The organism is Thermobifida fusca YX, from assembly GCF_000012405.1.
Classification (GTDB): domain Bacteria; phylum Actinomycetota; class Actinomycetes; order Streptosporangiales; family Streptosporangiaceae; genus Thermobifida; species Thermobifida fusca.
On the sequence record NC_007333.1, the window covers coordinates 1667505 to 1782847 of the forward strand.

The 115343-nt window shown below is 67.6% G+C and carries 103 protein-coding genes and 1 CRISPR repeat array (2 of these 104 cut by a window edge); of the genes, 64 read left to right on the forward strand and 39 right to left on the reverse strand.

The window, feature by feature from the left end; translation table 11 throughout:
• From TFU_RS07140 to TFU_RS07155, 4 genes are all read left to right on the forward strand, one after another.
• A protein-coding gene (locus tag TFU_RS07140; protein WP_011291874.1) for a DEAD/DEAH box helicase crosses the window boundary here: on the forward strand, positions 1 to 282 show its final stretch. The gene continues 1407 nt to the left of window position 1, outside the view; the window shows 282 of its 1689 coding nt (coding positions 1408-1689); the start codon falls outside the window, past its left edge; its stop codon occupies positions 280 to 282.
• 518 nt (positions 283 to 800) lie between these two features.
• Positions 801 to 2690, forward strand: coding sequence for a PQQ-binding-like beta-propeller repeat protein (locus tag TFU_RS07145; RefSeq protein WP_104613076.1), 1890 nt, complete (start codon positions 801 to 803; stop codon positions 2688 to 2690).
• 505 nt (positions 2691 to 3195) lie between these two features.
• On the forward strand, positions 3196 to 3705 hold the full coding sequence (locus TFU_RS07150; RefSeq protein ID WP_104613075.1) for a hypothetical protein: 510 nt from the start codon (positions 3196 to 3198) through the stop codon (positions 3703 to 3705).
• Positions 3706 to 3827: 122 nt separating this feature from the next.
• Positions 3828 to 4232, forward strand: a complete 405-nt coding sequence (locus TFU_RS07155) for a four-helix bundle copper-binding protein (protein WP_011291877.1) — start codon at positions 3828 to 3830, stop codon at positions 4230 to 4232.
• Positions 4233 to 4421: 189 nt separating this feature from the next.
• Here the strand turns inward: TFU_RS07155 and TFU_RS07160 are convergent, their stop codons facing one another.
• From TFU_RS07160 to TFU_RS07170, 3 genes are all read right to left on the reverse strand, one after another.
• Complete coding sequence (locus TFU_RS07160) at positions 4422 to 5369, reverse strand: CPBP family intramembrane glutamic endopeptidase (RefSeq protein WP_016188654.1); 948 nt, start codon at positions 5367 to 5369, stop codon at positions 4422 to 4424.
• Positions 5370 to 5842: 473 nt separating this feature from the next.
• Positions 5843 to 6109, reverse strand: a complete 267-nt coding sequence (locus tag TFU_RS07165; protein WP_173668147.1) for a hypothetical protein — start codon at positions 6107 to 6109, stop codon at positions 5843 to 5845.
• 586 nt (positions 6110 to 6695) lie between these two features.
• The gene (locus tag TFU_RS07170; RefSeq protein WP_081430409.1) at positions 6696 to 7676 is read right to left on the reverse strand and encodes a helix-turn-helix transcriptional regulator; all 981 of its coding nucleotides are present in this window, start codon (positions 7674 to 7676) and stop codon (positions 6696 to 6698) included.
• 75 nt (positions 7677 to 7751) lie between these two features.
• On the opposite strand from TFU_RS07170, the gene TFU_RS07175 reads away from it, so the two are divergent.
• Both TFU_RS07175 and TFU_RS07180 read left to right on the forward strand, forming a co-directional pair.
• Positions 7752 to 8741: an ATP-binding cassette domain-containing protein gene (locus TFU_RS07175; RefSeq protein ID WP_011291881.1), complete on the forward strand. Its 990-nt coding sequence runs from the start codon at positions 7752 to 7754 to the stop codon at positions 8739 to 8741.
• The gene (locus TFU_RS07180) at positions 8738 to 9496 is read left to right on the forward strand and encodes an ABC transporter permease (RefSeq protein WP_011291882.1); all 759 of its coding nucleotides are present in this window, start codon (positions 8738 to 8740) and stop codon (positions 9494 to 9496) included. Before TFU_RS07175 ends, TFU_RS07180 begins: the two co-directional genes overlap by 4 nt.
• A gap of 170 nt (positions 9497 to 9666) precedes the next feature.
• Here TFU_RS07180 and TFU_RS07185 read toward each other — a convergent pair whose 3' ends face one another.
• Entirely contained in the window at positions 9667 to 9867 is a 201-nt protein-coding gene (locus TFU_RS07185) for a hypothetical protein (RefSeq protein ID WP_011291883.1), read from the reverse strand.
• Between the two features lie 34 nt (positions 9868 to 9901).
• A complete protein-coding gene (locus tag TFU_RS07190; RefSeq protein ID WP_011291884.1) occupies positions 9902 to 10720 on the reverse strand; it encodes a hypothetical protein in 819 nt (272 codons plus the stop codon).
• A gap of 484 nt (positions 10721 to 11204) precedes the next feature.
• Here TFU_RS07190 and TFU_RS07195 point away from each other — a divergent pair, with 484 nt between their 5' ends.
• Both TFU_RS07195 and TFU_RS07200 read left to right on the forward strand, forming a co-directional pair.
• The gene (locus TFU_RS07195) at positions 11205 to 11954 is read left to right on the forward strand and encodes a tyrosine-protein phosphatase (RefSeq protein ID WP_016188658.1); all 750 of its coding nucleotides are present in this window, start codon (positions 11205 to 11207) and stop codon (positions 11952 to 11954) included.
• 172 nt (positions 11955 to 12126) lie between these two features.
• Positions 12127 to 12621: a ferritin-like domain-containing protein gene (locus tag TFU_RS07200; protein ID WP_011291886.1), complete on the forward strand. Its 495-nt coding sequence runs from the start codon at positions 12127 to 12129 to the stop codon at positions 12619 to 12621.
• Positions 12622 to 12673: 52 nt separating this feature from the next.
• Here TFU_RS07200 and TFU_RS07205 read toward each other — a convergent pair whose 3' ends face one another.
• The 3 genes from TFU_RS07205 to TFU_RS07215 form a co-directional block, all read right to left on the reverse strand.
• Positions 12674 to 13012: a DUF2795 domain-containing protein gene (locus TFU_RS07205; protein WP_011291887.1), complete on the reverse strand. Its 339-nt coding sequence runs from the start codon at positions 13010 to 13012 to the stop codon at positions 12674 to 12676.
• Positions 13013 to 13271: 259 nt separating this feature from the next.
• Positions 13272 to 13631 carry a DUF2267 domain-containing protein gene (locus TFU_RS07210; RefSeq protein WP_104613072.1) on the reverse strand — a complete coding sequence of 120 codons (360 nt, stop codon included), beginning with the start codon at positions 13629 to 13631 and terminating at the stop codon, positions 13272 to 13274.
• A gap of 74 nt (positions 13632 to 13705) precedes the next feature.
• Positions 13706 to 14107, reverse strand: coding sequence for a DUF2267 domain-containing protein (locus TFU_RS07215; protein WP_011291889.1), 402 nt, complete (start codon positions 14105 to 14107; stop codon positions 13706 to 13708).
• Positions 14108 to 14376: 269 nt separating this feature from the next.
• Between TFU_RS07215 and TFU_RS07220 the strand changes: the two genes are divergently transcribed.
• The 7 genes from TFU_RS07220 to TFU_RS07250 all read left to right on the forward strand — a co-directional run bounded on the left by TFU_RS07220 (position 14377) and on the right by TFU_RS07250 (position 24291).
• On the forward strand, positions 14377 to 15441 hold the full coding sequence (locus TFU_RS07220) for an NADH:flavin oxidoreductase/NADH oxidase (RefSeq protein WP_011291890.1): 1065 nt from the start codon (positions 14377 to 14379) through the stop codon (positions 15439 to 15441).
• A 161-nt stretch (positions 15442 to 15602) separates the two neighbouring features.
• Positions 15603 to 16937, forward strand: coding sequence for an SWIM zinc finger family protein (locus tag TFU_RS07225; protein ID WP_011291891.1), 1335 nt, complete (start codon positions 15603 to 15605; stop codon positions 16935 to 16937).
• Positions 16938 to 16998: 61 nt separating this feature from the next.
• On the forward strand, positions 16999 to 18471 hold the full coding sequence (locus tag TFU_RS07230) for a DUF5691 domain-containing protein (protein ID WP_011291892.1): 1473 nt from the start codon (positions 16999 to 17001) through the stop codon (positions 18469 to 18471).
• Complete coding sequence (locus TFU_RS07235) at positions 18468 to 19562, forward strand: ATP-binding protein (RefSeq protein WP_011291893.1); 1095 nt, start codon at positions 18468 to 18470, stop codon at positions 19560 to 19562. Before TFU_RS07230 ends, TFU_RS07235 begins: the two co-directional genes overlap by 4 nt.
• Positions 19562 to 21769 (forward strand): DUF5682 family protein, encoded by a 2208-nt coding sequence (locus tag TFU_RS07240; RefSeq protein WP_011291894.1) that lies wholly within the window; start codon positions 19562 to 19564, stop codon positions 21767 to 21769. The genes TFU_RS07235 and TFU_RS07240 overlap by 1 nt, the downstream gene beginning before the upstream one ends.
• Before the next feature lie 14 nt (positions 21770 to 21783).
• The gene (locus TFU_RS07245) at positions 21784 to 23016 is read left to right on the forward strand and encodes a VWA domain-containing protein (RefSeq protein WP_011291895.1); all 1233 of its coding nucleotides are present in this window, start codon (positions 21784 to 21786) and stop codon (positions 23014 to 23016) included.
• 252 nt (positions 23017 to 23268) lie between these two features.
• Positions 23269 to 24291: an acetylxylan esterase gene (locus TFU_RS07250; protein WP_041427982.1), complete on the forward strand. Its 1023-nt coding sequence runs from the start codon at positions 23269 to 23271 to the stop codon at positions 24289 to 24291.
• Between the two features lie 387 nt (positions 24292 to 24678).
• Positions 24679 to 26358: a CRISPR direct-repeat array (repeat unit 28 nt; unit sequence GGTCCATCCCCACGTGCGTGGGGCTCAC).
• A 386-nt stretch (positions 26359 to 26744) separates the two neighbouring features.
• Here TFU_RS07250 and TFU_RS07255 read toward each other — a convergent pair.
• Positions 26745 to 27548 (reverse strand): SDR family NAD(P)-dependent oxidoreductase, encoded by an 804-nt coding sequence (locus TFU_RS07255; RefSeq protein ID WP_011291897.1) that lies wholly within the window; start codon positions 27546 to 27548, stop codon positions 26745 to 26747.
• A 71-nt stretch (positions 27549 to 27619) separates the two neighbouring features.
• Complete coding sequence (locus TFU_RS07260) at positions 27620 to 28261, reverse strand: TetR/AcrR family transcriptional regulator (RefSeq protein WP_011291898.1); 642 nt, start codon at positions 28259 to 28261, stop codon at positions 27620 to 27622.
• 103 nt (positions 28262 to 28364) lie between these two features.
• Here TFU_RS07260 and TFU_RS07265 point away from each other — a divergent pair, with 103 nt between their 5' ends.
• Together TFU_RS07265 and TFU_RS07270 are read left to right on the forward strand one after the other, a co-directional pair.
• Positions 28365 to 30515, forward strand: a complete 2151-nt coding sequence (locus TFU_RS07265; protein ID WP_011291899.1) for an acyl-CoA dehydrogenase family protein — start codon at positions 28365 to 28367, stop codon at positions 30513 to 30515.
• Positions 30516 to 31652, forward strand: a complete 1137-nt coding sequence (locus TFU_RS07270) for an NAD(P)H-dependent flavin oxidoreductase (protein ID WP_011291900.1) — start codon at positions 30516 to 30518, stop codon at positions 31650 to 31652.
• Between the two features lie 59 nt (positions 31653 to 31711).
• On the opposite strand, the gene TFU_RS07275 is transcribed toward TFU_RS07270, so the two are convergent.
• Positions 31712 to 32173 carry a nuclear transport factor 2 family protein gene (locus tag TFU_RS07275; protein ID WP_011291901.1) on the reverse strand — a complete coding sequence of 154 codons (462 nt, stop codon included), beginning with the start codon at positions 32171 to 32173 and terminating at the stop codon, positions 31712 to 31714.
• Between the two features lie 154 nt (positions 32174 to 32327).
• On the opposite strand from TFU_RS07275, the gene TFU_RS07280 reads away from it, so the two are divergent.
• The 16 genes from TFU_RS07280 (at position 32328) to dctP (TFU_RS07355) (ending at position 49172) form a co-directional block, all read left to right on the forward strand.
• Positions 32328 to 33779, forward strand: a complete 1452-nt coding sequence (locus tag TFU_RS07280) for an aldehyde dehydrogenase (RefSeq protein ID WP_016188667.1) — start codon at positions 32328 to 32330, stop codon at positions 33777 to 33779.
• Between the two features lie 14 nt (positions 33780 to 33793).
• Complete coding sequence (locus TFU_RS07285) at positions 33794 to 34642, forward strand: SDR family oxidoreductase (protein WP_011291903.1); 849 nt, start codon at positions 33794 to 33796, stop codon at positions 34640 to 34642.
• Between the two features lie 5 nt (positions 34643 to 34647).
• Positions 34648 to 36789, forward strand: a complete 2142-nt coding sequence (locus TFU_RS07290; protein WP_227480865.1) for an acetate--CoA ligase family protein — start codon at positions 34648 to 34650, stop codon at positions 36787 to 36789.
• The gene (locus TFU_RS07295; protein ID WP_011291905.1) at positions 36783 to 37571 is read left to right on the forward strand and encodes an SDR family NAD(P)-dependent oxidoreductase; all 789 of its coding nucleotides are present in this window, start codon (positions 36783 to 36785) and stop codon (positions 37569 to 37571) included. Before TFU_RS07290 ends, TFU_RS07295 begins: the two co-directional genes overlap by 7 nt.
• Positions 37572 to 37852: 281 nt before the next feature.
• Entirely contained in the window at positions 37853 to 39148 is a 1296-nt protein-coding gene (dctP, locus tag TFU_RS07300; RefSeq protein ID WP_011291906.1) for a TRAP transporter substrate-binding protein DctP, read from the forward strand.
• An 87-nt stretch (positions 39149 to 39235) separates the two neighbouring features.
• Positions 39236 to 39772 carry a TRAP transporter small permease gene (locus tag TFU_RS07305; RefSeq protein WP_011291907.1) on the forward strand — a complete coding sequence of 179 codons (537 nt, stop codon included), beginning with the start codon at positions 39236 to 39238 and terminating at the stop codon, positions 39770 to 39772.
• 12 nt (positions 39773 to 39784) lie between these two features.
• Entirely contained in the window at positions 39785 to 41305 is a 1521-nt protein-coding gene (locus TFU_RS07310) for a TRAP transporter large permease (RefSeq protein WP_011291908.1), read from the forward strand.
• A gap of 12 nt (positions 41306 to 41317) precedes the next feature.
• Positions 41318 to 42529 carry a cytochrome P450 gene (locus TFU_RS07315; RefSeq protein ID WP_011291909.1) on the forward strand — a complete coding sequence of 404 codons (1212 nt, stop codon included), beginning with the start codon at positions 41318 to 41320 and terminating at the stop codon, positions 42527 to 42529.
• A 5-nt stretch (positions 42530 to 42534) separates the two neighbouring features.
• The gene (locus TFU_RS07320; RefSeq protein WP_011291910.1) at positions 42535 to 42750 is read left to right on the forward strand and encodes a ferredoxin; all 216 of its coding nucleotides are present in this window, start codon (positions 42535 to 42537) and stop codon (positions 42748 to 42750) included.
• The gene (locus TFU_RS07325) at positions 42743 to 43972 is read left to right on the forward strand and encodes a CaiB/BaiF CoA transferase family protein (RefSeq protein WP_011291911.1); all 1230 of its coding nucleotides are present in this window, start codon (positions 42743 to 42745) and stop codon (positions 43970 to 43972) included. Before TFU_RS07320 ends, TFU_RS07325 begins: the two co-directional genes overlap by 8 nt.
• On the forward strand, positions 43969 to 45189 hold the full coding sequence (locus tag TFU_RS07330; RefSeq protein ID WP_011291912.1) for a CaiB/BaiF CoA transferase family protein: 1221 nt from the start codon (positions 43969 to 43971) through the stop codon (positions 45187 to 45189). Before TFU_RS07325 ends, TFU_RS07330 begins: the two co-directional genes overlap by 4 nt.
• Positions 45186 to 45782 carry an FAS1-like dehydratase domain-containing protein gene (locus TFU_RS07335; protein ID WP_011291913.1) on the forward strand — a complete coding sequence of 199 codons (597 nt, stop codon included), beginning with the start codon at positions 45186 to 45188 and terminating at the stop codon, positions 45780 to 45782. The genes TFU_RS07330 and TFU_RS07335 overlap by 4 nt, the downstream gene beginning before the upstream one ends.
• Positions 45775 to 46233: a MaoC family dehydratase gene (locus tag TFU_RS07340; RefSeq protein ID WP_011291914.1), complete on the forward strand. Its 459-nt coding sequence runs from the start codon at positions 45775 to 45777 to the stop codon at positions 46231 to 46233. The genes TFU_RS07335 and TFU_RS07340 overlap by 8 nt, the downstream gene beginning before the upstream one ends.
• On the forward strand, positions 46230 to 47399 hold the full coding sequence (locus tag TFU_RS07345) for a thiolase family protein (RefSeq protein WP_011291915.1): 1170 nt from the start codon (positions 46230 to 46232) through the stop codon (positions 47397 to 47399). Before TFU_RS07340 ends, TFU_RS07345 begins: the two co-directional genes overlap by 4 nt.
• Positions 47400 to 47416: 17 nt before the next feature.
• Entirely contained in the window at positions 47417 to 47821 is a 405-nt protein-coding gene (locus TFU_RS07350; protein ID WP_011291916.1) for a Zn-ribbon domain-containing OB-fold protein, read from the forward strand.
• Between the two features lie 55 nt (positions 47822 to 47876).
• Entirely contained in the window at positions 47877 to 49172 is a 1296-nt protein-coding gene (dctP, locus tag TFU_RS07355) for a TRAP transporter substrate-binding protein DctP (protein ID WP_011291917.1), read from the forward strand.
• 99 nt (positions 49173 to 49271) lie between these two features.
• On the opposite strand, the gene TFU_RS07360 is transcribed toward dctP (TFU_RS07355), so the two are convergent.
• On the reverse strand, positions 49272 to 50189 hold the full coding sequence (locus TFU_RS07360; RefSeq protein ID WP_011291918.1) for an alpha/beta hydrolase: 918 nt from the start codon (positions 50187 to 50189) through the stop codon (positions 49272 to 49274).
• Between the two features lie 130 nt (positions 50190 to 50319).
• On the opposite strand from TFU_RS07360, the gene TFU_RS07365 reads away from it, so the two are divergent.
• Positions 50320 to 52290, forward strand: a complete 1971-nt coding sequence (locus TFU_RS07365; protein ID WP_011291919.1) for an FAD-dependent oxidoreductase — start codon at positions 50320 to 50322, stop codon at positions 52288 to 52290.
• Between the two features lie 8 nt (positions 52291 to 52298).
• Positions 52299 to 53381 carry an NAD(P)-dependent alcohol dehydrogenase gene (locus tag TFU_RS07370; RefSeq protein WP_011291920.1) on the forward strand — a complete coding sequence of 361 codons (1083 nt, stop codon included), beginning with the start codon at positions 52299 to 52301 and terminating at the stop codon, positions 53379 to 53381.
• A gap of 424 nt (positions 53382 to 53805) precedes the next feature.
• Here the strand turns inward: TFU_RS07370 and TFU_RS07375 are convergent, their stop codons facing one another.
• Positions 53806 to 55434, reverse strand: coding sequence for a flavin-containing monooxygenase (locus tag TFU_RS07375; protein ID WP_011291921.1), 1629 nt, complete (start codon positions 55432 to 55434; stop codon positions 53806 to 53808).
• A 488-nt stretch (positions 55435 to 55922) separates the two neighbouring features.
• Between TFU_RS07375 and TFU_RS07380 the strand changes: the two genes are divergently transcribed.
• From TFU_RS07380 to TFU_RS07395, 4 genes are read left to right on the forward strand one after another with little or no spacing between them, the layout of a single operon-like run.
• Positions 55923 to 56966, forward strand: a complete 1044-nt coding sequence (locus TFU_RS07380; RefSeq protein ID WP_011291922.1) for an iron-siderophore ABC transporter substrate-binding protein — start codon at positions 55923 to 55925, stop codon at positions 56964 to 56966.
• Positions 56967 to 57013: 47 nt separating this feature from the next.
• Positions 57014 to 58045 carry a FecCD family ABC transporter permease gene (locus TFU_RS07385; protein WP_011291923.1) on the forward strand — a complete coding sequence of 344 codons (1032 nt, stop codon included), beginning with the start codon at positions 57014 to 57016 and terminating at the stop codon, positions 58043 to 58045.
• Positions 58042 to 59082, forward strand: a complete 1041-nt coding sequence (locus tag TFU_RS07390) for a FecCD family ABC transporter permease (protein WP_011291924.1) — start codon at positions 58042 to 58044, stop codon at positions 59080 to 59082. The genes TFU_RS07385 and TFU_RS07390 overlap by 4 nt, the downstream gene beginning before the upstream one ends.
• On the forward strand, positions 59079 to 59978 hold the full coding sequence (locus TFU_RS07395) for an ABC transporter ATP-binding protein (protein ID WP_011291925.1): 900 nt from the start codon (positions 59079 to 59081) through the stop codon (positions 59976 to 59978). The genes TFU_RS07390 and TFU_RS07395 overlap by 4 nt, the downstream gene beginning before the upstream one ends.
• On the opposite strand, the gene TFU_RS07400 is transcribed toward TFU_RS07395, so the two are convergent.
• The 7 genes from TFU_RS07400 to TFU_RS07430 form a co-directional block, all read right to left on the reverse strand.
• Positions 59941 to 61152, reverse strand: a complete 1212-nt coding sequence (locus tag TFU_RS07400) for an SfnB family sulfur acquisition oxidoreductase (RefSeq protein ID WP_011291926.1) — start codon at positions 61150 to 61152, stop codon at positions 59941 to 59943. The two genes, TFU_RS07395 and TFU_RS07400, sit on opposite strands and share 38 nt — an antisense overlap.
• A gap of 108 nt (positions 61153 to 61260) precedes the next feature.
• Positions 61261 to 62514 (reverse strand): acyl-CoA dehydrogenase family protein, encoded by a 1254-nt coding sequence (locus TFU_RS07405; protein WP_011291927.1) that lies wholly within the window; start codon positions 62512 to 62514, stop codon positions 61261 to 61263.
• A gap of 90 nt (positions 62515 to 62604) precedes the next feature.
• Positions 62605 to 63762: a dimethylsulfone monooxygenase SfnG gene (gene sfnG / locus TFU_RS07410; RefSeq protein WP_011291928.1), complete on the reverse strand. Its 1158-nt coding sequence runs from the start codon at positions 63760 to 63762 to the stop codon at positions 62605 to 62607.
• Positions 63763 to 63891: 129 nt separating this feature from the next.
• Positions 63892 to 64416, reverse strand: coding sequence for a flavin reductase family protein (locus TFU_RS07415; protein ID WP_011291929.1), 525 nt, complete (start codon positions 64414 to 64416; stop codon positions 63892 to 63894).
• 37 nt (positions 64417 to 64453) lie between these two features.
• Positions 64454 to 64996, reverse strand: a complete 543-nt coding sequence (locus TFU_RS07420; protein ID WP_011291930.1) for an NAD(P)H-dependent oxidoreductase — start codon at positions 64994 to 64996, stop codon at positions 64454 to 64456.
• 20 nt (positions 64997 to 65016) lie between these two features.
• Positions 65017 to 66183, reverse strand: coding sequence for an LLM class flavin-dependent oxidoreductase (locus tag TFU_RS07425; RefSeq protein ID WP_011291931.1), 1167 nt, complete (start codon positions 66181 to 66183; stop codon positions 65017 to 65019).
• Between the two features lie 59 nt (positions 66184 to 66242).
• Positions 66243 to 66704, reverse strand: coding sequence for a winged helix-turn-helix domain-containing protein (locus TFU_RS07430; RefSeq protein ID WP_155983538.1), 462 nt, complete (start codon positions 66702 to 66704; stop codon positions 66243 to 66245).
• Between the two features lie 543 nt (positions 66705 to 67247).
• On the opposite strand from TFU_RS07430, the gene TFU_RS07435 reads away from it, so the two are divergent.
• The 8 genes from TFU_RS07435 (at position 67248) to TFU_RS07470 (ending at position 74834) form a co-directional block, all read left to right on the forward strand.
• The gene (locus tag TFU_RS07435; RefSeq protein WP_011291933.1) at positions 67248 to 68342 is read left to right on the forward strand and encodes an LLM class flavin-dependent oxidoreductase; all 1095 of its coding nucleotides are present in this window, start codon (positions 67248 to 67250) and stop codon (positions 68340 to 68342) included.
• A complete protein-coding gene (locus tag TFU_RS07440) occupies positions 68339 to 69205 on the forward strand; it encodes an ABC transporter permease (protein ID WP_011291934.1) in 867 nt (288 codons plus the stop codon). Before TFU_RS07435 ends, TFU_RS07440 begins: the two co-directional genes overlap by 4 nt.
• Before the next feature lie 36 nt (positions 69206 to 69241).
• On the forward strand, positions 69242 to 70291 hold the full coding sequence (locus tag TFU_RS07445) for a taurine ABC transporter substrate-binding protein (RefSeq protein ID WP_011291935.1): 1050 nt from the start codon (positions 69242 to 69244) through the stop codon (positions 70289 to 70291).
• Complete coding sequence (locus TFU_RS07450; protein ID WP_011291936.1) at positions 70275 to 71063, forward strand: ABC transporter ATP-binding protein; 789 nt, start codon at positions 70275 to 70277, stop codon at positions 71061 to 71063. Before TFU_RS07445 ends, TFU_RS07450 begins: the two co-directional genes overlap by 17 nt.
• A gap of 108 nt (positions 71064 to 71171) precedes the next feature.
• Positions 71172 to 71720 carry an RNA polymerase sigma factor gene (locus tag TFU_RS07455; protein ID WP_227480866.1) on the forward strand — a complete coding sequence of 183 codons (549 nt, stop codon included), beginning with the start codon at positions 71172 to 71174 and terminating at the stop codon, positions 71718 to 71720.
• Positions 71713 to 72495: a methylated-DNA--[protein]-cysteine S-methyltransferase gene (locus TFU_RS07460; protein ID WP_011291938.1), complete on the forward strand. Its 783-nt coding sequence runs from the start codon at positions 71713 to 71715 to the stop codon at positions 72493 to 72495. The genes TFU_RS07455 and TFU_RS07460 overlap by 8 nt, the downstream gene beginning before the upstream one ends.
• A gap of 393 nt (positions 72496 to 72888) precedes the next feature.
• On the forward strand, positions 72889 to 74145 hold the full coding sequence (locus tag TFU_RS07465; protein ID WP_011291939.1) for an MFS transporter: 1257 nt from the start codon (positions 72889 to 72891) through the stop codon (positions 74143 to 74145).
• A gap of 80 nt (positions 74146 to 74225) precedes the next feature.
• A complete protein-coding gene (locus TFU_RS07470; RefSeq protein WP_011291940.1) occupies positions 74226 to 74834 on the forward strand; it encodes a hypothetical protein in 609 nt (202 codons plus the stop codon).
• A 34-nt stretch (positions 74835 to 74868) separates the two neighbouring features.
• Here TFU_RS07470 and TFU_RS07475 read toward each other — a convergent pair whose 3' ends face one another.
• From TFU_RS07475 to TFU_RS07490, 4 genes are all read right to left on the reverse strand, one after another.
• Positions 74869 to 75618: an HAD family hydrolase gene (locus TFU_RS07475; RefSeq protein WP_011291941.1), complete on the reverse strand. Its 750-nt coding sequence runs from the start codon at positions 75616 to 75618 to the stop codon at positions 74869 to 74871.
• A gap of 103 nt (positions 75619 to 75721) precedes the next feature.
• Complete coding sequence (locus tag TFU_RS07480) at positions 75722 to 76258, reverse strand: MerR family transcriptional regulator (protein ID WP_011291942.1); 537 nt, start codon at positions 76256 to 76258, stop codon at positions 75722 to 75724.
• Positions 76259 to 76385: 127 nt separating this feature from the next.
• A complete protein-coding gene (locus TFU_RS07485; protein ID WP_011291943.1) occupies positions 76386 to 77534 on the reverse strand; it encodes an acyl-CoA dehydrogenase family protein in 1149 nt (382 codons plus the stop codon).
• Between the two features lie 214 nt (positions 77535 to 77748).
• On the reverse strand, positions 77749 to 77997 hold the full coding sequence (locus tag TFU_RS07490) for an acetyl-CoA carboxylase (RefSeq protein WP_016188681.1): 249 nt from the start codon (positions 77995 to 77997) through the stop codon (positions 77749 to 77751).
• A 228-nt stretch (positions 77998 to 78225) separates the two neighbouring features.
• Between TFU_RS07490 and TFU_RS07495 the strand changes: the two genes are divergently transcribed.
• Complete coding sequence (locus TFU_RS07495) at positions 78226 to 79743, forward strand: serine/threonine-protein kinase (RefSeq protein WP_011291945.1); 1518 nt, start codon at positions 78226 to 78228, stop codon at positions 79741 to 79743.
• Positions 79744 to 79790: 47 nt separating this feature from the next.
• Here TFU_RS07495 and TFU_RS07500 read toward each other — a convergent pair whose 3' ends face one another.
• Both TFU_RS07500 and TFU_RS07505 read right to left on the reverse strand, forming a co-directional pair.
• Positions 79791 to 80096, reverse strand: a complete 306-nt coding sequence (locus TFU_RS07500) for a protease inhibitor I42 family protein (protein WP_011291946.1) — start codon at positions 80094 to 80096, stop codon at positions 79791 to 79793.
• 285 nt (positions 80097 to 80381) lie between these two features.
• A complete protein-coding gene (locus tag TFU_RS07505) occupies positions 80382 to 80816 on the reverse strand; it encodes a hypothetical protein (RefSeq protein WP_155983539.1) in 435 nt (144 codons plus the stop codon).
• 294 nt (positions 80817 to 81110) lie between these two features.
• Between TFU_RS07505 and TFU_RS07510 the strand changes: the two genes are divergently transcribed.
• On the forward strand, positions 81111 to 81467 hold the full coding sequence (locus tag TFU_RS07510) for a hypothetical protein (protein ID WP_011291948.1): 357 nt from the start codon (positions 81111 to 81113) through the stop codon (positions 81465 to 81467).
• Positions 81468 to 81722: 255 nt separating this feature from the next.
• Here the strand turns inward: TFU_RS07510 and TFU_RS07515 are convergent, their stop codons facing one another.
• Positions 81723 to 83129 (reverse strand): uracil-xanthine permease family protein, encoded by a 1407-nt coding sequence (locus tag TFU_RS07515; protein WP_011291949.1) that lies wholly within the window; start codon positions 83127 to 83129, stop codon positions 81723 to 81725.
• A 444-nt stretch (positions 83130 to 83573) separates the two neighbouring features.
• Positions 83574 to 84299, reverse strand: a complete 726-nt coding sequence (locus TFU_RS07520; RefSeq protein ID WP_011291950.1) for a Mut7-C RNAse domain-containing protein — start codon at positions 84297 to 84299, stop codon at positions 83574 to 83576.
• A 399-nt stretch (positions 84300 to 84698) separates the two neighbouring features.
• Between TFU_RS07520 and TFU_RS07525 the strand changes: the two genes are divergently transcribed.
• The 4 genes from TFU_RS07525 (at position 84699) to TFU_RS07545 (ending at position 88332) form a co-directional block, all read left to right on the forward strand.
• Positions 84699 to 85880, forward strand: a complete 1182-nt coding sequence (locus tag TFU_RS07525) for a thiolase family protein (protein WP_011291951.1) — start codon at positions 84699 to 84701, stop codon at positions 85878 to 85880.
• 110 nt (positions 85881 to 85990) lie between these two features.
• Complete coding sequence (locus tag TFU_RS07530; protein WP_041428224.1) at positions 85991 to 86347, forward strand: ArsC/Spx/MgsR family protein; 357 nt, start codon at positions 85991 to 85993, stop codon at positions 86345 to 86347.
• A gap of 98 nt (positions 86348 to 86445) precedes the next feature.
• Positions 86446 to 87303, forward strand: a complete 858-nt coding sequence (locus TFU_RS07535; protein ID WP_011291953.1) for a cytochrome c biogenesis CcdA family protein — start codon at positions 86446 to 86448, stop codon at positions 87301 to 87303.
• Positions 87304 to 87588: 285 nt separating this feature from the next.
• Positions 87589 to 88332, forward strand: a complete 744-nt coding sequence (locus TFU_RS07545; protein WP_016188687.1) for a DsbA family protein — start codon at positions 87589 to 87591, stop codon at positions 88330 to 88332.
• Between the two features lie 11 nt (positions 88333 to 88343).
• On the opposite strand, the gene TFU_RS07550 is transcribed toward TFU_RS07545, so the two are convergent.
• Positions 88344 to 88679, reverse strand: a complete 336-nt coding sequence (locus tag TFU_RS07550) for a hypothetical protein (RefSeq protein WP_011291955.1) — start codon at positions 88677 to 88679, stop codon at positions 88344 to 88346.
• A 650-nt stretch (positions 88680 to 89329) separates the two neighbouring features.
• Between TFU_RS07550 and TFU_RS07555 the strand changes: the two genes are divergently transcribed.
• From TFU_RS07555 to TFU_RS07570, 4 genes are all read left to right on the forward strand, one after another.
• A complete protein-coding gene (locus TFU_RS07555) occupies positions 89330 to 90286 on the forward strand; it encodes a ribonuclease Z (protein ID WP_011291957.1) in 957 nt (318 codons plus the stop codon).
• A 106-nt stretch (positions 90287 to 90392) separates the two neighbouring features.
• Positions 90393 to 90962 carry a septal ring lytic transglycosylase RlpA family protein gene (locus TFU_RS16315; protein ID WP_255266118.1) on the forward strand — a complete coding sequence of 190 codons (570 nt, stop codon included), beginning with the start codon at positions 90393 to 90395 and terminating at the stop codon, positions 90960 to 90962.
• Positions 90963 to 91118: 156 nt separating this feature from the next.
• The gene (locus TFU_RS07565) at positions 91119 to 91580 is read left to right on the forward strand and encodes an Hsp20/alpha crystallin family protein (RefSeq protein WP_011291959.1); all 462 of its coding nucleotides are present in this window, start codon (positions 91119 to 91121) and stop codon (positions 91578 to 91580) included.
• Between the two features lie 141 nt (positions 91581 to 91721).
• A complete protein-coding gene (locus tag TFU_RS07570; protein WP_011291960.1) occupies positions 91722 to 95249 on the forward strand; it encodes a TM0106 family RecB-like putative nuclease in 3528 nt (1175 codons plus the stop codon).
• Positions 95250 to 95421: 172 nt separating this feature from the next.
• Here the strand turns inward: TFU_RS07570 and TFU_RS07575 are convergent, their stop codons facing one another.
• Together TFU_RS07575 and TFU_RS07580 are read right to left on the reverse strand one after the other, a co-directional pair.
• Positions 95422 to 100875 carry a carboxyl transferase domain-containing protein gene (locus TFU_RS07575; RefSeq protein WP_041428004.1) on the reverse strand — a complete coding sequence of 1818 codons (5454 nt, stop codon included), beginning with the start codon at positions 100873 to 100875 and terminating at the stop codon, positions 95422 to 95424.
• 206 nt (positions 100876 to 101081) lie between these two features.
• The gene (locus tag TFU_RS07580) at positions 101082 to 101597 is read right to left on the reverse strand and encodes a hypothetical protein (RefSeq protein ID WP_011291962.1); all 516 of its coding nucleotides are present in this window, start codon (positions 101595 to 101597) and stop codon (positions 101082 to 101084) included.
• A 207-nt stretch (positions 101598 to 101804) separates the two neighbouring features.
• Between TFU_RS07580 and TFU_RS07585 the strand changes: the two genes are divergently transcribed.
• Both TFU_RS07585 and TFU_RS07590 read left to right on the forward strand, forming a co-directional pair.
• Positions 101805 to 102245: a hypothetical protein gene (locus tag TFU_RS07585; protein ID WP_011291963.1), complete on the forward strand. Its 441-nt coding sequence runs from the start codon at positions 101805 to 101807 to the stop codon at positions 102243 to 102245.
• Between the two features lie 230 nt (positions 102246 to 102475).
• Entirely contained in the window at positions 102476 to 103975 is a 1500-nt protein-coding gene (locus tag TFU_RS07590; protein WP_041428007.1) for a hypothetical protein, read from the forward strand.
• A gap of 84 nt (positions 103976 to 104059) precedes the next feature.
• Here TFU_RS07590 and TFU_RS07595 read toward each other — a convergent pair whose 3' ends face one another.
• Positions 104060 to 104593 (reverse strand): hypothetical protein, encoded by a 534-nt coding sequence (locus TFU_RS07595; protein ID WP_011291965.1) that lies wholly within the window; start codon positions 104591 to 104593, stop codon positions 104060 to 104062.
• A gap of 159 nt (positions 104594 to 104752) precedes the next feature.
• Between TFU_RS07595 and TFU_RS07600 the strand changes: the two genes are divergently transcribed.
• Positions 104753 to 105166, forward strand: coding sequence for an ankyrin repeat domain-containing protein (locus TFU_RS07600; RefSeq protein ID WP_011291966.1), 414 nt, complete (start codon positions 104753 to 104755; stop codon positions 105164 to 105166).
• Between the two features lie 393 nt (positions 105167 to 105559).
• Positions 105560 to 106441, forward strand: coding sequence for a hypothetical protein (locus tag TFU_RS07605; RefSeq protein ID WP_041428010.1), 882 nt, complete (start codon positions 105560 to 105562; stop codon positions 106439 to 106441).
• A gap of 1 nt (position 106442) precedes the next feature.
• Here the strand turns inward: TFU_RS07605 and TFU_RS07610 are convergent, their stop codons facing one another.
• The 6 genes from TFU_RS07610 to TFU_RS07635 form a co-directional block, all read right to left on the reverse strand.
• Positions 106443 to 106931, reverse strand: coding sequence for an NUDIX domain-containing protein (locus TFU_RS07610; RefSeq protein ID WP_011291968.1), 489 nt, complete (start codon positions 106929 to 106931; stop codon positions 106443 to 106445).
• Between the two features lie 69 nt (positions 106932 to 107000).
• A complete protein-coding gene (locus TFU_RS07615) occupies positions 107001 to 107261 on the reverse strand; it encodes a hypothetical protein (protein WP_146088119.1) in 261 nt (86 codons plus the stop codon).
• The gene (locus TFU_RS07620; RefSeq protein WP_152436244.1) at positions 107258 to 107905 is read right to left on the reverse strand and encodes an anthrax toxin lethal factor-related metalloendopeptidase; all 648 of its coding nucleotides are present in this window, start codon (positions 107903 to 107905) and stop codon (positions 107258 to 107260) included. Before TFU_RS07620 ends, TFU_RS07615 begins: the two co-directional genes overlap by 4 nt.
• 169 nt (positions 107906 to 108074) lie before the next feature.
• A complete protein-coding gene (locus tag TFU_RS07625; RefSeq protein ID WP_016188696.1) occupies positions 108075 to 108821 on the reverse strand; it encodes an alpha/beta fold hydrolase in 747 nt (248 codons plus the stop codon).
• A gap of 79 nt (positions 108822 to 108900) precedes the next feature.
• Positions 108901 to 109704 (reverse strand): exodeoxyribonuclease III, encoded by an 804-nt coding sequence (locus TFU_RS07630; RefSeq protein ID WP_011291972.1) that lies wholly within the window; start codon positions 109702 to 109704, stop codon positions 108901 to 108903.
• Positions 109705 to 109862: 158 nt separating this feature from the next.
• Positions 109863 to 111011, reverse strand: coding sequence for a hypothetical protein (locus TFU_RS07635; RefSeq protein WP_016188698.1), 1149 nt, complete (start codon positions 111009 to 111011; stop codon positions 109863 to 109865).
• A 910-nt stretch (positions 111012 to 111921) separates the two neighbouring features.
• On the opposite strand from TFU_RS07635, the gene TFU_RS07640 reads away from it, so the two are divergent.
• Together TFU_RS07640 and TFU_RS07645 are read left to right on the forward strand one after the other, a co-directional pair.
• The gene (locus TFU_RS07640; RefSeq protein WP_011291974.1) at positions 111922 to 112785 is read left to right on the forward strand and encodes an arginase family protein; all 864 of its coding nucleotides are present in this window, start codon (positions 111922 to 111924) and stop codon (positions 112783 to 112785) included.
• Between the two features lie 180 nt (positions 112786 to 112965).
• A complete protein-coding gene (locus TFU_RS07645) occupies positions 112966 to 113637 on the forward strand; it encodes an enoyl-CoA hydratase-related protein (protein ID WP_011291975.1) in 672 nt (223 codons plus the stop codon).
• Between the two features lie 123 nt (positions 113638 to 113760).
• Here TFU_RS07645 and TFU_RS07650 read toward each other — a convergent pair whose 3' ends face one another.
• Positions 113761 to 114735, reverse strand: coding sequence for an acyltransferase domain-containing protein (locus tag TFU_RS07650; RefSeq protein WP_011291976.1), 975 nt, complete (start codon positions 114733 to 114735; stop codon positions 113761 to 113763).
• Between the two features lie 177 nt (positions 114736 to 114912).
• On the opposite strand from TFU_RS07650, the gene TFU_RS07655 reads away from it, so the two are divergent.
• Positions 114913 to 115343: the start of an AMP-binding protein gene (locus TFU_RS07655; protein ID WP_011291977.1), read on the forward strand. It continues 1102 nt past the right edge of the window; the window shows 431 of its 1533 coding nt (coding positions 1-431); its start codon is at positions 114913 to 114915; the stop codon falls past the right edge of the window.

Sequence of the window (115343 nt, forward strand, 5' to 3'; positions counted from 1 at the left end):
GGCGGACCGGGCCGCGGTGAACGGCGCGGCCGAGGCCCCTCCGACGGCATGACCCGCCTCTTCGTCGGCATTGGACGCAACGCCCGGGTCCGCCCCCAAGACCTTGTGGGAGCGATCGCCGGGGAGACCGCATTGAGCGGACGGGACATCGGCGCGATCGAAATCGCCGACCGCTTCTCCCTGGTGGAAGTGCCCGAATCCACTGCCGACGGTGTGATCGCGGCACTGAAGAAAAGCACGATTAAAGGACGCCGCACCGTCGTACGCCGCGAACGCTTCTAACCCCCGTCGCCGCGCCGCCTTCCGGGCACGCAGGTGACGAAAAGTGGCCGTGGGCCTGGGTGCATCCCAGGCCCACCGTGCTGCCCCGCACCGGAAACGACATCAGATCCGGTGCCGGGACTGTTTTCCAGGAATTCACGCGAGAATACGGAAGCCGCGGCTCTGCGAAGACTCGCCGCACCCCCGGAAATAGTGCAAAGAGTTCCCCGCAACGGTAGTCGCAGAGACAAAATCCTCGTAAACTTCCTTCAATAGGAGAAACGGTGGGAAAGATGACTGCCGAAGCCTTCCGTCTGAACCGATGATCGCGGTGGCCGATGCACCCGGGAAACGGTGCGGGGTTTCGACCTGCGGCCTCCTAGCGCCGTGGCGGGACCACCCAACTGGCCACGAGGACTCCGCCATCCGTGTTCGGTTCCATTGGCGGGAATTCGTCGGTTCGTCGACGATGGAGGCACACCCCCGGCAGCCCTCGTCGCCGCACCACTGAATATCCGCCGAGGAGCCGAACCACGACCATGCCCCCTGTACCGCTACACCTCTCCCATACCCTCCGCCGTTTCCTCACCTGGGTCGGCATGGGATTGTTAACGGTGGGCGCCCTGGTCGGCCTGGTCAGCCCTCTGCTCTTCGGAGACAGCGGCGAAGGCCCGGACCTTCTCCCCATCATCCGCGTCTTCTTCTGGGCGCTGGCCGGACTCCTCGGCTGGCTGACCCTGTTGCAACTCTTCGAACGCGTCCCGGAAGAGCACCAGAACGCGGCCTCGCGGCGCCCGGTACTCCTGTGCTGGGTCCTCGTCGGCGTGACCGCGCTCATGGCCCTGGTAGAGACCCCGCGGTGGCTGTTCGGCCTCACCACCCCCGGCCCCGGCAGCACCCCCTGGTCGGTGGTGGGATGGACCGGGCTGGTGGCCATGACCGGGGGCGCGACGATCATGGCGGTGTGCGGCCGCAACCACCGGCCCCGCTCACTGGGAATGCCCCTGACTGGACTGGCGTGCGGCACCGCAACAGCGTTGCTCCTGGCCACCGGGGTGTGGGCGGCCGCCGCGGACGCCCTCGTCTCGCACACCACCGCCACCGCAGCAGAGGCACGCCCCGTCCCCACCACCGTGGAACGGGTGGCCTGGCGCTGGCACCCGCCGCACGGGGCACGCACTCACCGCGTGCTGGCCACTGCCGCCGGCGCGGTCGTCGACGTCGGCGACGGGGTGATCGCCCTGGACACCGTCACCGGAAAGGAGACGTGGCACTACCGCCGACTGGGCTCAGAGGTGACCGCCAACGTCACCCCTGACGGCCGCACCGTCGTCCTCTTCTTCACCGTCTACGACCACCGGGGATACCGGGACACGCTGCTCACCTTGGACGCCGCCACTGGCCAGGTCCGCAGCAGCACTCCGATGAACCTGGGGCGGGACGCCGAACAGCGGCGCCGGATCAGTCGGATCGGAGGCATCGCCCCTATCGACCTTCTCACCAAGGATGCGCGGATCCTGCTGGACCACGGCGACGACGGCTGGCAGCTCACCGCCCGCGCCCTCGACACCGACGCCCAGCGCTGGACCGCGCCGCTCGACCCCCACTGCCTGGTCGACCGGCGGCCGCGGACCTGGATCCGCGCCTTCCCCGACGCTGTCGTGGTCTCCCAGGACTGCCACGACGAATTGGGCGCCCCCACCAGACTCGCTACCGACTGGGAGGACGGGGTGCTCGGCGGACGGACCGAACTGCGGGGAGGAACGAGCCGCTTGACCGCGTTCGACGCGGCCACCGGCCAGGAGCTGTGGCGCACCGAATATCCGGGGGAAGGCCCGGTCGGCCCTAACCCGGAGATCAGCTACCACCACACCGGCTACCGCTCCCACCTCCACCCGGTCACCTCCGACGGCTCGGTCGTCGCCGTGGAGAAATGGGGGTCCGACATCCGCTACCTGGTGGTCGACCGGGCCACCGGCGAGATCCTGGTCGACGACCTGGACCTCACCGAACACGGCCACAGCGCACATTTCACCGCGGACACGGTCTCCGTGGTACGGATCGACACAGAAGACGGCGGGCGGCTGGTGCACGAGCGCCGCTCCCTGGACGGCCAGCTTGTGCAGAGCGCCGCCAGTGGCGCCCCCTATCCGCATGTGCTCGCAGGAACCTCGTGGGTGGATCTCGCTGACGCCGCCGTCATGGTGCACCTCAGCAAGGACGCGGCGACCGGAGGCGGATACGACGTGGACGTGACGGCGTGGGACAGCAAAACCGAACCGCTGACCTTGGAACTCGAGGGGATGCTCCCCGCCACCGGGATCTCCCAGGTGCGAGTACTTCCCGTCCCCGGGGCCCTCGTCGTCTTCGAAGACATCGCCGATTCCCTCACCGGTGAGCGGGAGCGGCCCATCTTCGGGCTGCGCTGACTGCCGCAGAGCACAGCAGTCCACAGTCCGCCCAGGCCCTAGCACCCCGCGCCCCTGATGGCAGGGGAGACCCGGCACACACCGTCCCGCCAGACCGGGGGCGGCGGCCGCAGCATCGCACCGCCGGACAAGGGGCAAGTGACTGCGGGGCAGAACTGTTCCGCGCAGCCCACACCAGCCGCGGAAACGCCTCAAAGCGAAGAACCAGTCAAAGGAAAAGCCGCCGTTCGCCTGCGGGGAAGAGCACGCCCAACCCCTAGAACACCATTCTCCGAAGAGCGTTCTTTTCGGTTTTTCGCCAACAAAGGTTGGCCGAAAGTGGCCAGAGATACCGTACAAAAACGAAGAGCAGCGAACTTCTGTGACAGCGAGTGACGAAACAGGGTCAACAGTAAGAGATAGTGGTTTTCCGGGAAATTGTTGGGGAAGAAGGGGCGATATGGATTCACCTCCCGTTACTTCATCGGTTCCGGAGAACCGCGCACAGCCGCGAGGTGTGGTTCTCATGGCCCTGCTCGGATTTTTCGCGGCGATGAGTGCCAGTTCCATGTTGGCCGACACGGCATCGCTGCTGATCGCCCTCGGCGGATCGATTCTGGCTACTTTCATCGTCGTCGTGATGGGGACCCGCGGGGGGATCTTCGAAACATCGGTTGTAGCCACCCCTCGAAAACAGCGGCGCTGGTTCATTCTCATCGCGGCAAGCCAGATTGTGGTGAGCATCGCGGCCGGGGCTGTCCTCGTCTTCCTGGACCAGACCGAGCTGGCCTCCGGAATCATCTGCGCTCTCGTAGGACTCCACTTCCTCCCGCTCGCCGCTGTTTTCCGGCGCGCGGTGTACCTGTGGGCCGGGCTGCTGCTCTGCGCGATCGGGGCCGCAGGGATCGCGCTGCTGCTGAGCGGGCACGCAGAAACCGCGCGCCTCGCCGTGGGCTTCACCGCGGCCATCGTCCTCTGGCTGACCGCGCTCCTCATCGGCCTTCCCACCGGGGGACCAAAAACCGAGGAATCCTAGGCCGCCTCGGGAAAGATCACCAGGTTAGGCTCCGTCCCAGGCGGATAGCGGATGGGTCACGGTCCGGTCTGGCCGAAGCCCGGACCAGCACAGGCCGCAGTACACCCGGGAAGGAGAACACGATGAGTGTCGCGGGACAGATGCTGGAGACCTATCCGCAGAGTCTGGGCGGAGTCGACCAGGAGAAACTGCGGGCATGCATCGAAGCGTGCTTCGAATGCGCTCAGGCGTGCACCGCATGCGCAGACGCCTGCCTGAGCGAGGACAGGGTTGCGGAACTCACCAAGTGCATCCGCACTGATCTGGACTGCGCTGATATCTGCGAAACCACTGGGCGGGTGCTGTCCCGGCACACCGGTTACGACGCCAACCTCACCCGCGCGATCCTGGAGGCCTGCGCCGAAGCCTGCAAAGTGTGTGCGGACGAGTGCGCCCGCCACGCTGACCACCACGAGCACTGTCGGGTGTGTGCCGAAGCATGCCGCCGCTGCGAGATGGTCTGCCGGGAACTGCTCGCTTCCCTGTGAGCCGCCGGTGACACCACCTCTGCTCGTCCGGCCTCGCCGTGGGCCAGGCGAGCGGGACGTCTGGGGAGGGAAGCCCCAGGCCCAACCACGACAGCGCCGCTCCGGGGCACTTCCTGGGCTCCGGAACGGCGCTGTCGTCGCGGTAGGAGAGCGGAGCGGTGCCCTGGAGGAGGGCACCGCCCGCCCAGGCTATTCGAGCTCCTTGTGAGGTTCAGGGCGCTCCGGTTCCACCGGAGCGGGCCGGAACTGGCCGGTAGCCCACAGCACCGCAACGAGCAGGATGGGGACGATCCACCCGCTCCACCCGAGGATGGAGGCGTGCACGGTGTTGACTGTCTGCCCGGCCTGGGCGAACACCAGGTGGAATCCGGCCGCGGCATTGAAGGAGGAGTGCGCGAGCGCTGCGGGCCACACGGAGGCGGACCGCATGCGCAGCCAGCCGAAGACAGCGCCGATGATGACGCACATTCCCACCATCATGAGCAGGCCCAGCCAACCGGGCGCATCCGGGTAGTTGTAGCCGAGCAAGATCACCGGCGCATGCCACAGACCCCAGATGATGCCGCTGATCAGCAGGGCAGGTGCGGCACCGAACCGGTACAGGCGCGGCAGCAGCCAGCCCCGCCAGCCCAGCTCTTCACCCAGTGCCGGAATGAGGTTGAGGAACGCGCCGATGATGACGTTCACGAATTGGAAGGCGAGCAGGACACCGATCGGAATGTCGGGGATGGGTATACCCAGCTCTGCCACGCCGGCGTCGATGAGCTCCTGGAATCCGGAGAGGTGGGCAAAGTCCGCTGGGTACACGCCGAGCAGGGCGCCGACCGGCAGTGCGACCAGGATAAGCAGGATCGGGACGACCAAGGCGAGCGCGAGATAGCCGATCAACCGGCCCGCGGGGGTCAGCGGCCACAGGGCAAGGGAGCGGGCCCGCTGCGGTGGGCGTTCCACGAAGAAGACGACCACGAGCGCCGCGATTGCGGGCGTACCCATCATGGCCACGGCAATGGGGTAGAAGAGCGGGTCCTCAAGCCCGTCGCCGAGCCACAGCGGGAGCGCAAGCAGCCACGACAGGCCAAACGAAAGAAGCAGGAAGACGGACAGGGACAGGGCAAAAGGGCTGCGATCGGCAGTCATACTCCCTCTCTGAGTTTCGGGGGCGGTGGCCGATTGCCGCCAGCGCTGCTGCGCGGTACAGGGCAGGGTGGGGGAAGGAGCCGGGGCGCGGATGTCCGGCTCGCGGCCCGCCAGTGGGGGAGAGGCAACCAAGGCTCGCACCGCAATCCCCGGTCCACAGCAGTGGCCGTCGGTGCTGTCCTGCACAACGGGTGCCCCCTTCCTCGGCACGGTACGCCGCAGGCGCCCCCAGCACCGGTGCAGCGCTGCCGCGCGGCCAAGAGCACAGGGGCGGCACGGGGGCCAGACCAGGGCACGGCCAGCGCGGGACTGTTCGGCGTCACAGCTCCGACTATAGGGGGTTCCGTACTGGACAGTAGGTCGACCTACGGGCGGCACGGTCCTCCCCACCCACGCTGTGTGTGACTCGAACGACTGCAGCGCAAGTCCTGGTCTTCAGGTCGAGGCGGCTAGCGTTGCTGTTCGATATACCTCTAGATGATCTCTAGTTGGTGCGCCACCGCATGACGCGGCGAGGTATGAAGGCGACCACAGGTAATGGCGATATGTCGCACCGCGACCTTCGGCGGGGATTTAGCGAGCAGATCCACGTCGATCAGGCGCGCCTCGAAGCTGGCGCAGACCTTGGCGAACATCTCGCGCCGGGTGATCAGGGTTGACTTGTGTTCCAGGGTTTCCGCGGTCCGCCGCACCACGGCTTCGGCTTCCGGCGTCAAATCAGCCCGGTCAAACTCGAACATCACGTCAGAGTGCAGCGCGATCGTCTCCGTGTTCCCGTCACTGGTGCCGCGTAAGCGGTACGGCAGGAATCCCCGTCTTTCCAAAAAGGGAGGACGTCACACTGCTTGCGACCGGTTGGGGTATGCGCTGGCTTCCCTCGTGCTGAGCGCGGTGCTGTCCCCGATTCTGGCGGGGGAGTTGCGGGGACCGGTCGCCAACCCGCTCGCGATCCCTGCGCTCTTCGCGGTCAATGCCGCGTGGGGGACGGGGTGTGGGCTCGTTGCCCTTGGAGTGCAGCATCTGCGCGGCCGTCGAGCTTGAGGAACAAGTGCCGCGAGGCAGGGGGGGCGACGGGGGAGAACCTCGGGAACACGGCGAAGCTGGGGGAGGGAGCGGCGCCTTCAGGCAGCCCTCCAGCAGCCAATCAAAAATCTACAACGTAAAGCTGGGGGTTGTGAAGATTACAGACAACCCCCAGCAACCGCCCACACAATCGCGACCGAAAAACACACCAGAGTCCACTACCTCGAACAGTCCTCCGTGCTGTCGCACGAAGGCGGGACGGTCCGCGCCCTCGGTGGCTCGGCACCGTGCTGTCCGTGCCGCTCATGACTCGGACGGGAGCGGTCCAGCCGACTCGGCGGCGCGCAGGAACCGTCCCGCACAGGCCTGCAGGTAGTCGCGGAATTCGGGCGGGTCCACCACGGTGAAGTCTGCGTCGAGGGAGGCGAGGAGCATGGCCGGCCAGTCGAAGAAGTCCGTGTGCAAGGTGAGCCGGCACCGGTCGCCGTCCAGTTCCTCCACTGTTCCCCACGAACCCACAGCCCGCCGGACGGTGTCGGCGGCTGCAGCCACTTCGACCACCACCCGGTACTGCGGGGGCAGCTCCCGGCTGTGCTTTCGCACGAATTCCGCCGGATCACCGCCGGGAATCTCGCGGGGGATGAACCGTGCCCCTGTCGCCTCCGGATCCGTGATGCGGTCGACCCGGAACGTGCGCCAGTCTCCCCGGCCCACATCCCAGGCGATCAGGTACCAGCGGTGCCACAGCGACACCAGGTGGTGGGGTTCCACCAGTTTCAAGGACCGTGTGCCGTCGCGGGCAAGGTGGGTGAAGCGCAGGATCTCGGTGTCCCGGCAGGTCTGCGCGAGCACCGTGAGGATGACCGCGTTGACCGCTGGTGCGTTGCTGCGAAGGGCGGGCAGGGTGAAGGGGCGCAGCGCTTCCACTCGCTTGCTCAGCCGGGGCGGCATCACCTGGACGACCTTCGCGAGGGCTCGCACCGCTGTTTCTTCGACGCCGGTCACCGTGCTCTGCGCGGCCGTGCACAGGCTCACGGCGATGGCGACGGCTTCCTCGTCGTCGAGGAGCAGCGGGGGGAGGGCCGTACCCGACCGCAGTTGGTAGCCGCCGGCCACTCCTCGTGTTGCCTCGACCGGGTATCCCAGTTCCCGCAACCGGTCTACGTCACGGCGCAGGGTACGTTCACTCACCCCTAGTTGCTCTGCGAGTTCCCTACCGGACCAATACCGTTGAGTCTGCAGCAGGGATAGCAAGCGCAGCATTCGCGTGCTCGTATTAGCCATGGTTTCAGCATGCCGCATATTACGGACGCGCGATGACCGCAATAACCTTTAGAGTGGTTTGTCGTGAATGAGACAATGATCCACGCTAGTGCGTTGACCAAACACTTCACCACCCGGAAACGGACGGTGGAAGCGGTCCGCGGCATCGACCTGAACGTTGAAGCAGGGGAGATGGTAGCGATCCTAGGCCCCAACGGGGCCGGAAAGTCCACCACCCTGCGGATGCTCACCACGCTTCTCCTCCCCACCTCAGGCACCGCCCAAGTCGCGGGAGCCGACATCCGCACCCAACCGCGCCAAGTGCGCTCCCGTATCGGCTACGTCGGCCAAGGCACCGGATCGGGGTACAACCAGCGCGGTCGAGACGAACTCATCAGCCAGGGGCGCGCCTACGGGATGAGTACGGACCAGGCCCGCCGCCGCGCCGAGGAACTCATCGCCTCCCTCGACTTGAGCAATGTCGCCGACCGGCGTTCCTCCTCCCTGTCGGGAGGCCAGAAACGCCGGCTGGACATCGCCCTGGGGCTGATGCACACGCCGCCACTGCTGTTCCTCGACGAACCGTCCACCGGGCTAGACCCGCAAAACCGGGCCAACCTGCATGAACACATCCGTGAACTGCGTTCCCGGCACGACACTACGATCGTGTTCACCACCCACTACCTGGACGAGGCCGACCAACTCGCGGAACGTGTGGTGGTGATCGACCACGGCACGATCATCGCCGATGACACCCCGGAACGGTTGAAAGCCGAATACGCGGGCGACCGCATCACGCTCACGTTCGACCGGGCCGACGACGCCAAGCGGGCTTTTGGCCATCTCATGGCCCGGGCGGAAAGCGCGCGGGGTACCCACGACGGTGTCCGCGTGGTGCTGGAGGTTGACGGCGGCTCCCGGCTCGCACCCGCCCTGCTGCGGGAGCTCGAAGAAGCCGACCTGCCGGTCGCTGCGGTGGAGATCGCCCGGCCTACGCTCGACGACGTGTTCCTCAACTTGACGGGCCGCAGCCTCCGCGACGCCGCTGCTTCGGAGCCTGCCGCTACCCAGGAGGTCCCGGCATGACCATTCCCACCACGCCTCTCACTGACACTATCACCGTTTTCGTCCGTGAACTCCGGCCTGTGCTGCGTGACCCGTTCACGGTGGTCTTCAGCCTGGTGCAGCCGCTGGTTTTCCTCGCCCTGTTCGCTCCTCTGCTGCCTGAAGGGCTGTCGGGCGAGTCGACCCTGCAGTGGTTTGTGCCCGGCATCATCGTGATGTCGTGCCTGTTTGCCACGATGTCGACCGGAGCGAACCTGCTGTTTGAGATCCAGCTCGGTTCGCACGAGCGCATGCTGGTCTCGCCGCTGCGCCGTTCGTCGCTGATCGTGGGGCGGGCGTTGAAAGAGATCGTGCCGGTGCTCGCCCAGACGGTGATCATTCTTGCCGCGACTATCCCATTCGGGTTCCGTCCCCACGTGGTGGGGGCGCTCGGCGGCCTGTTGATCATCAGTGTGTTCAGTGTCGGTGTGGGTGCTCTCTCCTATGCGCTGGCGCTGGTGTCCAAGGACCGGCACTGGCTGTTCTGGGGGGTTCAGCAGACGGTGCTGTTCCCGCTGGTGCTGCTGGCCGGCATCATGCTGCCGGTCGAGGGCGGTCCTGGATGGTTGCGTACCATGTCCCTGCTCAACCCGCTGACCTACGTGGTCAACGCGGAACGCGCCTTGTTCAACGGGGTGTGGGACACGTCGGTGGTTGCGTGGGGCGCGCTGTCGGCGGTCGTCACGGCCGTGCTCGGCCTGTGGGTGGGCATTGTCACGATGCGTCGCGCGCACTGATGCTGCCGGGCTCCTCTCGGAAGGGGCAGGCCCCAGCGGGAGAGGGGATGATTATGTCTTCTGCGGTGCCTGGCGGGCTCCCGTCAGGCACCGTGTCCTTGCTGTGGGTGCGGATAGAGCCGTCTGGGTGTTTCTGGCGAGGCCGGGGCGGGGCTGTGTGGACGGTGGTGTCAGCGGCGGCGCCGCGTGAACAGGCGGCGCAGCAGAGAGTCGTTGCGGATCTCTGCGCGGGCGTCGAAGTAGCAGACCGCGGCGTGTGCTGACGGGGCGCCGAGCCGTTCCATTTCCGCGGTGAAGAGTTTGGCTGACTCGGCAGTCCACATCGGCTGGGCGACCAGGATGCGGGGCGTCGGTCTGCTGCGGTCGTTCACGGTCTGCCACTCCGTCCCCGCTGTGTCCGAGGAGTCAGAGGAAAGCGGCTAACACGTTGCTGATCTCGCGTGCCGCGGCGCTGACGGCGTATTGGACGGCTTCCTCGGACAGCAGCTCGTAGCTGTCGGTGCTGGGATCGGGGGTCATGACATCAACCGACACGCACCCCAGGATCTCCGGCCTGGTGGAGCTCCGCCCGATCAGTGGGGTGGCAAGGATGACGCTGAACTTGCCCCGAGCCCGCTGCCATTCACGGTAACTCATCCCGAGTGTCCGGGACTGTTCGGGGGGTTCTTGCTGTTCGCGTTGGGCAAGTTCGTGCCATTCCGCTTCGGTGAGGCTCTCCAGTTGCCGGTCGAGGGCGGCGACATCCACGATGAGCAGGCGGCCCAAGGTTACACAGCGGCCGATGACGCCGACCCCGGGCCGCCAGGTGATACCGGAGACACTGGTGGCTCGGAACCGTGCCCACGCTAGCGGGACGAGTTGTTCGTGGTGGAACGGCCATATGCCGGTGCGGACCCGCAGATGCACGGTGGCGCCCAGGTCCCGCACGTCGATCCCGGTTTCGTCTTGGATGCGGAACAGGAGGGCGTGCAGGGAGTAGGTGACTCCCTGGCGGATGTTGCGGAGGGTGACTTCAGACTTTTCTGAACGCCACTGGTGGATCGCTGAGGCGGTCAAGCTCAAGAAGAGCAGGGTGATGCTGACCGAGGCGAGTCGGAATTCCTCGCGGGGAGAGAACTGCCAGAGCTCGGCCTCGTGTCCGGCGAGAGCGAGACCGGCAAGGAACGTGAGGGTGGCGCTGAGGATTTTTGCACCAAGTCTGACCTGACTCCAATGCGGGCCCACAACCTCATGTTTATCACAGAAGGTAAATAGATTTTTTCATTATGTAATTGCTTTGTGGGGTGGGTTGCGCCGGGTATTGCGGGATATTTCCGGTGATAGCGGACGCCATGCGTGGAGGGGATTGTGGCCACTCCGTTGCAGAGGGGAAAGAAACGAGGGCTTCAGTAAACTCCAGGGGCCCGCACCGCGCCCCCATGGTCCCCCGGCACTAGCGCAGGCATGCGGGCGGCAGCGCCGCGGAAGCACCCCGTCATCGTCCTTCCGCACAGCAGCGTGATCCTGTCGAGAGCAGACAGCCGGCCCCCCGTGCATCGGCCACCCCGCCATGGTGACGAGCCCGACCATCTCGCGAGAGCGCGCGACGTGCTGGCGTGACCCCACTGCCCGCAGGAAGGAACGCGGTCGGCAATGCGGCCGAGACTTCTCGCCCACACCGGTAGGACCGCCGATTGTCCCGTATTGGGGCGTAAGCGAAGATGGCGGAGTGACTCAGATCAGTGAACCCCCCGCTTCCCCCGTCTTCACGGCCCTGATGAACTTCCGCGACGTGGGTGGAGTCCGCACCACGGACGGCGGCAGGATTCGCATGGGACGGCTCTACCGCAGTGCCACCCCCCAGTTCCTCACCGTTGACGAAGCCCGCCAGCTCGCCCACGGTCTCGGGGTGCGCACCCGAGTCGACCTGCGCGGCCGACGCGAGGCCCGCGAAGCCGCCAGCCCGGCGCTCGCGGAAACCGGCATGGCCACAGCACACCTGCCGCTGTATGCGGCACGCCGGATGGCGAAGGCCCAGCCTACGAGCAGTGCCGCCATCGCCGCCCACTACCTGGGCTACCTGGAGCACTCTGGGGACACGTTCGCGCGCATCGTGCGCCTGCTAGGAGAGCACCGGAACCTGCCCGTCCTCGTGCACTGCGCTGCAGGCAAAGACCGCACCGGGGCCGCGGTGGCGCTCATCCTCGCCGCAGCGGGAGCAGACCGCGACGACATCGTGGCCGACTACGCGCGGACCGCCGACCATCTCGATGCACTCCACGCCCAGCTCAGCACGGTCCCCGCCTACCAGCAGCGGCTGGCCGCCATGCCGGAGGAGACCTTCAGCGCCTTCCCCGAAACCATGGAGATCTTCCTTGACCGGCTCGCCGCCGAGTACGGCGGAGCCCACGGTTATCTCCAGAGCCGCGGAGTCACCGCAGACGAACTCCACCGCTTGGTGGACGCCCTCGTCGCATAGGCGGTCCTTGCTGCTTCCCGGTGCATGCGCGGGCAGAAACGGCTTCCCGGTCCTCAAGACTGCGGTGGGACATTCCGCTCAAGAAACCGCAAAGCACGCACAAAAAGGGGTGAGGTGCTGCCGGGCGGGGGTAGCCGCGCAGCCGCCGCAACGTATCCGACAAGGAGCAGCGATGAAACTGGAAACCCCGAGAGACCTGTTCGTCCACGAAATGTCGGCCATGCGCACCGGTGAGGCGGTGATCGCCGACATGCTCGACGAGATGTCCGGTATGGTCGCCGACGAGAACGTCGCCGACATGCTCCGCCACCACCAGCAGGAAACCCAGCAGCAGATCGCCAACCTCGAGCAGTGTTTCCGGGCGATCGGTGCGACACCGCAGCGAGTCCCCTGCGCGGCGATCGAAGCGCTGCGCCAAGAGTTCCGAGAGTTCGCCGGAATGAACCCGTCACCGCAAGTGCTGACGATGTTCGCGCTCGGCGGGGCCCTCAAGGTCGAACACTATGAGATCGCCGCCTACCGGGGACTTGTTGGCAAAGCCATGCTCATGGGGGAGACCACCTGCATCCAACTGCTGGAAACCAACCTTCTGCAAGAAGAAGAGACCGCAGGCAAACTGGAGCGCTTCACCCACGAGATGGGCCGCCGAATGCTCGCCACCGTGTGATCCGCGGAGCGTCGGGGCGGCCGCAGCGTGCCGCCCCGGCCGTGCCTCCGGGTCAGCGTCCCCACGTCTCCCCGAGCTCCTCCTCGATCGGGGGAGGGGAGACCTCGTGCATGTGCTCGGCCACACCCGGATGGCCGTGCCGTGTTTTCCGGGCCTGCTCGTTGCGCTCCGCCGGGGTCCGCTGCCGCGGCGCAGCAGGATCCAGCGGAATCGACCGCAGTACCTCCGCCTCGTTGGCATACTCGCCCAGGGGCAGGGCCCGCAGCGCCTTCACCACTTCAGGTGCGGCTCGGTTGCGTTCCGCGCACGCGACCACCGCCTCCTTGGCAGCGGGATAGTCGAGGTCGAACAGTGCCCTGCGGACCTCGTCAGTGTCGTGGAGCAGCACCATGGTGCCTCCTTAGCGTGGGTTTCTTCTCGGCGGCAGCAGTCCCCCTGCCCTGTGCCGCCACGGCAACCGCCCGATCCTCCTTCCCCTCAGCCACCAGGATTCCGGGCGTCGCCGCCCCGGTCCGCCCGAGCAGAGGCCGGTCCCGGCAGCCGTTCTCCTCGCAAGGCACGCCTGGCCGCTGCTGCATCGGGGACCACGGCTGTGCTCTCCTGCCCAGACCACGCACCCCCAATGCCGCACACGCAGCACGGCCCGCCGGTTAGGAGCCGAACGTGTCGGGGAGCGAGTCTGCGATCTCCCTGCCGAGAATGGGAGAGGCGAGCGAAAGCTCCGACACCACCACTCGAGCCAACTGCAGTCCCCGCTCCGGCGGACAGTTCAACTCTTCACCGACCTGCTGGGCCAGGGTGCCGGAGCGCTGCGGGGAAACAGCCTGGCCCCGGTCCATGTCCTCCCACAGGGATTTCGGGAGCTCCCGCCGCAGGTCCTTGCGGGCCTCCGGAGCGAGGTGAGGAGACAGGGACGTGATGACCGCGTGCACCACGCGCTGCGCCTCTTCGGTGTCGGCGATCTCTTCATGGGCGGCGACACGGTCCACGAGGTCCTGGTGTGCGATCAACGATGTCTCTCCTCTCCGTGGCGGCGGCACCGCGGCCCCAGCACACCCCCGGCACCGCCCTGCCGTGCCGGTGCTCAGCCCTTACTGCCAGCCAACGCCAGTTGACGCAGGTCTTCAGGCAGGCTCTGCCGGACTTTCTCCATCGTGCCGCCGGTCGTCGCCTCGTCGAGGACCTCGAATACCACCCGCGCGATGTGCGCAGCCTTCGGCTCGTCGGTGTGCGAGCGCTGTTTGACCCGGGCGATGAACTCGTCCCGGTCGAACCGGTGCCCCTGTTCTTCCCCGGGCTGGGACGTGATGCGCAGAATGTTCTCGCTGATCTCCCGCGGCAACTGGGCAGCGAGGTCCTCGGCAAGGTCAGCGGGGATCCGCTCCGCCAGCGTCTCCAAAGTGGCCCGGGTCGCGGTTTCCGCTGATCCGCGACTGTCGAGTCGAGCCCGCGCCTGCACTTGTCCGATGAACGCGTCGTGCTGCATTGCTCTCCCCTTGTGCGTGTCTCCGCGGTGGTGGGCTGCTGTGCCGCGGACCGCTGCCGCGGCGTGTGCCACCTGATGTCGGAGAGCCTCTACCACGACCCGGGGGGAGTATGCGGGTTTGGGAGGAAATGAGAATCGTGTGGTGTTTGCGAGAAACTGAGCGGGGAGCGGCACCGCCACCAAGACTGGAACCAGCCCGGCATCCTGCTGTGAGCAGAGTCACGGCCCACCCGGGAATGCGAAAAAACCATCGGTGATTCGTGCTCAATGTGAGCCACCTCTTCGAACCACTGAAACTGCGCGACACCCTCATCCCCAACCGGGTGTGGGTCTCTCCCATGTGCCAGTACTCCGCCCACAACGGAGTCCCCAACGACTGGCACCTCGTCCACCTCGGCCAATTCGCCCTCGGCGGGGCCGGACTGGTGATCGCCGAAGCCACGGCCGTCGTCCCCGAAGGACGGATCAGCCCCGCCGACACGGGACTGTGGAACGACGAACAAGCCTCCGCCTGGCGGCGCATCACCGACTTCCTCCGCGCCCACGGTGCTGTCCCCGCCATCCAGCTCGCGCACGCGGGCCGCAAAGCCTCCACCGCAGTGCCCTGGGAAGGCGAACACACCGTCCCCGAAACAGAAGGCGGCTGGCCTACCGTCAGCTCCACCAACCAGCCTTTCGGCAGTCTCGCCGCGCCCCGGGCGCTCACCACCGACGAAGTCGCCGCACTACCGGAACACTTCGCCGCAGCCGCCCGCCGCGCGGAAACCGCCGGCTTCGACGTCGTCGAACTCCACTTCGCCCACGGCTACCTGGCCCACCAGTTCTACTCGCCCCTCGTCAACGACCGCACCGACCGCTACGGCGGCAGCTTCGACAACCGGGTCCGGCTGCTGTTGGAGATCACCGAGGCCGTCCGCCAAGTGTGGCCCGCCCACCGGCCCCTGTTCGCCCGCATCTCCGCCACCGACTGGGTGGAAGGCGGATGGACCGGCGACGACTCGGTCCGCCTGGCCCGCCTCCTCGCTGACCGCGGCGTCGACCTCATCGACACCTCCAGCGGCGGCGCGGTACCCGACGCCCGTATCCCGGTCCGCCCCGGCTACCAGGTGCCCTTCGCCCGCCAGATCAGAACCGAAGCCCACGTCCCCACCGGCGCTGTCGGTCTGATCACCGCGCCCGAACAAGCCGAAGAGATCATCGCCTCCGGATCAGCCGACGCGGTCCTGCTCGGTCGCGCCATGCTCCGCGACCCCCACTGGCCGCTGCACGCCGCCGACCGGCTCCGCGCAGGCAACCTCTGGCCGAAACCCTACGAACGCGCTCGCCTGAACTAACCCGCCATCCTCTGGTTGGGGAGCAACCCCGAGCCGCTCCCCAACCAGAGGGCGGGGACACCCGCAGCCCTCTCCCGAGCTCCCACAGACGCCCGGAACGTTGATGCAGTTCACCACGGTTGCGGTCGTTTTGTCACCCCCCGCCGCTACGGTGGCCTACCGTGAGCGAACGATGGACCGCCAACGACGTGTGGGCGCTCGCCCCTGACGTGTCGTCCCGCAAAGCCGCGACAAAAATCGCCCACCCCGACTCGTGGCCGCGGCTCGGCTGGCGTCCCGCCGGGCCAGACACTGACGCCCCCGGCGGCGCCACAGCCGTATGGGGCGAATGCAAAGGCAGCGGAGCCAAGCACTACCAGGTCGCCGTACACCTAATCGGACCGGGCACCCCCGCCTACCGGTGCAGTTGTCCCAGCCGCAAAATCCCCTGCAAACACGTGCTCGCGCTTCTCGTCCTCTGGACGGAAGACGTTGCCGTTGAAGACACCGGCCCCGACTGGCTGGACGAGTGGCTGAACCAGCGTGCCGCCAGGGCAGCAGCGGCTAAACCCGCACCCCAGAAAACCACGAAGACCAGCACCGACCCGGACGCTGTGGCCCGCCGCGCCCGGCAACGCGAACAACGCGTCGCTGACGGGGTCGTTGAACTCGACACCTGGCTCATCGACCAGGTCAGTGCCGGGCTCGCCACCAACCGCCGCGACTCCACCCAGCGCGACGGCATGGCCGCACGCCTCGTCGACGCGCAAGCGGGCCGTCTCGCCCACCAACTCCGCTCCCTCAACCACGTCGCCTCCGAAGACGACTGGCCCGACCGTCTCCTCACCGAATACGCCCTGCTGCACCTGCTCTGCGTGAGCTACCAGCGCAGCGACACCCTCCCCGCACCCTTGCGCGCCACCGTCCGCGCCCGCATCGGCTTCCCGCTGCCCGAACCGGAAGAAACCGTCCGCGACCACTGGGACGTGCTCGGACGCTGCGACTTCACCGCTGACCAGGTGCGCGGCCGACGCATCTGGCTGCGCGGACAAGCCACCGGACGCACCGCACTGCTGCTGTCCTTCGCCCCGAAAGGACGCGCCCTCGACACCCCCGCCCGCGTCGGCACCCTCCTCGACGCGGAACTCGCCTTCTACCCGGCAGAGAACCGCGCCGTCATCGCCACCCGCTACTCCGAACAACGCGCGGACACCCCGCGCGGCGGCAGCATCGCCGACGCTCTCGCCGACGCGGCCCGCGCCCTCGCCGCCGACCCGTGGCGAGACACCTGGCCGGTGGTCCTCACCGACGTCACCTGTGTCCGCGGTGACGTCTTCTGGCTCACCGACTCCTCCGGAGACGCCCTCCCTCTGCTGCGGCAAGACACGAAATTCGGATGGCAGATCTTCAGCGTCAGCGGCGGCCACCCCGTCACCGTGGTAGCGGAATGGACCCCCGACGGCCTCCGCCCGCTTGCCGTGTGGGACCACCGGAAGCACCCGATTCTCCCCGCATAACCCGCCTCGGCTACCCGACCCGCACCCGCCACCCTCGAAAGCACAGAAGAGGAACCGTCACGTGACATACGCGGATTCCTGGTCCGACCTCGTATCCACCGCACTGGTCGGCACCTCCCGGCGCCCGCTCCCACCCGCCGCGGACCACGCGGAAACACCCAGCGGCGACCCCGCCGCCCGCCTGCTGGAGCGTGCCGCCCTCGCCGCCATCCAGCGCCGCGCCGGCCAGCGCCCCTCCCCGCCACCCGCCCCGCCCCCCGCTCCCGCCCCCGAGGAAACCGCCCCCTACCTGGACGGGCCAGCCCTGAAACGGCTGAACACCATCCTCGACACACGGCGTGTGTTCCTCGCCGAATGGCTCCACTACGCCGCCGCCACCGGCAAACTCCTCCCCCCGGAATACCTGCCTGACGTGCTCAGCCACGCGAAAGGAAACACCATCGCGGCCCGCGCCCTTACCCGTGTCGGCGGCGCCCGCGCCCGCTGGCTGGCCCGCCACTGCTCCGTGTGGTCCTACCTCCTGGACTTCGAAGAAGCCCACCCCGATTTTTTCGACCCTGAGCTGTGGGCCACCGGCACCGCCACCCAACGCCGCATCCAACTAGAGCGGCTGCGCCGCACCGACCCGGAGCACACCCGAGACCTGGTCGCCCGCACCTGGGCGAACGAGCGCGCCGAAACACGCTACGAACTTCTCAAAGCGTGGGAGCACGGCCTGTCCCGCGACGACGAACCCCTGCTCCTCACTGCCCTCCGTGACCGCAGCCACCCGGTGCGCGTCCTCGCCGCAGCCCTCCTGATCCAACTCCCGGACAGTGACGACGGCCAACGGCTCACCCACCACGCTACCCACCTCCTCCGCACCACTGGTGCCCAAGAGCAGGAAACCATCACCCTCACCCCGCCCGGGGACGTCGACGCCGAATTCGCCTCCCTGCTCTCCCCGAACCGGCGCACCACGAAAACACCGGAGGAACGCGCCCACACCCTGCTCTCCCACCTTCCGCTGCGCCTGTGGATCGGCCGCCTCGGCAGCAGTCCCGCAGACGTGGTGTCCAAGAAGATGGACGACACCGTCCGCGACGCCCTCATCGCCGCTGCCGTCCGCTACCGCGACCTTGACTGGGTGCGGGCATTCCTCGACGACGTCGGCCGCCACACTTTCGCCTCCAACAACTGGTTCGAGCAGCTCGACGCGCTCCTGCACCAGCTTCCCGCTGAAGAACGCTGCGACCGGGTCGCCCACTGGCTCGACGACCCCGACATTCCGGAAACCCAGACCTGGAACCTTCTGTACCGGCTCGAATTCCCCTGGGTGGGGCGGCTCAACGACATACTCGTCGAACAGCTATTCACGTCCCCTGACGCGCCTGACCACTTCGGTGTCATCGCGCCGGGCGCGGAAAACAAGCTTGACCCCGGCCTCTACGAGCGCCTCGCCCCGCTTGCCGAGAAGCGCAAAGGAAGCCGCGAATTCCGTCATCTCGTCACCACTCTCGAATACCGCTACACCATGCGTAAGGAGCTGATGTGACTCTCACCACCACCGCAGTGCTGCGTCCCCACGCCGAGCAGGCCTACGCCGACGAACTCGCTGCCCTCGCCGCAATCGACGACCGCCACCGCCCGCCCGGTTGGAAACTGTCCCCCTGGGCCGTCACCCAGTACATCCTCGGCACCACCCTCGACGACGGCACCGAAATCACCCCCAAATACGTGGGATCCCGCCGTCTCGTCGAAGTCGCCGTCGCCACCCTCGCCACCGACCGCGCCCTCCTGCTGATCGGAGTGCCCGGCACCGCCAAAACCTGGCTGTCCGAACACTTGGCGGCCGCCATCTCCGGCGACTCCACTCTGCTCGTCCAAGGCACCGCGGGCACCGTCGAAGAAGCCATCCGCTACGGCTGGAACTACGCGCGGCTCATCGCCGAAGGCCCCTCCGAGCAAGCCCTCGTACCCAGCCCGGTCATGACCGCCATGGCTGAAGGCCGCCTCGCCCGCGTCGAAGAGCTCACCCGCATCCCCTCCGACGTCCAAGACGCCCTCATCACCATCCTGTCCGAGAAAACCCTGCCCGTCCCCGAACTCGGCATCGAAGTGCAAGCCAAACGCGGCTTCAACATCATCGCCACCGCCAACGACCGCGACCGCGGCGTCAACGAACTGTCCAGCGCGCTCCGCCGCCGCTTCAACACCCTCGTCCTCCCCGTCCCCCAAACCGCCGACGACGAAGTCGACATCGTCACCCGCCGCGTCGCCCAACTAGGCCGCAACCTCGACCTGCCGGAAGTCCCCGCCTCCCTCACCGAAATCCGCCGCGTCGTCACCGTCTTCCGGGAACTCCGCAACGGCGTCACCGAAGACGGCCACACCAAAGTCAAAACCCCCAGCGGCACACTAAGCACCGCCGAAGCCATCTCCATCATCACCAACGGCATGGCCCTGGCCGCCCACTTCGGCGACGGTGTGCTGCGCCCCGCTGACGTCGTGCCCGGCATCCTCGGCGCCGTCATCCAAGACCCCGCCACCGACGGCGTGGTCTGGCACGAATACCTGGAAACCGTGATCCGGGACCGCGACGACTGGCACGACTTCTACACCGCCTGCCGGGAGGCAACCCACTGATGGCCCCGATCGACACCGAACGCGTCCACCTCCTCGGCATCCGCCACCACGGGCCCGGGTCGGCGCGCGCCGTCCGCGCGGAGCTGCGCCGACTCCGCCCCGACGTGATCCTCATCGAAGGACCCCCGGAAGCGGATGCGCTTCTCGAGCACGTCCCCGGCCTGGAACCCCCGGTCGCCCTCCTCGCCTACGACCAGGCCGCCCCGTCCCGCGCCGCGATCTGGCCGTTCGCGGTCTTCTCCCCGGAATGGCAGGCACTCCGCTACGCCGCCGCCCACGGCATCCCCGTCCGCTTCTGCGACCTGCCTGCCGCCCACACCCTCGCCCTGGACGAACCCGACACCGACCACGAAGAGTCCCGCGTCCGCGTCGACCCGCTCAGCGTGCTCGCCGAAGCCGCCGGCTACGACGACGCGGAACGCTGGTGGGACGACGTCATCGAACAGCGCCGCGACGGCGGACCCTCCCCGTTCCCCGCCATCGCTGAAGCCATGGTCGCGGTCCGCGCCGAACTCGCCCCGGACCCCGAAACCGAACGCGAAGCCCGACGCGAAGCCCACATGAGGAAAGTGCTCCGCGCCACGCTGCGCGCCGGATACGAGCGGATCGCCGTGGTCTGCGGCGCCTGGCACGTGCCCGCCCTCCTCGACCTGCCTCCCGCCACCGCCGACACCCGGCTCCTGCGCGGACTCGCGAAAACCAAAGTCGCCGCAACGTGGATCCCCTGGACGCACGGGCGGCTCGCCGCCGCCACCGGATACCGCGCCGGCGTCCGCTCCCCCGGCTGGTACCACCACCTGTTCACCGTCCCCGACCGGCCCGTGGAACGGTGGCTCACCGAGGCGGCGCGACAGCTACGCGACAACGACCAGCCCGTCTCCTCCTCCCACGTCATCGAAGCAGTGCGGCTGTGCGAGGCTCTCGCAGCCCTGCGCGGCCGCCCCCTGCCCGGGCTCGAAGAAATCGCGGACGCCACCTCCGCAGTGCTCTGCGAAGGCGCCGAACTGCGGGCCCGGCTCGTCCACGACGCAATGGTGGTAGGGGAGCGGCTCGGCACCGTTCCCCCCACCACCCCCACCGTCCCCCTGCAACGAGACCTGGCACTCCACCAAAAACGGCTGCGTCTCAAACCCGAGGCACTCGAACGAGAACTCGTCCTCGACCTGCGCGAAGAACGGGACCGGGAACGCAGCGCCCTCCTGCACCGGCTGAACCTGCTCGGCATCCCCTGGGGCACCCGCACCCGCGACAGTGTGCGCTCCCGCGGCACCTTCCGCGAAACCTGGACCTTGCGCTGGGAACCCGAATACGACATCGCGGTCATCGAAGCGAGCCGCTGGGGCACCACGGTCACCGCAGCAGCCACCGCGTGCGTCCACGACCGTGCCCAGCACGCCGACCTTCCCACGCTGACCAGCCTCCTCGAAGACAGCCTGCTCGCAGACCTGCCCGAAGCCGTCACCGGCACCGTCGCCCAACTCGCCCAGCGGGCCGCCGAAGACACCGACATCCAACGGCTGATGCGCGCCCTACCCCCGCTGGCCCGCTCCGCCCGCTACGGCAACGTGCGCCGCTTCGACGCCAAGGCACTCCGCACCATCGCCACGGAACTGCTGAGCCGCATCTGCGCGGGCCTCGCCCTCGCCGTTACCGGCCTCAGCGACGACGCCGCCACAGCGGTCACCACTGACATCGACACCACCCACACCGCGGTAATCCTGCTCGGCGGAGACGCAGAAACCGAATGGCTCGACACCCTCGAAGCAGTAGCGCCCCGCGAGAATATCCCCGGCCGGATCAGCGGACGCATCCACCGCATCCTCTACGACAGCGGCCGCCTCACCGCCGACACCCTGCACCAGCGGCTCAGCCAGATCTCCTCACCCGGAACCCCGCCGGACCGCACCGCCGCATGGATCGAAGGCTTCGTCGCCAACAACGGCCTCCTGCTCGTCCACGACACCGCCCTGCTCACCCTGATCGACCGATGGCTGACCAGCCTCAACGAGTCCGCCTTCATCACCGTGCTCCCCCTGCTGCGCCGTACCTTCGGCAGCTTCCAACCCGCGGAACGCCGCGCTATCGCCCAGCACGTCATCCACGGCAGCCTCGACGGCCACACCCCCGACCAGCCCGTCGACACCCAGCAGGCCGCCCCCGCAGTGGCCACCGTCGCCACCCTCCTCGGCCTCCCCACCCACCCCTGACACCCGGAAGACCCATGACCAACCGTTCTGAACCCACCCCACTCCTGCCCGAACGAGCCCGCCGCTGGCGGCTCGTCCTCGGCGAAGCCGCCGAAAACGCCTGCGCCGCAGCAACCGGAGCCACAACCCCCGCCACAGGCACCGTGCTCAACCGCGACGACGCCCGAATCGACGCGGCCCTCGCCGCCCTCTACAACTACTCCGACACCGGGGGACGCCTCCGCGGCCCAGGGAAACGCAGCGCAAGCCTCGACTCCTCCGCACCCACCGTGGCCCGCTGGCTCGGCGACATCCGCACCTATTTCCCCAGCAGCGTGGTCCGGGTCATCCAACACGACGCGCTCACCCGGCTCAACCTCACCACCCTGCTGCTCGAACCGGAAATGATGGACGCCGTCGAACCCGACGTCCACCTGGTGGGCACCCTGCTGGCCCTCAAAGACGTCATGCCGGAAAGCGCCCGCGAAACAGCGCGCACCGTCGTGCGTCGCGTCGTCAACGACCTGGAACGGAAACTCGCCCACCACACCCGTTCCACCGTGCAAGGCGCCTTGGACCGCTCCGCCCGCACCACCCGCCCCCGCCGAGTCTCCGACATCGACTGGGACCGCACCATCCGCCGCAATCTCCAGCACTACCTGCCGGAACACCGCACCATCGTCCCGCAGACCCTTGTCGGCTACGCTCGCCGCAGCCGCGGCGTGCAACGCGACGTCATCCTCGCCGTCGACCAGAGCGGCTCCATGGCCTCTTCCGTGGTGTACGCCAGCGTGTTCAGCGCAGTGCTGGCATCACTCCGAACCCTGCGCACCTCCCTCGTAGTGTTCGACACCGCTGTCGTTGACCTCACCGACCAGTTGAGCGACCCCGTCGACGTGCTGTTCGGCACCCAACTCGGCGGCGGCACCGACATCAACCGGGCCATCGCCTACTGCCAAGGGCTCATCACCCGCCCCGCCAATTCGATCTTCGTGCTCATCAGTGACCTGTACGAAGGGGGAATCCGCGAAGAAATGCTGCGCCGGGTCGCAGAAATGACCGCGGCCGGAGTCCAAGTCATCGTGCTGCTCGCCCTCTCCGACGACGGGGCACCCGCCTACCACCACGACAACGCCGCCGCCCTCGCCGCCCTCGGCGTGCCTGCCTTCGCCTGCACCCCCGACAAGTTCCCCGACCTCATGGCTGCGGCCATCCAAGGCCAGTCGCTCACCGCCTGGGTCGAACAGAACATCTACGACGCCTCCTAGCCCGTTCCCCGCAGAATGTTCGTCGAGTGTGGCCGTGGCATGCGGCCACACTCAGACCGCTGCGGGCGTCAAACCACGGTGGTGCACCCGGCCAGCCGACACAGTAGGGGAGCGGCCGGTGACGCAACTACGCCCTACGCCGGGAACCGGATAATGGTGCGCGTGCGCCGCGGGGCACCACCCAACCCCCACTCCACTCCGGGTGTTCCTGCTGGCGTTTCGGTGCGGCCCTCAACGGTTGAAAGGACCGGCATGTACGTCGACCTCCCCCTGGACCGACTCCGGGAGTACCGGGCAGAACGCGAGGCCCCCGCAGACTTCGCCGAGTTTTGGGAACAGTCGCTCGCTGAGGCCCGCACACATCCTCTCGGCCTGCAGGTCACTGCGGTAGACACGCCGATCCGCACCCTCGACACCTACGACGTCGTCTTCCACGGCTACGACGGGCACCCGATCCGGGCCTGGCTGAAAACCCCCAAGGACGCCACCGGTCCGCTGCCGGTCGTCGTTGAATTCCCCGGCTACGGCAACGGCCGCGGCGACGTCGTGGAATCCCTGGAATGGGCTAGTGCCGGGTTCGCACACCTGAGCATGGACGCCCGCGGCCAAGGCGCGGCAGGCAGCCGTGCCGGGGCCACCCCTGACCCGGTAGGCAGCGCCCCATCCCATCCCGGTTTCATGACCCGCGGCATCGAAGACCCCGCCACCTACTACTATCGGCGAGTCATCGTCGACGCAGTCCGGGCGGTAGAAGCCGCACGGGCCCTCGACATCGCAGATCCGGAACGGGTGGCGGTGGTCGGCGGATCCCAAGGCGGCGGGCTGGCGCTCGCTGCCGCCGGACTCGTCGATGGCCTCGCCGGGGTGGTCTCTTGTGTGCCGTTCCTCTGCCACATCGACCGAGCCATCACTATCACCGACGCCCACCCCTACGCGGAGATCACCAAATACCTCTCCATCCACCGCACTAAAGCACCCGCCGTCCTGCGGACCTTGTCCTATATCGACGGCGTCCACTTCGCGGCTCGTGCTACCGCTCCTGCACTGCTCACCGTCGGACTCATGGACCCGGTCTGTCCCCCGTCAACAGTGTTCGCCGCTTACAACGCCTACGCGGGGCCGAAAGACCTGCTCGTGTGGCCCTACAACGCCCATGAGGGAGGCGGGGTAGAGGACCTGCGCGCTTCGATGGCTTTCCTTGCTCCGTTGCTCGACGGCAGACCAGTAGCAGCCCACAACACCGTCACCATCCATGACCAAGCAGCCACGGGGTGAACGCGTCCAGGCCTGTCTGCTCCTGGCAGCGGGGGAGAAACCGCAGGAGCCGAAAGGTCCGAAAGCTGCCTGAGAGGTAGTCGCCTCTACGCCCTCCACGAAAAGTGGGTGTGACGCAGCTCAAGGATCGAGGCAGGAATACTGGGGTGAGCTGACAAGACCAGGAATCACTTCGCAAAGTCGGTCTGGGGCGCGAAGAAGCAAAGACCGCTCTTCTCGTAGCGCGGATTCCGGGAACGGCATTACCTACGGGAAGAGTGGACAGCGTTCCCGAACTATGCCGGCGATTCGTGTGTGCTCCGCTATGCACTGTCGTCTTAGTGCAGAGCGCCAATAGTTCCGGCTAGGGGACAGCGGCCCGGTCGTCTCTATGACACAGTTCACTGACGGTCCATCCCCACGTGCGTGGGGCTCACATCGAGATGGTGTGGCTGCACGAGGACTATGACGGTCCATCCCCACGTGCGTGGGGCTCACCGGGCGGCATAGATAGTGAAACCGTTCACCGCCGGTCCATCCCCACGTGCGTGGGGCTCACATGCCGCCCGGTATACCACTACGGCCACGTGGAGGTCCATCCCCACGTGCGTGGGGCTCACACGGTGCACACGGTGCGGGACTACTGGCGGCGCGGTCCATCCCCACGTGCGTGGGGCTCACACGCGGTGGAGCCTCCTGGTTCTCGCTGAACGCGGTCCATCCCCACGTGCGTGGGGCTCACCGTGAAGAACGCGGCCACGGCATTCCACACGGAGGTCCATCCCCACGTGCGTGGGGCTCACAAACTTACCTCACCCAACGGCCCACCACGATTCGGTCCATCCCCACGTGCGTGGGGCTCACGGTGTGCGGCGTGAGGTTGACGATGCGCATGGGCGGTCCATCCCCACGTGCGTGGGGCTCACGAGACCGCCTTCTTTCTCCGTCGATTTCAGAGCGGTCCATCCCCACGTGCGTGGGGCTCACATCAGCCGGGTCAGCCCCTTATCACAGCGCTGCGGTCCATCCCCACGTGCGTGGGGCTCACGATCCCCCGGTCGGTGCCGACGAACCCACTGCCCGGTCCATCCCCACGTGCGTGGGGCTCACATCGCATCCGGCATGCCCAGTAGGCGGGCCTCCGGTCCATCCCCACGTGCGTGGGGCTCACACTGTCACCCTGGGAGGCGCTTCCTCGACTGGCGGTCCATCCCCACGTGCGTGGGGCTCACCGGAGTGGCCACCGTCAGCACAATGTTCGGGTCGGTCCATCCCCACGTGCGTGGGGCTCACCCTGCCCCGCAAACCATTGCGGAAAAGGCACTCGGTCCATCCCCACGTGCGTGGGGCTCACGGCGGTTACACTCTCCAGTCGGAGAGCGACGGCGGTCCATCCCCACGTGCGTGGGGCTCACCACGGCTGGAAGACCGCCGGTCCCTGGGAGATCGGTCCATCCCCACGTGCGTGGGGCTCACACACCGGTGGCGGCAGGCCGATGTGGATGCCGAGGTCCATCCCCACGTGCGTGGGGCTCACGGTGCTGCGGCTGTGGGAGCAGGCTGCCGGCAGAGGTCCATCCCCACGTGCGTGGGGCTCACACCTGATCCAACAGGCCGGGTTCTGGCCGGTTCGGTCCATCCCCACGTGCGTGGGGCTCACACGCCTTCGGGGCGTATCGTCGGACCTCGTAGAGGTCCATCCCCACGTGCGTGGGGCTCACCGGTTTGGGCCGGCTACGTGCGCCGGTTCCGGAGGTCCATCCCCACGTGCGTGGGGCTCACTCGTCTCAGTCGTCTCAAACTATTTACTAGGACGGTCCATCCCCACGTGCGTGGGGCTCACGTGCGCACCGCATGTCGCGACGCGCCGTAGCGCGGTCCATCCCCACGTGCGTGGGGCTCACCCGGTTTGTCTCCGCTCAGCTCCACCGGGAAGCGGTCCATCCCCACGTGCGTGGGGCTCACCTTTCCAAGGAAAGCGCCGAAGTGATCCGGGAAGGTCCATCCCCACGTGCGTGGGGCTCACACGAGAACGAGGTCCTGGCGACCGCGGCTGAGTCGGTCCATCCCCACGTGCGTGGGGCTCACAGAAGCTGACCTGCAATTTTGTGGAGCGTTATCTCCTCGTTATTAATCTTGCAGGCGGCTTCATCATACAGATCACTCTAGATCGTTTTCAGTGGATGCGCTCTCTCACGACTGATTTGTCCTTTTTGTGTGTATTTAAGAATGGCTGTTGTCCGTTGGCTGGGGTGGGGATTCACGGGCTATCTTCAAGCCGTTGAATATCAGTGGCGGGAAGCGGCGGAGGAGCATCCCGCGCTTCCCTTAGTGCGTTGGTAGCGCGCGGCAACGACCGGCAGGGCCTGCCGCACCCGTTAGTCCGCTGCGCGCTGAATAGCGGATCGATACCGTCCTCAACAGCCGCCTTCGGATTGACGATGGGGAAGCAGTTGGGGCGGCTGCCACGAGGGTCAGTCGGTGGGAATGGTCCCTACCGCGCCGCGTCCGCCGTCAACGGGGTAGATGCCCCCGGTGATCCAGGCGGCTTCGTCGCTGGCGAGGAAGAGGGCGAGGGAGGCGATCTCCTCCACTGTGCCGAGACGGCCCAGGGGGTAGTTGCGTGCGGCGATAGCGTTGGCTTCCTCGACGCTGCTGGCGGTCAGGCCGCGCTTTTGACGGGACAGTTCCACCAGCGGGGTGTAGACCCCGCCCGGGCAGATCGCATTGACCCGGATGTTGTGGGGTGCGTAGGCGGCGGCCATTTGCCGGGTCATGGAGATCACGCCGCCTTTGGCTGCGGCGTAGGGGAAGATGCCGGGGATGCCGATGAGCCCGCCGACGCTGGCCTGGTTGGTGATGACCCCGCTGCGGCGTTCGACCATGTGCGGCAGCGCGTATTTGGAGGTCAGCCAGACGCCTTTGAGGTTGATGGCGATGACCCGGTCCCATTCTTCTTCGGTGGTGGTGTGGGCGTCGCCGGAGCCGGGGATGCCCGCGTTGGCGAAGACGATGTCGATGCGGCCGAAGTGTTCCAGCGTGGTGGTAGTCATTCGTTCCGCGTCGGCAGCGGAGGACACGTCGGCGGTGAGTGCGAGGGCGGTGCCGCCTGCGGCGGCGATGTCGTCAGCGGCGCTGTGGGCAGCGTCGGCGTTGCGGTCGACGCAGACCACGGAGGCTCCTTCAGCTGCGAAACGCAGGGCGCTGGCGCGTCCGAATCCCGATCCGGCTCCGGTGATGAGTGCGATCTTGTCCGTCAAACGGCCTGAAATGGCCATGGGTGCCTCCTGAAAACGCCGACAACACACCAAAAACAGTTCATTTGATTATCAGCAAATCGGTGTGGTGTCTATAGCCGGGCGGATTCCTCAACGCCGCGTTCCGCGGTGTACTCCTGCAGGGAGGAGAGGAGGAAGTCGACGAGCTGTCGGGCATAGCGGCGCCGCGCGTCGGTTTGGGAGCGGATGTGCTCCGGGGCGGCGATCGAGTGGTTGACGATTGCGCCGTGGAGGGCGTCGAGCAGCACCCCTATGGGGGTGTGCGGGCTGAGTTCTCCGCGGGCAACGGCCCGTTTGACGATGGCTCGGGAGGCGCGGATCTGCGATTCGCGGACCCGGTTCCAGCGTTCGGTGATGTCCGGGATGATGTGCGATTCGACGGCCATGCGCCGGGCAGCTAGTCCGTGGGGGCCGCAGAACAGGTCGAGGAGGAGGTCGGCGAACTCTACGAGGTCGGCGCGGACGTCGCCGTTGTCGATTTCAGCGATGGGGGCGAATCTGCTGGCGACGGCTTCGGTGAGGAGGTCGGCTTTGCTGCTCCAGCGCAGGTAGAGGGAGGCTTTGCCGACTCCGGCGGTGCGTGCCACGGCTTCCATGCTGAAGCCGGACCAGCCGGAGAGGCCGAACACCTGCAGGGCGGCTTCGATGATGCGCCGGTCGACGTCCGGGTCGCGGGGACGGCCGCCGCGGTCTTTGGGTGCGGGCAGGTTCATGGGTTCCAGACTCGCATATCTCGGGTCGCAGGGGTTGACTTACTGAACAGGTGCCGTTCATTATCAGGGTTAATGTACGGCAACCGTTCAGTAAAGAGGGGACGTGGCTACCGGAATCCGCGCTGAGGCCGAGGACTTCGGCCACACTGTTGCTGCTGTTCTCGACGCCCGGTGGGGGAATGCCACCGCGGCTCCCCACGGCGACCTCGCCGGGGTGTGGCAGGCCGCCGTCGAGCACGGCTGGTTCGAACTCGCCTCTGAGCGGGCTCTGGACTTCCTCATCGCCGCGGTGCGCGCGCTTGGCGTCCGCGCCTGCCCGCTGCCGCTCGTTGACGGCTACGTGGCCGGGCTGCTGCTCGGCGCCGACGTTAGTCGGCGGATTGCTTCCGGGCAGGTGCGACCGGTCGTGGCGGTCACCGGCACGGTGGATACGGACACGGTCCACCACTGCGAGGCCGCGCCGTGGGCCACCCACGTTCTGCTGCTGCACCCCGCAACGGGCCGGGTGCGGCTCGCCCCGATCGCTCAGGTCGAGCCCACACCTGGGCTGGCCGTGCCGTCCTGGTCACGGGTGACGGTCGCCGCACCGGAAGCAGAGATGCGGGTTGAGCCTGCGGTGGTCGAGGACGCGCTTGCGGTGTGGACGCTGGGACTGGCGGTGCGCGCGCTTGCCGCGGCGGAGCGCAGCCACGAACTCGCGGTCGCCCACGCCACCACGCGGGAGCAGTTCGGCAGGGTCATCGGCGGTTTTGGGGCGGTGCAGCAGCGGACCGCTGCCTGCCACATCGACGTGGCCGCCTCGAACGCGCTGGTGGCTGACGCGGTCGGCCACGGCCTGGCGGGCAGCGGGGAGTGGACGCTGGCCGCGGCACTGGCGGTGCGCCACATCAGCGATGTGGTTACGTCGATCATGTTCGGAGCGCAGCACACCCTGGGCGCGGTCGGTTTTTTCGAGGAGCACGAGGCGGCTTGGCTGTTCCGTCGCGTGCACGCCGATGTGGTCCGGTTGCGCGCGGTGTCCCGGTACGCGCTGCGGGTCAGCCGTGCCCTGGTGGAGCGGGGCCGTTCCCTGCCGTCCTTCCACTTGGGGGAGGCTGCGGAGCGGTTCCGCGCCGAGGTGCGTGCGCTGCTTGCCGAGCACCGCACGGTGGACGAGCACGGCCGGGAGGAGTACGACCGGGAAGGTCTGCGCGCAGCCATGGCGGAACGCGGACTGTTCAGTCTCGGCTGGCCTGAGGAGCTGGGTGGTCGGCGGGCTGGGGTTGCCGAGCGGGCCGTGCTGAATGAGGAGATGAAGTATGCGTGCGGCCCGGTGGACCGGGCGATGAGCGCCACCATGCTGCTCGGACATTCGATCCTGCGGCACGGCACCCCGCAGCAGCAGGCCGAGTTCTTGCCGTTGATCCGGCGCGGTGAGCTGCGTTTCTGCTTGGGCTACAGCGAACCGGAGGCCGGGTCGGATCTGGCGTCGCTGCGGACGCGGGCAGTGCGGGACGGCGACCACTGGGTGATCAACGGTCAGAAGGTGTGGACGACCCGGGCGCACACGGCCAGCCACGTGTGGTTGGCGGTGCGGACCGACCCGGATGCGGTGCCGCGCCACGCGGGCATCACGATTTTCCTGGTGCCGATGGACACGCCGGGGATCACGGTCCAGCAGCACACCGCGCTGTCCGGCGAGGTGTCCTGCACGGTTTTCTACGACAACGTGCGGGTGCCGGACAGTATGCGCGTGGGCGAGGTCAACGGCGGGTGGCGGGTGATCACGGACGCGTTGGCCGCCGAGCGGGTCGTCATGGGCGGGGTTGCGGCCACGCTGCTCCGGCAGCTCGACGACCTGTTGGGTTATCTGCGTGCTGATCCGCAGCGGCTGCTCGGTGCTGAGGATTCGGCAGCCCGGGACCGGTTGGAAGGGTTGGCGGCCCGGCTGCAGGCGACCCGGGCCTTGGTGTTGGAAGCGACCCGGGCGATGGCGGAAGGCAAGGCGTCGGATCTGGCTGCCCCCATGGCGGGGGTGTTGGGCGGGGAGCTTGCCGAGGATTTCGGTCAAGGCGTGCTGGAGCTGCTGGGGCCGGAGGCTGCTTTGGGAGCAGAAGTGCCCGGGGTTCCCGGCCACGGAGTGTTCGAACGGGCTTTGCGCACGTCGCCGATGTTCGTGATCGGTGGCGGTACCAACGACATCCAGCGTGCGATCATCGCGCGCGGCCTGGGGCTGCCGCGGGAAGAGCGTGCGGTGCGGGCGAAGGGGCGGTAGATGCGGACGGCGTTGACGGAATTGTTCGGTATCGACGTGCCCCTCGTCGGGTTCAGTCGGTCTCCGGCGGTGGTCGCGGAAGTGTCGAAGGCCGGCGGGCTTGGGGTGCTGGCCGCCACCGCATACGGGCCGGAGGAGTTGGACGTCCAGCTCACGTGGATTGAGGAGCAGGTGCGGGGGCGCCCTTACGGGGTGGATGTGCTGGTGCCCGCATCGACAGTGGGGGACCGGCGGGAACTGGTGGCGAGGCTGCGCGCGCAGATCCCTGCCGAGCACATCGAGTTCGTCCGCTCACTGCTGGAGAAGTACGGGGTGGAACCGGGGGATCTGGCCCGGGGACATGGTGCAGCTGACGACCAGGTGGTGGGGGTTGCGCCTGAGGGGGTGGAGGCCCTCGTGGATGTGGCGTTCTCCCACGATATTGCGCTGATCGCGAATGCGCTGGGCCCTGCACCGCCGTTCCTGGTGGAGCGGGGCAAGCGGGAAGGGGTGGTGGTGGCCGCGCTGGTGGGGAATGCGCGGCATGCGGCCCGCCAGTTGGATGCGGGGGTGGATCTCCTGGTCGCTCAGGGCACGGAGGCGGGGGGACACACCGGCACGGTGGCGACCATGGTGCTCACCCCGGAGATCGTGGAGTTGGCGGGAGCTACCCCGGTGCTGGCGGCGGGTGGGATCGCTTCCGGACGGCAAATGGCCGCTGCTCTTGCGCTGGGTGCGGCGGGTGTGTGGTGCGGGTCGGTGTGGCTCAACAGTGTGGAGGACATTACCCCCGACTACATCAAGCGGAAGTTCCAGGCTGCGGAAAGCACGGACACTGTGCGGTCGCGGACGCGGACCGGTAAGCCGGCGCGGCAGTTGCGGAGTGCCTGGCATGACGAGTGGGAGCGTCCGGATGCTCCGGAACCGTTGGGGATGCCGTTGCAGATGATGCTGGCCAAGGACGCGTGGCAGCGCATTGATGCGGCGGCGGAGCAGGGGGTGGCGGGCGCGCACGCGTTGGGGTCGTTTTTTGTTGGCCAGGTGGTGGGGTCGTTCGGGGAGTTGCGTCCTGCAGCGCAGATTGTCGCTGACATGGCGGCGGAGTGTGCCGAGTGCATCACTGGCCTGCAGCGGGTGATTCACGGGGGTGCGGCATGACCGTGGGCTGGATGGAGCAGAGCCGCCTGGCGGGGTGGGTTCGGCCAGGTGGCGCGGGCTCAGGCGGGCCAGCCGGTGTGCAGGTCGGTGCCGACGTGCAGCTCGATGGTTTTCTCGGCGATCAGCGGGGTGCCGTCGACGATGCGGATGCGGTCGAGGTAGGTGCCCCAGCCGAGGACCGAACGGTTGGTGCCGCGACCGGTGAAGAGGAAGTAGGAGGCGATCTCGACCAGGCCTGGGGCCAGCCACGTGGTGTGGGGCGAGGTGATGAAGTGCCGTTTCTCCGAGGGGTCGCGTTCCAGGAGTCGGCGGTAGAAGTCGGCGATGCTGGTGCGGCCTACGGCGGTGCCGCGCCCGGTGCGGAGGATGCCGTCGTCGGTGAACAGGGCGGCGACCGCTTCGGGGGTGGGGTTGTCCAGGGTGGCTGCGTAGCGGTGCAGGTGGTTGCGGGCGATTTCCATCTCTTCGAGGCGGCGGAGGCGTTCTACCAGGGTGTGCAGGGTGGGGTCTGCGGCGGTCACAGTCTCTCCTTTGGGTGCGCGGACGGGCGGTTTCCTGGGGCGGTTGGGCAGCGGAAGCCCTTGACCCACCCTCATTAATGTGATTAATATCATAATTATCATTACTATTGTTTGTGTGGGGAGTCACCTTCGGGTGAGGAGAGGGGAGGAACAGGTGTCACTCACGGAGCGTCCCCAGCTCTTCATCGGCGGACGCTGGGTTGACAGCAAAGGCGGCCGGAAAGTCGACGTGCACAACCCGGCAACCGGGGCCTACGTCGGCAGCACGGTCCTGGCTTCGACTGCCGACATCGACGCTGCGGTCGCCTCAGCCCGCGCTAGTTTCAACTCCGGGGTATGGGCCAACACTCCGCCTGAGGAGCGTGCCGCTGTCCTGCACCGTGCCGCCGACCTGCTCGAGGAACGCGCCCCGGAGCTCGCCAAGCTCATCACCTCGGAACTGGGCTGCCCCATCTGGTTCAGTGAGCGCGCCCACGTCCCCAACCCCATCCGCCACCTGCGCTACTACGGCACCCTCGCCAAAGACTTCGCCTACGACGAGCGCCGCAGCGACGGCACCAACACCAGCCTCGTCACCCAGGTCCCCGTCGGGGTCGTTGCCGCCATCACTCCCTGGAACGGGCCGTTGAGCACCCCGTCCCTCAAAGTCGCCCCCGCGCTCGCCGCAGGCTGCTCGGTCATCCTCAAACCGCCGCCGGAAACCCCGCTCACCGCCTACAACCTCGCTGACGCGCTGAGCCAGGCCGGGCTGCCCGACGGGGTCCTCAACATCGTCCCCGCCGACCGGGAGGAAGGCGCCTACCTTGTCAGCCACCCCGACGTCGACAAGGTCGCCTTCACCGGAAGCTCCGCCGCGGGCAAGAAGATCATGGCCGCCTGCGCTGAACGGATCGCCCGCGTCACCCTGGAACTCGGCGGCAAATCCGCTGCGATCATCCTCGACGACGCGGACGTCGACACGGTCGTCCCCGCGCTCCTGCCGATGGCGTTCATGGTCAACGGCCAGGCCTGCATCGCCCAGACCCGGCTGCTGGTCCCCCGCTCCCGCAAAGACGAGTTCATTGACGCGTTCGCCCAAGCCGTGGCTGCGCAGCGGGTCGGCGACCCGATCGACCCGGCCACGCAGATCGGCCCCATGGTGAGCAGACGCCAGCAGGAGCGCGTCGAAGGCTACATCGCCACCGGACGCCAGGAAGGCGCCCGGGTCGTTGTCGGCGGCGAGCGGCCCTCCCTGCCTTCTGAGCTGGCGGGCGGCTGGTTCGTCGCCCCCACCCTGCTCGCCGAAGTGCACAACTCGATGCGCGTCGCCCAAGAGGAGATCTTCGGGCCCGTGCTCGCCGTCATCGAATACGACGGGGACGACGAGGCGGTCGCTATCGCCAACGACTCGGTCTACGGCCTGTCCGGATCGGTGTGGAGCAGCGACGAGGAACGCGCGCTGGCGATCGCCCGGCGGATGCGCACCGGCATGGTCAGCATCAACGGTCGGCCCCAGGCCGCCAACTCGCCTTTCGGCGGTTTCAAACAGTCCGGCATCGGCCGGGAGATGGGCCCCGAAGGTTTCCACGCCTACCTGGAAACCATGTCCATCGCTGTCGGCTCCTGACCTCGGAGGACACCATGACCCAACGCCTGCGAGGACGTGTCGCGGCGATCACCGGCGGAGCCAGCGGGATCGGGGAAGCCACCGTGCGGCGCTTCCACACCGAAGGGGCGAGCGTGGTCATCGCCGACATCCAAGCGGAAGCGGGCCGGCGCCTGGCCGACGAACTGGGCGACCGCGCAGTGTTCGTCCGGACCGACGTCAGCGAGGAAGCGGACGTGGCTGCGCTCGTCGACACCGCAGTGGACCGCTTCGGGCAGCTCGACATCATGGTCAACAACGCCGGGATCATGGGTGCGCTCGGCCCAATCGACGCCACCCGCATGTCCGACGCCGACCTCACCATCGCAGTCAACTTGCGCGGCGTCATCTGCGGGATGAAGCACGCCGCCCGCGTCATGAAACCCCGGCGCAGCGGTGTCATCATCTCCACGTCCAGCCCGGCTGGAGTGCTCGGCGGGATCGGACCGCACATCTACAGCGCGGTCAAAGTCGGCATCATCGGCCTGTCGAACTCGGTAGCCGCGGAACTACGCCAGCACGGGATCCGGGTCAACACGATCATCCCCGGCTCGGTGGTGTCCCCCATGACCGCGGGCATCGTCGTCGACGATGCGCACAACCTCGCCGGAGCCCAGGAAGTGCTGGGCCGCACCGCGCTCCTGGGGCGCCCCATCCAACCCGCGGACGTGGCCGCCGGAATCCTCTACCTGGCCAGCGACGACGCCGCGTTCGTCACCGGCGCGGTCCTGCCGGTGGATGCGGGGCTGACCGGGGCGAGCTGGCCTTCGCCCTACACGTCGGGACGCTACGCAAAGCCCGTGGCCCTGCTGGAGGCCGGGCGGCGCATCGGAGGGGAGGAGTGACCGCCGTGGTGACCCCCCAGCGGTTGCGGGAGTTCTTCCACCCCCGTTCGTTTGCGCTCATCGGCGCGAGCGACAAGTCGACCTTCTCCGCGCTGCTGTACCGCAACCTGGTCGCGGCCGGCCACGGCGAGGTGACCTACCTGGTCAACCGCCGGTCGGACCAGGTTCATGGGCGGCGCGCGTATGCGAGCTGCCGTGACATCGGGTGCCCCGTCGACCTGGCTTTCGTCATGGTGCCCGCGCCCGCGGTCGGCGACGCCCTGCGCGACGCCGCCGCGGCCGGGGTGCGCAGCGCGCTCGTGCTCAGCTCCGGCTATGCCGAGGCAGGCGAAGAAGGGCGGCGCCGCCAGCGTGAACTGGTGGAGCTTGCCGCCGAGCTCGACCTGCTGCTGCTCGGCCCTAACGTGCTGGGGTTCACCAACGTGGCGGCGGGCGTGCCCGCCATGGTGCTCGCCGACCCGCCCACGACACCCGGCGGGGTTGCCCTTATTTCGCAGAGCGGCGCGAGCTGCGGTGCAATGAAAGACTTCGCGGCGCTGGCCGGGGTGGAACTGTCCTATGTGATCACCGTCGGCAACGAAGCGATGATCACTGTCGGGCATCTGATCGACTACCTCGTCGACGACGAGCACACTCGGGCCATCGCGGTGTTCATGGAAGGGATCCGTGAACCCGAGGTGTTCGCCGCGGCGGCCCGCCGTGCCGCGGAAGCGGGCAAAGCCGTGGTCGTCCTTAAAGCGGGCCGCAGTGAACTGGCTGCGCGGACCGCTGCCTCACACACCGGGGCGCTGGTCGGCGACGACCGGGTCGTCGACGCCGTGTTCGCCCGCCACGGGGTCATCCGGGTCGACACGATCGAGTCGATGCTGGTCACCGCCGGGGTGGCAGCGCACACCGGGCCCTTGGCCCGGCCGGGGGTGGGCGTGGTCTCCATCTCCGGCGGGGCCTGCGACATTCTCGCGGACCTCGCCCAGGCCGCTGGAGCAGCCCTCCCCGAGTTCACGGCGGAGACGACGGAGCGGCTGCGCACGGTGATGCCCTCCTACGGGAGCGTGCACAACCCGCTGGACATCACGGGCGCCGCCATCCTTGACCCGTCCTTGTGGGAGGAAGCGGTCGCCGCGGTCGGCAACGACCCCAATGTGGGGGTCGTGGTCGCGGTCAACAGCCTGCCCTGGCGGGACAGCAGTGAACCGTTCTACGGGCAGAAGTATGTGAACGCGATCGGTGCGGGCGCAGCACGCTCCGCCGCCCCCGTCCTCTACCTCACCCAGGTGACGCAGCCGATCGGCGCCCAGGCCCGGGCTGTCCTCGACGAGGGCGGGGTGGCGCACGTTGTCCCCGGCCTGCACTTGGGCATTACGGCCCTGGCGCACCTGGCGCGCTGGTCGCAGGACCGCGAACAGATCCTCCGTGAGGTGGTGCCGCCGCCACGGCGCATCCGTGACATGGATCCTGTCCCGCTGTCGGAGGTTGCGGTCCGCGCCCTGCTGGAGGAGGCCGGCGTTCCCGTGGTGCCCGCCCGCCACGTCCACTCGGCGGAGGAGGCCGAGGCGGCAGCCCGCGCCTTCGGGGGCCGGGTAGCGATGAAGATCGTCTCCGCGGACCTGCCGCACAAGAGCGACGTGGGCGGGGTACGGCTGAATGTGGACGCTGCGGCGGCAGCCGCTAGCTACGACAGCCTGCTGGCGGAGTGCACGGCGAAAGCCCCGCATGCCCGGCTTGACGGGGTTCTGGTCTCCCCGATGCGGGATACGGGACTGGAACTGCTGGTGGGCGTAACGCGGGACCCCCAGTGGGGGCTGGTGCTGGCTGTCGGTTTGGGCGGGGTGTTCGTCGAGGTCCTCGACGATGTCGCCCTCACTCCGCTGCCGGTCTCCCCGGACCGGATCCGCGCCTTGGTGGAGAGTCTGCGCGGCGCCGCCCTGATGCACGGGGTGCGGGGCCAGCAGGCAGCTGATCTTGCCGCACTGTCTGCGACGGTCAGCGCGGTCGGCCGGCTCGCCGAGGAGCTCGGGCCGCGCCTGGAATCCCTGGAGATCAATCCGCTGCGTGTTGCCGGGGACCGCATCGAAGCCTTGGACGCGCTCATCACCTGGCGCGATGCCGCCCCCGCGGCCGTGGGAAAGGAGAGTCGTGCATGCTGACCGACAAAAGAGTCCTCGTCACCGGGGCTGGCGGCGGGATCGGGCGGGAGATCGCGGTGGAAGCGGCCCGGCAGGGCGCGGCCTGGGTGACTGTTGCGGACCTCAACCCGGCCGCGGCCGCTGAGACCGCGGAAATGGTTGCAGGGGTCGGGGCGCGCGCTCACGCGGTCGCCGTTGACCTGGCGGATTCCGCTCAGGTGCGGCGCATGGTGGAGGAGGCTGTGGCTGCGGGAGGCGGGCTGGACACACTCGTCAACAACGCTGGCGTGCTGGACTCGGCTTTCACCGACACCCCCACGGTGGAGGAGCTGCCGGAGGAGGCATGGGACCGGGTTTATGCCGTCAACGTCAAAGCGGTCTGGCTGGCCACCAAGTTCGCGGCACCCCATTTGCGGGCCTCGGAGCGCGGCCCGTCTGTGGTGAACGCGGCGTCGGTAGCGGGGATGACCGGCTACGGTTCCCCGGCCTACGCGTCGAGCAAGGGCGCGGTCATCCAGCTCACCCGTTCCATGGCGATTGCGCTCTCACCGCAGGTGCGCTGCAACGCCTACTGCCCCGGGTCGATTGAGACTCCGATGAGCCGGGCGCACCTGGAGGCGAGCGAGGACCGGGAAGCGCGGCTGCGCTCCATGATCGGCGCGCATTTGATCCCCCGTTTCGGCAGGCCCAGCGAGGTCGCCAAAGTGGTGTGCTTCCTCGCGTCCGACGATGCTTCCTTCGTCACCGGCGGGATTTTTCCCGTGGACGGGGGGACAACTGCCTGGCGCGGGCTTCGAGAGTAGGCGAGGGCTGTCGGACGCGGGCGTGCTCCGTGGCGAAAACACGAACACGGAGACCGCTTCAGTCTGCTGTGACCAGCATATATCACTCTAAGTAATCACATGTGGGCGGAGTGGCTGAAGTGAAAATTGCTGCTCAGGAACTCTTGACCGACGCCCAAACAAGGCTAATGATGATCATTAGCTTGGTGATATAGATCACTCGTTTGTCGAGTGTTGTGCGTCGTCGGCACCGCGGAGCCGTTGCCTCACAACCCCCCAAATCCAACCAACGGAGTTCACTCATGGTCACACGACGTGGAAACAAGGGTGCCGCCACTGCGGCATCCTGTCTCGCCCTCGGCGTGGTGGGCGCACTCACCCTCACAGCCTGCGCCGACACAGCAACCAGCGCCGGTGGCGGCTCCGGCCAGGGCGTCGAATACGGGGCCAGCAAAGAGGAGTACCAGGCCGCCTTCGCCGACCTGGACACCATCACCCTGACCACCCAGAGCCCCGCCCCCAAAGGCTCGGTGACCGGGGCGAACGTCGAAGCCTACTTCGAAGCCCTCACCGAATGGTCCGGCGGCAAACTGCAGTTCGACATCGCCTACGCCAACGCGATCGTCGACCCCGCTGAAGCCGACGACGCGCTGATCGACGGCCGCCTCGACATCGCCCAAGTCCTGCCGATCTACGAACCAGCGGAATACCCGGCCAACGCGGCCCTCATCGAAGCCAGCTTCCTCTCCGACCACAGCGTCGTCGTCGGCGCCCTGCAGTCCAACGCCTGGCCGCTCGAAGTCGCCTTCAACACCCCCGAGGTCATGCAGGAGTACGAGGACAAAGGCATCAAACTCCTGCTGCCGTCCTACAACTCCGGCTCCAACGCGCTGTTCTGCAGCAAGGAACGCCGCAGCCTCAAAGACCTCAAAGGCATGCAGGCCGCGGCCGGCGGACAAGCCCAGACCAAGGAGATCGAAGCCCTCGGCGGATCCGCCGCCTCCGTCGCCTACCCCGAGCTGTACGAGAGCCTGCAGCGCGGCGTCGTCGACTGCAGCGTCTCCAGCCTCACCGTGGGTGTCCTCGGCGGATTCATCGAAGCCGCCCCGCACGTCGTCGTCGACCCCGAGGCAGGCTTCGCGCTGGCCCCCGGCGCCATGGCCATCAGCCAAGCCACCTGGGACTCGCTGCCCCTCGTCGCCCAGCAGCTCATGTGGGACCGTCTCGACGTCTTCCTCAGCAGCAACATCTCCGACAAGATCTGGCCGAACATCGTCGAAGCCTCCAAGCAGGTCGCCGACGCCGGCGGCTCCATCGAAGTCTTCGAAGAAGACGCCCGCAAGGCTCTCAACGACGTCAACGCCGAACTCCTCGAGGAGCTGAGCACCACCCCGGCCATCGAGGACGGTGACGCGTTCGTCGCGCGGATCAAGGACGCGTCCGCCAAATGGTCGACGATCGTCGAAGACGAGCTCGGCTACACCAACGAGACCGACTACAACGGCTTCGCCGAGTGGTACACCGAGGACGCGGTCGACCTCGACCCCTACGTGGCCAAGGTCTTCGAGGAGATCCTCCTCGAACACCGCCCGTCGTGATCACGCCCCTCACCCCCGCACGGTCCGGGGCGGACCCCGCCCCGGACCCCCTCGCCTCCTCACCGCTGTCCATTCCGCGGAGATGCCATGAGCGCACCATCGAAGCCCAAGGGCCGCCGCATCGCCGAACTCCTCATCGAAGTCCCCGCCGTAGTCGTGATGTTCGTGATGATGTTCCACATCACGGCCAACGCCCTGCTGCGCTTCTTCGCCAACAGCCCGCTGCCCAACACGTTGGAATACGTGCAGTACTGGTACATGCCGATCGTCGCCCTACTCGGGTTCGTCGCCGCGCAACTACGCGGCCAGCACATCGCGGCAGACCTGGTCTTCCGCATGCTGCCCCGGGCAGCCAAGCCCTACGTCACCGCGGTGGGCTGTGCGGCGAGCGCGCTCCTGGCCGCAGGGTTCGCCTGGTACGGCTGGCAGGAAGCCGTGCACGCCTGGGAGATCACGATGACCGCCGGGGTCAGCGACGTCATCTCCTGGCCCGTCTACTTCCTCGTCCCCCTCGCCTTCGCCAGCCTGACCGTGCAGTTCGCGTGGGCCACCGTGCGGGCTATCCGCCACCCCGACGCCGACGAGGACGACGAGCAACCGGGTACTGAGCCCGCTGCCGCGTAGTTGGAGACCACCATGACGAGCGCAACCGAAACCAGCGCGACCCTCGACAACACCAACCCGGCACGCTCCACGGAATCCACCGGAACGGTGAAAGAAGGCCGCCGGCCGTGGATCGTGGCCGCAGTGACGCTGATCGTCCTCGGCGGCTCCGCGGTCTGCGTGTTCCTTCCCCTCGTCCCCGAAGCCATCGGGGCCATGGCCTGCGTCATGATGCTGGCCCTGCTGTTCCTGCGGGTGCCGGTTGCCGTGGCCATGCTCATCCCCTCACTGCTCGGCCTGTACGCCCTGCGGGGGATGCCGCTGATCGAAAGCACCTTCAGCAAGCTGGTCTACAACGGTGTCGCCGAGTGGACCCTCAGCGTGGTCCCCATGTTCGTCCTCATGGGGCTGCTGCTGTGGCGGTCCGGCATGACCGACAGCATCTACCTGGCGGGACGCCACTGGCTCAACTGGCTGCCCGGCGGACTCGCCGTGGGCACCAACGTCGCCGGAACCGGCCTGGCCGCGGTGAGCGGCTCCTCCGTCGGCACCGCCTACGCCCTGGCCCGCATGGGCATCCCCGAGATGCTCAAAGCCGGATACGACCGCAGGATGGCGATCGGCGCGGTCATCGTCGCGGGCCTGCCCGGCCAGCTCATCCCGCCCAGCATCATGCTGGTGATCTACGCCGGCATCGCCGAGGTGCCCATCGGCCCGCAACTGCTCGCCGGTATCGGCCCCGGCCTGCTCGTGGCCGTCATGTTCACCCTGATGATCGTCGGCTTCGCCGTCGTGCGGCCGGAACTGGTCGGCAAGACCAAAGGCGCGGCAGTCGCACAGGACCAGACCACCTGGAAGGAGCGCCTGGTCAGCCTCGTCCGGATCTGGCCGGTGCCGCTGCTGATCGTCCTCATCATCGCCGGCATGTTCTCCGGTGTGTTCACCGCCACCGAAGTGGGTGCCGCCGCCGCCCTGTTCTCGCTCATCGTCGCCCTGATGTGGAAGCGCAAGAACCGGCCGTTTGCCGCCGTGGTGGAATCGGCGGTGGCCACCGTCAGCAGCGTCGGCGCGATCTTCTTCATCCTCATCGCCGCGGCCGCCCTGACCAGCCTGCTCACCCTCACCGGCATCAGCACCGGCATGGCCGACGCCGTGGAAAGCCTCGGCCTGGGCCGGGTGCAGTTCCTGCTGGTCATGGTGGTGGTCTACCTGATCCTCGGCATGTTCATGGACCCCATGGCCATCATGGTCCTGACCATTCCGATCCTGATCCCCACCCTGAACTCGCTCGACATCTCCCTGATGTGGTTCGGCGTGTTCACCGTGTTCATGGGAGAACTCGCCGTGGTCACGCCGCCCGTCGGCATCCTCGCCTTCATCATCCACGGAATGGTCAAAGACCCCGACGTGAACATGGGGCACAAGATCAGCCTCAAAGACGTGTTCGTCTCCGTCGGCTGGTTCCTGCCCATGGCGATCGCTGTCGCGGTGATCCTCATCCTCGTCCCGGAGATCGCCACCTTCATCCCCGACATGGCAGCCGCACAGAAGTAGGAGGAGCCTGTCATGCCCGCACCCATCCGCATCCAGCAGTGCCCGGTCAGCCACACCGACTTCAGCACGGACACGGAAATCTACGGCCACTACGCGATGCTCGACGCGGAGCGGGAAGCCAGCCGGTTCCGGTTCAACGACACCACCGACCGCGGCTTCCTCATGATCCAGCGCTACGACGACGTCGTCGAAGGCTTCCAGCACCACGAGACGTGGACCACCAAAGTCCGCAGCGCCATCAACCCTGACTCCCGTTCCGGCACGGCACTGCTGCCCCAAGACCTCAACGGGGAAGCCCACGCCAAACTCCGCCGGGTCCTCAACCCGTTCTTCTCCCCAGCCGCAGTCCGCCGCATGGAACCCATGGCGGTCGCACGCTGCATCGAACTGATCGAAGAACTCCAACCCAAGGGAAGCTGCGACTTCGTCGCCGAGTTCGCGATCCGCTACCCCACCGACCTCTTCCTCGCCCTGCTCGGGCTCCCCGTCAGCGACGGCGAGTTCTTCCTGCCCTGGTCGGAGACGGTCTTCGCCGGGTTCTTTGGGGAAGACCCGGCCAAAGTCGCGGAAGCCAGGAAGAACATCATCGACTACTTCACCGAGACCATCCGGGAACGCCGCGCCAACCCGCGCGACCCCAAGGAAGACATGGTCACCCGGCTCCTGGAAGCCCGCATCGACGGCACCCCCATCCCCGAAGAGGACATCCTCACCATCTGCTTGACGTTGATGCTCGCCGGGCTGGACACCACCCGCAGCGCCCTCGGCTACATCTACGCCCACCTGGCCCGCAACGACGCCGACCGGCAGGCCATCATCGACAACCCCGACCTGGTCCCCCGGGCCGTCGAAGAGTTCCTCCGCATGTACCCGCTGGTCTTCCAAGTCGGACGGGAAGTCCAGGAACCCACCGAGTTCCACGGCCTCGACCTGCAACCCGGCGACGTGGTGTGGCTGGGGATCGCCCAAGCCAACCGTGACCCGCGCAAGTTCCCCGAACCCGACCGGTTCAACCCCGACCGCAAAGGCGTCAACCAGCACATCGCGTTCGGTGCCGGGCCGCACCGCTGCCTCGGCATGCACTTGGCCCGTCTCGAACTCGCGATCGTGCTGCGCGAATGGCACCAGCGCATCCCGCACTACCGCATCAGAGAAGGCGTGACGCTGACCGAACGCGGCGGACAGTTGACCCTGCCCACCCTGCCCCTCGAATGGGAGGCCTAAGACCGATGCGTATCTCCATCGACTCGGCCCGGTGCATGGGCCACGGCCGCTGCTACGCGGTCGCCCCCGACCTGCTCAGCGACGACGAACAAGGCTTCGTCGCGCAAAGCGGGCAGACCTTCGACGTTCCCGACCACTTGCACGGCCAGGCCCGGGAGGCCGCCGACGCCTGCCCCGAATCGGCGATCTCGCTAGGGGAAAGCACGACTGCCGATGCTTGAACACCTCCGCGTTCTGGACCTGACCGACGAGCGAGGGCTGCTCTGCGGCCGCCTGCTCGCCGACCTGGGAGCGGACGTGGTCCAACTGGAACCCCTCACCGGGTCCTCGGCGCGGTCAGCCCCGCCGACCGCACACGGCGGGGCCGGCCCGTCGATGTTCTGGGAGACGTTCGCCGCCAACAAACGCGGCATCGCACTCGACTTGGACAGCGACGAGGGGGTCGCCACCGCCCGGGAACTCGCGGGACGCGCCGACATCATGATTACTTCCCTGCCGGAGGCCTGGCTGCGGGAACGCGGCCTGGACCCTGATGCGCTGCGCGCCGCCCACCCGCACCTGATCACCACGGTGATCAGCGCCTTCGGGTGGACCGGACCCAAATCCGGCTATGCCGACTGCGACCTCGTGGTCTGGGCGGCGGGCGGCCCGCTGGACCCGCACCGCGACGAAGAGCGCCCACCCTTGCGGATCAGCGTCCCCCAGGCGTTCCTGCACGCCTCCGCGGACGCTGCGGCAGGCTCCCTGATCGCGCTGCACGCCCGCGCCACCACCGGCCGCGGCCAGCTTGTCGACGTCTCCGCCCAAGCCAGCCTAGGCACCGCCACCCTCGCCCGGGTGCTCTCCCACGACGTGGGGGACCCCCAGCCGGAATGGCACCGCCAGCCCACCGCGGGCAAAGACCAGAGCGGCAGCGGCGCAGCCACCCCCAACCGGCTCAAAAAATGGCGGTGCGCGGACGGCATGGTGGAACTCCACCTGTCGATGGGACCCGCCTCAGGCGAGTTCACCAACCGGCTGTTCGCCTGGCTGCACTCCGAGAACGCGGTCAGCGACCGGATCGCCGCCTGGGACTGGACCACCCTGCCCCAGCGCATCGCCGACGGCGAGATCACCGAAGCGGACCTGGCTGAGGCACGCGCCGCAGTAGCGGACTTCCTCGCCACCCTCACGAAACGCCAAGTGCTGGACGCAGCCATGAAACACCGGCTGCTGTGCATGGCGATCTTCGACGTCGCCGACATCGCCGCCAGCCCGCACCTGGACGAACGCGGCTACTGGGCGCAGGTGGACATCGACGGGGTCCCCGTCCGCATCCCCGGCACGCTCGCCCACGTCAGCGGCGACGCCCAACCTCGGGTGCGGCGACGCGCCCCACGGCTAGGCGAACACACCGCGGAAGTCCTCGCCGACTGGTTGACCGCGCAGGAGGTGAGCGTATGACCCGCGCCCTGGACGGCTTGAACGTCCTCGACCTGTCCTGGGTTGTGGCCGGACCCCTGATCGGGCGTGCTCTCGCCGACTTCGGTGCCCGCGTAGTCCGCGTGGAATCCAGCCGCCGGATCGAAACCGCCCGCCTCATGCAGCCCTTCCACGGCGGCAAACCCGGCGTGGAGAACTCCGCCCTCTACGGCAACTGCAACGCCGGGAAACTCGGGCTGACCGTCAACCTGAAAACCGAGGCGGGCCGCGGAGTCGTCCGCGACCTGGCCCGCTGGGCCGACGTGGTCATCGAATCCTTCTCCCCCGGGCAGATGGCCAAGTGGGGACTGGACTATGCCGCGCTCTCCCGCGACAACCCGTCCCTCATCATGCTCAGCACTTCGATCGCGGGCCAGACCGGGCCGTGGTCGGCGCTGGCCGGCTACGGCAACGTCGGTGCCTCGCTCAGCGGATTCCAGCACCTGGTCGGCTGGGAAGACCGGCTGCCCCTGGGCCCCTTCGGCCCCTACACCGACTACCTCGGCCCCCGGCTGGCGTTGGTCGTCCTCCTCGCCGCGCTCGAAGACCGCCGCCGCACTGGGCGGGGACGCTACATCGACGTGGCCCAAGTGGAAGCCGGCGTCTTCTTCCTGTCCCCCCAAGTCGCCCACTACGGGTTCGACGGCACAGTGGCGCAGCGCCGCGGCAACCGCGACGACGTGTTCGCCCCCCACGGCGTCTACCCATGCCAGGCCGAGGACGGCAAAGAACGCTTCGTAGCGATCGCGGCACGCAACAACGCAGAGTGGCGGCGGCTCGCTGAAACCATGGGCCGCAGCGACCTGGCTGACCGCGCTGATCTGCGCACCGCAGAGCAGCGGCGCGCCCGCGCCGACTTCCTCGACGAGCAGATCGCACAGTGGACGAAGACAAGACGCGCCGCCGACGTCGAACAGTGCCTGCAAGCGGTCGGTGTGCCCGCGCACCGGTCTGCTTCCAGTGCTGACTTCGCCGCCGACCCGCAGCTCGCGCACCGCGGCCACCTGGTGCGGCTCCCGCACCCGATCCACGGCCAGACCACCGTGGAAGGGCCGCGCTACCTGCTTTCGGACACCCCCGGCGAGGTCACCCGGCCCGCGCCGACGCTGGGCCAAGACAACGAGTACGTGCTGCGCGACATCCTCGGCTACTCCGAGGAGCGGATCGCGCAACTGACCGAGGACGGAGTGTTGGTATGAGCGGCGGCATGCAGACCGAGGACTGGAAAGCCGAATGGCAGCCCGTCGTCGACGCCGTGGGCCGCGACTTTTCCGACGGGGAGACAGTTTTCGGGGCTGACCCGGTCGAGCGCGGGGCGATCCGCCGCTACCTCGAACCGCTCGAGTTCGACTGCGCGCTCCACACGGACCCCGCCGTGGCCCGCGCCGCCGGGTTCGCTGACGTCACCATGCCCTACACGGGTGTGCTCACCTGGACGATCCCGCCGCTGTGGCAGCCAGGCGAAGTGCTGTTCGACAGCGACGACCGCAATGCGCAACCGGTGCGCAGCCCCATCAACAACCAGGACATGCCCCTGGGGCCGAAAACCACCGGTTTCTTCGGCACCGACATCGACATCGACTTCATCCGTCCGGTGGTGGCCGGGGAACGCATCGGCCGCCGCGGCCGCCGCCTGGTGTCGTGCGTGCCCAAGGAGACGTCAGTGGGCCGTGGCGCCTTCCTCACCTGGGAGAGCGACGTGGTGACCGAAACCGGTGAGGTCGTCGCACGGATCCGGATCGGCACCTACGCCTACGTGCCCAAGAACAAGACCGAGGCCAGTGATGACTAACCCCCTGATGCACCAGCGGTACTTCGAAGACGTCACCGTCGGCGAAGAACTGCCCAGTGTCGCCTACCCCTTGACCGTCTACCGGATGGTGATGGCGGCCGGAGCAACCCGCGACTTCAACTCCATCCACCACAACACCGAATACGCGCAGAGCACCGGCGCCAAGGAAATGTACGCCAACACGTCGTTCCTCCTCGGCACGTGGGAGCGGTGCGTCCGGGACTGGATCGGACCCGCCGGGACGATCCGCAGCATCCGCGGTTTCCGGATGCGGGCGTTCAACTACGTCGGCGACACCGTGCGTGTCTCTGCCACGGTCACCGGCACCCGCGTCGAGGACGAGGTGGGCGTGGTCGAGCTCACGATCCGAAGCGAGAACTCGTCCGGGGTCAGCGTCGGACCGGGAACCGTGGAGGTCACGCTGCCGCGTCGTGGAGAGGAGCAGGAGTGAACATCACCCCCACCGCTATCGCCGGGCTCGGCATGACCCAACTCGGCAAGGTCTACGGCCGCACCCCCGCCGAGTTCGCTGTGGAAGCCGTTACCCGGGCCGCCGCGGACGCGGGACTCGCCCTGGCCGACATTGACGGGCTCCTGGTCAACCCGGGGGTCAACAACGACACGGACCTGCGCCTGCAGTCCACCCTGCAGTTGCGGGACCTGCGGCTGCTGACCACGATCCAAGGCTTCGGCTCCTCGGCGATCCAAATGGTCCAATACGCCTCCATGGCGATTTCTGCCGGCATGGCGAACGTGGTCGCCTGCGTCTACGCCGATGCGCCGCTGAAAGAAGGCCGGGGCAGCGGGGCCGCCTACGCGGGCGGCAACCGCCCGCTGACCGGGGTGGAAGCACTGCCCGCTGCTGCCGGGTTGAAATCGGCCCCGGCCCGGTACGCGATCGCGGCCCGCCGCCACATGGAGACCTACGGCACCACCAGTGAACAACTGGGGGCGGTCGCGGTCGCCGCTCGCGCCTGGGCAGCAATGAACCCGCTGGCGCAGATGCGGGAGCCGATCACTATTGACGACCACCAGAATTCGCGGATGATCGCTGACCCGCTGCGGCTGCTCGACTGCTGTCTGGTCAGCAACGGTGCGATCGCCATCATCGTCACCAGCGCGGAACGCGCCGCCGACTTGGCCCAGCCGCCGGTCCACATCTGGGGCTGGGGCCAGGCTCACCCCGGCTACACCAGCTACCGCGACAGCAACTTCGGCCTGGTCAGCGGGGCCGCACAGTCGGGGCCCGCCGCACTGCGGATGGCTGGCGTCACCGTCGACGAGATCGACATCCGCGAAATCTACGACTGCTTCACCTACACCACGCTGCTCACCTTGGAGGACTACGGGTTCTGCGCCAAAGGCGAAGGCGGAGAGTTCGTGGCCAGCGGTGCCCTGGCCCCCGGGGGCAGCCATCCCACGAACACCGGCGGCGGAGAACTGTCCTCCTACTACATGTGGGGCATGACCCCGCTGTCGGAGGCGGTCATCCAAGCGCGCGGCCAGGGCGGGCAGCGACAGGTAGCCAAAAACGACCTGATCATGGTGAGCGGCAACGGGGGAGTCCTCGACTTTCACGCCACGCTCATCGTCAGCCCGCACGCCAAGACCCGATGAGCGAGGAAGGAGCCGCGATGACCGTCACCCCCGTCGTCCGAGACGACTACTCTGCCCCGTTCTTCGACGGTGCTGCACGGGGCGAACTGATGCTGCGCTACTCACCGAGCCGTGGAACCTGGTCGCCTCCCGAGGCCCGCCTGTGCGTGACCACGCACGCCGCGGACCTGGAGTGGCGGGCCGCTTCCGGTGAGGGAACGCTGGTGAGCTGGACCGTCATCCCCGGCCGCTCCCGCGACGGCACGCCCGTGCCTGACACGATCGTGGGCATCGTGGAGACCGCTGAAGGACCGTGGCTGACGCTGCGCATTGTCAACGCCGACGAGGTGCCCCCGGCCGTCGACCGGCCGGTGCGCGTGGAGTTCGTGCACCCCGACAACAGTGAGGCCGTCCCGGTGGCGCGGCTCGTCGCATCCCCCTGATCCTCCTGCGACCAGCAGGACCGTGGTGAAACTTCAACGGGAGGAGAGAGAACCAGTGGCTAACCCGCACACAAGCAGCCTGCAGCCGCTGAAAACAGCGGCGGTGCTGTCTACCGTGATGCTGATCGCTGCCGGCTGTGCCGAAGACCGGGGCAGCGGGGGGAGCGGTGGCGGCGGCCCGTCGGTTGACTACGGGGCGTCCAAAGAGGAGTACGCTGCCGCCCTAGCGGACATGGAACCAGTGACGCTGACCCTGCAGAGCACCGCGCCGAAGGGGGCGGCCACCGGGCGTCGGTTCGAAGAATACGCGGCGGCCGTGGAGGAGTGGTCCGACGGCAAGATCACGTTCGAGATTGTCTTCTCCAACGCGATCGCCCCCGCTAACGAGGTCGACGACGCGCTTGCGGACGGGCGGCTCGACATCGGCTCAGTGATGCCGTCCCTGGAGCCCGCCGAGTTTCCCGCCAACAACGTCATGTGGGATGTGAGCTTCGTCGGCCGCCAGACCCCGGTCGACGGGCTGCTGCAGTGGCACGGCGCGATCCTGGAGACCGCGGCCCAGGAGGACGCCCTCTACGAAGAGTTCGAAGCGCGGGGGATGAAACTGCTGCTGCCCGCGTTCCACTCGGGGGCGATCGCCTACTCCTGTACGAGTGAGCGCGCCGATTTGGACTCGTTGAAGGGCGCCACCATCGCTTCGCAGAGCCGAGTGCAGAACGGCCAGGTCGAGGCACTGGGCATGCAGCCGTCGACGGTCAACTACGCCGAGATGTTCGAAAGCTTGGAGCGGGGCGTGGTCGACTGTGCGCTGGGCACGTTCACCGTGGCCGCGCTCAACGGCTACATCCCCTCGGCCCCCTACTTCGTGGTGGACCCGGAGGTCGGTTTCGGCAACGCGGGCGGGTCGATCGCGATCAGTCTCGCCACGTGGGAGTCCTTGCCGCTGGCAGCCCAGCAGTTGCTGTACGACCGGCTCGATGTGCTGCTGCAAGCGAACTACGAGTCCACTTGGGACAACATTGCTGACAGCCTGACGCAGGTCGAGGAGAACGACGGCGCGGTGCTGCCGCTGGCGAAGGACGCGCGGGAGGCGCTGGCCGCCTACAACGAGCAGGCTTTGGCCGAGGCAGCGAACAACAGTGCGCTTCCCGACAGCGAGGCGTTCGTCACCGCCCTCGAGCAGGCGCTGGAGGAGTGGACGGCCAAGGTGGAGCAGACCGCTCCCGGGCTTGACGTCGGCTACGACGAGTTCCTGGAGTGGCACGCCGCAGGCTACCCCGACTTGCAGAGCTACTTCGACCAGTTGTGGAGTGATGCGATGCAGCAACGCCGCCCCGGCAGTGAGGCCTGACCTTCCGTGCGCGGATCGGTTCTCCGCCCTGTCCTGGTCCTAACGGGGAGGAGAACCGCGGTGGGGCACTGCGACCGCAGTGCCCCACCGGAGGGTTGGTTAGTGGTCTTCGGTGAGGAGCTGCAAGGCGTCAATCAGGTCGTCGACAGCGGCGCGTGCCGCGGGCACCACCCCGGTCAGGCGGAAGAAGCCGTGGGTGAGCGACGGGTATTCGGCGAGGCTGGCTTTCACCCCGGCTGCGCGGAGCCGCTCGGCATAGGCCACCCCTTCGTCCCGCAGAGGGTCGTGTCCGGCCACGACGATGTGGGCGGGCGGCAGGCCAGCCAGTTCGGCGCGGAGCGGGGACGCGAGCGGCAGATCGCGGCGTTCGGGGTCAGGCAGGTAGTGGTCCCAGAACCACCGCATCTCCGCGACGCCGATGGGGAAGGCGGTGGCGTGGGTCTGGTAGGAGGCGCGGGTGAAGTCGTGGTCGGTCACCGGATAAAGGAGCACTTGGAAGTCGAGGCGGGGCCCGTGTTCGTCGCGGGCACGCAGGGTGCAGGCCGCGGCGAGGTTGCCGCCCGCACTGTCCCCGCCCACTCCCAGCGGGCCGTTCGCGGCGATGGTGGCGGCAACATGCTGCACCGCGGCGTAGGCGTCGTTCACGGGCGTGGGGAAGGGGTGTTCGGGGGCGAGCCGGTAGTCGACGCTCACCACGGTCCAGGCGAGCCGGTCGGCGAGGAAGCGGCACAGTTCGTCGCTGTAGTCGAGGTCGCCGGTGACCCAGCCGCCGCCGTGCAGGTAGACGAAGGTGGCTCGCGGTGCGGCGTGGGGGGTGTAGACGCGCGCGCCGATCTGTCCGTCGGCGACGGGGAGGCGGATGTCGCGTACCGACCGCAGGTCGGGGCCGTTGGCGCAAGAGCTGTTGCCTGCGGCGACTCGGGCGCGCGCCTGTTCAGGGGTGAGGGAGGTGAGGGGAGGGGCCGCGGCCGCGGCTGCGGCCACGGCAGCGATTGCGGGATCCACTGGGGTGGTCATTGAGCCTCCGCTAGCGGGGGTTTCGGTAGCACCAAGCCACCACTTTTTTCTCAATTTCATAATAATAGTAATTATGAATTTTATCACAAATCTGCCTGTGGATGGCTGACGTCACGCGGAAAGGCGCCCTATGAAACCACGGGAAACGACACAGTTCACCCACCTCTTCACCCCCATCCGCGTAGGCCGCATGGACCTGCCCAACCGGATCATGGCCACGCCCCACGCCACCCCCATCGGCAACCTGTGGAGCCCCGACGAAGCGGAAGCCGACCGCAACATCGCCTACTGGGCAGCTCGGGCCCGCGCCGGCCTGGCATGGGTCGGAGGAATCAGCGCCGCCCTCGAAAACCACCTGGTCCCCGGATTCGAACCCACCGGTGTGGGCGCAGCCGCCCGCGGAGTGTTCCGCCTGCCGTACTTCCACGACCGCATCCGCAAACTCACCGACACCCTGCACGAGGCCGGGGCCTACGTCACCGCGCAGCTCATCATGCAAGGCGGCATGCCGCACGGCCCCTCGCCCACGGTCACCGCATACGTCGCCAACCAGGTCTCCCACGCCCTCGACCGCGACGAAATCGCCTGGTTCATCAACGAATACGCTGAATCAGCCCGCCGCGGCAAAGCAGCCGGACTCGACGGCGTCGAACTCCACGCCAACCACGACGACCTGCTGGAATGGTTCCTCTCCCCAGCCTCCAACCACCGCGACGACGAATACGGCGGCGACCTGGCCGGGCGGATGCGCTTCCTCCTGGAGATCATCGACGCCATCCGCGCTGAAGTCGGCCCCGACTTCACCCTCGGCGTCCGCATGAACCTCTACGAGGCCCTCGACGGCGGATACGACGCAGCCGAAGGCGTCGACATCGCCAAAGCCCTCGAAGCCACCGGAAAAATCGACTACCTGTCCGTCGTCGTCGGCGATAACTGGGGCGCGCCCAGCTACATCCAACCCCACTACTACCAGCCCGCCCAATGGGCAGACCTAGCCGCCCAAGTGACCCGAGCCGTCTCCCTGCCCGTCATCTACACCGGACGGGTCACCGACCCGCACACAGCCGAAAAAGTCATCGCCCAAGGACAAGCCGACCTCGTCGGCATGGCCCGCGCTATCATCACCGACCCGGAAATCATCACGAAAACAGCACAGGGCCGCGTCCACGAAATCCGCCCGTGCATCGGCTGCAACGAATGCATCCACCGCCGCCTCGTCGACAAGCTCCCCTTCGCCTGCGCCATCAACCCGTATGCTTCCCGGGAACTCGACGGCCCCCTACCCCCGGCCCGCACTCCCCGGCGCGTCCTCGTAGTCGGCGGCGGCCCCGCCGGCATGGAACTCGCCGGGCTGCTCGCCGAACGCGGACACGAGGTCACCCTGTGGGAACGGGAAGAACAGCTTGGCGGCCAGATGCGCATCGCCGCCCGCGCCGCCGAGAACGCCGCCTACCACGACTTCGTGACCTGGCAGGAAGGACGGCTCCGCCGCGCCGGCGTCACCGTCGAACTTGGCCGAACCGCCACCGTCGACAACGTCCTATCCTTCGACGCCGACGTGGTCGCCGTCGCCACCGGAGCCGTCCCACGGCGGCTCCCTATCCCCGGGGCGGACGCCCCCTTCGTCGTCGACGGCCACGCCGTCCTCGCCGGGACGGCACAGATCGGCGAACGCGTCCTGCTCACCGCCGCAGAAGACCACATGCAGCCGCTGACCATCGCCGGTTACCTCGCTGACCACGGCCACCACGTGCACCTCGTCTACCAGACCCCCGGTCCCGCACCCCTCGTCGGCAAGTACACCATCGGCGCCCCGCTCGCCAAGCTCACCGCCGCGGGCGCGGCATTCACCTTCATGCAGCGCGTCGTACAGATCGAGGAAGGGCGGGTGGCCACCCGCAACATCTACTCCGACATCCCCGGGGAGATCACCGGCTTCGACAGTGTGGTCGTAGCCGCCGGAGGCGTGCCCGACGACAGCCTCTACCACGAACTCAAACGGCACGGCAAGGCCAACGTGCACCTCCTCGGCGACGCCTACGCTCCCCGCCGCATCACGTTCGCCACCCAGCAGGCCTACGCCCTTGCCGCACTCGTGTAGGAGAACCCGTGAGAGCGGTCCGCTACGACGGCACAGGTCTCTACCTGAGCGACATCCCCGCCCCCGTGGCCGGCCCCGGACAGGTCGTCCTCGAAGTCACCGCCGCCGGCCTGTGCCACTCCGACCTGGCGGTCATGAGCCGACCGCCCGAAGCCCTGCCCTACAAGCTGCCGATCACCCTGGGACATGAAGCGGTCGGCGTGGTCGTCGACGTCGGCGCGGGCATCTCCGGCCTGGCCGAAGGCGACACGGTCGCGGTGTACGGTCCGCACGGCTGCGGCGCTTGCCGCACCTGCCGGAGCGGGGCAGAAAACCACTGTCCACACGCCCGGGCGGCAGGCATCCTGCCGCCCGGGCTGGGCGCGGACGGCGCACTTGCCGACTACCTTCTTGTCCCCCATTCCCGCCACCTGGTCCCCCTGCGCGGTCTCGACCCGGTCCGCGCTGCCCCGCTCACCGACGCGGGGCTCACCTCCTACCACGCGGTCCGGTCCGCGCTGCCCCGGCTGCCGCCCGACGGCACCGCCCTCCTCATCGGTATCGGCGGGCTCGGACACCTCGCGGTCCAGATCCTGCGTGCCCTCAGCAGCGCGCAGATCATCGCGGTAGACATGGCCGCCGACAAGCGGGAACTGGCGCTCCGCTGCGGGGCGGACACGGCCCTGCCCTCCACGGACACGGTCCCCGACCAGGTGCGGGACCTCACCGAAGGGGTAGGCGCTGACGTGGTCTTCGACTTCGTCGCCAGTGACGCCACCCTGCGCATGGCTGCACGCAGTCTCCGCCCCGGCGGGGAGATCAGCATCGTGGGGGTGGGGGAGGGGCGGCTGCCCGTGGCCGTAAACCTGGTGCCTCTCGGAGCGGTCGTCCGCACCCCCTACTGGGGCACCCAGTCCGACCTTGTCGACGTGCTCGCGCTCGCCCGCGAGGGACGGATCACCGTGGAGGTTGAAGAGTACGCGCTGGAGGAGACGCCCCTGGCGTACGAACGGCTGGCACGCGGCAACGTCCGGGGCCGCGCCGTGGTGAATCCCGCGCGCGCTCCGGGAAACGCCCCCGGGCAGGCATGCGCGGAAGAACAGCGGGGGTGACGAGGCAGACCGGCACCGGCCTGCAGTGCCCGGTCACCCCTGCCAGGGAGGAACAGTGTGCTCGCTAGAGACAGGCGCCGCCTCCTGCCGTGCTGCCTGGCAGGAGGCGGCGCCCACCACCGCAGACGCACACGGGCCGGCGCGTGCTCCCCAGGACGGCAGCCCGCGGGCCCGGGGAAGGACGCGCCAGCCTGCGCGGAGCGCGGGGACAGGGATCCCGCGCCCGGACAGTCCAGGGCGCACCTTGGGCGCGCCCCGGGGGAGAGAGCCGTATCGAACCGGCAGTCTGTCCAGCCCTGATACCGGTGGAGGACTCCACCTGTCAGAGGGAGGGCTGCGGAGCAGGAGGCTGAAAGGCGTTTCGACCGCGGCCCTGCCCGCTGTCGGGACCGTTCCGCAGCCGGACGGACCCGACAGCCGAGTGCTAGGTGAGGACGAAACCTTCGTAGCCCTTGGCAGCCACCTCGTCGCAGATCTGCCGGTAGCGGTGGAAGCCGCCGACGTAGAGCATGAACACCCGGGGTTTACCGGGGACGTTGGCGCCCGTGTACCACGAGGCGGTCATGGGGTAGAGGGTTTCGTCGGCGATCTCGTTGACGTGCTCCACCCACTCGTCTTCTTTCTCCAGGACTGCCTCGGATCGGGTGAGGCCGTTCTTGAACATGTAGGCGATGTGGTCGGTCACCCATTCCACGTGCTGTTCGATAGAGACCAGCATGTTGCTGAGCGCAGACGGGCTGCCCGGGCCTGCGATGAAGAACAGGTTGGGGAACCCGGCGGTGGACAGTCCCAGGTAGGTGCGTGGCCCTGCGGCCCACTTCTCCTTCAAAGCGACGTTGCCCACACCGCGGATGTCGATCTTGAACAGCGCCCCGGTCAGCGCGTCGAACCCGGTCGCCAGCACCAGGGAGTCGAGTTCGTACTCCCGTTCCGAGGTGCGCACCCCGCGCGGCGTGATCGTCTCGATCGGCGCAGACAACGTGTCGACCAGGTGCACGTTGTCCCGGTTGAACATTTCGTAGTAGTCGATTTCCAGGATGAGGCGCTTGGTGCCGAACGGGTAGCCCTTGGGGACCAGGCGTTCCGCCACCTCCGGGTCGCGCACGGTGTTGCGGATCTTGTTGCGGATGAATTCAGCGACCCGTTCGTTGGCGTCCCGGTCGCGCAGGATGTCGCGGTAGGCGGCCAGAATGTCGGGGCCGCCCTCCTGCCAGTAGCGTTCCAGGGTTTCCACCAGCTCTTCGTCGCTGACTTCCAGCGCGGACTTCGGCCCCTGGTAGCGGTGGGTTCCTCCGGGAGTGTTGCGGGACTCTTCCCGGAATTCGGCGTAGCGCTTCTTCAGGTCGGCGAGGAACTCCGGGTCGAGCGGCGCGTTGCGGGCGGGGACGGCAAAGTGGGGGGTGCGCTGGAACACGAACAGTTCCGCAGCCTGTTTCGCGATCTGTGGGCTCACCTGGATTCCGGACGACCCGGTGCCGATCACGCCCACCCGCTGCCCGGAGAAGTCCACGGGCTCGTGCGGCCAGTTCCCGGTGTGGTAGAGGTTGCCGGCGAAGTCTTTGAGCCCTGGGAAGTTGGGGAGCTGCGGGACGGAGAGCTGGCCGCTGGCCATGATGAGGTAGCGGGCGCGGATCCGGTCGCCGTGGTTGGTGTCGACCGTCCACGTGTTGGTGGCCTCGTCGAAGGCTGCCGCGGTCACCGTGGTGTGGAAGGTGATTCCGCTCCGCAGGTCGAATTTGTCGGCGACGAAGTTGATGTAGCGCAGGATCTCGGGCTGGGAAGCGTACCGCTCAGTCCAGTTCCACTCTTGGAGGACCTCCTCGGAGAACGAGTAGCAGTACTCGATGCTCTCGATGTCGCACCGCGCCCCCGGGTAGCGGTTCCAGTACCACACACCGCCCACGTCGCCAGCGGTTTCGATGACGTGCACGCTACGCCCGAGTTCCCGCAGACGGTAGAGGGCGTACAGGCCGGAGAAGCCGGCTCCCACGACCAGGACGTCCACTTCCTCTGGTGGTTGTCGGCGAGAGTCGACAGTCGTCTGCCCGGCCATAGTTCTCCTTTAACGTTTTGCGGAACATTAATCGGTGCGCATGAATGTTAACAATATTACTGTTGGCAGAAAAGGAGGTTTTGGCCTTGACTTAGAGGTTTTCCTGGTGTAGATAAGACCGGTTTCTGTGGGGCCTGATTGCGGGTGCTGAACCGGCAGTGTTGTGACAGGAATGCGTTTCGTAGCGGATTTCCGCGAGGCGGACGGGCGGACCGCTGTTGCGAGTGCGGAGTAGGGGAGTACGGGGATTTGCGGAGGGGTGGCGGACCGGTCGAAGCGGCGCTTCCGTATCGTGGGTCGATGGCTGCGGCCCTCGCGGGGCGGTACCGCCGTTGAGCTCCGAGTTAAGTAAGGTTAGACTTACCTTCGCTTGTGTGCATTGTCGCTTTTGTCGGGATTGGCGGTGGGGGACACGAGTCCCCACCCGCACAACCCCCGTCAACCCGACACCATGCCCCTCTCCTAACACAGCAGAGAAAGAAACCAGCATGCACTCGACGCTCCGCACCCTGCCCGCACGCCTCATGAGCGCGGGCATCGCCGCCGCTGTGATTCTCAGCCTCGCCGCCTGCGGGGGATCGAGCACGGACGGTGGTGAGGACACCGCCCCCTCGGCTGACGGCGCCTTCCCGGTCCGTATCGAAAGCGCCCTCGGCGTTGCGGAGATCACCGAAAAACCCGAGCGGATCGTCACCCTGGGCCAAGGATCAGCCGAAACCGCGATCGCGCTCGGCACCGTCCCCGTGGGTATCGAAAGCTACGAGTGGGGCAGCGACGAGACCGGCTACCTGCCGTGGATTTACGAAGCCGTCACCGAAGCCGGCGAAGAACTCCCCGTCCAGTTCACCGGCGGCGAAGACATCGACTTCGAAACCATCATCGAACTGGAACCCGACGTCATCCTGGCCCCCTGGTCCGGAATCACCCAGGAGCAGTACGACATCCTCAACGACATCGCCCCCACCGTCGCCTACCCTGAACTGCCCTGGACCATTGAATGGGACCAGCAGATCGAGATCATCGGCCAAGCCCTCGGTCAGAGCGAGGAAGCCCAGGAACTGATCGACGACATCGAGCGGCAGTTCGACGAGGCCGCCGCCTCCCGCCCCGAATACGCCGAGCTCACCTTCTCCTACATCTACACTGACGGTCCCGGCACCCTCGGTGTCTTCATGCCCCACGAACAGCGCGTGGCCATGGTGAGCAAACTCGGCCTGCAGGTCGACCCCGTCGTGGAGACCCTGCCGGAAACCGAAGGCACCGCCTCCGCAGTCATCGGCCTGGAAAACGCCGACAAGCTGAAGGACAGCGACCTTATCTTCACCTTCTACACCGACGCGGAGACCCGCAAAGAAATCGAATCCCAGGAGCTGTACGCGTCCATCCCGGCAATCGAACGCGGATCGGTAGTGGTCAGCGAAGACACGTCCTTCGTCACCGCCTCCTCCATCATCAACCCGCTCACCGTGCCGTGGGTCCTGGACCGCTACCTTCCCCTGATCGACGAGGCCGTCGCTCAACTCGACCGCTAACCACCAGGGTGCGGCCCTGCTGGGGCCGCACCCTGCTCCCTGATCCCATGGCAAAGGCGATCGTGACCACCCCACCGGCGCCACTCCAGGCCAGCCCCGCCCGCACCACCCTGCTGCTCGGCGGCACCCTCCTCGCGCTCGCCGCAGCGGTCCTGCTCAGCCTCACCGTTGGCAGCAAACCCACCACTGTCGCGCAGGTGTGGGCGGCCGTGACCGGCACCGCCGACCCCTACACGACCACCGTGGTAGCAAGCCGCTACCCCCGCACCATCCTCGGCATCCTCGCTGGCGCTGCCCTCGCCGCAGCCGGACTGCTCCTGCAAGGCATCACCCGCAACCCCCTCGCCGACCCCGGCCTGCTCGGCGTCAACGCGGGCGCGATGGCAGCCGTCGTCACCGCGATCGCCCTGCTTGGCCCCACCTCCACCACGGCAACAGTCTGGTGGGCGCTTCCCGGCGCCCTGCTCGCCGGCCTCGTCGCCTACCTCCTCGGCGGCCGGGAAAGCACCGGCAGCACCGTCCGCCTCGTCCTCGCTGGAGCTGTGATCTCCGCCGTGCTCACCGCCTACGTGCAAGCCGTCGCGCTGAGCATGCCGCACGTCTTCGACAACTACCGCTACTGGGTGGTGGGCTCCCTGGCCGGCCGCGGCTTCGACGTGATCGCCTCCGTCCTGCCGTTCCTCACCGCCGGGGCACTCCTCGCCCTCCTGCTCTCCAGCAGTTTGAACACGTTGGCGCTCGGCGAAGAAACCGCCACCGCGCTGGGCGCCAACCCCTTCCTCATCCGGTCCGGCGGCCTGGCTGCCGCCACGCTGCTCGCCGCCGGAGCCACCGCCGCAACCGGACCGATCGCTTTCGTGGGCCTGGCGGTCCCGCACGTGGTACGCGCCCTCATCGGGGGCGACTTCCGCACCTGCATGCCCCTCGCCCTCCTCGCCGGACCCACCCTGCTGCTGCTCGCCGACGTCGTCGGCCGCTTCCTGCTGCGCCCCGCAGAACTCATGGTCGGCGTGGTCACCGCGTTCGTCGGCGCCCCCTTCCTCTTCCACGCTGTCCGCCGCATGCGGGGGCCGTCATGACCCGACCGTCCGCCCTGAACCTGCGTGTGGGCTCCGCGGTAGCGCTGCCCGTCCACCTGCGCTCCCTGCTGTGGGCGCTGCTGCTGGCGGCCGCCCTCCTCCTCACCGTCGTGGCTACCCTCTCCCTAGGAAAGCTGGGGATTCCCCTCACCGACGTGGCCGACGTGCTCACCGGCAACGCTTCCCCCGTCCACATGTTCGTCCTCCACCGGTTGAGCGGGCCGCGCGTGACCGTGGCCATCGGGGTTGGGGCTGCGCTCGGCATGGCGGGAGCCCTGTTCCAGTCCGTCACCCGCAACCCGCTCGGCAGCCCCGACGTCATCGGCGTGAACTGGGGGGCGAGCGCGGGAGCCGCCCTCGTCGCCCTAGCGTTCCCCGGCACCGTCCCCGTGCCGCTCGGCGCACTGCTGGGCGCAGTCGCCGCTGTGCTGACCGTGGCCACAGTGACCGGAACCGGGCTGCGACACCCCGGACGGCTCGTCGTCGCCGGGATCGGTGTTGCCGCCATGTCCGCGGCCTTCACCCAGTTCGTGGTCGCTGCCCTCGCCCGCGACCAGGCCAGTGTGCTCGCCGCCTACGTCAACGGCACCCTGTCGGCACGCTCCTGGGAGCACGCGGCGACAATCTGGCTGGTGGTTGCCCTCGCTGTTCCGCTACTCGCTGCCCTCGCCCAACCGGTAGCACTCACCGAGATGGGCGACGAGCTGGCCGACAGCCTTGGCGCGCGGGCTACGCGGACCCGCACCGCCGCAATCACCCTGTCTGTGGTCCTGGCAGCGGGCGCAGTGAGCGTGGCCGGACCGATCGCGTTCGTCTCTTTGACCGCACCGCAGATCGCCCGCCGCCTCACCCGGCTCGCTGGACCCAACCTCGTGGTTTCCGCGCTCGTCGGTGCACTCATCCTCGCACTGGCCGACCTTGCCGTGCAGCACTTCCCGTTCACCGACGGGCTTCCCGTCGGAATCGCCACCCTGGCCGTGGGCGGCATCTACCTGGGCTTCCTGCTGGTACGCGAGTGGCGGAGAGGAGCACTGTGAACCAGACCGCGACCAACGAAGAACCGTCCCCCGCGGCGGAGCAGGACTTTCCGCGGCGCGGACTGCGCGCCGAACACCTCACCCTCGGCTACGGAACCGCCCCCGTGGTGCGCGACCTCACCGTGGACATTGCCGAAGGCGAGTTCGTCGCGATCGTCGGCCCCAACGGCTGCGGCAAGTCCACCCTGCTCAAAGCCTTGGGTCGGGTCCTGCGTCCGCTGTCCGGCCGAGTACTGCTGCACGGCCGCGACATCCGCAAACAGCGATCCAAAGACGTGGCCCGGCAACTGGCGCTGCTGCCGCAGAACCCGGCTGTCCCCGAAGGGATCACCGTGCGCTCCCTCGCCGCGCGAGGCCGCCACCCCTACCACACGCTGCTGCGCCAGTGGAGCCCTGACGACGAGGCGGCCATCGACCAGGCCCTGGAACTCACCGGGCTAGCCGCGCACGCCAACAGCCTGGTGGAAACCCTGTCCGGCGGCCAGCGGCAGCGGGCATGGGTAGCAATGATCCTCGCGCAGAACACCGGGACCATCCTGCTGGACGAACCCACCACGTTCCTCGACATCGCCCACCAGTACGACCTGCTGGAACTCTTCGCCGACTTGAACCGGCAGGGCCGCACTGTGGTCGCGGTGCTCCACGACCTCGCGCAAGCAGCCCGGTTCGCCAGCCGCCTCATCGTCGTCAACGCGGGACGCATCGTCGCCGACGGCACCCCTAGTGACGTGCTCACCGCTGACCTCGTGCACCAGGTGTTCGGCCTCGCCTGCGACGTGATCGCCGACCCCCGCACGCACACCCCGCTCATCATCCCGCACGAACGGCACCCGGACCTGTGCCGGCAACCAGCCCAGATCAGATCTGACCGTGCCGCGGTGGACGCTGCCCGGTAAGCGCGAACCGGCCGAGATGCTGGATCTTCCACCGGATGGGATCGTGCAGGGTGTGGGTGCGCGCATCCCGCCAATATCGGTGCAGGTTGAGCGGATCCGCAGCGGACCGGGTGCCCGCCACCTCGAACAAGGCGTTGGCGACCGTGACCGCGGCCCGGCCGCCCGCCGCTTTTGCGGCCGCGACCGCAAGGGACGCCTCGGCCACGGTAGCGGCGGTCGGGTGGGCGTCGGCCACATCCACTGCCGCCGCAGCACGCTCCAATAGGGCCTCGGCGGCCCGCACCTGGAGTTCCAGCTCCCCGAACTGCTGGACCACGAGGGGGTCGCCCGTCGCCGTGTCGCTTCCGCTCTCCACATAGGGCCGGCTCCGGGTCCGCACGAATTCTGCCGCCCGCTCTAGTGCGCCGCGAGCCAGGCCGATGTCGATCGCGGCATGCCCCAACTGGGCGAACGGTCCATAGGGGAAGGGGTGGGTAAACGAGCGGTAGTGCGGGACCACCCACGCGGCGGAGACGTCCACCCCGGTGAGGCGGACAGTGCCGCTGCCGGTGGTGCGCTGCCCCATGCCGTCCCAATCGTCGACCACCTCCACCCCGGGGGTGTCAGCGGGCACGAAGACCGCGTGCGGCTGGGGGTCCGCATGCCCGGAAACCGGCAGGAGAGCTGTCACTGCCAGCCACTGGGCGAACAGCGAACCGGTCGCGTAGTACTTGACCCCGGTGATCCGGTACCGGTCGGCCCCGGTCCGCTCCAGTGTGGTCCGCTGGTCGTGCGAATGCTTTCCGGTGCGCTCAGCCTGGGCGTTGCCGACCAGCGCCCCATTGAGCACGTCGGTGAACACTTTTTCTTGCAGTGTCGGGCTGCCGTTGCGGCGCAGTGAGTAGAGGAACGCGAAGTGGGGTTGGAGGATCTGCGCCACACTGAGGTCAACTGTTCCCACCAGGCGCATCACTTCGGCCACGGTTGCCGCCGCTACTTCCGCGCCGCCCCGCGAAGCGGGCACGGTGATTCCCAGCAGGCCGCTCGCGCGGATCTCCGCGAGCTCCGGCCACGGCAGTCTCCGTTCTGCGTCGCGCTGGTCGGCTTCGGCGGCCAGCCGCGGGACGAGAGCGTGGGCGGTCCGCAGCGCGTCACTGTCATCGGTGATGAGACGCGCAGTGACCGTGTCGGTCATCGGGGGTCCTCCTTGTGGTGTGCCAGACCGGGGTGTGCGACTGTCAGCTGGAGGGCCACAGCGGAAGCGTCCGGCCTTAGAGCAGGCCGGACGCCGTACGGGAAAGGATCAGGTGTACCAGGTGGGTTCAGGGATCTCGTTGAGCAGCGTGTAGCGTCCCACTTCGCGCCGCTTGTAGGCCACTGGGTCGTGCAGGCTGTGAGTGCGCAGGTTGCGCCAGAACCGGTCGAGCCCCACCGACGATGCGGTGGCCCGCGCACCTGTGACTTCGAAGATGCGGGACGTGACCTCCAAGCCGACGTCGATAGCCCGCTGCTTGGCGGCCGCAACCCGGACCGCGATCTCGCCGCGCTGGCGTGCGGTCACGGCTTCCCGGTCGCCGTGGAGGATCTGGGAGAGCTGCGTGCCGACCTGGTCGGTGAGCGCCTCCACGGACCACAGCTTCGACTGCAGGTCCCCGTAGGCTTCGAGGATGTACCACTCGTCGACCGCGGACTCTTTGTTGTCCCCGCCGTAGGGCCACGGCCGGGTCGTGGACCGGGTGTAGGCGGCGGCGGTCTCCAGCGCCCCCTGGGCGATCCCCAGGTACAGGTTGGTGAACACGAGTTGGATGGCCGGCAGGTTCAGCGTGTTGTAGACGAGTGGGCGGAACTCCCGGTTGACGTAGCCTGCTGCGTCGTCCCAGGAGATGCGGACGTTGGTGATCCGGACGCTGCCGGATTCGGTGAGACGCTGGCCGATGTTGTCCCAGTCGTCTGCGAAGACGATCCCGTCCTGGGCGGAGGGGACGATCGCGAAAATGTGCTGGTCTGTTCCTTCCAGTACGCCTTCTAGCACGGTGAGGTCGGAGACCTTGCTTCCAGTGGAGAAGGTTTTGCGTCCGTTGAAGACGAGCGTGTCGCCGTCTTCGGTGATCACGAGGTCGTCGTCGCGGGGGTTGACTGCGCCACCGAAGAAGTACCGGTTGGTGGTGGCGAGCTCCTCGACTGCGGCGATCTGCTGCGGGGTGCCGAGGAACCGCACCGCCCACGACCACAGGTAGTGGTAGCCCAGCAGTTGCCCGATGGACCCGTCGGCCTTGGAGACTTCCCGGGTCACCCGGTAGGCGGTCTCCCAGGTCTGTCCGCCGCCCCCGTATTCGACCGGGCCGAGCAGGGTGACCAGGCCCGAGTCTTTGAGGAGTTGGACTTCGGCGTACGGGGTTTGGCCGGCGCGGTCGCGTTCCACAGCGTCGGCGGCGAGGATCGCGCCGACTTCGGCGGCCCGGGTGAGCCACTCGGCTGGGGTGCGCGGGGCTGGGCGGTCGTTCCAAGACCCGGCCGGGGAAGTTTCGGCGGGCCGTTCGGTCTGTTCCGTGCTCATGGTGCCTCCTCATCCGTGTGCGGAGAATCAGGACAGGTGTGCGGGGAGACCGGCCCCGGCGGGAGCGCCGGGGCCGGGGGACAGACCAGGTCAGGCGTGCTGGGCGGCGCGGACTGCTTCGGCGACGGGGGCGCCTTCAGCGAGGCGCTCGTCGACTTTCTGCTCCAGTTCGCGGATGATCGGCAGCACGGTGGCACCGAAGTTGGCGACGTCCTCGTGGTAGTGGAGGAATCCGAGGAGGAGCAGGTCCGCGCCGCGCGCCTTGTACTCCACGATGCGGCGTGCGATCTGCTCGGGGGTGCCGATCAGCCGGGTGCGGAAACCGTCGTTGTACTGCACGAGGTCGTCGAAGGTGGAGTCAGCCCACATGCCTTTGCCGTCGGCGGTGGACTTTCCGGCTTGGCGGACCGCGTCGCGGAAGTCGGCTACGGCCCGCCGGTCGGCTTTGGCGATGATCTCGCGCAGCACTTCGCGGGCTTCTGCTTCGGTGTCGCGGGCGATGACGAACCCGTTGAGGCCGAACCGGATCGTGCGTCCCGCCCGGGTGGCGTGGTCTCGGACCTCGGTCACCTGTTCGGTGAATCCTTCGAAGTCGGTGCCGTTGGAGAAGTACCAGTCGGCGTTGCGGCCAGCGGTTCCGCGGGCGGCCGTGGAGTTGCCGCCGAAGAAGATCTCAGGCAGTCCCCGGCCGGGCACGTCCAGCGGTTTGGGTTTGAGGTCGTAGCCGTGCAGCCGGTAGAAGTCGCCGACGAAGTCGCGTGGGCTGCCTTCCCACGCGGCGCGGAGGTAGCGGATGAACTCTTCGGTGCGCCGGTAGCGTTCGTCGTGCTCCAGCCAGGGTTCGCCGAGCGCGAGGAACTCGTTTTTCAGCCAGCCGCTGACCACGTTGATCGCGATCCGGCCGTGGGTGAGGTGGTCGGCGGTGGCGACCCACTTGGCGAGGACACCCGGGTGCCACAAGCCGGGGTGGACTGCTGCGATGACGCGCAGCCGCTCGGTGGCCAGGGCGAGTGCGAGACTGAAGCTCGTGGATTCGTGCTGGTGGTCGGCCCCGTAGCTGGCGATGTACCGCACTTGGGTGAGCGCGTAGTCGAAACCGTTGTTCTCGGCGAGGACCGCGAGTTCGCGGTTGTAGTCGTAGCTCCAGTCGGTGCGCTGCTCGATGGTGCTGGTGACGAGGCCGCCGCTGACGTTGGGGACCCAGTAGGCGAACTTCAGCGGTGCGGGCTGGGACGGCTGGTCGGTCACGGTGGTGTTCCTTTCCGGCTAGTGCTGGTGGAGGGCGGACGCAGAAACAAGTCTTTATTTCCTACTTGAAAAGTAGGTTATTGGCGGATGGGACGGTATTCCGCAGTCCTCCCAGGGAGACGCGGCCCTTTAGAACGGGGTGAATCCCCCGAACGATCCGCGGTGGTAGAGGAGCGGAGACCGGCGCGGATCATGGACTGTGCCGGCGACGACGCGGCCCACGACCAACCAGTGGTCCCCGATGAGGCGGGTCGCGGCCCGGGAGCACACCAGCCGCGCGGTCACCCCGTCCAAAGCAGGCACCCCGTCCCGGTCGCGGGACCAACGGGTCGGCGGAGCGAACCGGTCCACTCCTTTGGCGGCGAAACGGGTGGCCAGCTCGGTTTGGTCTGCACTGAGCAGGTGCACGCCGAAGAGGCTGGCCTGGCTCAGCCGAGGCCACGTGGACGACGTGGTGGCGACATAGAAGGACACGAGGGGCGGGTCGAGGCTGACGCTGGTGAAGGACGTGGCAGTCAAGCCGACGGGGTGGCCCGCCACGTCAGCCGTGACGATGACGACCCCGGCAGGGTGGTGGCGCAGGAGCTGGCGGAACTGGTCCGCGGCGATCGGAGGGCGCTGCGCCGGGCGCACAGCGGTATGGGAATTGCCCATCGAGACTCCTCGAAGTGCGGTCTGGCAGCGGCGACAGCTACACGGCTGTCCGACTGTGATGGCGTGCGCGGATGTGGGGGGCGACCTGAGCCGTCCAGGAAGCCACCACGGAGTCCAGCTCCGGGCTGGCTGATCCGTCCCGGGGCACGGTGTCGTGGAGGACAGCGAGTCCGGGCGACGGGACATGCGCGCCGAGCTCGACAAGCAGGGGGCGCAGGTGCACTTCGACGGCGAGAGTGTGCGCCGCAGAGCCCATGACGAGCAGCGGCAGGGCGGTCGCACCGGCAAGGGCACCACTAGGGAGCAAGTCCAGGAAGACCTTGAGTAGCCCGGTATAGGTCGCCTTGTAGGTCGGGCTCGCGACGACGAGCAGCTCGGCCCGGCTCACCTGCTCCAGTGCCGCAGCGACCTCGGCAGGCGGGCCGGGCAGCAGCAGCGACGGGGCCAGTGGGGCAAGCTCGACCAGTTCGGGGTCACCGGGGAGTCCGAGTGCGCCCGCTACGTGGCGGGCCGCGGTCAGCGCCGCAGTGGCGGTACGCGACTGCGGACGCGGATTCCCGACGAGGACAGTGATGGACACGGTGGTTTCTCCTCGGTTTCTTAGGAAGCGGGAGCCGACAGCCGCGGGCTGCCCACGAAAGGTACGTGCACGGGCGCGGCGTCAGTATCAGCGGCAGGGGGGCGCCACAGCCCACGCTGCCGCAGCAAGGGAAGCACGCCTTCACCGAACCAGTAGGCCTCTTCCAGGTGCGGGTAGCCGGAGAAGATGAACTCGGTGATGCCCAACCGGTGGTATTCCTCGATGCGGTCGGCCACCTCGGTGTGGCTGCCGACGAGCGCGGTTCCTGCCCCGCCGCGGGCCAGCCCAACCCCGGCCCACAGGTTGGGGGAGACCTCCAGACGCTCGCGGCTGCCGCCGTGGAGGGCGAGCATGCGGCGCTGGCCTTCGGATTCGCTGCGGACCAGCCCGGCTTGGACCTGCGCCACCGTGGCGGGGGAGAGGCGTTCCAGCAGGTGGTCGGCTGCACGCCACGCTTCATCCGCGGTGTCGCGCGTGATGACATGCAGTCGGATCCCGTAGGTGAGGGTCCGTCCGGCCTGGGCGGCCAGTTCCCGGACCCGGCCGATCTTCTCTGCGACGGCAGCGGGAGGTTCGCCCCACGTCAGATAAGTGTCGACGTGGCGGGCCGCCACGCGGAGGGCAGCGGGGGAGGAGCCACCGAAGTAGAGGGGAGGCCGCTGCGGGGGCGGCTGGTGGAGTACCGCTTCCTCAACCGTGAGGTGCGCGCCGCGGAAGGTGACAGTGTCCCCCTCCCACAATCGGGTCACGATCTGGAGGAACTCGTCGGTGCGGGCGTAGCGCGCTTCCTTGTCGAGGAAGTCGCCGTAGCTGCGCTGCTCTGCGCTTTCTCCGCCGGTGACCACGTTGAGGAGCAGCCGACCGCCGCTCAGCCGCTGGTAGGTCGCTGCCATCTGCGCAGCCAAGGTGGGCGATACCAGTCCGGGGCGGAAAGCGACGAGGAATTTCAGTCGCTGCACCGCGCCGAGCACGATCGCCGTGGTGATCCACGCGTCCTCGCACCATGCTCCGGTCGGGGTGAGCACGCCTTCGAAGCCCAGGTCCTCAGCGGCGCGGGCGATCTGGGTGAGGTAGCCGGCTGAAGGGGGTCGCGAGCGCCAGGCGGAGGCATCTGCCGGGTCGCCGTCAGCGACGAGGCCGCGGCTGTCGCCCTGCGTGGGCAGGAACCAGTGGAAGGTCAGGGACATGAGCGGCGTCCTTCTGTTGCGCGGAGCAGGAGGGCGGAGCTGGAAGGCTGGGATGGGTGTCAGCGGGGCCGGTAGACGTAACCGACCCGCCGCACGGTGACGAGCCGTTCGCCTAGCGCGCCGAGCTTGCGGCGGATCCGGTGGACGTGGACGTCCACCGAGCGGGCCGTGGTATGCGCTTCGGGATCCCACACCTGGTCGAGGAGTTCTTGGCGGGTGAACACCCGCCCGGGAGCTGAGGCCAGGTGGGCGAGCAGCCGGAATTCCTGGTAGGAGAGGCTGACGGGTTTTCCGTACGCCCACACTTGCCATGAGTCGCGGTCGATGACCAGAGCGTCGTCGTTCAGTGGACCGGTGGCGGTGCTGTCCGTACCGTTGGCGGCCTCGACGACATGGCCGACGACGACCATGACTTTGCGCCGGTCTGTCAGCGGGATGACGCCGAGGAGCCGCTCCTCGTCACGGTGAGGCAAGGCAGCGTCAGCGTCGCGCACCGGGCGGTGGATGTCGCTGGTGAGCATGGCACCATGATGCGCCAATAACTCAATTAAGTCTACCTGTTTAGTGGGTTTTATTTTTGTTACCTCCGCGGCCAGGGGAGGCTGTGCACGGGCACCGCGGCTCTCTGCCCGGAGCAGACCAGGCGCGCCAGGCGGCGGGCCCGCCTCCCCAGGGGGCACTAGCGCGCCCCGCCGAGGAGCTCTGCCAGGCCGTCTGAACGGGGGAGTGCGGTGCTCCGAAGCTTCACCAGAATGCGCCCCGGTGGGTCCAGGGTGCACTGCCCGGCCTGTGGACGCCGCCACCCCGGGTCAGGGTGCTTCGGTAGGCAGACCTCAGGGGAGCTGGCAGACGGACTGGCGATCACCCCAGGAAAAACGCGGTGTCAACGCGCGATGAGGCCCCTGTTGCTCTGCAATGAAGGAGCTTTTCGGAAGGGTGTCTGCGTCGCGACAGGCAGGCGGTCGACAGGCGCATCCTGGGCAGGCGTGCCATATCAGAGTTTTCCTACCTATATAGTTGGTTTTGTCTGTAGTGCGACGCCTCCGCGAAAGGTGGGCTCCCGCATGCGTTTCCACTGGTTCCTGCCGACTACCGGGGACGGATACGCGGTCCGCAACTCCACGATCCGTCTCGACACCGGTGACACCCCCGCGCCTGCGCGCCAGGCCACCCTCGGCTATCTCGCCCAGGTTGCCCGCGCCGCAGAGAGCGCCGGTTTCACCGCGGCTCTCACCCCCACCGGTGCGGGCTGCCCTGACCCCTGGACCATCTGCGCAGCACTCAGCCAGCACACCGAGCACCTGAAATTCCTCGTCGCTTTCCGGCCCGGCTTCATCCTGCCCACCCTGCTCTCCCAACAGGTGCGGGCCTTCCAGGACATCTCCGGCAACCGACTGCTCGTCAACGTCGTCACCGGGGGAGACCCGGTCGAACAGCGGGCCTACGGCGACTTCCTCGACCACGACCAGCGCTACGCCCGCACCGCCGAATTCCTCACCGTGCTGCGCCGCTCCCTCACCGGAGCACCCGTCGACTTCACCGGACGCTACTACCAGGTGGAACAGTGGGGACCCGCAGACCCGCTCGACCCCGCACCCGACATCTACTTCGGCGGGGCCTCCCCCGCAGCTGAACAGGTCGCCGCCACCCACAGCGACGTCTACCTCATGTGGGGCGAGCCGCCGGACATGGTCGCCCAGCGGATCGACCGAATGCGCACCCTGGCCGCCAACGCCGGCCGCACCCTCCGATTCGGCATCCGCCTGCACATCATCGCCCGCGACACCTCCGCCGAAGCCTGGCGGGAAGCCGAACGGCTCCTCCACGGCATGGACCCCGAGCGCATCGCAGCCATGCAGCGCTACTACGCCCGCATGGACTCCGTGGGCCAAGCCCGCATGGCCAGCCTGCACGGCGGCTCCACCCGCTCCCTCGAAGTCGCCCCCAACCTGTGGGCGGGAATCGGCCTCGTCCGCGAAGGAGCAGGAACCGCGCTCGTCGGCTCCTACGACGAAGTAGCCCAACGTCTCGTGGACTACCAGGCCCTCGGCATCGAAGAGTTCATCCTCTCCGGCTGGCCCCACCTGGAAGAGGCCTACCGCGTAGGCGAATACGTCCTGCCCCGCACTCTCGCAGCCACCGCAGCGCCAACGCCATGAACACTGCCGTCCGGCCCCGCACCGGCCCCACAGACCGCGGCTCCGGGACCCGCCTCAACTCCGACAACTCCACCCGGAGCCGCTTCCACCTTTCCGCAGCCGCCCGCTCCCTCGGGCTGCGCGCCCTCGCTGTAGGCGGCTTCCTCCTCCTGTGGTGGGCAGTAGCTCGCGCCGAGATCTGGCCCCCGGTCATCCTGCCCCCGCCCCACGCTGTCTGGGAGCAGGCCGTCGCAACCACCACCGAAGGGTTCAGCGGATCCACCCTGCCCGAACACCTGTGGGCCAGCATGCGACGCATCCTCACCGGCAGCGGATACGGCACCGCCGGAGGAATCCTGCTCGGCCTCCTCATCGGACTGGTCCCCGCCCTGCGCGTCATGCTGGGGCCGCTCATCTCCTTCGTGCGTGCCCTGCCCCCACTGGCCTACCTCAGCCTGCTCGTCATCTGGTTCGGCATCAACGAAGAACCCAAGATCTGGCTGCTCATCATTGCCTCCCTGCCGCCCGTTGCCGTGGCCACCGCTGACGCGGTCCGCAACGTCGGCCCCGACTACCTCCACGCGGCCCGCTCCCTCGGCGCACGCTCCTGGCGGCTGCCGCTGTGGATCGTCCTCCCCCACGCGCTCCCCGAAGTGATCACCGGGGTCCGCATCGCGGTCGGCGTGGCCTACACCTCCGTCGTCGCCGCCGAGACCGTCAACGGGCTTCCCGGTATCGGCGGCATGATCCGCGAAGCCCAGCGCTTCAACCAGACCGACATCGTCATCCTCGGACTCTTCGTCATCGGCCTGTCCGGGCTGCTCATCGACGGCATCCTGCAGCGCATCGACCGCATCCTCGCCCCCTGGCGGGGCCGAACCTGACCCGCACACCAGATCCGCTCCCCCTAGGAGAACCCCATGATCTCATCGCGATCCCCCCGCACCCTGACCACGGTGCTCGCACTCGCCGCCACCCTGCTGGCCTCCGCGTGCACAGCCGCCGAGGAGAGCACCGACCCTGCCGACGGCGTCCCCGCCCAACTGCGCATCGGCTACCAGTCCATCCCCAACGGAGACCTCATCGTCAAGCACTACGGCTGGCTGGAAGAAGCCCTGCCCGACACCGAGATCATCTGGAGCAGGTTCGACTCCGGCGGCGACGTCAACACCGCCTTCCTCGCTGGAGAACTCGACATCGCCTTGGCTGGAAGCGCCCCCGTCACCCGCGGCCTGTCCCAGCCTCTCGACATCGACTACCAGGTAGCGTGGATCCACGACGTCATCGACGACAACGAAGCCCTCGTCGCCGTCGAAGGCATCACCGAGGTCGCCGATCTGGCCGGCACAACGGTCGCCGTCCCCTTCGCCAGCACTACCCACTACCACCTCATCGCCGCCCTCGACGAAGCCGGCCTCACCGTCGACGACGTCACACTCCTCGACCTGGAACCCCCAGACATCCTGGCTGCCTGGCAGCGCGGCGACATCGACGCGGCCTTCGTGTGGTACCCGGTGCTCGGGCAACTGCGCGCCGCGGGCGGCACGACCCTCATCACCAGCGGAGAACTCGCCGACCGCGGCAAGGTCACCGCAGACCTCGGCGTGGTCAGCACCGACTTCGCCACCGCCTACCCGGAAGCGCTCGCCACCTGGGTAGAGCAGCAGAACCGGGCCGTGGCCCTGATCCAGGAAGACAAGGCCGCCGCGGTCGAAGCCATCGCCGCCGAACTCAACCTGGACGCCGAGGAAGCCGAAAAGCAGATCGACCAGCTCATCTTCCTCAACGCCGCAGAACAAGCCTCCCCCGATTACCTCGGCACCCCCGACCACCCCGGCCGGCTGGCCGAATACCTCCGGCTGACCGCTGAGTTCCTCGCCGACCAAGGGGAGATCGACGCGGCACCCGCCTTGGCGGACTTCCAAACCGCCCTCGCGCCCCAAGGAGTCGCCCGTGTCCTGGAGCCCTAGCCCCACGACCGCCGCCCTGGAACTGCGAGAGGTCGGCCACGACTATCCGAGCCGCGACGGCACAGTCCCCGCACTCGACGGCATCACCCTCTCCCTCGACCAAGGACAGCACCTCGCTGTCGTGGGCCCCTCCGGGTCAGGGAAGAGCACCCTGCTACGCCTGATCGCCGGCTTCCAGCAACCCACCCGGGGCACGCTCACCGTCCACGGCACACCCGTGACCGGCCCCGGGCCTGATCGAGGCGTCGTCTTCCAACAGCCCACCCTGTTCCCCTGGCTGAGCGTGCTCGCCAACGTGGAGTTCGGCCTGCGCATGGCAGGCGTCCCGCGCAAAGAGCGCCGGGAGCGCGCCCTGCACCAGCTCGCACTGGTCGGGCTGGCCGACACTGCGCGGATGCGCCCCTACGAGCTGTCGGGCGGGATGCAGCAGCGGGTCGCCATCGCCCGCGCCCTCGCCCCGGACCCCGGCATCGTGCTCATGGACGAACCGTTCGGCGCACTCGACGCGCTCACCCGAGAACGCATGCAAGAAGAACTGCGCCTGCTGTGGCGGCACACCCGCAAAACCCTCGTGTTCATCACCCACGACGTGGAGGAGGCGGTCTTCCTCGGCACCCGGATCATCGTCCTCAGCGCCCGCCCCGGCCGGATCATCCTCGAGGAGAGCTCAGACCTGCCCTACGAGGAGAATCCCCGGGCAGCACCCGGTTTCGCGCGGCTAAGGGAACGCATCACCGAGGCGGTGCGCCACGCCGCCCACCAGGCCCACTGAACACCGACACGAGCAGAGAAAACACCCGCGCACCGGGGAGAGCGCACGACCGCGCCGGGAACCGATGTGCGGGTGCAACCTTTCCGGCGTGCCCGGGGTTACCAGAGTGTGAGCACCATCGCGGAGACCGCCGACGACGCCGACCGCTGGTTCATCGAGCTGTACGACCAGCATCGCAGTGCAGTGTTCTCGGCCGCGCTGCGGCTCTGCGCCCGCTGGGCGGATGCCGAGGACCTGGCTGCTGAGACATTCGTGCGGGCATACCGGGCTGCCGGAAGCTACGGCCCGGAACGCCGCTCCCAGATGCGACCCCGGGCCTGGTTGATGACCATCCTGTGGAACGTGTGGCGCAACCGGGCCCGCACTGCTGCCCGCAAACCCCCGCCAGCACCCCTCACCGACGACGTCGACCTCGCTGATCCCCGGCAGGACGTCGCTGAAATCGCCGAACACCACGAGACCAGCGGGGCGCTTGCCACACTGCTCAACCAGCTCTCCACCATGCAGCGGGAAGCGATCGTGCTGCGGTATGTGGCCGACCTGTCCCTGAGCGAGGTTGCCGCGGTCCTCGGTATCCCCGAGGGCACCGCGAAATCCCACATCTTTCGCGGGCTCGCCAAGCTCCGCGCACTCACCCGGGGAGGTAGCTATGCGTGAAGAACCATTGGAACAGCAGCTCGCAGACCTGGCCGTCGACGCCCCCGCCGACTTGATCGACCGGATCGTGGCCCGCTGGGTCACCGTGGAGAGCCCGATCGGGGAGCTTTTCGTCGCCTACACCGACCACGGCATCGCCTATGTCCGGCGGCACGGAGCCGAAGCAGCCGAAGAGTTCCGCCGCCGCTTCCAGCGGCCGCTGGTGCGCGCCCCCCGGCCCCCGGCTGGACTGGTGTCGGCGCTGCGGCGCGGACGCAGCAGCACGCTCACTTTTGACTTGCGGGGCCTGTCCGACTTCCAGGTTGCGGTGCTGCGCGCCACTCGGACCATCCCGCGGGGTGAAGTGCGCCCCTATGCCTGGATCGCCCAGAAGATCAACCGGCCTAGAGCAGTGCGCGCGGTGGGCACGGCGCTGGCCACCAATCCGGTCCCCGTGCTGATCCCCTGCCACCGTGTGGTCCGCTCCGACGGTTCCCCCGGCGAGTACATTTTCGGGGCTGAAGTCAAGCACCGCCTGCTGCACGACGAGGGCACCAATCTCGAGGAGCTGCATACGCTGGCCCGGCGCGGCATCTTCTACGTGGCTAGTGACACCACCGGAATCGTGTGCCATCCGACGTGCCGCCACGCCCGCCGAATCACCCCGCCCCACCGGAAAGGGTTCCGTACCTTCGCCGAGGCCGCTGCCGCGGGATACCGCCCTTGCCAGCACTGCCAGCCCGCTCCCACGGTAGCGACGCCAGCCCCAGGGCTGTCCCGCGACGAAGAGCGGTGACACGGCGGGAAGCGCTTCCGTTCCGGAGACCGACCTTGTTGGGGGAAGGGCGAACGGGAAGAACGGGGGATTTTCCACCGGGATCCACGCTGGCGGCGGGCGGAAAACGCGGGTGTTCCCGGTGAAGCCGACACAACAGACAGGAACGAACAGAATAGAACAGCGAATTGGTGGCCCTACCTCTCCTTGGTGTGGTAGAGCTGTGTCCCACGGGGATCCTGCTGAATGCTTTGTTGTCGCCGGTGAAGCACCCCTAGGCGTGGGAGCGCTCCCAAATAAGGGATCATCATTCGCCTAGGCCGTACGCCCCGACTACATCAGGACTGATTCCGGCCAGACCACCACCGGTCTGCCGCCGCAACAGAAGCCCGACCCGGGAACGGGGGAATTCGTGTGGGAATTGCGCGGGAAACATCCGGCATAGGCCGGCTCATCCTCGGTGTCTTCAACGCCGCTGCCTTCGCCGGCCTCTCCACGGTGGTCCTGCCACTACTGCTCGACCAGCGCGGCGCCACCAAACCAGAGATCGTCATCTTCTACGTGCTGTTCGCCCTCGCCGCCATGGCGGCCAGCCTCCTCGGAGGCGGATGGTGCCGCCGACACGGGCGGTACCGGACCGGGATCGCCCTCGGCGCCACCCTCGGCCTCGCCGGAACGGCCTTCCTCGCCGCCCCCACCCCCGGGTGGGCGATCTACCCTGCCGCCTGCGGCATCGCTGTCGGCAGCCTCATCTACCCGTCCTTCGTGGCGCTACTCGACAACGGAACCCGCTCCGAAGCCCGCGTCATGAGCCTGGTACGCACCGTATTCATCATCGGCTACATTGCCGGGCTCGGCCTCGCCTCCGCCATGTTCCTCGCCGAACAAACCCTGGGCCCGCTCTTCCACCCCATCTACGGAGGCATGGCCCTCTACGGGCTCATCCTGCTGATAAGCGTCACCCTCCCCGCGGTCGCCCACCCCAAGCCGACCACACCCGAAGACCCGGCAGCCCGCGGCCGCAAGAAAGAATGGTGGCTGGTGGCCCTGGCCGTGGCCGCGGTCTTCCTGCTCCGCGGCGCCGACAACCTTCGTCAGGTCTACCTGCCGCTCTACGCCCTGAGCGCAGGCATCGCGGAATCCGTCATCCCCAGCCTGTTCGCCCTCACCGCCTTCGTGGAGATCCTCGTCCTGGTCCCCCTCGCCACCGCCGCCGAAAGATACGGCAGCGTGCGCACCCTCGTCGGGGTCTGCGTGATCGGCACCCTGTCGTTCCTCCTCGTCGCGGTGGGCACCGGATACGGCGGACTCCTCACCGCCCAGGTGCTCTACGCCGTGTTCACCGCCGGATTCCAAAGCATCGCCGTGGTCATGCTTGGCCAGGTCACCCGTGCAGGCGTCTCCGGCGGAATCGGCGCATTCGTGGCCATCTTCCACCTCGGCTCCGTGATCGGTGTGACCGTGCCCCTCGTCGTCCCCGGCTACTCCGCGGCGATCTTCTGGATCGGCTGCGGACTGTGCCTCTTGGCGGCCGCAGCCGTGGTCGCAGTAGGCGGAGACCTCGACCCCGCCCACCGCGAAACCGCGAAACAGCCATCCCCCGCAGCGCACAGGAGCGTGGAGAAAACCGTCTCAGCGCCCGACTGGCACGATGGTCCTGCGACCCAGTGACACCGGCCCCAATGGCAGCACAATTGCGTCTAGGGTGCCCAGTGTCCCACCATCCCTGAACCACAAGAATAGGACCGAACGTGACCGGAATCACCCCAGCTCCGTTGCGCGCCTTGCGGCGCCGCGTAGCAGTACTCGTCGGCGAAGTACTCTCCCCTGGAGTTCTGGTCACGGTTGCCCTGCCCTTAGTCGGCTGGACCGGCACCCGCAGCCTCACCGGTGTCGGCTGGGGGCTCTTTGCTGCCCTCTGCTGCGTGGCCGTCCCCTACATCGTGCTGTTCCTCGGAGTCCGACGCGGCTACTGGCAGGACCACCACTTGAGAGACCGCCGGCAGCGCACGGTGCCGTTCCTCATCGCCACCGGCTGTGCCCTCACCGGCTGCGCCGTACTGCTCCTGCTGGACGCCCCCCGCATCGTCCTGGCCCTGGTCGTCGCCATCCTGGCCGGACTCGTCAGCACCAGTGTGGTGAACAGGTGGTGGAAGATCTCCGTGCACACGACAAGCGCTGCCGGGGTCGCCACTGCGCTCGCGTTCACCTACGGGCTCATGTGGGGAGTGGCCGCTCCCGCGGTCGCGCTCGTCGCCTGGTCGCGGGTCGAACTCGATCACCACACGGTCGCCCAAGTCGTTGCGGGCGCACTCCAAGGGGCGGTGGTGTGCGGCACAGTCTTCGCGCTCCTGCATTGACCACGAAATCCCGCAGCGCGCCTGTTCCCCCGGATCAAGGGAGCCGCAGCTCCCCGGTCCCGGTGAGAAGCCGGACGACCGCGGCCGTGTCCGTCAGGTCATCGAGCACGGCGTCCGCTCCCGCAGCAGCAAGATCAGCGCGGCTGCTGCGCCCGGTCGCCACCCCGACCGCCCGCACGCCCGCGTCGTGGGCGCCGCGGATGTCGTGCGGGGTGTCGCCGACCACCACCACGCTCGCAGAATCGAACGGCCCGTGCCGTTCCCCGGCCCGGGCCATCGCCCAACGCACCAGGTCCGCCCGGTCGACACTCTGGTCCCCGTAGCCGCCGAGAGACAAGTCGAGATACCCGGCCAAACCGAACGCAGCGAGCTTCGCTGCAGCCAGATCCCGGATATTGCCTGTGACCACCGTCTGCACAGCGCCAAGCCGGTGCAGGGCCTGAAGCGCCGCATCAGCACCAGGCAACGCACGTCCCACTTCGCGCATCCGCGGACGCAGTTTCTCCGCCGCCTGGACGAGCGCTGCAGAGAACCGGGAGACCAGGTCGGGGCACGGCCTGATCCCGTTGCGCTGCAGCGTCTCCGTGATGATGGCGAGCTCGGTGCGTCCCGCCATCTCCGCCACCGCCTCCGGGAAACGGCCCACGACGGAAGCGAAGGCGTGCGCATACAGCTCCTGACTGACCGTGCCCACGGTGAGGAGGGTGCGGTCGATATCCCACAGGACAAGACAAGGGGAGGGGATGGTGGTCACGGTGCCGATGGTCTCATACCGCCCCACCATGGCGGGGGAGAGGGCAGCCTACCCCCCCACGTAGCCGCAGTGTCGGAGACGTTCCCCGCCCAGCTCTGGGCGCGGACCGCTCCCCATGCCTGAGGGAGCGGTATTAACGCTGACCCGTGGGGGAGGAGGCGGAACCGGCGGCCTGGGCTTCCTCTCCCAGCAGGCGCAGCAGCTCCGCGGCACCGCTGTTCGCCTCCCCGCCGCCTTCAGCGGCTGCGCGAATGAGGTCGTGCAACCGGGAGAGCAGCCGAATCCGCTGTTCCAGCACGGCCATCTTGGTGGCGAGCATGGCATGGGTGCGCGCGGAAGCCTCACCGGTGCGCTCCTGCGTCCCCTGGCACAGCTCCCGCACCTCTTCCAGGGAGAAACCCAACTCCTTGAGGAGCAGCGCCCCCTGGACATAGGAGAGGTACTCCGGCGGATATCGGCGGCTCCCACCGGCCGTGCGTTGGGGCGTGGGAAGGATCCCCAGCTCCTCGTAGTAGCGGATCGTGCGGGGAGAAACCTGGGCGCGCCGTGCGAGCTCGCCGATACTGAGCAGGCTCCGGGCAGTACCGGACGACGGCGCAGAAGCGTCCTGCTGCTCAGGAGACGCAGACGAGGACGTCCGCGCCGCCCCGGAGGAGATGCGCGTGGACATCGGTGGACTCCCAAACACTCAGAGAATTAACGGATCACGTCAAACACCGTCCAACTTAGCGGGAGCACAGCGGCCACACGGCGGATGGCAGGTCTCACGTGCGCGGAACGCCGGATGATTCCCAGACTCAAAAACCGAGATCACGGCCGATGATCTCTTTCATGATCTCCGTCGTCCCCCCGAAGATCGTGTGCACCCGGGCATCCCGCCACAACCGGGAAATCGGATACTCGTCCATGTATCCGTAGCCCCCGTGCAGTTGCAGACACGTGTCAGCGGTCCGCTTCAGCAACTCAGTGGTCCACCATTTGGCTTTGGCCGCATCCACAGGGCTCAGCCTGCCCGCGTTGTGGGCGAGGACCGCCCGGTCGACATAGGTCTGGGCGATATCCACCTCGGTGGCCATTTCCGCCAACTGGAACTTGTTGTGCTGAAAACGGCCGATCTCCTGGCCGAACGCTGTACGCTCCCGACAGTACCGGATCGTCCACTCCACAGCGGCGCGTGCCGCAGCGACCGCGATCACCGCGATCGACAGCCGCTCTTGCGGCAGATTACGCATCAGATAGCCGAACCCCTGGTTCTCCTCACCGAGAAGATTGGCCGCGGGAACCCGCACATCCTCGAAAACAAGTTCGGCAGTGTCCTGGGCGTGCAGCCCCACCTTGGCGAGGTTACGACCCCGGCGGAACCCCGGCATGCCGCGTTCCACCACCACAAGGCTGATGCCGCGGGCCTGGGCCGACGGATCAGTCTTCGCGACGACGATCACCAAATCCGCGTGGATCCCATTGGTGATGAACGTCTTCGTGCCGTTGAGCACATACGAATCGCCGTCCCGGACCGCGGTAGTGCGCACCGCTTTGAGGTCGCTGCCCGCCCCCGGCTCGGTCATCGCAATCGCGGTCACCAGGTCCCCGGAACACAGTCCGGGAAGCCAACGCTGCTTCTGCTCCTCGGAAGCCAGCGACAGCAGATAGGGGGTGACCACATCGTTGTGAACCCCGAAACCGGAGCTCAGCGAGAGCATCCCGGCACGCGCACACTCCTCGGTGAGAATCGCGTTGTAGCGGAAATCCGGTTCACCCCCGCCACCGTACGCGGCAGGGATAGCCGTCCCCAGAAAACCGGCACGACCCGCCTGCCGCCACAGCTCCCGGTCAACGATGCCTTCCGCCTCCCACCGTGCATAGTGGGGGACAGCGTGACGCCGGAGAAACTCCCGCACCGCATCCCGGAACTCGACGTGAGCGGGTTCGAAGAGTGTGCGTTCCATCGCAGCTTTCCCAGGCCGTGGACTACCGTCCGATCCATTCTTCCCTGCCCTCCTGCTGCGGACGGTCTCGCCCCACCCTTGGCCCAACCGCTACGCCCTTGAACGCTGCCGGCCGGTGCGGGCATGACCCGCCGACAGGGGAAGGGCTGTCCCGGCCCGGCACAACAGCCCAGCGCCCCCTGCTGGACGGACCAGCGCGGAGCCGGCTTAAACCCTACGGTTCAGCAATACGCGCGATAGTGTCCCCTTCCGCCAGCTTCTGGCGGTCATGCACCGCGAATTCAGCGAGTGTCCCGGAAGAAACCGACTTGACCTCAGTGAACTGCTTTGCTGCTTCCACCATTCCGATGGTCTGTCCAGCCTCAACCCGCTGGCCTTCCTCCACAAAGGGCGGCGCATCGGGCTTAGGGCGCCGGTAGAAGTGACCGGAGACCGGGGATGTGATCACCCGGGTCGCTGGCATGCCTGCTCCTTGCATCGACCGTCGGATGCCCGTTGCGCTACCCGGCCTGCCGGTACCCTGTCCGCCAGAGCCGTAAAATTTCCGCTCAACTACCCGTTCCCCGAAAAGCCCCATGAACCGGAACGGTTACGGCATTCCCGCATGGCGTTCTCCCAGAAAGAAACGTCCCGGTTTGTCGCATACGGTGTAACTTTGCCCCCAAGTACGGGCGTGCAGGAAGGTTGCGTGGTGGCGGAACAGACGGTCATCGACGACCGGTACGAACTGGAATCGATGCCGATCGGTGAAGGCGGAATGGGGGAGGTCTACCGCGCCCACGACCGAAGACTGGACCGCAAGGTCGCCGTCAAACTCATCCGCTTCCCCTTCGGCCAGCACGATGAGACGCTGGTGAAGCGTTTCCTCCACGAGTCGCGCATCATGGCCCGACTCGAACACCCAGGTGCACCCGCCATCCACGATGTCGGCGTCTTCGACGACCCCCGCGTCGGCTCTCGCCCGTTCATGGTGATGCAGTTCGTTGAAGGAATCTCCCTCGACTACATCATCGATGAACACGAAGACATCCCGGTCTCCTGGGTGGCATCCGCTGCCGCGCAAGTCGCCGCGGTACTCGCCGCAGCACACAAACGCGGCATCTTCCACCGCGACCTCAAACCGTCCAACCTCATGCTGTGCCACGACGGCACCATCAAAGTCCTGGACTTCGGGCTAGCGATGTTCCACGACCCGGACGTCTCACGCCTCACCCGGACTGGAACCCTCCTCGGCACCCCCTCCTACATGTCCCCCGAACAGGTCCAAGGAGCCACTCTCGGGCCGCAAAGCGACCTGTACACGCTCGGACTGGTCATGCACGAACTGCTCACCGGCCAGCGCCTGTTCGACGGGCGCACCGAGTACGAAGTCTTCCACCGCCAAGTCAACGAGCCTGCCCCGTCGGTGCGCACGACACGCCCCGAGGTGCCAGAGGAAATAGACCGGCTCGTGCTGCGCCTGCTGGAGAAACACCCCGCGGACCGGCCCGCAGACGCCGTCGAAGTATGCCGCGCCCTACTGCCGTTCACCCAGGGCGCAGGCTTCCTCCCCGGCACGGTGGCCGAAGGCAGCAACCCGATCCACCTCTACTCCGCCGTAGTCGGCTCTATGACCGACACGGTTGGCCCCACTATCCCGCGAAAGACCCGCGGCGGCCCCGTCGACTTGGACCAGGTCCGCCAAGTGGCCGTGGCGTTCGCTCACGAAGCGCGCTACAACCAAGCGGCGACACTGCTGGAAGCAGTGCTCTCCGCAGTGGTTCCCGCTCTCGCCCCAGACGACCCGCAGGTACTCACTCTGCGCGGGGAGCTTGCTGAAGTGCTGTTCAAAGACAGCGACTACCGCAAAGCAGTCCCCATATTCGCCGAACTCCACCAGGTTCTCGCGCACCACCGCGGTCCCGACGACGAACAGGTGCTGCACTACCGGCACAGAGAAGCCACTTGCCATGCCCTCATGGGACAGACCACAGAAGCGTTGCGCCTGCTCCGTGCACTGCTCGCCGACCAGCAGGCCAGCTACGGCCCCTACGACCAGCGCACCCTGAATCTGCGCCGCCAGATCGGACTCATGGAGCTCGGGGCAGGGGACACCGGGGGAGCCCGGCGTACACTCCTGGAGCTACTCGACGACCTGGAGCAGCACTACGGTCCGGACCACCCCGACACAGTGAAGGTGCGGGAAAGCCTGCAGCGGATCAGTGGATGAGCGCGGCCGCGGCGGTGCCCCTCGCAGGCACGCCCTAGCGGCGAAGCTCACGACACTTCGACCGTGATGCGCTTCTCCTCGGCCGGCCCCGCCTCCCAACCGCGGGCCAACTGCAGGTCGATATGCCACGTCCCCGGTTCTTCAGCCTGGACGCGCACCACATGCTCCCCGGGAGCACCACCGGAAAGGCTGCCCACGGGCGAGCCGCTGTCTTCTTCCAACAACAGTCCGTCCCCCAGGCTCGCCACTGACCAGACGTACCCCGTGGCGGCATTCTCCGGAAGCCGGACCACCACAGTGTCTCCCACGCGAGAGGTCACTCGCCCGCTGTCCGTCACTTGAACCTCAGCCATAACCGCACCTTACGAGCCCTCCCCCTCAAGGAACCATCCCCGCCAGCTCTACATTCGTCCTCTTTTCAGTAAGAAAAAGAAATTCATCCCGTTCACCCCTTGTGAGAAGAAACTCTCGTGTGTGGGAGCGGAGCACCGGTATTGGCCGTGCCGCACAAAGCGGAAACATGCCGGGCAAGGGCCGTGAGAACGGGCCACGGGAGGAGTGCGGGGCGGCACCGCGGTGAGCCGACGCCTGCCCCGCACACTCACCAAGGCAGTCCGCGGACCAGGGCACGACACCCCTCACTGGGAGTGCGAAACAGAGCCCGAACCGTCGGAAGGACCGCCCCGGTAGACAATCCCGCCGTAGAACGTGTGTCCCTGGAAAGCCGTCCCGGTGACATTGCCGTAGATCTGGTTGGTCACCTGGCTGGACGCTGGCTCCTCGTATTTCAACTCGTTGAGGATCACCCGCAGCTCGGCGGCCGCCTCCGGGTTGTTGCGGAGTAGACGGCGCAGCCGGTTACGCCATTCTGTGCGGGCGTCTTCGTCTGGCAGGGTCTTCTCGAGGACATCGCTGCGAGTCTGATCGAGTTCGGCTGCCACCCCCTGGTCTCCGCCGAATAGTGCGGCCACTCGGTCGTGCACTGTTGACCAAAGATCAGTGGTCATGGCCTGCACCAGCGCTGCGGCCCCGCTGGTCGCTAAAGATGTCAGTTCCTGGGAGATTTCCGTCACGTTTCCTCATCTCTGCGGCGATAGGACGAGAACTCTACGACAAAGACTCCCGAAGACCTGCCGCGGTTCCGCGCTACCCGATGACACATCTTTTCTTTTGTGCTGTTTGCTCTGCAATGTCTGCTCTGTCGTGCAAAGCAAACCATAAATGGATAATCGAGAAACGCGGTTTTTCTGAAACGTCAAAATTAGGGAAAGTGGCTTCGAAGAACGGCTCCGCTCTCTAGGTTGGATGGTGGCGCCGTTGGAAAGGCGGCGGCACAGCAGAGGATCCGGCGGTCCCGGAGGAGTGGATTGAGCACAATGAAGCACGGCGGGATAGCGGCATTCGTCGCTGCCATTGCTGCCGCCCTAAGTGCAGTGCCCGCAGCAGCAACCCGCGTCATCGCCATCAGTCTCATGGACTCCTGGGGCCGCGGGGGAATCGGCTGGGACCGCACCAGGCACACCGTCGTGCACCGCACAGCACACGGCGGACCGGAACACATGTCCACCTCGTACGTGACGGTGGCCGCCACAGAGCGGGACGGCGGCACACAGCATGCCCCAGGCAACTTCCTCACCGTCAACAACGGGGAAACCAAGGGGCGCTTCTGTTCCTCGCCCCGTCAAAGATGTGCGGGTCCGTCTCTGTTCCCGCATCTGCGCTGACACGTACTGCGCTGAATGGAGATGACCCCGGAGCGCGGCTGGACCGGTTCCTCCCCGGCCCAGCCGGGAATCGACGGCACAGGAGAGCACCGGTGCAAGGGCGTTCGTAGGGGACGAGCCCTCTACCGGGACGCCCGCAATACCCGACCACTCTCCTGCGTGGGAACCGTCCGGGAGCGGGAATGGTGTCTCGCAGGTTGCCCACAGCCGTCGAAGTGCGGGCCGGACTCTTTCCGGCCCGCACCACACATTCCGCTAGTCCTGCACAGCGTGCTGTTCTGCTTTTCCGCCCTCTGCACCGGAACCGGCAGGAGCACCGGGGGAAGGAGCCGCATGTGTCTTCGACCGTGGCGCTAGCGCGTGGAGCAGGTGGTAGCCCGCGAGGATGACGATCGTGCCCAGCGCAATGCCGCTGATCTGGAATCCGTCGGTGAAGACGAGAGAGACATTGCCGATTCCAGCGATCAATCCGGCCGCAATCGGCACCAATACCAGCGGGTCAGCGAAATTGACCTGGTTTTCCACCCAGATCTTCGCGCCGAGCAGGCCGATCATGCCGTACAGGATGACGGTGATCCCACCGATCACCCCTTGCGGGATGGCATAGACCAGGGCACCGAACTTGGGGCACAGGCCGATCAGGATCGCGATTACTGCAGCCACATAGTAGGGGGCGGTGGAGTAGACGCGGGTGATCGCCATAACCCCGATGTTTTCGGCGTAGGTCGTGGTGGGTGCGCCTCCCACCGAGGACGCCAGCGCTGTGGCCACACCGTCGGCGAAGATCGCCCGACCCATGTAGGGGTTGAGGTCGTTGCCGGTCATCTCCTGCACCGCTTTGACGTGGCCGGCGTTCTCCGCGATGAGGGCGATCACGGCGGGCAGCGCCACCAGGATGGCGGAGAGGTGGAATTCCGGGGCGTGGAACTCCGGCAGGCCGAACCAGGGAGCGTCAGCAACACCGGACAGGTCGACGCGGAAGGCGTCTTTGACGCTGCCGTCCTCCTGCGGGGTCGGGGTCATACCGAAGAGCCGGTCGAAGACCCAGGAGAGGACGAAGCCGAACACCAACCCGAGCAGAACGGTGATCCTGCTGAGGAAGCCGCGCAGCACGACCGTCGCCAGGATCACGAAGGCCATGGTGAGCAGCGCAGTCCACTGGTCGTACGGCCAGTAGGACTCGGAGACTACGGGGGCCAGGTTGAACCCGATGAGCATGACGACCCCGCCGGTGACTGCGGGTGGGAACGCGCGGACGATGGCGTTGGGGCCGAGCAGGTGGATGACGAAACCGGCGAGTGCGAGCACCACACCGGTGACGAGAACCGCTCCGGTGATCGTGGCGGGGCCGCCACCGTCGGCGGCGATGATGACGGCTGCGGCGACGAAGGAAGCGCTGCTGCCGAGATAGCTGGGGACTTTACCGTTGACGATCAGCAGGAAGAGGATGGTGCAAATCCCCGACATCATGATGGCCAGGTTGGGGTCCAGGCCCATGAGGAGGGGGAAGACGAAGGTGGCCCCGAACATAGCGACGACGTGCTGGATGCCGAGGCTGAGGGTGGTGAGTCCCGCGGACAGCCCGTTCCTGGGTCCGGTTGCTGGGGCGGGGGAGGGGACATCGGTGTCCCCTTGGGGGTTCTGATGCGAGCCGGGCTGCATACCGCCTCCCTATTGAGATGGCAAGGACAGGAGTGAGGGCTCCCGGCAGGCCTGTTCCGTGAACGGAGCAGCAAACGCCCACGAACAGGAGGTCTCTCGCGGGGGAGGTGGTGCCCCGGGGAGCGGGAGCCCAGACGCGGTGCCGCTCCGTTGCGGCAACGCGGGCGAGCTCCCGCAAGGGGAGAAGCTCACCCTCCCACAGTTCGACATGGCCGCGTGTCAGCGGGATCGCGGTGAGGTATCGACACGGTCACCCTACGGGGGATGATCGGTTGTTTTCAGTCTGTAGTCCCGGGGTGAGGAGGGCGGACAGCGCTGAGCATGAGGTTCCCCGCCAGGGGTGGGGTGGTAGGCGGTCATATCTATAAATCTACGATGTAAAGGTGGCGGTTAAGAACTATACAAACAGCAACAACTCCAAACACAAACAACAAGACCAACTCATCAAATCGCGGCAACACGTTTCTGAGCTGCTTCGATGATCTGGGTGAGCCGTGCGTGATGGGCTCCTGGCCAATAAATTTGGCGGCATTCGGTGCATTGGACAAAGGTGTCGTAGGTGGCTCGTGTGCCTGCAGGGAGCTGGTCGGCGATGTTGTCTTTGTCGACTTGGGCTAGGGGGCCGTTGCAGGTGAGGCATCGGGTCCAGGGGGCAAGCGGGGGTGCGTAGCGGTCGAGTACTTCGAAGAGCTGCTCGTCGGGGTTGCTGGCGTAGATGTGCCCGCCGGCACGCAGGTTTTTGCGGTACAGGATGCCGCGGTCGCGGGTGAGGAGGATCCGTTGCTCTTCGTTGGCCTGCTGGACGAGTGCAGGGTCGTCACGGTGGGTGTAGTAGACGGTGTCCACGCCGAGGAGGCGTAGCCGCCGGGCCAGGGTGCCGAGGTGGACGTCGAGGATGAACCGGATGGGGGAGAAAGGCACCGGTTGGGGCTTCGGGACGGTGAGTACTTCGATGAGGTCGCCGGGTTGAGGGTGCTGGGAGGGGGAGGCAGTGGTGCCGTTGATGCGCAGTTCACCGATTTCGGTGAGGGGTACGCCCAGTGATTCCACCACGTGGCTCAGGGATGCGGCCGGGTCGTGGTTGACGTGGAGGAGGTCGGTGCGGTTGCGGGGGGCGAGGAGCGGCCGCAGTGTGGGGTCAAACCGTAGCGTTATCGATGCGTGTTGCATGTTGTCAGCATGCCATTGCGTGTGGGGTGGGCGAATGGTTTGGCGGTTTTCGATTTAGCTGACCGGTGGCGGGGCTGGGGCGTGGTGAAGCGGCCGCCGTAGGCAAGGTGCTCGTCAGTTCTTGCGGCTTCGGCTGAGTAGAGCAGGGGAAGGTCGGAGTGGTCGGCGGCGGCCAGGGTGAGGGCGGCGACGTTGTCGGCGTGGGGTTTCTGTTGCGGTGGTGGGTTTGAGGTTGTGGGGGTGTCGGGAGTGCGGGACATGGGGGGTTTCTGGTTGCGGGATTTCTGAGGGTGCAGGGTTGTTGGGCTTGTGAGGGTGGGACTTGGTCTGGGTGGTCTGCCATTCACCTAATATGTTCATCATTAGAAGCATTTTTGGTGGGATGAGGAGACCTGCACCATGAGCTCCCCCGAACGGATCATTGTGGTTGACGGTGCGCGGACGCCAGTCGGCAGTTTTGGCGGCGCGTTCAAGGATGTGCCCGCCCACGAACTCGGTGCGGTGGCGGCCCGGGCAGCGCTCCAGCGGTCCGGGATCGCGGCGTCCGACATCGACGAGGTGGTCATGGGCTGCATTGGCCAGGTTGGCCCGGACGCTTACAACGCGCGGCGGGTCGCTATCGCCGCTGGGCTTCCGGAGAGTGTCCCCGCCTATACCGTCAACCGGTTGTGCGGTAGCGGTCTGCAGGCGGTGTGGTCTGGGGCGATGCAGATCCGCTGGGGTGCGGCCGACATTGTCCTGGCCGGCGGTGACGAGAACATGAGCCGGATGCCGTTCTACGATTTCGGGGCGCGTTCCGGTTATCGGCTGGGGGACCGCACGCTGGTGGACGGCACGGTGGCGATGCTGACGGACCCGTTCTCCAACGTGCACATGGGGTGCACGGCTGAGGCGGTGGCCCGAAAGTACGGGGTGAGCCGTGCTGAGCAGGATGAGTTTGCGTTGGAGTCGCAGCGTCGCGCGGCTGCTGATGCGGCGCGTGCCGCGTTCGCTGAGGAGATCACCCCGGTGGAGGTGGGGGGCCGTAAGCCGGTGGTGGTTGAGGTGGATGAGCATCCTCGGCCGGACACCACGTTGGAGGGGTTGGCGCGGCTCCGTCCGGTTTTTGAGAAGGACGGTACGGTGACGGCGGGGAACGCGTCGGGGATCAATGATGGTGCGGCCGCGTTGGTCCTGGCTCGTGAGTCGGTGGTGCGTGAGCGGGGCCTGAAGGGTCTGGCTGTGGTGGAGTCGGTGGCGACCGCGGCGATGGATCCGCAGCTGATGGGGTATGCGCCGGTGCTTGCGTTGCGCAAGCTGTTTGAGCAGACGGGGACGAGCCCGGCTGTGGTTGATGTGGTGGAGTTGAATGAGGCGTTTGCGGCGCAGGCGGTTGCGGTGATCCGGGACGCTGGTCTGGATCCGGAGAAGACCAACCCCTATGGTGGGGCGATTGCGTTGGGTCATCCGGTGGGGGCGACCGGGGCGATTCTTACGTTGCGGGTGGCCCGGGATTTGGTACGGCGTGATCTTGAGCTTGGTGTCGTCACGATGTGCATTGGTGGCGGACAGGCTTTGGCCGCTTTGTTGCGTCGGGTGTGAGTGTTCGTTCGTGGATGCGCGGGTCTGCGGTGGGGTTTGGCTGCAGGCCCGCGTTTTTGTCTGGGTGTGCGGGTCCTGCTGGGGTGGTGGGGGTGGGCATGATGGTGGGCATGGAGATTTGGGTTAATCCGGCTTGTTCGAAGTGCCGTTCCGCGTTGTCGCTGCTGGATGCCGAAGGGGTGCGCTACACGGTGCGCCGGTATTTGGAGGATCCGCCTACGGCGGCGGAGGTGGAGGAGGTGTTGGGCAAGCTCGGGTTGGAGCCGTGGGATATCACTCGGTTGGGTGAGCGGCAGGCTCGAGAGTTGGGGATGGCTGAGTGGCCGCGGACGGTGGAAGAGCGGGGGCGGTGGATTTCGGCGTTGGTGGCTCACCCGGTGTTGATTCAGCGTCCCATTATTACGGCGGAGGAGCGGGCTGTGGTGGGGCGTAGTGAGGAGGCGGTCCGCCAGATGTTAGAGGAGTAGTCCGAGAAGCTGGTGGGTGTGGATTGTGGGTCGCAGCCTTTGGGGTGTTGGTCTCCGCTGTGGGGGATGGGGTCGCCGTAGCTGAGGAGTGACCGGGGTTGGGTATCGGATATGTGGCTGCGTTTGCGGGTGGAGCGCTGGCGCTTTTCAGTCCGTGTAGTGCGCTGCTGCTGCCCTCGTTCTTCGCGTACGCTTTCCGTTCTCCGGTTCGTCTCCTCGCGCGGACCGGGGTTTTCTTTTGTGGGCTGTGTGCCACGCTGGTGCCTTTGGGGTCGGGGTCGGCGTTGGTGAGCACGCTTTTTTACGGGCACCGGGATCTGCTCATCACGGTTGCGGGTGCTGTCATCATCGCGTTCGGGGTCGTCCACGTCGTTGGTGGCGGGTGGTCGTTGCCGTTTTTTGGCCGGTGGCAGAGCCGGGTGGCGGGGCGGACGGATGTCGTGTCGGTTTTCGGGCTCGGTGCGGTCTACGGGTTGGCGGGGTTTTGTTCTGGGCCGGTGCTGGGGGCGGTCCTGACTGTTGCGGCGACTGGGACGGTTGTGCAGGGGGCCATGGTGTTGGCCTGTTATGCCCTGGGTATGGCAGCGCCGCTTTTTGTGTTGGCTGTGGTGTGGGAGCGGTGCGGTGTGGCGCGCAAGTCGTGGCTTCGAGGTCGTGCTTTTACGGTGGGGCCGCTGCAGTTGCACAGCAGCAGTGTGGTGTCCGGGGTGTTGTTCATCGCTATCGGGGTGCTGTTTGTGGTCTATGACGGGACCGCGTCGCTTTCTGGGCTTGCTGGCATGGCGTGGTGGGAGGAGGTTGCCTATCGGGCCCAGGGGCCGTTGCTGGAGTGGGATTCCCGTGTGGACGCGGGGGTTGCCGTGATCGCGGTGTTGGTCAGCGGTGTCCTTCTGCTGCGGGCTTGGGTCCGTGGGAAGGAGAAGGAGTCGGGGGGAAGTCGGAGGCTGCGCCGCTGATGTGTGCTGCAGGGTGCGGTCGAGGGCGGGTGGGAGCGGTGTCCGGGGGCGGTGGGGGCGTCGTGGGGCGGGTGGATGGGTGGGTGAGATGGCGGAGAGGGTGTGGTTCCGCTTCCATCGCGGGGGTGGTCGACTGGGGGCAGGTCGGCTGTCTGTGGTTGTACGGTCCCTTTCAGGGTTGGGCGGTGCATGCGGCCAGCCTTGTGGCGGAGGCGTTGGCGGCCTGTCGTGGTGGTGCGCCCGTCATGCTGCTGCGGCTGGTCGAGGCGATGCGTGGAGTGGAGGGTGAGCCAGGTCGTGGGTGAGGTGCGTGGCGAGTCGGGCCGCGGGTGGGGGCGCGGTTACGTGGTGGTGGCGGTTGTGCTGCTGCTGGTTGCGGTCGCTGCTGGGGTGTGGGTTGGCTGGGGTGGGAGGGGAGCAGAGTCGGATTCCCGGCCGGGAGATGGGGCGGTGGCGGGGAGTGCGTCTCCGCCGGTGGTGGCGGGGCCGGTGCCTCCGCAGGTGGATCCGGAGCTGGTTTTGGGGCGCAGCGATGCTCCGGTGACCATGGTGGTGTTCAGCGACTACCAGTGTCCGTACTGTGCGAGGTTTGCGTTAGAGCAGCAGCCGGTGCTGGTGGAGCGTTACGTGGAGACCGGGCAGGTGCGTCTGGTTTGGCGGGACTATCCGTATTTGGGGGAGGAGTCGGTGCGGGCGGCGGTTGCGGCCCGCGCGGCTGGACGCCAAGGCCGTTATTGGGACTACCACGAGGCTTTGTATGAGTCCTCGGAGGTGTGGCGTGCTGCGGGGGCGTCCCGGGAGAGCCTGGTGGAGGTGGCTGCCACGATCGGGTTGGATACGGACCAGTTCGCTGTTGATTTGGCGGATCCGGTGTTGCGGGAGGCGGTCGAGGAGGATTTTGCTTTTGCGCTCGGTTTGGGAGTGCCGGGTACTCCAGCGTTCCTCATCGACGGGGAGGCGTTTTTCGGGGCGCAGCCGGTGGAGAGGTTTGCGGAGCGTCTCGATGAGGCGCTGGGGAAGCGGGGCTAGTCGGGGTGGCTTCACCGTTCCTCGTTGTTGCCGAAGGAACGGCCGGTGTTGAGGTGGGTTTCGTAGTCGTCGAGCAGGTCGTCGAGGTTGCGGTGTTGGGCTTGGGCCAGGGCGGTGAGGCTGGCCAGCGCGAGTCGTGCGAGCGCGGTGGTGAGCATGAGGAGTCCTTCGTGTCCGTGGTCGGCGGCACGGTCGTAGCGGAGTCGGATGACTTCGTCGGAGGGCGCTCGGGCGGCGAGCCGGTCGGCGCCTAGGGCCTCAGCCATGTCGGCGTCGGCGTCTCCGACGCGGATCGCGCGCACGATGTCGAACGCGGCGCGTTCAGCTTCGGAGTAGCGGTACCGCATGTCGAATCCTTACCGAAGTGTGCTTGCAATTGTGGTCCTAGTGGGATACTTCCCGGACATTGCGGGTGCATCCGTAGCGGGGCGTGTGGTTTGTCTGGCATTAGTCCAGGAGTGTGCCACGGGCGGGTGAGGTGGGGGTCGGGTTGGTCGTGGCGTGGCGGGGTGTTGTTGTGGTGTCATGCCGGGTCGTGCGGTGAGGGCGCCGAGGGGCGGGGAGGGCCGGGGCGGTTGGTCTTTCCGGGCCACCGAAGGGTGAGGTGGGGTGGTGGCGGGTCTGCTTCTCCCCTTTTTTTGGGCCGTCGGCAGCCTACTGGGCGGTGTGGGGTTCTTCAACGGCGCCGGGGTGGGGCTAGTGGGTGGGGCGTTCCGCTGCTGATTCTGTGTGCGGTACTCCGGGTGTCCTGTGTGGCTCGCAAAGCTCTTGTCCGGGTTGAAGGGTGTCGGGGAGCAGGGTTATGGACACCGGTGCCGCGGTGTCCGAAAATCCTGTCGGACCGTCAAACCTCGCACGTACACCGCTGTGACCTGGGGAAACGTGGAGGGGTGGTGTCCGAAACCCTTTCCGTGGGGGTGTGGGCGGGGCGGGGTGGGAGGGTGGGGACCGAAATTCGGGTCCGGCTTGAGCGGTAGGGCTTGGCAGAATCGGCGGCATGTCGACGCGGGAGCTCATTGTTTTGGGGACGTCCAGCGCGGTCCCCACCAAGCGGCGCGCCCACAACGGGTACTTTCTGCGGTGGGATGGGCACGGCATCCTGTTCGACCCGGGGGAAGGCACCCAGCGGCAGATGCGGTATGCGGGAATCTCGGCGCATGACATCACCCGCGTGTGTGTGACGCACTTCCACGGTGACCACAGCCTGGGCTTGCCGGGGGTCATCCAGCGGATTGCTCGGGACGGGGTCACCCACCCGGTGCGGGTGGCCTACCCTGCGGCGGGCCAAGAGTATTGGGAGCGGCTGCGTTATGCCACCTCGTTTGTGGACACTGAGGTCATTGAAGCGCAGCCGCTGGCCGGTGACGAGGTGGTCGTCTCCGGTGAGGACGAGTTCACGGTGACCGCGCTGCCGTTGGACCATTCGATCCCCACTTACGGGTACCGGATTGCTGAACCGGATCGGGTGCACATGCTCGCTGACCGGCTCGCGGCGCGGGGGATCCGCGGGCCAGCGGTCGGCAGGCTGAAAGCTGAAGGGTTCCTCATTGACGCTGCGGGGAACCGGGTGGAGCTTGCTGACTACAGTGTGGTGCGGCCCGGGCAGGTGTTCGCGTTTGTCATGGACACGGGGGTGTGCGACACCGCGGTTCGGTTGGCGGAGCGGGCTGATCTGCTGGTGATCGAGGCGACGTTTCTGAACGCTGAAGCGGAGCTGGCTGCCCGCTACCGGCATTTGACTGCTGGTCAGGCGGGGATGATCGCTGCGCAGGCCGGGGTGCGGCGTCTGGTGCTCACTCATTTCTCTGAACGCTACGGCCGTGAAGAGGAGGACCGGTTTATTGCTGAGGCGGCCGCCTGTTTTTCTGGGGAGATTGTGCTGGCCCAGGATGTGATGCGGGTGGCGGTGCCGTCTCGCCGGTCGGAGGGTGGCGGAACCGTGGCGGGTGCTTGACCAGGGTGGATCATGGCGGGTAGACACGGGTGCGGCCCTGGACAGCGGGGGTGGGTCGGGTGCGGGGCCGGCAGACCAGTGGTTGGTGGAACGCAAGGGGCAATGCGTGACAGGTCGATTCGTGGGGTTGAAGCCTGCCGTGGGGGTGGCTGCGGCGGCCGGGGTTGTGGCGGCTGTGGGTGTTGGGGTGGTTGTGGCGGTTCACGGAGACGAGGGTGGGGGGTCGGCGGATGTGGGGGTGGTAAGCCCGCTGCCGCGGCATGCCCCCGCGGCCGGGGTGGAGGCGGGTGGGGAGGCGGCCCGCGCCAGGCAGCAGCGGGCGGTGGCTGAAGGGGTGCGGAGTCGCACGGTGGAGGTGGCGGCATCCCGCCTTCCCGAACACCCCGATGCGGGGCAATCTGGACAGTGTTTGGCCTCAATGTATGGGGATCCGCAGCCGACCGCGTCCGGGGAGATCTTCGATCCCACACAGTTGACCGCGGCACACCCCACTTTGCCGTTTCACACCATGGTGGAAGTCACCAACACGGCTACCGGGCGGAGCGTGACCGTGCGGATCAACGACCGGGGCCCTTATGTGGCGGGGCGGTGTCTGGATTTGAGCACTGCAGCGTTTTCCGCGATCGCTTCCCTCGACCAGGGGGTGGTCCGCGTGTCGTGGCGGGTCGTGGGCTGAATTCCTGTACCGCCATCACCACCAAGATCACTGGTAAAGGCCGGGATGTGGGGCGTGTAACGGGTGCGGTACGTGGTAGACGCGTCCACCGCGGGCCCGCAGTGGGCTGCCCGCAGCTCAAGGATTCTTTCGGCACCGAACAGGAAGGTGATCGCGATGGCGCTTCCCGTGACCCGCCGTCGGGAACGGCTGATTCCCACCCAGTGGGGCGCGTTCCCCGAGTTTGAGGAACTCTACGACCGGATGGGGCGGCTGTTGGAGTCCGCGTTCGGTGAGCCGATCATCTCTCCCACCACGTGGACACCGTTTGCGGACCTGTTGGAAGACGACAAGTCCTACATTGTGGAAGCTGAAGTCCCGGGGATGTCCAAGGACGACATCAACATTCAGGTCAGCGGGAACGAGCTGATCATCTCCGGGAAGGTGGAGGAGCAAGAAAAAGAAGGGGTGCGCGCCCACCGGCGGATGCGCCGCTACGGGGAGTTCGAATACCGCACGGTGCTGCCCGGGGAGATCGACGCTGAAGGGGTGCGCGCCAAACTCGACAACGGTGTGCTGACGGTGACCGCTCCGAAGAGTGCGCATGAGCGGCCCCGCCACGTCGCCATCGAAAGCTGACCTGTTCTCGCCAGGGCTGTCGCGTTCCTCCTGTCGTGGGGACGGCGACAGCCCTGTTCGTCTTCGGCTGCGGGGCCGAGCCGACCGGGCGGGGCGTGGCAGAATGCCCGCGAGCAGGACTTTGCTTGCGGGGAGGGGCCAGTGTTCCGTGCCGGACCAGTGTGGGTGGTTTCCCCTGCCGACCTTGTGGATGTGGTGGAGTGCCCGCACCGCAGCGTGCTGCACCAGGCGCGGGCCGCGCATCAGGAGGGCGCTCCCACCCCTCAGATTGTTGACCCGCTCGCCGGGGAGGCCCGCGAAGAGCTGGTGGAGGCGGAGCTACGGCGGCTTCGCGCGCTCTTCGGCGGTGATGCGGTGGCCACCGTCGCACCGCCGCGCCCTGTCCTCGACGAGGTGCACGTCGCTGCTCAGGCGACCCGGGAAGCGATCCGGGACCGGGTTCCGGTCATCCACCACGGTGTGGTGGTCGCGCCGATCCAGCCGGGGGTGCTGTTGTTCGGGCAGGTCGACTTCCTCATCGCGACCACGGTGGACCCGGAAACCGGGGCCTGCCGGGAGGGTGTGCCTGCCGGGTATGAGCCGTGGCAGGCGGTGGGGCACGCCACCCCGCGAACCATTGTGGAGCTTGCGGCGTGCGCCACCATGCTGGCTGACACCCTCCCGCAGGCTCCCGAGTTTCTGCATGTGCGCTCAGAGAATGGGCATCATGCGCTGCGGGTCAGCGACTACGTTCCCCTGGTGGGGGTGGCGCAGGACCGGCTGATACGGCGGCTCGCCGCACCCCCCGAACTGCCTTCCCCGGTGTGGGGGGAGCCGTGCCCGGCCTGTGAAACGTGCGGGTTTGCGACGTGGTGTGCCCAAGGGCGGGCCCGGGACCGGCATGTGAGCTTGGTGGCGGGCATCCGCGGTGATCAGATCGTGAAACTTCAAGCCGTGGGAATCACCACGATTGACGCGCTTGCCCGCGCTGGGGAGGAGCAGCGGCCGCCGCTGTTGGCGCGCCGCACCTATACCCGGTTGCGGGAACAGGCGGCGCTGCAAGTCCGCCAGGACGCCACCCGCACCGCAGACAACCCGACGGGGCGCGTGTTCGCCACCGTGTATGCCGAGGACGGGCTGGTGCTGCTGCCTGCCCCCTCGGCTGGGGACGTGGTGTTCACCGTGGCCACCACCCCGGTGGGCGACGACGGGGAGTTGGCGTTCCTGTGGGGCGCGTACCTTCCCAGTGAGGAGCGGCACTGTGTGTGGTGGGCGCACGACCGTGCCGAAGAGCGGGTCGCGTTCGCTGCGTTCGTGGATTTTGTGAGCGGCCAGTTGCGCGCTGACGGGGAGGCTCACCTGTACTGTTACACCCCGCAGGGGGCGAGCCGGCTTGCCGCGTTCGCTGCTTCGCTGGGGGTGCGGGAAGCCGAAGTGGATGACCTGCTGCGGCAGCGCCGGTGTGTGGACTTGTCTGATGTGGTGAAGAAAAGCGTGCGGGTGTCCCAACGCTCCTATGCGTTGTCGGCGCTTGAACCCCTCTACTTGGGTGACGATGCTCAACGGTGGGGTGGGGGCGAGCCGCAGCCCGACGGGTATGCCGCCTACCGTCGCGCCTGCCGGGCGGGGGATTCCCGGCAGGCGCAGGCTGTGCAGGAGGCGCTTGCTGCCCAGGTGCGCCGCGAGTGCGTGTCGGTGGCGCGGCTGCGTGACTGGTTGGAAAAACTCCGGGTCGACCATGGGATCGTGGCTCGACCTGCACCCCCCGAAACGGTGGGGGTGGACCCCGGCCAGCAGGAGCAGGCTGCGGCCCGGCGGGCCGCAGTGGAGGAGCGGATCCGGTCTTTGACTGAAGCGTTGGCGGGGCCCGCGGCAGGGGAAGGGCGGGGTGAGGACCAGGACGCCTGGGATGTGCTGAGTGCGCTGCTCGGCTATTACCGGCGGGAAGAAGCCCCGTTGTGGTGGGATTTTTTCCGCCGCCTGTCCGCCCCGGTCGAAGAGTTGGAAGCGGATGCGGACTGTGTGGTGCCGTTGTGGGTGCGCGCTCATGCGTGGGTGCCCCCGCAGGGGCGGCAGCGTAAAGCGGCGCGGCACGTGGAGGTGGGCGCGGATCCCCGCCGGCTGCATCCTTTTGGGGTGGGTGACCAGGTGCGACTGTTGTACCCGGGGGTGGCCGGCCAGGGGGCGGAGGCGGTGCCGGCAACGGTGGTGGAGGCTGCGGCCGACCGGCTGGTGGTGGTGGAGAAAGCAGACGTGGGTGCGGAGCATGACCGGCAGCCGCTGGCGGTGCTGCCGGGGGCCCCGGTGCGGTCTACACCGAAAGACGAAGCGTTGTGGGAGGTAGCGGAACGTGTCGCCGCGGCTCTTCCCCGTCCGCCTCAGATGGCGGGGGTGGATCTGCTGCGCCGGGTTCCGCCGCGGCTGCGCGGCGGGGGTGCGCTGCCGGATCCGGGCGACTTCGGTGGGGACACGGTTGCTGCGGTTCTTGCCGCGGTGGACGCGTTGGACGACTCCTATCTGGCGGTGCAGGGCCCGCCGGGAGCGGGGAAAACCTATCTTGCTGCGCGGCTGATCACCCACTTGGTGGGTCGTGGCCTCCGGGTGGGGGTGTGTGCGACCAGCCATCAGGCGATCGAGAACGTGCTGCGCGCGGCGGTGCGTGCCGCAGCGGAGGCCGGGGTGGGGGTGCCGTGTGCGAAACGCCCATCAGGAGTGTCTCCTGATAGACGTGTGCCGTGGGAGCAGCCCAGGCAGGTGCGGGACTTGGTGCAGTGGTGCCACCGCCAGGAGGGTGGATACCTGGTGGGGGGAACCGCGTGGAACTTTACGCACCCGCAGATGCGTGGCCTGGGGGTGGATGTGCTGCTCATCGACGAGGCCGGGCAGTTTGCGCTTGCGGATGCGGTCGCGGTGTCGGCTGCGGCTCGTTCGCTGGTGCTGTTGGGGGATCCTCAACAGTTGCCGCACGTGGTGCAGGGGGTACACGCGGCGGGCGCGGACCGGTCCGCGTTGGAACACGTGGTGGGGGACGCCGACATTATCGACCCCGCCTACGGCTATTTTCTGGCGCACACCCGTCGCATGCATCCGGGGGTGTGCACGGTGGTGTCCCACTTGGCCTACCAGGGGCGGCTCAGTGCCCACCCTGATGCGGCGTTGCGTGGCCTAGCCGGGGTGGAGGCGGGCGTGTACCGCAAGGTGGTGGCGCACCAGGGGCGCAGCACGCACAGCCCTGAGGAGGTGCGGGCTGTGGTTGAGGTGGTCGCGCAGTTGGTGGGGCGGGAGTGGTGTGAGCCGGGGCGGCCGCCGCGGCCGTTGCAGGGCAGCGACATTATGGTGGTGGCCCCGTTTAATGTGCAGGTGCGTGCGTTGCGGGCAGCGTTGGCGGAAGCCGGGCTGGAAGCGGTGCGTGTGGGCACGGTGGACCGGTTTCAGGGCCAGGAAGCGCCCGTGGTGGTGTGTTCGATGACGGTGTCGAGTGCGCGGGAAGCACCTCGGGGCATGGAGTTTGTGCTGTCCCGCAACCGGTTGACGGTGGCGTTGTCGCGGGCCCAAGCGGTGGCTGTGGTGGTGTGTGCGCCGTCGCTGGTGGAGTCTGCGGCTCGCACGATGGCTGAGCTGCGGGCCTTGGCGGGGTTTGCGCACGTGTGGGCCCAGGCCCGCGACTGGCCTGACCCGGCCCCAGGGTAGGGCTGGGCGGGGAACCGTGGATCTGCCGGGACGGTTCAGCGGGGTGCCCCGTGTCCTGGATGATCGCACCGTCGTTGACGCAGGGGTTTGTTGCCGCCTGCGACCAGGCCCCTGGCAGAGAAAGGTGGGGGGTGGACACGTGCCGTGTCCACCCCCCTACGAGGGTGTGCGGCTAGGAGAGTCGGGCTTCGATCGCTGCGATGATGCGGGGCCGCAACTCGGCGGCGGGAATCACCTCGTCGACCGAACCGACTCGCACCGCGCGTTGAATGTCGTGGATGCGGTCGAACTCTGCGGCCACTTCCCCGAGTTTTTCGGTGCGGACCGTGGCGCGCAGCTCCTCCAACTCGGCGGTGAGCGTGGCCCGCAGGGTGCCGGACGCTGCCGCCACTTGGGCTTCCAAGTCGCGGACCCGCGGGTCGGCTGCGGCGCGGGCGTCCACTTCGCGGGAGAACACCACCGCGGCCGCCGGGGCGCCGCCGAGCACGGACGCGAACGAGCCTTCCACGGCCAGCACGGTCATGTTCGGGTTGAGGGCCTTGGAGAACACCACGAACGCGCCACCGTGGTAGCGGGAGATCACGCAGAACACGATGGGGCCGCGGAAGTTCACGATGGCGCGGCCGATCTCCGCCCCATACTCCAGTTGGAGTTTCCGCATCGACTCAGGAGAGCCGTCGAACCCGGACAGGTTCGCCAACACCACGAGAGGACGGTTGCCGCTGGCCGCGTTGATGGCGCGGGCCACCTTCTTCGACGACTGCGGAAACAGGGTGCCCGCAGTGTAGGTGTCGGGACCGTCGGTGGGGGGGAAGCCGCGCCGCGGAATCGAACGGGATTCAATCCCGATCAAGCAGACCGGGATGCCGCCGAGACGCGCGTCGTAGACCACAGCGGTTTCCGCGTCCGCCATGCCCGCCCAGCGTTCCAGCACCGGGTGGTCTTGGTCGCAGACCGCGCGCATGACCGTGCGAATGTCGAACGGTTTCTTACGGTCCGGGTTGGTTTCCGCGGAGAAGATGTCGCCCACCGTGGCGAAGTCGCTGCCGTCCACCTGGTGCGGGAAGGTGCGGATGTCCCGGTCCACGGGGTCGCTGGTGGGGGCGCGGCGCGGTGTTGTCTCCCCGGGCGCGATGTAGGTGTGGGCGTAGTGTTCCATGAGGATGTCGCGGGCCGCCAGCAGGTTCGGCGCCCAGTATTGGGCTTGCCCGTTGGGGCCCATCACCCGGTCGTATCCGCCGATCCCGAAGTTGTCTTCCGCGGACACGCCGCCGGAGAAGTCCAGCGACTGTTTGCCGGTGAGGACCATCGCCGAGTCCGGGGTCATCACCAGGATGCCTTTGGTGTGCATGAGCATCGTCGCTTCGGCGTTCCAATACGGTTGGGCGCCGACGTTGATGCCCGCAACCACGATGTTGATTTCCCCGCCGGCTTGGGTGAATTCCACGATCCGTTTGAGGGCCGCAGCCACCCAGTCCATGTTTTCGGTGCCGGATTCCATGGAGATGCGCGCCCCCGAGGACAGGGCATACCACTCCACGGGCACCTGCATGCGTTCCGCCAGGTCGAGGGCAGCGATCACGCGGCGGCATTCGGGTTCCGCCAACGCGCCCAGCGACTTGGTGGGATCCCCCAGCAGCACGACGCGGGTCACCCCTTGCGGGTGCAGCGCGGTGGGGGTGGTGACCACGCCGACCACCATGCCCGCCGTGTTGCGGCCTTTCGGCCGGTCCACGGGCACCAGGGTGTGGGTGTCGTCCAGGTCGTATTCCTGGAATTCGCCGAGCAGGTCGGTCAGCTCGTAAGGGTAGACGGTGTTGCGGCTGCTGGCACGCAGCACTTTCTGCCGGTAGTCGTCGATCGGTTCGATCGGCTCGGTGGGGGGTTCACCCACGGTCAGCGTGGTGCCGCCCGCCGCGTCAAAGGTGATGCGGACCGCGATCGGGGTGAGCGCTCCAGTGTGCGGGTGGCGTTGCCGGGCCAGGAACAGGATTTCTTCCAGTCCGGCGCCCGCTGTGGTGGGCAGGACCCGTTCCACGAGCGTTTCCAGTTCAGCGCGGGTCAGGTCGCTGGGCGGCCACACATACAGGGTGATCCGGTTGGTGGGGAACCGTTGGGGTGCGGCCTGGCGGGAGCGGGCGCGGCGGATCGAATCCAGGCAGGTCGCCACCACGTCCTCGGCGGTGGGGAGCGCGACCAGGCGTCCGTCGTGGTCACGCAGCGCGGTCAGGTCCCGGATTTGCGCGAACGCGACCAGCCGCCGATCGGCGGGGTTGTCGCGGGCCACGCACTCAAACAGGTACACCTCTTCGTCTGCGGACGGCAGCCGGGTCAGGTGGAATTTGCTCAACCGTTCCAGTTGCAGCCGGTGCGCGATCTGCGGGTGCAGGCCGCGGATCAGTCGCTCCTCAGCGAACCCGGAGTCGGTGGGGCGGAATGTGAAGTGGTGGTGCATGACCGCGCCGTCCCGGCCCGCCACGGTGGTGGTCACCCGCCGCACCTGCGGGGGCAGCACGTGCGCGTTGATGCGGGCGCTGAGTTCCTCCGCCATCGCGTCGAACGTGTCCGGCTGTTCCTGCCAGGCCAGGTAGATGTCGACGTCGACGGTGGCGTGCCCGTCGGCGAGGCGGGCGAGTTCCCGCAGCGCGTCGTCGACCGTGTCAAACCGGGCCGCGGCTGAGATCACACACGAGTCGGTGCGCTGGGCCACCACGAACGCGCACCCGGGGGTCCGGTGGGTGTGGACGTCACGCAGCGCCCGGTTGCCGTAGTAGCGGCGAGCCAGCACTTCCAGCATGACCGTGTGGTCGCGGTCGTCGCGGACGAGTCGTTGGCCGAGCAGCCGCACCAACGGTTCGGTGCTGCGCACCATGTCCGCGATCCGTTCGGCCCGGTCTGGGGCGTTGGGGTGGGCGTCCAAATACCGCAGGTGTTGACGGACGTTGGCGTAGACGCGGGCGCGGTTGCGGCGCAGCAGCGGCTGGGCGAACCAGGCGAACACGACGCCGCGGGCCAGGTCGGCGATGGCGGGGAAGCGAACCTGGGTGGCTGCCACCAGCCGTTCCAACGCCAAGCCGACGGGTTCGTGCAACGCGGCGGGCGGGGGTGGTTCCTGCAGCCAGGTGCGCAGCAGCGCGGTGATGATCGCCGCGTCGTGGGAGGCGCGCTGCTGGGCGAGGAAGATCCGGAACACGGCGGCTTCCAGCTCGGGAGAGCGTTCCAGATCCGTGACTCCGTAGTGGGCGAGAGCGGTCGCGAGTTTGGTTTGGAACGTGTCGGGCAGGCCGGCGCGTTCCACGTCCAGGCTTTGCAGGTAGGTGTGGAAGTGTTCGCGGGCGCTGGGCACGTGGCTGTGGCTGTCGTCGCTGGCAGGCCGGTTGCGGCTGAGTTCCGCCAGGTCCGCGAACACGGTGAGGAGACGCAGTTCGTCGGCGAGCAGCGAATGGCCTTCAGCGAGCGCCTCAGCGCGGGCCGTCAGATAGTTGTTGAGGGTGTGCTGGTCGTCGCACAGGTCCGGGTCGAAACCCAAAAGCCGGTTACGCAGGTCGGTGATGCTGCGTTGGGCTCGCACGTGCGCGGGGACCGGTTCGAGGGCTTCCGGCAGGTCCACGTTCACGGGCGGGGCGGCATCCTGGTCGGCTGTGGTGGTGTCGCTGAGCGGTTCCAGCCGCATCAAGGGTGCGCCGGACTCCACCTGGGTGCCCACGGTGACCAGGCATTTTTTGACGCGGGCTTTGAACGGTGCGCGCAGCACCGTTTCCATTTTCATGCTTTCCACGACCAGCACGGGGTCGCCGGCCTCCACCTCCGCGTCCACGGCGACCGGGGTGGCGACCACCAGGGCGGGTGTGGGGGAGCGCAGCACGCCGCCTTCGTCCCGGCTGACCCGGTGGGTGACCCCGTTGACTTCGACGAGGAACGTGGGCCCGTGGGTGCCGGTCAGGAGCCGGTAGCGGGTGCCGTTGACGGTGATACGTCCACTGTGCGGGCCGAACCGGTCCAGTTCCACATCAGCGGTGCGCACCACGCCACCGGTGTCAATGGCGGCGCGGAACCGGTGGGCGCCGACGCGGGCCACTCGCAGCCGGTAGGTGGTGCCGCGGAGTTTGAGGTCGAGTGGTTGGCCGCTGTCGTGCTGGACTTGGGGGCGGCCGCCGAACGCGGTGGTCAACAGCCGCTGCTGTTCGACGCGTTCCTCTTCTTCGTAGGCTTCGATCGCGGCGGCGATCAGGGCGATCGCGGAATGCGTGTGGCTGACCAGGCGGCCTTCGCTGCGGACCCGGTCGATCCAGCCGGTGTCTGCGGTGGCGTTGACTACCTCCGGCTGGTTGAGCAGGTCGAGGACGAAGCTTTTGTTGGTGGTGCCGCCTTCGATGAGGACGGTGGTGTGGGCGAGGGCGCGGCGCAGGCGGCTCAACGCTTCCTCGCGGTCACGGCCGTGCGCGATGATCTTCGCGATCATCGAGTCGAAGTCGGAGGGGATGACGTCCCCTTCCGTGAACCCGGTGTCCACACGGATGCCTGGCCCGGTGGGGAGTTCCAGGTGCACGATCCGGCCGGGGGAGGGCGCGAAGTCCCGGTCGGGGTCTTCCGCGTTCAGCCGTGCTTCGATGGCATGCCCCTGCTCGATGGGGGGTTCCCCTTCGAGTTTGCCGCCGCTGGCCACCCACAGTTGGGCTTTGACCAGGTCGAATCCGGTGGTGGCTTCGGTGATGGGGTGTTCGACCTGCAGGCGGGTGTTGACTTCCAGGAACGCGAAGAGTTTGTCGTCGGGCCGGTAGAGGAATTCGACGGTGGCGGCACCCCGGTAGCCGACAGCAAGAGCGAGGCGTTCCGCGGCGGCTTTCAGGTCGGCGGCCTGCACAGGGCTGAGCACGGGGGACGCGGATTCTTCGATGATTTTCTGGTTGCGGCGCTGCACAGAGCAGTCGCGCACCCCCAGTGCCCAGGCGGTGCCTTGGCCGTCGGCGATCACCTGCACTTCCACGTGGCGGGCGCCGGTGACCAGGCTTTCCAAGAACACGGTGTCGCTGCCGAAGGCGCGGGCTGCTTCCTGGCGGGCCCGCTCATAGGTGTCGACAAGCTCGGCTTCGGTGGTGATGATGCGGATGCCGCGCCCGCCCCCGCCGGCGGCGGCTTTCAGCATCAGCGGATAGCCGATGGTGCGGGCCGCAGCGATGGCCTCATCGAGGGTGGTGACGGGGCCGCGGCTCCACGGGGCCACGGGCACTCCGACTTGTTCGGCGAGGAGTTTCGCGCCGATCTTGTCGCCGAGCTGCCGCATCGCGTGCGGGCTGGGGCCGATAAAGGTGACTCCGAGCTGTTCGCACAGTTCCGCGAAAGCGGGGTCTTCCGCGACAAACCCCCAGCCGACCCAGGCGGCATCAGCGCCGGTGTCGACGAGCGCACGCTGCAGCACTTCCAAGTTGAGGTAGGGACGTGCGGACGCGGGACCGAGGTCGTAGGCGATGTCGGCTTCACGGACGAAGGCGGCGGTGCGGTCAACATCGGTGTACAGGGCGACCGTTTCGATCCGCGTCCCGGTCTCTGCGGCGATGTCCCGTACGGCATGGATAAGCCGCATAGCGGCTTCACCACGGTTGACGATGGCGATACGGTTGAACACCCCACCGGGCCCTTCTGGTCGATCAACGGTGTACCTGCCGCGGCACCACGGCCCCGGCAGTGTTCCACCCTCCCGTATACCGGACGGCAATGCCATGGTGCGCCTAGCTGAGGCTGCGCCCCCGCAGTTTGTGGGAAACAACCAAAAACCCCGCCGCGGCCCGGGGGGGGGGGAGCCTGCGGCGGGGTGCGGGTGGTCGATGAAGATCACAGTGGGGAGGGGTCGTCGACGAGCCACGCCCCACCCGTGTTGACGAGGGTGAGCGTGGTGGTGTCCGGGGTGCCGGTGGAGGTCACGTGCACGGTCGCGGTGGTGCCGTCCGCGGAGAGCTCCACGGTGTCCACGTGGGCGGTGGTGGCGGGGTTGGCGAGGATGGTGTGGAACGCGGTGGCGCAGTCCACGGGGCTGTCGTCGGAGGCGGCGAGTTCCGCGGTGGCGGATTCGATGAGGGCGGCGCGGGCGTCTTCGGTGAGCACAAAGCAGCCGACTTGGCCGTCTCCGGTGCGCACGGCTTCCAGGTAGGTGTCGGCGGCTGAGCGGGCCCCTTCTGCGGCGTCCCCTTCCAGTACGGGGTTTTCCAGGGGGTTCACTGATGCTGTGGAGCTGGGGGAAGGCTCGGACGGTGGGGCAGGTTCCGGGGAGGACGTGCCGCATCCGGCGGTGAAGACGAGACTGCTGGCAGCCAGTACGACGGCGGGCCGCAGACACTGTTGCACGACCATGGGTGCTCTCTTTCGTTGTGGGGATCCCCGGGGGCCGTCCCGGGGTGGTCAATTTCCTATCGCACTGCGTGCCCCGGCCGCTACAGCAGGGGAGGTTTCGTGCCTGGGCCTGGGGCGGTGTGTTCGTGCCCGCACGCGTATCCCGTTTAGGGTGGCCAACCGCAAGACACCCACGCCCCGCGTGTTTGTTGTGGCCGGAGGATCCGCATGGCACCGAAGAAACGCAAGAAAGCCCGGGCCCGCCGCCCTGCCGCGTCGCGCACCCACGCCACGCCTCCCCTCAAGGTGAGCCGCACCCCGCTGCGGGTGGACGAGCCGCCGCGCTGGCCGATGCTGGTGTGGAGTCTGCTGGTCGTGGTGTGGGTGCTGGGCTCGTTGACCGCGTTGATGGGGGTGATGGCATCGGTGACGGTCCTGTTGGACGACGTGACCGATCAGGCGCGGCGGCAAGGAGCGTGGGCTCTTGTCTGGCTGCTGGGGTGCGGTCTTGGGGTGCCGCTGGTCGGCACTGTGTGGGCGGCCCTGCTGCGCCGCCGGGTGGCTGCGGCCCTGTTCGGGTGCGCGTTCGTGGGATCAGCCGTGCTGTTGGGGCTGTTGGCTTCCCCCGGGGAGATCTGGGCGGCGCTGCGCACCGGCCTGGCTTTGTGAGGCATAGCGTTTCCGGGGGCCGTATGCGATCATCCGGTCACCAGGACGGCTCACCGCCCTGACGGGAGGGTGAGTCATGATGGGGATCAGGACCACGGGATGCACACCGGTGCGTGGCAGATCGGTGGCACGCGCACCTTGCGCATCCTGCCGCACACCGGTGGCTGACACCACCGCGATCGGATGGGGGCTGTAACCGTACCGTGCCCGAAATGTGGAAAAATGCCCAGGTGATCGATGCTTTTCGTGCCGCCTTTCAGGAACTGATCGACGCTTCCCTCCTGGGTGACCCGCAGCGTTTCGGCCCTGCGGTGGGTCGGGTCTATGAGCTCGCCTCCCACGTTCCGGTCTCCGAACGGGAGATTGCCCTGGAGGCGTTGGGGCCGATCTTTTCTGGACACCACGTTGGTCCGGGAATCGAAGCCGACCTGACCGTTGTGGCGGGCGCCCTGGTGGAAATGGGAACCTCGCCGGGGAACACGGGGATCGAAGTACTGCGTCTGCTACGTGAAACCGGGCGAGCCGCAGGCATGTTCCTGCACGCCTGGGACAAGGTGGGGGACGGCGACCCACCCGATCCCGACCAGGTCACCGCAGCCGACGAAACCAGGGTCGCCGCCGTGCTGGGGGACTCTGCCCCTGTAGCGACCCTGTGCTGGTGGACGGCACGCCGCTACGGGCTGTCCGCGAAAACCATGCTGAGCTCCGCGCAGGTGCGCGCCGCCGTGCGCAGCGACCCCGAGCTCCACGGTGACTTGTTGGCGATCGCTGCGCAACTGTCAGCCCACCTTGCCGAGTTCAGCGAGGTTGTGGCTTTGCTGCGCATGGACGAGGTGTCGTCAGCGCTCGTGTTGGACCGGGGCACCCGCCGCGGTTTTCGGGTGCGGTTCGAAGGGATCGCCGACAACTTCCAACTGCACACCCTGCTCGCGGATGCGCTGATCGGGGAGGAGGGCCGCGGACTGCCTGGGCGGCGACCGGATCCGCGGTGGGTGGCGGCCTTCCGCGACTCCGACCCTGATCCGCAAGCAAAAATCGTCCACGGCTGGTGGAACCTGGTGGGTTCTGACGGCAGCTGGGTGTGGAACGAAGGGGTTCCCGCCGACATTCCCCTGCTGAACGGGGAACGCGTCCTCATCCTCGAAGAGCAAACCTATCCGCGCTCCTGGAACGCGGGACGCATCTACCCGCTGGTGAAAGCAGACCTGTGGGTGGTGGAGGAACTCGACCCTGCGGAGGCCGCCCACTGGTGGTCGCTCGTGGAACCCGAGGACGACACCCCCGCACTGCCAGCGGCAGCGGACACCCCTGGGGAAGAGGCTGCCCCCGCCCCGTCGCCGTGGTGGCAGGAGACCGAGCCTGCTGCCCCCCGCCCCGCTGAACCCCAGCCGGCAGCTGACGCCCCGGCCAGCGTCGACCCCCTCGCTGACCGCGGAGAGGACACCGACCACCCCACCGCATCCTCTCCCACAGCCGTCGAAACCCCGCCCCTGCAGGATTCACCCGCCGACAACGAGCAGGCCGCACACGACCAGCTACCCCAAACCGAGCACATCCCGGTCCTCACCGACGAGCTGCTCGCCGCCTACGACGCGGCCCGCACCACTAGTGACCCGGACGAAGACGGCGAGGACGACACGTCCCACCGCGACGCGCCCGGCTCCACCCTGCTGCCGCCCCTCCCACCCGGGGTGTCCGACAGTTCCGGGTGGGGGCCCAGTTGGCGGTAACCCTTCGCGGTCACACGCAGGCTCCCGCCCGCCCTCCTAGGCCACCACGTTGAGGGTGGACGGGAGCCCGCAGACTTGCTGGGGTCAGACCGGCCGGGAGATCGGCTCGTCGTCCCTGTCGTCCAACAGGGCCGCGAACCCCTCGTCGTCTTCGTCTGCCTCGGCCGCGTGCGCGCCACGCGGCCGATAGCTCCGCCACCGCGACGGGAAAAACAGCGGAATGAGGAACGCGACCGCTAACGGCAGCACCAATCCAGCCTCCAATAGGGCCCGCACCCCTTCTTCCCCGGGAAGCTGGACCACGCCCAAGCCCGGCACAGTCAGCGGGGCAAACACCTGATCCGCCCACTTCGGCTGCAAAACGTGGGCGACTGTCGCCCCCGTTAATACCACTCCCGCCATTCCCGGAATCAGCGGAGTCAGTTTCGGGGGCACCAACACCAGCGCAACCACCAGCGCCAACACCATCAGCGCGGCGAGAGTGAGGAATTCACTGGGACCAAAAAACCCTCGCGTGGAGTTCACCAGCGCGCCTACCCGCGGCGTCACCCATCCGCCCGCCACGAGAAGCACCGGTCCCAACAACAACCCGAAGACAAAACCAAAGAAATGTCGCACGGGGGAGGTCTCCTCTCAAAAATCACGAGCACTTTACCGACAAAACACCTTTAATGGGTCGATCGTGGATGCCGTGTTTTTCCCCCGGCTGCTGCGGCACCCGCCCGGCCCGGCTGTGGTTGCGCCCACCGGTGCCCTCCCGCGTTCTAGGCTGGACCTATGGAGAGTCCGCACGCTGCCGACCCGGAGGGCATCGACCCCCAGGTCGTGGAACTCGCGACGACGATCTTCGCGTTGGCGCGCGCCGGCGACACCGCGTCCCTCGACGCCTACATTCGCGCTGGAGTTCCCGCCAACCTCACCAACGACCAGGGCGACACCCTCGTGATGCTGGCCGCCTACTACGGTCACGCCGACACGGTGGAGTGCCTGTGCCGACACGGGGCCGACGTCAACCGGCTCAACGACCGTGGTCAATCCCCACTCGCCGGGGCCGTGTTCAAAGACGAAGACGCCGTGGTGAAAACCCTGCTCGCCCACGGCGCCGACCCCACCCTCGGACAGCCTTCCGCCATCGACACGGCCCGCATGTTCGGCAAAGAGCACTACCTGGAACTGTTCGACAACGCCTAACCCATCCGCACCGGACGAGTGCCCGCAGCGGCTGACCAACCCCGCCCCGCAGCCCCCTGCTGTGACCGGGTGGTGGACGGCCGCTGCGCGCCCCGCGCAGCCATCCACCACCCGCGAAGGACGCGGCCACGGGGCGGGCGTGCCATACCCACGCGCGCACGTGAGGGGAAACCAGCCACGCCGCTGAGAGGAAGGACCGTGCCACACCACCACACCCTTCCGGCAGCCGACGCAGCGTCTTCAGTAAAAAAAGGGGGCCTGCTGCCCGTGCCGCAGCGTGACGCTCTCCCGCATGCCCCCTTCCGCTCCGCCGCGGTCCACCATGCTGCGGCGCCCGCCCATCACCCGGGGGAAGAATAGGAGTTACCCGACCCCATCACGGAAAGAGTCCACGTGAACGACGTGTCCCGCCCACACCCGGTCATCGACCCCGACCTGCCTGAGAAGGCACGCACCCAGCTTGAAACCGCGCTCCACCCACCCCAGGACACCCCACCGGCGGAACACCGCCGAACCCTGCTGCCCCAGCCCATCGCCGACCACCCGGTGGCCACCGTCGTCATCATCCTGCTCGTGCTGCTGGTAGGCATGCGTCTCCTGGCGCGCGTGTTCGTGTTCGTGGCCGCCGCCGTCCTCCTCATCGGAGCAGGCATCCTGCTCATCGCCCTCCTCGCCCCCCGACGCGACCCCCAGCGCGCTGCGCGTCAGCTCCGCGACCGCTACCGCGACCACTATGTGACCGCCGACGATCTTGACGAAGAAGCAGCCGCACTCCTCGCGCGTGCCCAACGCGCCGTGGCCACGATCACCAGCGCGCACGTCGTCCGCGACGACATCCTCGACGTCGCCCTCAACACCGCGGTGCTGCCCCGTCAACTGTGGGAGACTGCTCGCGCCCTGCGCAGCCTCACCGAGCTGCGGTCCCGCCCCACCCCCAGCCACGGCGACGACACCACGATCGCCATGCTGCTGGACGACCGGAAACGCGCCCTGCAGGCCATCCACCAGTCCGTGGCCGACCGGGTGGCTGCCCTCGAGGACTACGCCACCCGGGTCAGTGAAGCCGAGCAGGCGTGGCAGCGTGTGGCGACCCTGCGCCGCCTGATCGCGGAACAGGAAGAACTGCGGGACCTGTTGGCTGCGACCGCCGCTGACGAGGTCGCGGTCCGCGAGCTTGCCGAACTGACGGAACGGGCCCGTGCCGCAGAAGCCCACCTGCAGAACGCGGCCCACCAGGCCGCACAGGCCGCCCTGCGCCTCCCCGGCGTGGACTAGGTCACGCCCACTGCACCGGATGCCCGTATTCCAAGTAGCGGACCGTGGAGCCAGTGCCCGCCACACACGCCGCGACCCGGCGCGCCTGCGGCTCGGGAAGATAGTCGCCGATCCGCTCCGGCTCCACTAAATGCGCGTCGCTGAGTTCGTCGGGGGGCAGCCGCACCGCCTCAAACTGGCCGGGACGCAGCAGACCACCGAACACGAACACGGTCGCTGGCCGCCGGTCCGGGCTCGCCTGGGCAGGTAGCCAGTCCACACACACCAGCCCACTCAACTGGGGGGTGAACCCGAGCTCTTCGGAGCATTCCCGCAAACACGCCTCCCGCGGAGACTCCCCCATCTCAATCACCCCGCCCGGCAGCCCCCACCCGGGCCGGTAGGTGGGCTTGACCAGCAGGACCCGCCCCGCCTCGTCGCGCAGCAACGCACTCGCCGCACCCCGGGTCCGCGGCAGGCTGTCGAAAAACTCCAACTCGCTGTCGGCCATGACTTGACCCTAGCCACGGCCTGCCGCGCCCGGCAGCGGTCCCGGCGGGGTTCCCCACTCGGCCACCACTCAGTCAGACGAACCACCGTGGTCGCGGGCATACCGCCGCTGAAAGTCAGCGCGCAACCGCGCCGAGGAAGCAGGATCGTCCCGGTGCAGCGCCTCATACTCGTCCACCGAGATAGCGTGCCGCGCATAGTCGTCGTAGGCAGCATCCCCTGGGCGCAGCACCGTTGTCCCACAGCCCAATGCCGGTTCGGAACGGTCCACGTAGCTGACCGGAACCCGCAGGCTGCCATCCGGGTAGCGGACCGCTTTCACGCGATTCACGCCATCACCCCATAAACCCCGTAGTAGGTGTGGAAATATTCCACGATCGCGTACGCCAGATCCACCTGGCCGCCCAGCATGGTCACGAGCACGTGCTCCTTGCGGGCCAGCGTGATCGCGAAGCACTCCGCCCACCATTCGTGGCGCCGGTGCCAGTACTCCTCCACCAGGTGGGGGACGCACGCGTCGTGCAGGTCCCGCCACTGGCGGGTCTCCGACATCATGCGGTCGGCCACATCCAACGCGTGCCCGATCTCGTGGAACACCAGGGACACCGACGTGTGCGGGCTACTACCCAACACCAGGAAACCGAAACGGTAGATCCCGGCAAGCCGGTCGAACGTGGGGGCCTGCGGGTCGTCGGGATCAGTCGACACCCCACGCAAATGGTTGAAACAATTCAGGTCAGCAACGGACCCTTCCCCGATGTAGATCCCGTTGACCTCTTCCACCACCCGGTCAACGATGGCGGGAGGAAGCCGCGACAACGCGTCCATATGGTCGAGAATGCGCGGAGAGGGGATAGTCCCGGCAGGCCAGCGGCGATGCAACACCGCTTCCAGCCGCCCCAGATGCCGCCGCCCGTCATCAGGGAACGGACGCACCCCCTGAGGATGCGGGCCACATTCCAGGATTTCGTTCACGAGTAAGCAACATAGAGCGTCTCCAGACCTCTCGGAGCCATCCACCGCCCCGCTGCCCCGGCCCGACACCGGCAACCCCACGGGAACACGGCACGCCTCCCGCCCCAGCACACCCCCGTTGTCCCAATCAGCGTCCAACCACCCCAGGGCAAGGTCCACAACGATTGCGTCACATCCCCGATTCCGTGGCGTTGCCCTGCGCGGCCGTGCGGCACGCCACCGCATCCGCCGCATCCATCACCAACCGGGTAAACAGCGTGGGCTGCTCCAAGTTCACCATGTGGCCGGCACGCGGCACCACCAGCAGCCGCCCGTCCACGCACGCGTCCACAAACAGCTTCTCGTGGATACGGAAATGGTCCCGCGCCCCGTTGATCAGCCACACCGTCCCCGGGTAAGAGGACAACAACGTCAACACGTCCAAGTCGGTGATCTCGTCGATCACCGCACGCCCCACCTCCATCGCCAGCCCGCCGTCCAACACTGCTTCAGCAGCCTCCGCAGGCAGCGTCCACCGGTGGAAACGCTCATTGACCGACTGTCCCCGGTCCGGAAGCCGCTCCAACAAGACGGCAGGAATCCGGTACATGTTCGCCCACCCGTGCACGGGACGCGCCGAACACCCCGCTGCCACCAGTCCAGCGACCCGCTCCGGGGACGCCGCAGCTGCCGCAATGGACACAAACCCGCCCAGGCTCAACCCCACCACCAAGGCGGGACGCCCCACCGCATCCACCGCCTCGTGCACCGTCTCCACCGCGCCGCGCAAGGTGAACGTCTCCCCACGCCGGTCCCCGTGGCCCGGCAAATCCACCGCGACCACCGTGCGCCCTTGCGCGCCGAGCATCTCCAGCTGCGGACGCCACATGGTTTTCGACGTGCGCAGGCCGTGCACGAACACGATCGGCACGTGCATCAGCCACCCCCTTTTTTCCCCGGCACCGCCACCGCCCTCACCCCTCATTCTCCCCGCCCCCGCCGCCCCTCCTCGGGGACTAGCCGGCATACACCACCGTGACAGGGGCGTGATCCGACCACCGCTGGTCATGGGACGGCGCCCGCTCCACCCACGCCTCCTGGGCGCGCGCAGCCAAACCCGGCGTAGCGACCTGCAAGTCGATGCGCCACCCCGCGTCATTGTCGAACGCCCGCCCCCGATACGACCACCACGTGTACGGGCCGTCCTGATCAGGGTGCAACGCCCGCACCACGTCGACGTATCCCGCCTCCTCATACACCCGGGAAAGCCACTGCCGCTCTTCCGGAAGGAAACCCGAGTTCTTGCGGTTGCCCCGCCAGTTCTTCAAGTCAGCCTCCTGGTGCGCGATATTCCAGTCGCCGCACACCGCAAGCTCCCGCCCCTGGGCCTCCACTTCGGTGCGCCGACGCACCAGATAGGGCAGGAATTCCGCCATGAACCGCTCTTTCTCCTCCTGCAACGGCGTGCCCACCTGTCCGGAAGGCAGATACAGGCTGGCCACGCTCACCGGCCCGAAGTCCGCCTCCACGTAACGCCCCGAATCCGCGAACTCCGCAGAACCGAATCCGATCCGCACCGCATCCGGTTTCATCCGCGAATACACGGCCACTCCGGCACGACCCTTGGTTGCGGCAGGCACCAGCACCACATGCCAGCCGTCCGGCTCAGCCACCTCGGGGGGAAGCTGATCGAGTTCCGCGCGGGTCTCCTGCAGACACACCACGTCCGCTTTGGTGCCCGCCAGCCACTCCACGAACCCTTTCCGCGCTGCCGCGCGCAGCCCGTTGACGTTGACCGTCGCAATGACCAGAGAAGACATGGCCAGCAGCCTAGCCCGCACCCACTACTGCCTTCTCCCCGCGAAAGCCTCCCCCTCAAAGAGGCGAGGGCGTGAAACCGACGGCGGGGAGAAGGCGGGGAATACACAACGGTGGGCGAGCCGCCCCCACGCGGCCCGCCCACCAGACCATCCCCGCCTCAGGGGATGCGTTTCGCTACCCAGGTGGACACCACGTGCAGCGGACCCTCCAACGGGCCGCGCCGTTTCACCAGCCGATGCCACAGGGTGGCGAAAATCAGCGAGCCCAGCAGAACCGACAGGCTCAACCATTCCGAGAGGAACGACAGCGGGGTGCCGTCCAGCATGTCGTTCTCATCCAGCCAGATCAGCAGGATGTGCCCCACATACGTGGTCAGCGACAGCGACCCCACAGCGATCAGCGGGTAGACCAGCCAGCGTGCCCGGCCCAGAGCATCAGTGACGATCAGGCACAGGCCCAGCAGTGCGATCGCCACACCACCCGCACCGTAGACGTCCATGAAGGTTCCACTGTGCGGAGCAGTCACCAGCAGCCACGCCCAGTCGGTGGCGGGCACGGTGCCCCCCATGCCTTCGGCATACAGTTGGTTGAACCCGTCGATGCCGAAGGGAATACCCGTGTCCGGGTCGAGGGTGGCAGCCAACCGTTCGTCAAGCCCCAGCCCGCGGATCGCCAGCCACGACAGGGTGTAGGCCGCGGCCGCCATTCCCGCGCCTACCGCGACCAGCCGCCAGCGCACACGCGGCTGCCGCAGGTCAAGACGGCCGATCGCCAATCCCGCGAACACGAACGGCAGCCAAGTGATCGCGGGATAGGAGCCGGTGAGCAGGAAGTTCACCACTCCGTCGTCCGCCAACGCGACGAGCGGGTCGTAGGCGTTGACGGTCTCCACGATCCTCGCCATGGTGCCCCCTCGGTCGATCCGGGAGCGGATCCAAAACGACACGATGGGGCCGATGAAACCCAGCGTGGCGGCCGCACCGGCGATGACGGTCCACCGCTCGGTCAGCAGCATGCAGGCGAACACGAAGAACACGGCGTAGTAGGCGAGGATCACCGACACCGGGGTGCCCAGCATGGTCAGCGCCGTGCCGAGAATCAGCAGGATCACGGCACGCACCACCACACGCCACAGCGCCACGCCGAGGTCTTTGTTGACTTTGCGGTCGTGCCCCCCGGACAGCAGCGCAATGGACACTCCCGCCAGGAGTGCGAACAGTGCGGCGGAGCGTCCCGCGGCAAGGGGCTGCAGGGGGTTGGTGCCATCAGCGAGCGTCCACCCCACCCCCACGTGCACGACGAACATGCCGAGGATCGCCACACCTCGGGCAACGTCGACCCCGAGAAGACGCGGGACCGGTGGTTTGACTGGCGGGGAGGACCCCTCCTGGGGAGTGGGAGCGCGATGCTGGGTGCGTGTTTCGACAGAAGAGTCGGTCTCAGGTGGAGACATGGGACCGGGAAAAGAAGTGGATCGGCTGGAACTGTTCGACACGCATATGAGGATCCCTCGACTGCCCCGAGGATCCCAGTCTTTTAACCCACTTGTGACCGGTTGTGGCCAACTCCGTTCGCGGCGGGGAGGGGAAAGCCGCCGCGCGCGTGGGACGCCGCTAGGGGAGTAGCCCACGGGGTAGTCATGCCCTCCGTGCGGGGAGGGGGAAAGTGTGTCGAACAGTTCCAGACGCGGGGGATCGTCGAAGGAACCGTAGCTGGGGAGTCACGGAACATCAAGGGACCTGCCGGAAACGCCCCCATGAATCACGGTTGTTCCACTGTGATGGGGTGCCAGCGGTAGGGGGTCTGCTTCCAGCGCCGCCGAAAAGTCCTCCCGCGAGCCTTGTGCTGTCTGTGAAGCGAGAAAGTGCGGGCCGACGTGGTCGCGCAGCATGGCTGGGGAAGGGTGTCTTGCGGCAGGGGAGGCCCTCCACCCTGTCTACTTGACATAATATTTATTATCGGCGATCAGGGGAGGTGGGGGAGTGTCGCGGGTGGAGCCCGCACGATACACCGTGATCCCCGACCACCGCGTTCCCCCGCCCGGCGCTCCCCGCCTTGCCCTGCGCCCGCCGACACCTCGAGCCGGGTAAGAGCCAGCGTGCCACGTCGCGCCGGCGGTTCCTCCCAGCCCGCGCCACCCGGCTGGCCTTAGGCGGCCGCCTTCGAAAGCCTGAACTTCCGTAAGACGGGTTCTCTTTCCCCTTAGGGTGGTCGCCATGTGGCAGCGTGATGTGGACCTTGTGGTGCCCCTGTGGCAAGGGTGCGACGATATGCGGGTCGCGGCTGGGGCGAGCGCGCTGGCGCGGCTGGTGGCCACGGCAAACCCCAGAATGCACATAGCGGTCTCTGACGGCCGGCGCGGCGCTGTCGACGGCGTGCACCACCTGGAATTGATCGCCCGCACCATGCGGCAGGTGCGCACCCGGATGGCCCGCCGAAACCCGGCCCGAGTCCTCACCCTGGGCGGGGACTGCGTCTCCGACCTGGCGGCTCTCGAGCATTTATCCCGCCGCTATCCCGGCATGGCCGTCTACTGGGTGGACGCCTACCCCGACCTGCACACCCCGCAGTCGTCCCCCACCGGCCTAGTGCAGGGCATGGCGCTGCGGCTCCTGCTCGGTGAAGGACACCCCCACCTGCTGGGGGCCAGCCGTCTCGTACCTTCCCAAGTGAAGCTGATAGGCGCCCGGGTGGCAGCCCCGGAAGAAGTGGAGTTTGTCCGCAGCCGACGGATCGAGGTGGTGGACACCACCCGGCTCACCGTGGACGCACGATCAGTAGTGGCCGGCCAGCAGCCGGGCTCCCCCGCCTACATCCACCTCAACCTCGGCGCCTGCGACCCCCAGGATTTCCCGGCAGTGGCGTTCCCCGCGCCCGTGGGCCCGCGGGCAGCGTTGCTCACAGCGGCCGTGGCGGCGATCACCGCCCACCACACCGTGGTGGGTGTAGGAGTGTGCGAATACACGCCCGCCGTCGCCCACGATGTGACCGTGCTGCAGTCCTTGCTGCAGGCGCTCAGACTCGTGGATCCAGCCCCACCACCGCAGGAAGGAGCGCGGGAAGTCCCCGGCGTGCTGTAGCAGCGGCGAGCAGGCATCGCCCCGTCCTGGTGCGCCGCTTGCAGCGGTCGTCCGGTGGCGGGGCTGTCGGGGCGTGGGCGAAAGCTGTGCGGGCAGGGATGGGGTAGCATGCCACCCACAATTGTTACCGACTAGTAGTTATGGGGGTGGGTGCCCCCGGGCCCGTGCAGAGGAGCAGCCATGCCGACACTCGACCGCCACGGCGACGTCTACGTCCTCGACCTCGGCGACACCGAAAACCGCTTCCACCCCGACTGGATCGCCTCCGTCAACGCCGCCCTCGACGAAGTCGAACACACCCAAGGCCCCTGCGCCCTCGTCACCGCAGCCACCGGCAAATTCTTCTCCAACGGCCTCGACCTGGAATGGCTGGCCGCCCACCCCGAACAACGCCACGACTACGTCGTCAGCGTCCACCGCCTCTTCGCGCGCGTCCTCACCCTGCCCATGGTCACCGTCGCCGCCCTACAAGGACACACCTTCGCCGCCGGCGCCATGCTCTCCCTCTCCCACGACTTCCGCGTCATGCGCGCAGACCGCGGTTTTTGGTGCCTGCCCGAAGCCGACATCAAAATCCCCTTCACCCCAGGCATGTCCGCGCTCATCCAAGCCCGCCTCAGCCCGCAAACCGCGCACGAAGCCATGGTCACCGCCCGCCGCTACGGCGGACACGACGCGTTCGCCGCAGGAATCGTCGACTCTGCCGTCGCCGAAGACGAAGTACGCGCCACCGCGCTGGACATCGCCGCCGCCCACACCACCAAAGCCGGCCCCACGCTCGCCACCATCAAAACCCGCATGTACCGCCAGGCTTTGGACGCGCTCGCTGAAACCCCGATCCCCCTGTCCTGAACCGGCGAGCCTGCCACCCCTCCCTGAACTCCTCCGGCGGCAGGCCCCGTTACCCGCCCTGTTGTTGTCCCACTCCAGGCGGCAACAACAGGGATTTCTCGTTTGATGCGCGCAAACCCCGTCTTACGGCAAGCGCAACCATCCCGTGCGCACCCGCCACGAACCGCCGCGCTTCAACAAGTCGAGCACAGCATGCTGCAGGCGGGTCACCGGAGTCACCCGGTCAGGCGCCACCTCGGGACACTCGAAAACAAACCGGAACATATCCGCGTCCCCAGGGCCCTCGTGGTCCGACAGCACGAAACGATCCTGGAAAGCCCGGATATTGGACTCCGGCGGCAGATAGTCCCGCAACTGCGGATCCAGCAGCCACGACGTGCACACCGCCACACGCACCCGCTCCCCGGTCACCGCGGACAGCACCTCACCCGCCCGGGCCAGCGAAGCATCCACCGCATCAGCAGACAGCGGCTCCCCAGCAGGAATATGCAGCCGAGCCACCAGGCGCTCGTCCACCACTCCCACCAGCTCCGGAAAATCACCGCTGTCCAGGTAGGCCGTCTCATACTGCAAACGCCCCACCTCATACAGCGAACCCCGGTAGTGCAACGCGATCCACACCGGCAGGTCCAGCCCCACCCGGCCGTACATGCGGCGAGTCTTCGCCACATGCCGCCCCAGATCCGCAAGCGTGGCCGCGGTGACATCCTCCGGCACGCCGCGGCTGCGGTGGCGCTCCCGCAGCACATCCACCGCGGCAAGGAACGCGTAAATGGGGGCGCAGCGCACGCGAGGGTCGTCAGCAGAGATCACATCGGGCCAATCCACCCAACCCGGGCGGCCCACATCCGCGAGGATGCGCGCATAACAGGCATCCACCAGCCACCGGGCCGCTGCAGGCCAGTCCTGGTCCGGCCACAATGCACGCAGATCAGCGCGATCCGCACCCTCCACCGCGGCCGCATCCAGCAGCTCATCCGCAGCCTCTCGACCAGGCAGCGGAGCAGGGGGCGGGTCAGGGAAATCAGCAAGGGAGGACAAAGTGGCAGCAGCCTCAGAGGCAAGCCCCAAGGCGCGCGCTTTCGATGTGAGATCCATACTGCCATGCTGACAGGAACCCGGAGAAAATGCCCAATGTTAATCGTGAACTACTCCAGGTAGGCAGATCATGCCAATTTTTCTTTCTAGTGAGGCACACGTCACACACGGCGCATAGTCTTTAAGTTCAAACACACCTCATCAACCGTGAAAGCTCGCGAAAGGGGACAGACAGCGATGGCCGACCCCGAACAGCAGGTCCGCGAATGGCTCACCGCCTACACCGCACCCACCATGAGCGTGGCCCACCTGCTGTGCGATCGGCACGACCCGACCCGCACGGCCGTCACCGAAGTCCAACCCGACCTGTCGTCCACCACCCTCACCTTCGGTGACCTCTCCCGCCGTGCCGCACACCTGTCCGCTGTCCTGGCCTCCCACGGAGTCACCCCCGGCGACCGGGTCGCCACCCTGCTGCCCCTCGGCATCGACCTGACCATCAGCGCCGTCGCAGTGTGGCGGCTAGGCGCCGTCCTCGTCCCCCTCCCCCCGGTGCTGGCCGCCTCCGCCATCGACTGGAGACTGCGCCAAGTCAACGCCACAGCCGTCCTCGCCCCCGCCGACCAGACCAGCAAACTCACCACCGGCTCCTGGACCGTGATCGACCC

Bases quoted from the DNA above. Each gene is read 5' to 3' on its own strand.
- TFU_RS07375 (WP_011291921.1), bottom strand. From the start codon at position 55,434: ATGGCCGGGCAGACGACTGTCGACTCTCGCCGACAACCACCAGAGGAA.
- TFU_RS07405 (WP_011291927.1), bottom strand. From the start codon at position 62,514: ATGAGCACGGAACAGACCGAACGGCCCGCCGAAACTTCCCCGGCCGGG.
- TFU_RS07625 (WP_016188696.1), bottom strand. From the start codon at position 108,821: ATGCACGTGCCGATCGTGTTCGTGCACGGCCTGCGCACGTCGAAAACC.
- TFU_RS07610 (WP_011291968.1), bottom strand. From the start codon at position 106,931: ATGGCCGACAGCGAGTTGGAGTTTTTCGACAGCCTGCCGCGGACCCGG.
- TFU_RS07360 (WP_011291918.1), bottom strand. From the start codon at position 50,189: ATGACCACCCCAGTGGATCCCGCAATCGCTGCCGTGGCCGCAGCCGCG.
- TFU_RS07165 (WP_173668147.1), bottom strand. From the start codon at position 6,109: ATGTTCGAGTTTGACCGGGCTGATTTGACGCCGGAAGCCGAAGCCGTG.
- TFU_RS07555 (WP_011291957.1), top strand. From the start codon at position 89,330: ATGTCGACGCGGGAGCTCATTGTTTTGGGGACGTCCAGCGCGGTCCCC.
- TFU_RS07390 (WP_011291924.1), top strand. From the start codon at position 58,042: ATGACCCGACCGTCCGCCCTGAACCTGCGTGTGGGCTCCGCGGTAGCG.
- TFU_RS07565 (WP_011291959.1), top strand. From the start codon at position 91,119: ATGGCGCTTCCCGTGACCCGCCGTCGGGAACGGCTGATTCCCACCCAG.
- TFU_RS07630 (WP_011291972.1), bottom strand. From the start codon at position 109,704: ATGTCTTCTCTGGTCATTGCGACGGTCAACGTCAACGGGCTGCGCGCG.
- TFU_RS07515 (WP_011291949.1), bottom strand. From the start codon at position 83,129: ATGCAGCCCGGCTCGCATCAGAACCCCCAAGGGGACACCGATGTCCCC.
- TFU_RS07205 (WP_011291887.1), bottom strand. From the start codon at position 13,012: ATGGTGCTGCTCCACGACACTGACGAGGTCCGCAGGGCACTGTTCGAC.
- TFU_RS07445 (WP_011291935.1), top strand. From the start codon at position 69,242: ATGATCTCATCGCGATCCCCCCGCACCCTGACCACGGTGCTCGCACTC.
- TFU_RS07490 (WP_016188681.1), bottom strand. From the start codon at position 77,997: ATGCCAGCGACCCGGGTGATCACATCCCCGGTCTCCGGTCACTTCTAC.
- TFU_RS07315 (WP_011291909.1), top strand. From the start codon at position 41,318: ATGCCCGCACCCATCCGCATCCAGCAGTGCCCGGTCAGCCACACCGAC.
- TFU_RS07250 (WP_041427982.1), top strand. From the start codon at position 23,269: ATGTACGTCGACCTCCCCCTGGACCGACTCCGGGAGTACCGGGCAGAA.
- TFU_RS07525 (WP_011291951.1), top strand. From the start codon at position 84,699: ATGAGCTCCCCCGAACGGATCATTGTGGTTGACGGTGCGCGGACGCCA.
- TFU_RS07240 (WP_011291894.1), top strand. From the start codon at position 19,562: ATGGCCCCGATCGACACCGAACGCGTCCACCTCCTCGGCATCCGCCAC.
- TFU_RS07155 (WP_011291877.1), top strand. From the start codon at position 3,828: ATGAGTGTCGCGGGACAGATGCTGGAGACCTATCCGCAGAGTCTGGGC.
- TFU_RS07365 (WP_011291919.1), top strand. From the start codon at position 50,320: ATGAAACCACGGGAAACGACACAGTTCACCCACCTCTTCACCCCCATC.
- TFU_RS07640 (WP_011291974.1), top strand. From the start codon at position 111,922: ATGTGGCAGCGTGATGTGGACCTTGTGGTGCCCCTGTGGCAAGGGTGC.
- TFU_RS07440 (WP_011291934.1), top strand. From the start codon at position 68,339: ATGAACACTGCCGTCCGGCCCCGCACCGGCCCCACAGACCGCGGCTCC.
- TFU_RS07150 (WP_104613075.1), top strand. From the start codon at position 3,196: ATGGCCCTGCTCGGATTTTTCGCGGCGATGAGTGCCAGTTCCATGTTG.
- TFU_RS07175 (WP_011291881.1), top strand. From the start codon at position 7,752: ATGATCCACGCTAGTGCGTTGACCAAACACTTCACCACCCGGAAACGG.
- TFU_RS07385 (WP_011291923.1), top strand. From the start codon at position 57,014: ATGGCAAAGGCGATCGTGACCACCCCACCGGCGCCACTCCAGGCCAGC.
- TFU_RS07380 (WP_011291922.1), top strand. From the start codon at position 55,923: ATGCACTCGACGCTCCGCACCCTGCCCGCACGCCTCATGAGCGCGGGC.
- TFU_RS07200 (WP_011291886.1), top strand. From the start codon at position 12,127: ATGAAACTGGAAACCCCGAGAGACCTGTTCGTCCACGAAATGTCGGCC.
- TFU_RS07330 (WP_011291912.1), top strand. From the start codon at position 43,969: ATGACCCGCGCCCTGGACGGCTTGAACGTCCTCGACCTGTCCTGGGTT.
- TFU_RS07500 (WP_011291946.1), bottom strand. From the start codon at position 80,096: ATGGCTGAGGTTCAAGTGACGGACAGCGGGCGAGTGACCTCTCGCGTG.
- TFU_RS07145 (WP_104613076.1), top strand. From the start codon at position 801: ATGCCCCCTGTACCGCTACACCTCTCCCATACCCTCCGCCGTTTCCTC.
- TFU_RS07340 (WP_011291914.1), top strand. From the start codon at position 45,775: ATGACTAACCCCCTGATGCACCAGCGGTACTTCGAAGACGTCACCGTC.
- TFU_RS07170 (WP_081430409.1), bottom strand. From the start codon at position 7,676: ATGGCTAATACGAGCACGCGAATGCTGCGCTTGCTATCCCTGCTGCAG.
- TFU_RS07325 (WP_011291911.1), top strand. From the start codon at position 42,743: ATGCTTGAACACCTCCGCGTTCTGGACCTGACCGACGAGCGAGGGCTG.
- TFU_RS07530 (WP_041428224.1), top strand. From the start codon at position 85,991: ATGGAGATTTGGGTTAATCCGGCTTGTTCGAAGTGCCGTTCCGCGTTG.
- TFU_RS07270 (WP_011291900.1), top strand. From the start codon at position 30,516: ATGCGGACGGCGTTGACGGAATTGTTCGGTATCGACGTGCCCCTCGTC.
- TFU_RS07415 (WP_011291929.1), bottom strand. From the start codon at position 64,416: ATGGGCAATTCCCATACCGCTGTGCGCCCGGCGCAGCGCCCTCCGATC.
- TFU_RS07425 (WP_011291931.1), bottom strand. From the start codon at position 66,183: ATGTCCCTGACCTTCCACTGGTTCCTGCCCACGCAGGGCGACAGCCGC.
- TFU_RS07285 (WP_011291903.1), top strand. From the start codon at position 33,794: ATGACCCAACGCCTGCGAGGACGTGTCGCGGCGATCACCGGCGGAGCC.
- TFU_RS07310 (WP_011291908.1), top strand. From the start codon at position 39,785: ATGACGAGCGCAACCGAAACCAGCGCGACCCTCGACAACACCAACCCG.
- TFU_RS07215 (WP_011291889.1), bottom strand. From the start codon at position 14,107: ATGCAGCACGACGCGTTCATCGGACAAGTGCAGGCGCGGGCTCGACTC.
- TFU_RS07180 (WP_011291882.1), top strand. From the start codon at position 8,738: ATGACCATTCCCACCACGCCTCTCACTGACACTATCACCGTTTTCGTC.
- TFU_RS07475 (WP_011291941.1), bottom strand. From the start codon at position 75,618: ATGGTGGGGCGGTATGAGACCATCGGCACCGTGACCACCATCCCCTCC.
- TFU_RS07320 (WP_011291910.1), top strand. From the start codon at position 42,535: ATGCGTATCTCCATCGACTCGGCCCGGTGCATGGGCCACGGCCGCTGC.
- TFU_RS07400 (WP_011291926.1), bottom strand. From the start codon at position 61,152: ATGACCGACACGGTCACTGCGCGTCTCATCACCGATGACAGTGACGCG.
- TFU_RS07460 (WP_011291938.1), top strand. From the start codon at position 71,713: ATGCGTGAAGAACCATTGGAACAGCAGCTCGCAGACCTGGCCGTCGAC.
- TFU_RS07650 (WP_011291976.1), bottom strand. From the start codon at position 114,735: ATGGATCTCACATCGAAAGCGCGCGCCTTGGGGCTTGCCTCTGAGGCT.
- TFU_RS07485 (WP_011291943.1), bottom strand. From the start codon at position 77,534: ATGGAACGCACACTCTTCGAACCCGCTCACGTCGAGTTCCGGGATGCG.
- TFU_RS07305 (WP_011291907.1), top strand. From the start codon at position 39,236: ATGAGCGCACCATCGAAGCCCAAGGGCCGCCGCATCGCCGAACTCCTC.
- TFU_RS07430 (WP_155983538.1), bottom strand. From the start codon at position 66,704: ATGCTCACCAGCGACATCCACCGCCCGGTGCGCGACGCTGACGCTGCC.
- TFU_RS07520 (WP_011291950.1), bottom strand. From the start codon at position 84,299: ATGCAACACGCATCGATAACGCTACGGTTTGACCCCACACTGCGGCCG.
- TFU_RS07255 (WP_011291897.1), bottom strand. From the start codon at position 27,548: ATGGCCATTTCAGGCCGTTTGACGGACAAGATCGCACTCATCACCGGA.
- TFU_RS07335 (WP_011291913.1), top strand. From the start codon at position 45,186: ATGAGCGGCGGCATGCAGACCGAGGACTGGAAAGCCGAATGGCAGCCC.
- TFU_RS07635 (WP_016188698.1), bottom strand. From the start codon at position 111,011: ATGTTCGTCGTGCACGTGGGGGTGGGGTGGACGCTCGCTGATGGCACC.
- TFU_RS07600 (WP_011291966.1), top strand. From the start codon at position 104,753: ATGGAGAGTCCGCACGCTGCCGACCCGGAGGGCATCGACCCCCAGGTC.
- TFU_RS07550 (WP_011291955.1), bottom strand. From the start codon at position 88,679: ATGCGGTACCGCTACTCCGAAGCTGAACGCGCCGCGTTCGACATCGTG.
- TFU_RS07160 (WP_016188654.1), bottom strand. From the start codon at position 5,369: ATGACTGCCGATCGCAGCCCTTTTGCCCTGTCCCTGTCCGTCTTCCTG.
- TFU_RS07295 (WP_011291905.1), top strand. From the start codon at position 36,783: ATGCTGACCGACAAAAGAGTCCTCGTCACCGGGGCTGGCGGCGGGATC.
- TFU_RS07435 (WP_011291933.1), top strand. From the start codon at position 67,248: ATGCGTTTCCACTGGTTCCTGCCGACTACCGGGGACGGATACGCGGTC.
- TFU_RS07350 (WP_011291916.1), top strand. From the start codon at position 47,417: ATGACCGTCACCCCCGTCGTCCGAGACGACTACTCTGCCCCGTTCTTC.
- TFU_RS07585 (WP_011291963.1), top strand. From the start codon at position 101,805: ATGGCACCGAAGAAACGCAAGAAAGCCCGGGCCCGCCGCCCTGCCGCG.
- TFU_RS07580 (WP_011291962.1), bottom strand. From the start codon at position 101,597: ATGGTCGTGCAACAGTGTCTGCGGCCCGCCGTCGTACTGGCTGCCAGC.
- TFU_RS07260 (WP_011291898.1), bottom strand. From the start codon at position 28,261: ATGAACCTGCCCGCACCCAAAGACCGCGGCGGCCGTCCCCGCGACCCG.
- TFU_RS07480 (WP_011291942.1), bottom strand. From the start codon at position 76,258: ATGTCCACGCGCATCTCCTCCGGGGCGGCGCGGACGTCCTCGTCTGCG.
- TFU_RS07645 (WP_011291975.1), top strand. From the start codon at position 112,966: ATGCCGACACTCGACCGCCACGGCGACGTCTACGTCCTCGACCTCGGC.
- dctP (WP_011291906.1), top strand. From the start codon at position 37,853: ATGGTCACACGACGTGGAAACAAGGGTGCCGCCACTGCGGCATCCTGT.
- TFU_RS07245 (WP_011291895.1), top strand. From the start codon at position 21,784: ATGACCAACCGTTCTGAACCCACCCCACTCCTGCCCGAACGAGCCCGC.